93 protein-coding genes and 2 tRNA genes (1 of these 95 cut by a window edge) are annotated in these 115343 nt (G+C 72.3%); 42 read left to right on the forward strand and 53 right to left on the reverse strand.

Going from position 1 to position 115343, the window contains the following annotated elements:
• The first annotated feature begins 164 nt into the window (after window positions 1-164).
• The 6 genes from pdxR (at window position 165) to CP973_RS37955 (ending at window position 8719) form a co-directional block, all read left to right on the forward strand.
• Window positions 165-1586 carry a MocR-like pyridoxine biosynthesis transcription factor PdxR gene (gene pdxR / locus CP973_RS37930; protein ID WP_150249147.1) on the forward strand — a complete coding sequence of 474 codons (1422 nt, stop codon included), beginning with the start codon at window positions 165-167 and terminating at the stop codon, window positions 1584-1586.
• A 501-nt stretch (window positions 1587-2087) separates the two neighbouring features.
• On the forward strand, window positions 2088-5381 hold the full coding sequence (locus tag CP973_RS37935) for a non-ribosomal peptide synthetase (protein ID WP_425282063.1): 3294 nt from the start codon (window positions 2088-2090) through the stop codon (window positions 5379-5381).
• Window positions 5382-5403: 22 nt separating this feature from the next.
• Window positions 5404-6441, forward strand: a complete 1038-nt coding sequence (sbnB, locus tag CP973_RS37940; RefSeq protein WP_150249154.1) for a 2,3-diaminopropionate biosynthesis protein SbnB — start codon at window positions 5404-5406, stop codon at window positions 6439-6441.
• 42 nt (window positions 6442-6483) lie between these two features.
• A complete protein-coding gene (sbnA, locus tag CP973_RS37945) occupies window positions 6484-7470 on the forward strand; it encodes a 2,3-diaminopropionate biosynthesis protein SbnA (RefSeq protein ID WP_150249159.1) in 987 nt (328 codons plus the stop codon).
• Window positions 7471-7529: 59 nt separating this feature from the next.
• Entirely contained in the window at window positions 7530-7736 is a 207-nt protein-coding gene (locus CP973_RS37950) for an MbtH family protein (RefSeq protein WP_150249162.1), read from the forward strand.
• Between the two features lie 5 nt (window positions 7737-7741).
• A complete protein-coding gene (locus tag CP973_RS37955; protein ID WP_150249164.1) occupies window positions 7742-8719 on the forward strand; it encodes a TauD/TfdA family dioxygenase in 978 nt (325 codons plus the stop codon).
• 93 nt (window positions 8720-8812) lie between these two features.
• Here CP973_RS37955 and CP973_RS37960 read toward each other — a convergent pair whose 3' ends face one another.
• The 3 genes from CP973_RS37960 to CP973_RS37970 form a co-directional block, all read right to left on the reverse strand.
• Window positions 8813-10939, reverse strand: coding sequence for an AfsR/SARP family transcriptional regulator (locus CP973_RS37960; protein WP_150249167.1), 2127 nt, complete (start codon window positions 10937-10939; stop codon window positions 8813-8815).
• A 453-nt stretch (window positions 10940-11392) separates the two neighbouring features.
• Window positions 11393-12052 (reverse strand): response regulator transcription factor, encoded by a 660-nt coding sequence (locus CP973_RS37965; protein ID WP_150249170.1) that lies wholly within the window; start codon window positions 12050-12052, stop codon window positions 11393-11395.
• A 6-nt stretch (window positions 12053-12058) separates the two neighbouring features.
• Window positions 12059-13378 carry a sensor histidine kinase gene (locus CP973_RS37970; protein WP_150249174.1) on the reverse strand — a complete coding sequence of 440 codons (1320 nt, stop codon included), beginning with the start codon at window positions 13376-13378 and terminating at the stop codon, window positions 12059-12061.
• Between the two features lie 361 nt (window positions 13379-13739).
• On the opposite strand from CP973_RS37970, the gene CP973_RS37975 reads away from it, so the two are divergent.
• The 3 genes from CP973_RS37975 to CP973_RS37985 all read left to right on the forward strand — a co-directional run bounded on the left by CP973_RS37975 (window position 13740) and on the right by CP973_RS37985 (window position 16763).
• A complete protein-coding gene (locus tag CP973_RS37975; protein ID WP_244410225.1) occupies window positions 13740-14696 on the forward strand; it encodes an alpha/beta hydrolase in 957 nt (318 codons plus the stop codon).
• Window positions 14689-15990: an acyltransferase family protein gene (locus CP973_RS37980; RefSeq protein WP_425282064.1), complete on the forward strand. Its 1302-nt coding sequence runs from the start codon at window positions 14689-14691 to the stop codon at window positions 15988-15990. The genes CP973_RS37975 and CP973_RS37980 overlap by 8 nt, the downstream gene beginning before the upstream one ends.
• Before the next feature lie 74 nt (window positions 15991-16064).
• Window positions 16065-16763, forward strand: coding sequence for a class I SAM-dependent methyltransferase (locus CP973_RS37985; RefSeq protein ID WP_150249180.1), 699 nt, complete (start codon window positions 16065-16067; stop codon window positions 16761-16763).
• A 124-nt stretch (window positions 16764-16887) separates the two neighbouring features.
• Here the strand turns inward: CP973_RS37985 and panD are convergent, their stop codons facing one another.
• Window positions 16888-17301 (reverse strand): aspartate 1-decarboxylase, encoded by a 414-nt coding sequence (panD, locus tag CP973_RS37990; protein ID WP_150250847.1) that lies wholly within the window; start codon window positions 17299-17301, stop codon window positions 16888-16890.
• A gap of 118 nt (window positions 17302-17419) precedes the next feature.
• On the reverse strand, window positions 17420-18130 hold the full coding sequence (locus CP973_RS37995; protein ID WP_244410226.1) for a thioesterase II family protein: 711 nt from the start codon (window positions 18128-18130) through the stop codon (window positions 17420-17422).
• Between the two features lie 347 nt (window positions 18131-18477).
• Between CP973_RS37995 and CP973_RS38000 the strand changes: the two genes are divergently transcribed.
• From CP973_RS38000 to CP973_RS38025, 6 genes are all read left to right on the forward strand, one after another.
• Window positions 18478-20028 carry a tryptophan halogenase family protein gene (locus CP973_RS38000; protein ID WP_150249186.1) on the forward strand — a complete coding sequence of 517 codons (1551 nt, stop codon included), beginning with the start codon at window positions 18478-18480 and terminating at the stop codon, window positions 20026-20028.
• A gap of 144 nt (window positions 20029-20172) precedes the next feature.
• The gene (locus CP973_RS38005) at window positions 20173-20802 is read left to right on the forward strand and encodes a flavin reductase family protein (RefSeq protein ID WP_150249189.1); all 630 of its coding nucleotides are present in this window, start codon (window positions 20173-20175) and stop codon (window positions 20800-20802) included.
• A gap of 92 nt (window positions 20803-20894) precedes the next feature.
• On the forward strand, window positions 20895-21146 hold the full coding sequence (locus tag CP973_RS40285) for an acyl carrier protein (protein WP_167538591.1): 252 nt from the start codon (window positions 20895-20897) through the stop codon (window positions 21144-21146).
• Window positions 21143-22696 (forward strand): amino acid adenylation domain-containing protein, encoded by a 1554-nt coding sequence (locus CP973_RS38015; RefSeq protein ID WP_150249197.1) that lies wholly within the window; start codon window positions 21143-21145, stop codon window positions 22694-22696. The genes CP973_RS40285 and CP973_RS38015 overlap by 4 nt, the downstream gene beginning before the upstream one ends.
• Window positions 22696-27327, forward strand: a complete 4632-nt coding sequence (locus CP973_RS38020) for a non-ribosomal peptide synthetase (RefSeq protein ID WP_150249200.1) — start codon at window positions 22696-22698, stop codon at window positions 27325-27327. Before CP973_RS38015 ends, CP973_RS38020 begins: the two co-directional genes overlap by 1 nt.
• Window positions 27324-28715, forward strand: a complete 1392-nt coding sequence (locus CP973_RS38025) for a cation:proton antiporter (protein ID WP_150249203.1) — start codon at window positions 27324-27326, stop codon at window positions 28713-28715. Before CP973_RS38020 ends, CP973_RS38025 begins: the two co-directional genes overlap by 4 nt.
• A 311-nt stretch (window positions 28716-29026) precedes the next feature.
• Here CP973_RS38025 and CP973_RS38030 read toward each other — a convergent pair.
• The 6 genes from CP973_RS38030 to topA all read right to left on the reverse strand — a co-directional run bounded on the left by CP973_RS38030 (window position 29027) and on the right by topA (window position 39410).
• Window positions 29027-29100: transfer RNA gene (locus tag CP973_RS38030), tRNA-Thr, on the reverse strand.
• 60 nt (window positions 29101-29160) lie between these two features.
• The gene (locus CP973_RS38035; protein ID WP_150249206.1) at window positions 29161-30489 is read right to left on the reverse strand and encodes an alpha/beta hydrolase; all 1329 of its coding nucleotides are present in this window, start codon (window positions 30487-30489) and stop codon (window positions 29161-29163) included.
• A 665-nt stretch (window positions 30490-31154) separates the two neighbouring features.
• Window positions 31155-32384 (reverse strand): DNA polymerase III subunit delta', encoded by a 1230-nt coding sequence (locus tag CP973_RS38045; RefSeq protein ID WP_150249209.1) that lies wholly within the window; start codon window positions 32382-32384, stop codon window positions 31155-31157.
• A gap of 451 nt (window positions 32385-32835) precedes the next feature.
• Window positions 32836-36144, reverse strand: coding sequence for a dTMP kinase (gene tmk / locus CP973_RS38050; RefSeq protein ID WP_150249212.1), 3309 nt, complete (start codon window positions 36142-36144; stop codon window positions 32836-32838).
• An 84-nt stretch (window positions 36145-36228) separates the two neighbouring features.
• Window positions 36229-36372, reverse strand: coding sequence for a hypothetical protein (locus CP973_RS40290; protein WP_167538592.1), 144 nt, complete (start codon window positions 36370-36372; stop codon window positions 36229-36231).
• Window positions 36373-36551: 179 nt separating this feature from the next.
• The gene (gene topA, locus CP973_RS38055) at window positions 36552-39410 is read right to left on the reverse strand and encodes a type I DNA topoisomerase (RefSeq protein ID WP_150249216.1); all 2859 of its coding nucleotides are present in this window, start codon (window positions 39408-39410) and stop codon (window positions 36552-36554) included.
• A 528-nt stretch (window positions 39411-39938) separates the two neighbouring features.
• Between topA and CP973_RS38060 the strand changes: the two genes are divergently transcribed.
• Entirely contained in the window at window positions 39939-40373 is a 435-nt protein-coding gene (locus tag CP973_RS38060; protein WP_208853379.1) for a DUF2752 domain-containing protein, read from the forward strand.
• 120 nt (window positions 40374-40493) lie between these two features.
• Here CP973_RS38060 and CP973_RS38065 read toward each other — a convergent pair whose 3' ends face one another.
• The 7 genes from CP973_RS38065 to bldG form a co-directional block, all read right to left on the reverse strand.
• Window positions 40494-40895: a hypothetical protein gene (locus CP973_RS38065; RefSeq protein WP_167538593.1), complete on the reverse strand. Its 402-nt coding sequence runs from the start codon at window positions 40893-40895 to the stop codon at window positions 40494-40496.
• Window positions 40896-41133: 238 nt separating this feature from the next.
• Window positions 41134-41325, reverse strand: coding sequence for a hypothetical protein (locus CP973_RS38070; RefSeq protein ID WP_150249222.1), 192 nt, complete (start codon window positions 41323-41325; stop codon window positions 41134-41136).
• Window positions 41326-41522: 197 nt separating this feature from the next.
• Entirely contained in the window at window positions 41523-43067 is a 1545-nt protein-coding gene (locus CP973_RS38075) for a DUF7059 domain-containing protein (protein WP_150249224.1), read from the reverse strand.
• Window positions 43068-43540: 473 nt separating this feature from the next.
• Entirely contained in the window at window positions 43541-44122 is a 582-nt protein-coding gene (locus tag CP973_RS38080; RefSeq protein WP_150249227.1) for a small secreted protein, read from the reverse strand.
• A 204-nt stretch (window positions 44123-44326) separates the two neighbouring features.
• On the reverse strand, window positions 44327-46723 hold the full coding sequence (locus CP973_RS38085) for a sodium-translocating pyrophosphatase (RefSeq protein WP_150249230.1): 2397 nt from the start codon (window positions 46721-46723) through the stop codon (window positions 44327-44329).
• 1176 nt (window positions 46724-47899) lie between these two features.
• On the reverse strand, window positions 47900-48373 hold the full coding sequence (locus CP973_RS38095) for an ATP-binding protein (RefSeq protein ID WP_150249235.1): 474 nt from the start codon (window positions 48371-48373) through the stop codon (window positions 47900-47902).
• A 108-nt stretch (window positions 48374-48481) separates the two neighbouring features.
• A complete protein-coding gene (gene bldG, locus CP973_RS38100; protein ID WP_004571875.1) occupies window positions 48482-48823 on the reverse strand; it encodes an anti-sigma factor antagonist BldG in 342 nt (113 codons plus the stop codon).
• 55 nt (window positions 48824-48878) lie between these two features.
• Between bldG and CP973_RS38105 the strand changes: the two genes are divergently transcribed.
• Window positions 48879-51350 (forward strand): DEAD/DEAH box helicase, encoded by a 2472-nt coding sequence (locus CP973_RS38105; protein WP_150249238.1) that lies wholly within the window; start codon window positions 48879-48881, stop codon window positions 51348-51350.
• On the opposite strand, the gene CP973_RS38110 is transcribed toward CP973_RS38105, so the two are convergent.
• The 8 genes from CP973_RS38110 to ssd all read right to left on the reverse strand — a co-directional run bounded on the left by CP973_RS38110 (window position 51343) and on the right by ssd (window position 57329).
• On the reverse strand, window positions 51343-51642 hold the full coding sequence (locus CP973_RS38110) for a cupin domain-containing protein (RefSeq protein WP_150249241.1): 300 nt from the start codon (window positions 51640-51642) through the stop codon (window positions 51343-51345). The two genes, CP973_RS38105 and CP973_RS38110, sit on opposite strands and share 8 nt — an antisense overlap.
• Before the next feature lie 234 nt (window positions 51643-51876).
• A complete protein-coding gene (locus tag CP973_RS38115) occupies window positions 51877-52275 on the reverse strand; it encodes an Rv3654c family TadE-like protein (protein ID WP_150249243.1) in 399 nt (132 codons plus the stop codon).
• Window positions 52250-52684: a TadE family type IV pilus minor pilin gene (locus CP973_RS38120; protein ID WP_244410227.1), complete on the reverse strand. Its 435-nt coding sequence runs from the start codon at window positions 52682-52684 to the stop codon at window positions 52250-52252. Before CP973_RS38120 ends, CP973_RS38115 begins: the two co-directional genes overlap by 26 nt.
• Window positions 52677-52862 carry a DUF4244 domain-containing protein gene (locus CP973_RS38125; protein WP_425282081.1) on the reverse strand — a complete coding sequence of 62 codons (186 nt, stop codon included), beginning with the start codon at window positions 52860-52862 and terminating at the stop codon, window positions 52677-52679. Before CP973_RS38125 ends, CP973_RS38120 begins: the two co-directional genes overlap by 8 nt.
• A 130-nt stretch (window positions 52863-52992) precedes the next feature.
• On the reverse strand, window positions 52993-53553 hold the full coding sequence (locus CP973_RS41545; RefSeq protein WP_280119052.1) for a type II secretion system F family protein: 561 nt from the start codon (window positions 53551-53553) through the stop codon (window positions 52993-52995).
• Window positions 53554-53881: 328 nt separating this feature from the next.
• Complete coding sequence (locus tag CP973_RS38135; protein WP_167538595.1) at window positions 53882-54808, reverse strand: type II secretion system F family protein; 927 nt, start codon at window positions 54806-54808, stop codon at window positions 53882-53884.
• Window positions 54805-55950 (reverse strand): TadA family conjugal transfer-associated ATPase, encoded by a 1146-nt coding sequence (locus tag CP973_RS38140; protein ID WP_425282082.1) that lies wholly within the window; start codon window positions 55948-55950, stop codon window positions 54805-54807. Before CP973_RS38140 ends, CP973_RS38135 begins: the two co-directional genes overlap by 4 nt.
• 194 nt (window positions 55951-56144) lie before the next feature.
• Window positions 56145-57329 carry a septum site-determining protein Ssd gene (gene ssd, locus CP973_RS38145; protein ID WP_150249249.1) on the reverse strand — a complete coding sequence of 395 codons (1185 nt, stop codon included), beginning with the start codon at window positions 57327-57329 and terminating at the stop codon, window positions 56145-56147.
• Between the two features lie 439 nt (window positions 57330-57768).
• Here ssd and CP973_RS38150 point away from each other — a divergent pair, with 439 nt between their 5' ends.
• Window positions 57769-58653 carry an HAD family hydrolase gene (locus CP973_RS38150; protein ID WP_150249254.1) on the forward strand — a complete coding sequence of 295 codons (885 nt, stop codon included), beginning with the start codon at window positions 57769-57771 and terminating at the stop codon, window positions 58651-58653.
• A gap of 527 nt (window positions 58654-59180) precedes the next feature.
• Here the strand turns inward: CP973_RS38150 and CP973_RS38155 are convergent.
• Window positions 59181-60002: a Fic family protein gene (locus CP973_RS38155; RefSeq protein WP_150249257.1), complete on the reverse strand. Its 822-nt coding sequence runs from the start codon at window positions 60000-60002 to the stop codon at window positions 59181-59183.
• Window positions 60003-60112: 110 nt separating this feature from the next.
• Between CP973_RS38155 and CP973_RS38160 the strand changes: the two genes are divergently transcribed.
• Window positions 60113-61105 carry an ATP-binding protein gene (locus CP973_RS38160; RefSeq protein WP_150249260.1) on the forward strand — a complete coding sequence of 331 codons (993 nt, stop codon included), beginning with the start codon at window positions 60113-60115 and terminating at the stop codon, window positions 61103-61105.
• A gap of 85 nt (window positions 61106-61190) precedes the next feature.
• Here the strand turns inward: CP973_RS38160 and CP973_RS38165 are convergent, their stop codons facing one another.
• Complete coding sequence (locus CP973_RS38165) at window positions 61191-62480, reverse strand: polysaccharide deacetylase family protein (RefSeq protein WP_150249263.1); 1290 nt, start codon at window positions 62478-62480, stop codon at window positions 61191-61193.
• Window positions 62481-62807: 327 nt separating this feature from the next.
• Here CP973_RS38165 and CP973_RS38170 point away from each other — a divergent pair, with 327 nt between their 5' ends.
• The 6 genes from CP973_RS38170 to CP973_RS38195 all read left to right on the forward strand — a co-directional run bounded on the left by CP973_RS38170 (window position 62808) and on the right by CP973_RS38195 (window position 70763).
• Complete coding sequence (locus CP973_RS38170) at window positions 62808-65102, forward strand: SulP family inorganic anion transporter (RefSeq protein WP_150249266.1); 2295 nt, start codon at window positions 62808-62810, stop codon at window positions 65100-65102.
• A 233-nt stretch (window positions 65103-65335) separates the two neighbouring features.
• Window positions 65336-67300, forward strand: coding sequence for an acetate--CoA ligase (gene acs, locus CP973_RS38175; RefSeq protein ID WP_150249269.1), 1965 nt, complete (start codon window positions 65336-65338; stop codon window positions 67298-67300).
• Between the two features lie 298 nt (window positions 67301-67598).
• Complete coding sequence (nhaA, locus tag CP973_RS38180; protein WP_425282083.1) at window positions 67599-68951, forward strand: Na+/H+ antiporter NhaA; 1353 nt, start codon at window positions 67599-67601, stop codon at window positions 68949-68951.
• A gap of 44 nt (window positions 68952-68995) precedes the next feature.
• Window positions 68996-69454, forward strand: a complete 459-nt coding sequence (locus tag CP973_RS38185) for a phage holin family protein (protein ID WP_030678806.1) — start codon at window positions 68996-68998, stop codon at window positions 69452-69454.
• Window positions 69451-70377 (forward strand): alpha/beta fold hydrolase, encoded by a 927-nt coding sequence (locus tag CP973_RS38190; protein ID WP_150249274.1) that lies wholly within the window; start codon window positions 69451-69453, stop codon window positions 70375-70377. The genes CP973_RS38185 and CP973_RS38190 overlap by 4 nt, the downstream gene beginning before the upstream one ends.
• A 188-nt stretch (window positions 70378-70565) precedes the next feature.
• The gene (locus CP973_RS38195; RefSeq protein ID WP_053202008.1) at window positions 70566-70763 is read left to right on the forward strand and encodes a hypothetical protein; all 198 of its coding nucleotides are present in this window, start codon (window positions 70566-70568) and stop codon (window positions 70761-70763) included.
• Between the two features lie 73 nt (window positions 70764-70836).
• Here the strand turns inward: CP973_RS38195 and CP973_RS38200 are convergent, their stop codons facing one another.
• The 3 genes from CP973_RS38200 to nth form a co-directional block, all read right to left on the reverse strand.
• A complete protein-coding gene (locus tag CP973_RS38200; protein ID WP_150249277.1) occupies window positions 70837-72036 on the reverse strand; it encodes a MarP family serine protease in 1200 nt (399 codons plus the stop codon).
• 13 nt (window positions 72037-72049) lie between these two features.
• Window positions 72050-72754: an NUDIX hydrolase gene (locus CP973_RS38205; RefSeq protein WP_150249280.1), complete on the reverse strand. Its 705-nt coding sequence runs from the start codon at window positions 72752-72754 to the stop codon at window positions 72050-72052.
• Window positions 72755-72908: 154 nt separating this feature from the next.
• Complete coding sequence (gene nth, locus CP973_RS40295) at window positions 72909-74243, reverse strand: endonuclease III (RefSeq protein WP_208853443.1); 1335 nt, start codon at window positions 74241-74243, stop codon at window positions 72909-72911.
• Between the two features lie 137 nt (window positions 74244-74380).
• Between nth and CP973_RS38215 the strand changes: the two genes are divergently transcribed.
• Entirely contained in the window at window positions 74381-75055 is a 675-nt protein-coding gene (locus CP973_RS38215) for a Crp/Fnr family transcriptional regulator (RefSeq protein ID WP_003981529.1), read from the forward strand.
• 195 nt (window positions 75056-75250) lie between these two features.
• Here CP973_RS38215 and CP973_RS38220 read toward each other — a convergent pair whose 3' ends face one another.
• Window positions 75251-76267: an agmatine deiminase family protein gene (locus CP973_RS38220; RefSeq protein ID WP_244410228.1), complete on the reverse strand. Its 1017-nt coding sequence runs from the start codon at window positions 76265-76267 to the stop codon at window positions 75251-75253.
• Window positions 76268-76432: 165 nt separating this feature from the next.
• Here CP973_RS38220 and CP973_RS38225 point away from each other — a divergent pair, with 165 nt between their 5' ends.
• Window positions 76433-77032, forward strand: coding sequence for a TetR/AcrR family transcriptional regulator (locus CP973_RS38225; protein WP_150249287.1), 600 nt, complete (start codon window positions 76433-76435; stop codon window positions 77030-77032).
• A 162-nt stretch (window positions 77033-77194) separates the two neighbouring features.
• Here the strand turns inward: CP973_RS38225 and CP973_RS38230 are convergent, their stop codons facing one another.
• The 4 genes from CP973_RS38230 to sp36 form a co-directional block, all read right to left on the reverse strand.
• Window positions 77195-78025 (reverse strand): MBL fold metallo-hydrolase, encoded by an 831-nt coding sequence (locus CP973_RS38230; RefSeq protein WP_150249290.1) that lies wholly within the window; start codon window positions 78023-78025, stop codon window positions 77195-77197.
• Entirely contained in the window at window positions 78022-79032 is a 1011-nt protein-coding gene (locus CP973_RS38235) for an NUDIX hydrolase (RefSeq protein WP_150249293.1), read from the reverse strand. Before CP973_RS38235 ends, CP973_RS38230 begins: the two co-directional genes overlap by 4 nt.
• Before the next feature lie 195 nt (window positions 79033-79227).
• Complete coding sequence (locus CP973_RS38240; protein ID WP_150249296.1) at window positions 79228-79692, reverse strand: RidA family protein; 465 nt, start codon at window positions 79690-79692, stop codon at window positions 79228-79230.
• Window positions 79689-79850: a Sp36 family protein gene (gene sp36 / locus CP973_RS38245; RefSeq protein WP_003981536.1), complete on the reverse strand. Its 162-nt coding sequence runs from the start codon at window positions 79848-79850 to the stop codon at window positions 79689-79691. Before sp36 ends, CP973_RS38240 begins: the two co-directional genes overlap by 4 nt.
• Before the next feature lie 162 nt (window positions 79851-80012).
• Between sp36 and bagA the strand changes: the two genes are divergently transcribed.
• Window positions 80013-81008 (forward strand): ATPase BagA, encoded by a 996-nt coding sequence (bagA, locus tag CP973_RS38250; RefSeq protein ID WP_150249299.1) that lies wholly within the window; start codon window positions 80013-80015, stop codon window positions 81006-81008.
• Window positions 81005-82429 (forward strand): ATPase BagB, encoded by a 1425-nt coding sequence (gene bagB, locus CP973_RS38255; RefSeq protein WP_244410229.1) that lies wholly within the window; start codon window positions 81005-81007, stop codon window positions 82427-82429. The genes bagA and bagB overlap by 4 nt, the downstream gene beginning before the upstream one ends.
• A gap of 582 nt (window positions 82430-83011) precedes the next feature.
• Here the strand turns inward: bagB and CP973_RS38260 are convergent.
• Window positions 83012-83404 carry a WhiB family transcriptional regulator gene (locus CP973_RS38260; protein ID WP_150249302.1) on the reverse strand — a complete coding sequence of 131 codons (393 nt, stop codon included), beginning with the start codon at window positions 83402-83404 and terminating at the stop codon, window positions 83012-83014.
• 531 nt (window positions 83405-83935) lie between these two features.
• On the opposite strand from CP973_RS38260, the gene CP973_RS38270 reads away from it, so the two are divergent.
• On the forward strand, window positions 83936-86149 hold the full coding sequence (locus CP973_RS38270) for a transglycosylase domain-containing protein (protein ID WP_150249305.1): 2214 nt from the start codon (window positions 83936-83938) through the stop codon (window positions 86147-86149).
• 155 nt (window positions 86150-86304) lie between these two features.
• Here CP973_RS38270 and CP973_RS38275 read toward each other — a convergent pair whose 3' ends face one another.
• On the reverse strand, window positions 86305-86769 hold the full coding sequence (locus CP973_RS38275; RefSeq protein ID WP_150249308.1) for a GatB/YqeY domain-containing protein: 465 nt from the start codon (window positions 86767-86769) through the stop codon (window positions 86305-86307).
• Between the two features lie 447 nt (window positions 86770-87216).
• On the opposite strand from CP973_RS38275, the gene CP973_RS38280 reads away from it, so the two are divergent.
• The 4 genes from CP973_RS38280 (at window position 87217) to CP973_RS38295 (ending at window position 90969) form a co-directional block, all read left to right on the forward strand.
• Window positions 87217-88155, forward strand: a complete 939-nt coding sequence (locus CP973_RS38280; protein WP_150249311.1) for a metallophosphoesterase — start codon at window positions 87217-87219, stop codon at window positions 88153-88155.
• A 528-nt stretch (window positions 88156-88683) separates the two neighbouring features.
• The gene (locus tag CP973_RS38285; protein WP_150249314.1) at window positions 88684-89499 is read left to right on the forward strand and encodes a Pr6Pr family membrane protein; all 816 of its coding nucleotides are present in this window, start codon (window positions 88684-88686) and stop codon (window positions 89497-89499) included.
• Window positions 89500-89511: 12 nt separating this feature from the next.
• Window positions 89512-89585: transfer RNA gene (locus CP973_RS38290), tRNA-Pro, on the forward strand.
• A gap of 352 nt (window positions 89586-89937) precedes the next feature.
• The gene (locus CP973_RS38295; RefSeq protein WP_150249317.1) at window positions 89938-90969 is read left to right on the forward strand and encodes a protein NO VEIN domain-containing protein; all 1032 of its coding nucleotides are present in this window, start codon (window positions 89938-89940) and stop codon (window positions 90967-90969) included.
• A 68-nt stretch (window positions 90970-91037) separates the two neighbouring features.
• On the opposite strand, the gene CP973_RS38300 is transcribed toward CP973_RS38295, so the two are convergent.
• Complete coding sequence (locus tag CP973_RS38300) at window positions 91038-92006, reverse strand: helix-turn-helix domain-containing protein (protein WP_150249320.1); 969 nt, start codon at window positions 92004-92006, stop codon at window positions 91038-91040.
• A 629-nt stretch (window positions 92007-92635) separates the two neighbouring features.
• On the opposite strand from CP973_RS38300, the gene CP973_RS38305 reads away from it, so the two are divergent.
• The 3 genes from CP973_RS38305 (at window position 92636) to CP973_RS38315 (ending at window position 95162) form a co-directional block, all read left to right on the forward strand.
• Window positions 92636-93541 carry an alpha/beta hydrolase gene (locus tag CP973_RS38305; protein WP_341874887.1) on the forward strand — a complete coding sequence of 302 codons (906 nt, stop codon included), beginning with the start codon at window positions 92636-92638 and terminating at the stop codon, window positions 93539-93541.
• Window positions 93542-93705: 164 nt separating this feature from the next.
• A complete protein-coding gene (locus tag CP973_RS38310) occupies window positions 93706-93957 on the forward strand; it encodes a hypothetical protein (protein WP_030603531.1) in 252 nt (83 codons plus the stop codon).
• A 14-nt stretch (window positions 93958-93971) separates the two neighbouring features.
• A complete protein-coding gene (locus tag CP973_RS38315) occupies window positions 93972-95162 on the forward strand; it encodes an SPFH domain-containing protein (protein WP_150249323.1) in 1191 nt (396 codons plus the stop codon).
• 203 nt (window positions 95163-95365) lie between these two features.
• On the opposite strand, the gene CP973_RS38320 is transcribed toward CP973_RS38315, so the two are convergent.
• The 4 genes from CP973_RS38320 to CP973_RS38335 form a co-directional block, all read right to left on the reverse strand.
• Complete coding sequence (locus CP973_RS38320) at window positions 95366-96019, reverse strand: class I SAM-dependent DNA methyltransferase (RefSeq protein ID WP_150249327.1); 654 nt, start codon at window positions 96017-96019, stop codon at window positions 95366-95368.
• Complete coding sequence (locus CP973_RS38325) at window positions 95985-96788, reverse strand: PIG-L deacetylase family protein (RefSeq protein ID WP_150249330.1); 804 nt, start codon at window positions 96786-96788, stop codon at window positions 95985-95987. The genes CP973_RS38320 and CP973_RS38325 overlap by 35 nt, the downstream gene beginning before the upstream one ends.
• Entirely contained in the window at window positions 96785-97495 is a 711-nt protein-coding gene (locus tag CP973_RS38330; protein ID WP_150249333.1) for a GNAT family N-acetyltransferase, read from the reverse strand. The genes CP973_RS38325 and CP973_RS38330 overlap by 4 nt, the downstream gene beginning before the upstream one ends.
• 74 nt (window positions 97496-97569) lie before the next feature.
• Window positions 97570-98769 (reverse strand): macrolide family glycosyltransferase, encoded by a 1200-nt coding sequence (locus CP973_RS38335; protein WP_150249336.1) that lies wholly within the window; start codon window positions 98767-98769, stop codon window positions 97570-97572.
• A 107-nt stretch (window positions 98770-98876) separates the two neighbouring features.
• On the opposite strand from CP973_RS38335, the gene CP973_RS38340 reads away from it, so the two are divergent.
• Both CP973_RS38340 and CP973_RS38345 read left to right on the forward strand, forming a co-directional pair.
• Window positions 98877-99662: a hypothetical protein gene (locus CP973_RS38340; RefSeq protein WP_150249339.1), complete on the forward strand. Its 786-nt coding sequence runs from the start codon at window positions 98877-98879 to the stop codon at window positions 99660-99662.
• On the forward strand, window positions 99653-100813 hold the full coding sequence (locus CP973_RS38345) for a beta-ketoacyl synthase N-terminal-like domain-containing protein (RefSeq protein WP_150249342.1): 1161 nt from the start codon (window positions 99653-99655) through the stop codon (window positions 100811-100813). The genes CP973_RS38340 and CP973_RS38345 overlap by 10 nt, the downstream gene beginning before the upstream one ends.
• A 123-nt stretch (window positions 100814-100936) precedes the next feature.
• Here the strand turns inward: CP973_RS38345 and CP973_RS38350 are convergent, their stop codons facing one another.
• The 7 genes from CP973_RS38350 to fabF form a co-directional block, all read right to left on the reverse strand.
• On the reverse strand, window positions 100937-102406 hold the full coding sequence (locus CP973_RS38350) for a class I adenylate-forming enzyme family protein (RefSeq protein ID WP_150249345.1): 1470 nt from the start codon (window positions 102404-102406) through the stop codon (window positions 100937-100939).
• 27 nt (window positions 102407-102433) lie between these two features.
• The gene (locus CP973_RS38355) at window positions 102434-103066 is read right to left on the reverse strand and encodes an FAS1-like dehydratase domain-containing protein (RefSeq protein WP_244410230.1); all 633 of its coding nucleotides are present in this window, start codon (window positions 103064-103066) and stop codon (window positions 102434-102436) included.
• Window positions 103063-104088 carry an agmatinase gene (gene speB, locus CP973_RS38360; RefSeq protein WP_150249349.1) on the reverse strand — a complete coding sequence of 342 codons (1026 nt, stop codon included), beginning with the start codon at window positions 104086-104088 and terminating at the stop codon, window positions 103063-103065. The genes CP973_RS38355 and speB overlap by 4 nt, the downstream gene beginning before the upstream one ends.
• 1 nt (window position 104089) lies before the next feature.
• Window positions 104090-104860 carry an enoyl-ACP reductase FabI gene (gene fabI, locus CP973_RS38365; RefSeq protein ID WP_150249352.1) on the reverse strand — a complete coding sequence of 257 codons (771 nt, stop codon included), beginning with the start codon at window positions 104858-104860 and terminating at the stop codon, window positions 104090-104092.
• 86 nt (window positions 104861-104946) lie between these two features.
• Entirely contained in the window at window positions 104947-105033 is an 87-nt protein-coding gene (locus CP973_RS41895; protein WP_191094851.1) for a class III lanthipeptide, read from the reverse strand.
• 67 nt (window positions 105034-105100) lie between these two features.
• Window positions 105101-107731, reverse strand: a complete 2631-nt coding sequence (gene lanKC, locus CP973_RS38370; protein ID WP_150249355.1) for a class III lanthionine synthetase LanKC — start codon at window positions 107729-107731, stop codon at window positions 105101-105103.
• Entirely contained in the window at window positions 107728-109071 is a 1344-nt protein-coding gene (gene fabF / locus CP973_RS38375; RefSeq protein ID WP_150249358.1) for a beta-ketoacyl-ACP synthase II, read from the reverse strand. The genes lanKC and fabF overlap by 4 nt, the downstream gene beginning before the upstream one ends.
• 287 nt (window positions 109072-109358) lie before the next feature.
• Here fabF and CP973_RS38380 point away from each other — a divergent pair, with 287 nt between their 5' ends.
• The 3 genes from CP973_RS38380 to CP973_RS38390 all read left to right on the forward strand — a co-directional run bounded on the left by CP973_RS38380 (window position 109359) and on the right by CP973_RS38390 (window position 111967).
• On the forward strand, window positions 109359-110321 hold the full coding sequence (locus tag CP973_RS38380) for a ribonucleotide-diphosphate reductase subunit beta (protein WP_150249362.1): 963 nt from the start codon (window positions 109359-109361) through the stop codon (window positions 110319-110321).
• Between the two features lie 87 nt (window positions 110322-110408).
• A complete protein-coding gene (locus tag CP973_RS38385) occupies window positions 110409-110654 on the forward strand; it encodes an acyl carrier protein (protein ID WP_150249365.1) in 246 nt (81 codons plus the stop codon).
• Window positions 110655-110737: 83 nt separating this feature from the next.
• Window positions 110738-111967: a cytochrome P450 gene (locus tag CP973_RS38390; protein ID WP_150249368.1), complete on the forward strand. Its 1230-nt coding sequence runs from the start codon at window positions 110738-110740 to the stop codon at window positions 111965-111967.
• Window positions 111968-112052: 85 nt separating this feature from the next.
• Here the strand turns inward: CP973_RS38390 and CP973_RS38395 are convergent, their stop codons facing one another.
• The 3 genes in view from CP973_RS38395 to CP973_RS38405 are tightly spaced (at most 52 nt apart) and all read right to left on the reverse strand, a layout consistent with a single transcriptional unit that may run on beyond the window.
• Window positions 112053-113705 carry an MFS transporter gene (locus tag CP973_RS38395; protein WP_208853381.1) on the reverse strand — a complete coding sequence of 551 codons (1653 nt, stop codon included), beginning with the start codon at window positions 113703-113705 and terminating at the stop codon, window positions 112053-112055.
• Window positions 113702-114604: an ACP S-malonyltransferase gene (locus tag CP973_RS38400; RefSeq protein ID WP_150249372.1), complete on the reverse strand. Its 903-nt coding sequence runs from the start codon at window positions 114602-114604 to the stop codon at window positions 113702-113704. Before CP973_RS38400 ends, CP973_RS38395 begins: the two co-directional genes overlap by 4 nt.
• Before the next feature lie 52 nt (window positions 114605-114656).
• A protein-coding gene (locus CP973_RS38405; RefSeq protein WP_150249376.1) for a thiamine pyrophosphate-binding protein crosses the window boundary here: on the reverse strand, window positions 114657-115343 show its final stretch. It continues 1032 nt past the right edge of the window; the window shows 687 of its 1719 coding nt (coding positions 1033-1719); the start codon falls outside the window, past its right edge; it ends in the stop codon at window positions 114657-114659.

Below are 115343 nucleotides of genomic sequence, written 5' to 3' on the forward strand. Positions count from 1 at the left end.
TATTCGCCGCCGGGCGGAAGGCGGCGCGCCCGCGCGGGCCGACGCCTGCGCGCGGTGCCGTACGGGCCCCGCTCTCGGCGCCCGGCCATTCTCCGCCCCACCGCCGCACCGCGCCCAGACCACATGCCATCAGTAATTCCAGTCCACTTGGGGGAGCCGAAGAAATGGCCTGGCATGCCTTGATCCATGTGTCCCGGGAATCCGACGAGCCGCTCACCGCCCAGATCGAGGGCACGATAAGAGAAGAGATTTCCTCCGGAGTGCTGCGTCCCGGCACCCGGCTGCCGTCCAGCCGGCAGCTCGCCGCGGACATCGCCGTCTCCCGGAGCGTCGTCGTCGAAGCGTACGGCCGGCTCATCGCCGAGGGCTACCTGGAGGCCGTCCAGGGCTCCGGCACCCGCATCGCCGCGCACCTGGCGCCCGCCCCCGCCCTGCCGACCCTGCTCGACGACGGGCTGGTGCCCCCGGCCCGCTGGGACCTGCGCACCGGCACCGCGCACCTGTCCGGCTTCCCGCACCGTGAATGGCTCGCCTCCTACCAGCACGCCGTCCGGTCCGCCGCCCCCTGCGCCATGGACTACCCGCCGCTCTCCGGGACGCCTGCGCTGCGGGAGGAACTGGCGCGTTATCTGGGCAGGGCCCGCGGGGTGCTCACCACCCCGGGACAGGTCATGGTCGTCTCCGGCTTCGCCCATGCGCTCGGCCTGCTGTGCGCCGTACTGGACGAGCAGGGCATCGACCGGCTCGCCATGGAGGACCCCTGCCACCACCGGCAGCGGCAGTTCGTCCGGGAGGTGGGGCTGCGGCCCGTCCCCGTCCCCGTGGACGCCGAAGGCATCGACGTCGAGGCGCTGGCCAGAACGGGCGCGCGCGCCGTACTGCTCACCCCCGCCCACCAGTTCCCCACCGGCGCCACCCTCTCCGCGCCCCGGCGGGAGGCGCTGGTGCGCTGGGCCCGCGACCACGATGCCTGGATCATCGAGGACGACTACGACGGCGACCTGTGGCTGGAGCACGGAACCCGCCCGCCGGCGTTGCAACGCCTCGCCCCCGAACGCGTCGTCTACGGGGGCACCGCCAGCAAGTCCCTCGCGCCCGGCCTTCGCTTCGGCTGGCTCGCCCTGCCCGCCCGGCTGCTGGCGCCCATGGAACGGCTGCGCTCCCACCGCGACCTGGGCTCCGACGCCCTCACCCAGCTCGCCTTCGCGGAGTTCCTGAACGCCGGCCACTTCGACCGCCACCTGCGCCGTCAGCGCGCCCGCTACCGCGTCCGCAGGGAAACCCTGGAACGGTCCGTGCGCCGCTTCCTGCCCGGTGCGCACACCGTCGGCTCGGCCGTCGGGCTGCACACCTACCTGCGGCTGCCGCTCCGTACGGACGAGTCCGCGCTCGTCGCGCGGGCGATGCACCGCTCGGTGCTGGTGCGCGGCGGCCGCCGCTACCACGCCCGGCCCGACCAGGCCGCCCCCGCCCTCGTGGTGGGCTACACCGCGGTGCCCCGCACCGGCATCGCGGAGGCGCTGCGGGAGCTGGGGGCGGCGTATACGGAGCTGTACACGGCGGGCCGGGCCAGCAGCTTGGCGTGACGTGCCGTGGGGAACGCGCGAACCGTATCGCTTCACCTGACGTGCCGCGGCGAAACGCGGAACCGTATCGCTTCGCCTGACGTGCCGCGGCGAAACGCGGGAACCGGACCGCCCCCGCGCGCCTACCGGAGCAAATCGAACGGATCCGTTCCCCCACCTGGGGGTTACCCAAGGGGGGCGGACGGGAACCGCGCCAGGGCAGGGCGGGAACCGCGCCAGCGCGTGAGCGGGAACCACACCAAAGCGTGGGGGAGGGAACCACACCAAAGCGTGGGTGGGAACCCCGCCCTCCCCACCCTCCCGCCCCCTCCCCCAGCAAGCCCCCCGGCTCCCGCGCGCGCCGCGTCCGACCACCCCCTAACAGCGCCCCGACGAGGATTTCGCCGGTCCCGGGAGAGCTGATAGTCCAGCGATAAGGGCCCCTTCTAGCGTCACTTCCACCAGGTGGGATCACTCGGTGATCCTGCGATCCGACAGATGTCCGGTGTGGGGTGCAGACTCGTGAGGGACAGCGCAGGCGGCGGTCAGGCCGGCGACGGTACGGCGGAGCAGGGCCTCCCCGTACTGCCCCCGGAGGTCGCGGCCGGAATCGACCGGCTCGCCGGGGAGTCCGCCGTCGACAGCCGGTCGGTGTGGCTCGCGGCGCAGGCCAAGGTGGCCGCCGCGGTCACCGGGTTCCAGGAATGGCGGGTCGGCGGGGGCACCTGGCGCGACCTGATCGCCTGGGCCGCCACCGAACAGGGCCGCGAGCAGGCCCGTGCCGCGTGGCGGGCCGCCCAGGCCCAGGAGTACGTCGGTGCCGACCGCGTCGCCGCGTACCTGGAGCGCGCCCTGCACCGGATGACCACGGCCCCGAACGCCCCGCACCACCTCGACAGCCTGCTGTCGGCGGCCGAACTCGACCAGCTGCTCCTGGGGTTCGCGGGGCCGGTCAGGGAGCTTCCCGACCGCCGGTGCCACGAGCTCTTCGAGGAGCGGGTGCGCCGCCACCCCGACGCCGTCGCCGCGGTCCAGGGCGACCGCAGCTGGACCTACGCGGAACTCAACCGGCGCGCCAACATCCTCGCCCGGTCCCTGCACGAGCAGGGCCTGCGCCCCGAGGACATCGTGGCCGTGGTCTGCGAACGCACCCTTGAGTGGCTCGCCGCGGTGCTCGCCGTCTTCAAGGCGGGCGGCTGCTACCTGCCGCTGGAGCCCCGGTTCCCGGCCGAGCGGATCGCCACCGTCCTGGCGCGGAGCGAAGCCCGCTGGGTGCTCGCCGAACGCGGCGTCCCCCACCTGGAGGAAGCGCTCACCGGACGGGAGGGCATCCGTACCGCCGTCATCGACGAGGTGCTGGCGCGGGGCGGGCCGGACGACGACCTCGGACTGCCGGTCGCCGCCGACCAGCTCGCCTACATCTACTTCACCTCCGGCTCCACCGGCGAGCCCAAGGGCGCCATGTGCGAGCACAACGGCTTCCTGAACCACGTGCTGGCCAAGATCGAGGACCTGGGCATCGAGGAGGGGTACGTCGTCGCGCAGACCGCCCCCCAGTGCTTCGACATCTCCCTGTGGCAGCTGGTGTCCGCCCTGCTCGTCGGCGGCCGCACGCACATCGTCGAGCAGGAGGCGGTCCTCGATGTCCGCCGCTTCATCGACACCCTGGCCGACGGCGGTGTGCAGGTGGCCCAACTGGTGCCCTCCTATTTGGAGGTGGTGCTGTCCGCCCTGGAGGAGGAGCCCCGCGCGCTGCCCCGGCTGCGCTGTGTCTCCGTCACCGGCGAGGCGCTGAAGAAGGAGCTGGCCGAGCGCTGGTTCGCGGCCTTCCCCGAGGTGCTGCTGGCCAACGCGTACGGCCTCACCGAGACGTCCGACGACACCAATCACGAGGTCATGGACCGGGTGCCCGACACGCGCTCGGTCCCGCTGGGCAAGGCCGTACGCAATGTCCGGGTGTACGTGGTCGACGAGTGGCTGTCGCCGGTCCCGCTGGGCGTACCCGGGGAGATCGTCTTCTCCGGTGTCTGCGTCGGCCGCGGCTACGTCAACGACGAGGCCCGTACCAAGGCGGCCTTCGGCCAGGACCCGTACCGGCCCGGGGAGCGGCTGTACCGCTCCGGTGACTTCGGCCGCTGGCTGCCCGGCGGCACCCTGGAATTCCTCGGCCGCCGCGATTCCCAGGTGAAGATCAACGGGTTCCGCATCGAGATCGGCGAGATCGAGAACCGGCTGCTCCAGGTACCCGGCGTCCGTGACGGCGCGGTGGTCGTCACCGGAAGCCCCGAACGGCGCGCTCTCGTCGGCTACTACACCACGACCGGGCCGCTGGCGACCGAGGACGTGCGCCGGGCGCTGGCCGCCGCGCTGCCCGCCTACATGGTCCCCAGGCACCTCCACCACCGCGCCGAACTGCCCCTCACCGACAACGGCAAGACCGACCGCAAAGCGCTGGCCCGCATGGCGGAGGAGGCCGTACGCCAGGCCGGCGGGGACGCCTCCGGCCCACCGGCGACCGCCACCGAACGCCGCGTCGCGGCCATCTGGGCCGAGCTGCTCGACATCCCGTCGGAACGCATCGGCCGCGACACGCACTTCACCGAGCTCGGCGGCACCTCGCTGACCGCGATCCGCCTCGCCGTCGCCCTGGACCGGGTGGTGACGGTCGAAGACCTCGCCGACACCCCGACCGTCGCCGAGGTCGCCGCATTGGTCGACCGCAAGGCCGGGGAGAACGGTGAGGCTGGGGAGCGCGGTGAGACCGGCGAGGTCCCCGGTACCGAGCAGGCGGTTCAGCAGGCCTCTCAGGAGGCGGCTCCCGTACCGGTCACGGGCCCCGCCGCCGACGGCCCCCGGCCCGTCCGGTCCGACAGCGGCCTCGCCGTGCTGACGGCGGCCTCCGGCGAGGGGGCGGCGGCCGGCGCCGTCTGGGCCGAGCGGCACCGGACCGCCGTACACGCCGCCGTCGCCGAACACGGCGCCGTCCTGCTGCGCGGCCTCGGCGTGGCCACACCGGCCGACGTGGCCGCCGTAGCCGCCGCCCTGGGCATCGAGGCGATGACCGAACGGGAGCGGTTCGCGCCCCGCGCGGACCACGGTGACGGCGTGTACGGGTCCTCCGAGTGGCCCGCCGCCGAACCGATGTGCATGCACCACGAACTGAGCTACGCCACCGAGGTCCCCGGTCTGCTCCTCTTCGGCTGCCTCACCGCACCCGCGAGCGGCGGCCGCACCGGGGTGGCCGACTCCCAGGCGGTGATGCGCGCCCTCCCGGCCGGTCTGGTCGACCGCTTCACCCGCGACGGCTGGCTGCTCACCCGCATGTACCACGACATCGGCGTCTCCTGGACGGAGGCGTTCGGCACCGGCGACCGCGCGGAGGTCGACGCGTACTGCGCCGCGGCCGCCCTGGAACACACCTGGCTGCCGGGCGACAGGCTGCGCACCCGGCAGCGCCGGGCCGCGGTCGTCCACCACCCGCGGACCGGCGCCCCGGTGTGGTTCAACCAGGCGGCGTTCCTCAACGAGCGGACGCTCGACCCGGTCGTCCGCGACTACCTCGTCGACGTGTACGGCCCGGAGGGCCTGCCCTTCAACACCGCGTACGGCGACGGCACCCCGATCGACACCGAAACCGTCGAGACGCTCAACGCCGCCTACCGCGACGCGACCGTGAGCGAGCCCTGGCAGGACGGTGACGTCCTGCTGGTCGACAACCTCCGCATGGCCCACAGCCGCGACCCCTACCAGGGTGCCCGCGACGTCGTGGTGGTCCTCGGCGACCCGGTCCGGCTGCCCGGCCATGTTCTTTCCTGACCCCTCACCAGTGGAGCCCTCGATGCCCCCTTCCACCACAGCGCCCAGCTTCGCCGTGATATCCGGCGGCCAGGTGCACCGCGCCCTCGAAGGCAGGCACCGCGAGGTCGTCGGGATCGTCGAGGCGGCCTACCGCGTCCACGGTGCCGGCGACACCGTCAACCCGCCCTCGTACTTCCTGCGCTTCGCCGACCGCCCCTCGTCCCGGATCATCGCGCTCCCGGCGTCGGTCGGCGGCGACACCCGGGTCGACGGGATCAAATGGATCTCCAGCTTCCCCGAGAACGTGGCCGCGGGCCTCCCCCGCGCCTCCGCCGTCCTCATCCTCAACGACCACGACACCGGCTACCCGCTGGCCTGCCTGGAGAGCTCCATCATCAGCGCCACCCGCACGGCCGCCTCGGCCGCGCTCGCCGCCGACCGGCTCAGCCGGGGGCGCGAACGGCCCCGGCGCATCGGCTTCTTCGGCGTCGGCCTGATCGCCCGCTACATCCACGACTACCTGGCGGCCACCGGCTGGACCTTCGACGAAGCGGGCGTTCACGACCTGTCCGCCGAGCACGCGGGCGGCTTCGCCGACTACCTGGGGCGGGCGACCGGCGAGGGCACCGCCATCACCGTGCACGAGCGCGCCGAGGACCTGGTCCGAAGCAGTGACCTGCTGGTCTTCGCGACCACCTCGGGAGCCCCGCACGTCAGCGACCCCGCCTGGTTCGCCCACCACCCCCTCGTCCTGCACATCTCGCTGCGCGATCTGTCCCCCGAGGTGGTCCTCGCGTCGGCCAACGTCGTCGACGACGTGGAGCACTGCCTCAAGGCGGGCACCTCGCTGCACCTGACCGAACAGGCCGTGGGGCACCGCGACTTCGTCGACGGCACCCTCGACGACGTGCTCACCGGCCGCCTCACCCCGCCCACCGACCGACCGGTGATCTTCTCCCCGTTCGGACTCGGTGTGCTCGACCTCGCGGTCGGCAAGCACGTCTACGACACCGTGCGCGCCGCCGGAGACCTACCCATCGTCGAGGACTTCTTCCATGAACTGCGCCGCTACGGATGACGGGCCCACGCCCCTGGACCACGCGCCCACGCGGGAGGTGCCGTGCCGGTAATCTCGGCCCCGCAGGACTACAACGAGGACGACCTCTACGTGGACCTGCGGTCCTCCCTGGGGCTGCCCCTCTACCTCAAGTGTGAAGGGTTCAACTTCTCCGGCTCCATCAAGCAGAAGGCCGCCCTGGAGATGATCGAGGCGGCGGAGAAGGCGGGCCGGCTCACCGACGGGTCGGTGATCGTGGAGTCGTCCTCCGGCAACCTGGGGGTCGCGCTCAGCACGATCGCGGCGAGCAAGGGCTACCGCTTCGTGTGCGTCACCGACTCCCGCTGCAACGCGGCCACGCGGCAGCTGATGGAGGCGCTCGGCGCCGAGGTGCACACGGTCAGCGAACCCGACCCGGAAGGCGGTCTCCTGGCCACCCGGCTCGCCCACGTCCGCGCGCTGTGCGACAGCGACGAGCGCTACGTCTGGCTCAACCAGTACGTCAACGAGGACAACTGGCGGGCGCACCACCGGCTCACCGCGCCGCACATCGCCGAGCGGTTCCCCGCCCTCGATGTGCTCTTCATCGGCGCCGGTACCACCGGAACGCTGATGGGCTGCGCCCGCTGGTACCGGGAACACCGCCCCTCCGTGCGCATCGTCGCCGTGGACAGTGTCGGCTCGGTCACCTTCGGCGGCCCCGCCGCGGCCCGGATGATCCCGGGGCTGGGAGCCGGGGTGCGGCCGCCGCTGTTCGACGAGTCCCTGGTGGACGACGCCGTGCTGGTGCCGGAGGTGGAGACCGTCCGCGCCTGCCACCGCATGGTCGGCCAGGGGTTCCTGTTCGGCGGTTCCACCGGGACCGTCATCGCGGGCGCCACGCGCTGGCTGGCCGCGCACGCCGCCGGCCGCGACGACATCACCGCCGTCGCCATCTCCCCCGACCTGGGCGAGCGCTACCTCGACACGGTCTACCGGGCCGACTGGGTGCGCCGCGTCTACGGGGCGGCACTCGACCTGGACGAGGCCGCGCTCGCCGGACCGGCCTGATCCGCGCCGCCCGCTCCCGTCCGCACCACGCACCACCGAGAACACTGGAGAGACACACCATGACCAACCCGTTCGAGGACCCCGACGGCCGCTACCTGGTCCTGATCAACGACGAGGACCAGTACTCCCTGTGGCCCTCCTTCGCCGAAGTGCCGGGCGGTTGGCGCGTCGCCCAGCAGGAGGCGAGCCACGCGGAGAGCCTCGCCTACATAGAGGAGCACTGGACCGACATGCGTCCGCGCAGTGTCGTCGAGGCGATGGGCTGATCGTGATGACGGTGACAGCTCAGCCCGGTACCCGGCCGCAGACGGTGACGGTGGACGCCGCGGACGCGCAGCAGGTCGAACGCGTCGCGGCGCGCCTCACCGAACCGGCCGGCTGCCTGATCGACAGCCCGGACTGGCTCGCACGGGCCCGGCGGGCCTGGCCCCGGCTCCCCACCGGCCTGGTCAGCGGCCTGCGCGAGTACCGCAGGGACTCCGGCCCCACGGGCACGCTGCTCGTCCGGGGGCTCCCCCTGGGCCAGGTGCCGCCCACCCCCGCCGAGCCCGGCTCGGTGCAGCGCGAGGGCACCGTCGCGGCGGCGGTGCTCGCCATGATCGCCTCCGGTCTGGGCGACCCCGTCGCCTACCGCCCGGAGAAGACCGGCGCGATCGTGCAGGACGTCGTGCCCGTACCCGGACAGGAGGACTACCAGAGCAACGCGGGTTCCGTGCTGCTCACCTTCCACACCGAGAACGCCTTCCACCCCCACCGTCCCGACTTCGTGATGCTGCTCTGCCTGCGGGCCGACCACGAACGGGTGGCGGAGCTGCGTACCGCATGCATCCGTGAGGTGCTGCCGTTGCTCACCGACGAGTCCCGGGAGGCGCTGCTCGCGCCGGAGTTCGTCACCGCGCCGCCGCCCTCGTTCGGTCTGCCCGGTGCCGGCACCACACCGCACGCGGTGCTCACGGGGGCCCCGGAGGACCCGGACATCTGCGTCGACCTGGCGGCCACCGCACCGCAGACGCAGCGCGCCAAGGTGGCGATGCACGAACTGCAGGAGCTGTTCGACCGCACCGCGCAGAGCGTGCGGCTGGTTCCGGGTGAACTGGCCATCGTGGACAACCGCGTGACCGTCCACGGCCGGACGTCCTTCCGTCCCCGCTACGACGGCCAGGACCGCTGGCTCCAGCGCACGTTCGCCGTCACCGACCTGCGCCGCTCCCGCGGCATGCGGGAGGCCGACGGCTACGTGCTGGACTAGGGCCCGGCTGCGGAGCGACACGGTGGGCGCGCTGCCCGAGGACGAGCGCGCCCACCGTGTGTCCTTTCGTGCCGGTCCGGGCGGCGGTACGCATCACCCGGTGCAGCTGGACTCCATCGGCGCGACCAGCAGAGCGGACAGGTCCCGGCTGAGCTCGTCCATCCCGCACCAGGCCGCCTGGTCGATGACGGAGATCAGCGCGAGCCGCTCCGCGGCGAACCATTCGGACGCCGAAGCCGTCAGCTGGTCCAGGACCTCGGAGCCCAGCGTCCGTTGCAGCACCGAGCCGTGGTGCCGTCCCCCGTGGTGGCCCCGCTCCCGCCGCCGGGCGTGCGAGGCGATCGTCAGCCAGGTGCGGAACGCCCTGCCGAGCGCCTCGCGCTGTTCCAGGACGTCGCCCTCCCGGTGGGCGGCTTCGCGCGCGTACAGCCGCGACAGGGTACGGAACCGGTAGCGCGGCCGTCCCGTGGCGTCGAAGCCCATGGTCTGCAGCAGCTGGGCGTCGACCAGTTGCTCCATCAGGCCTTCCGCCACGTCGACGTCCTCGTCCAGCAGGGCCGCGCCGACCCAGCCCGCGAAGTCCGGCGTCTCCAGCAGGCCCAGCCGCTGGTAGAGCTGGGCGGCCCGCGCGGTCAGGGACCGGTAGCTCAGCTCGAAGCTGGAGCGTATCCGCGACCCGCCCGCGCTGAGTTCGTCCAGCCGCTGGTGCTCGTTGGCCAGCCGGGAGACCAGGTAGCCCACCGACCAGTGCGGTTTGGCCGTCAGCTTGGCCGCCGCGATCCGTACGGTGAGCGGCAGGCGGTCGCACAGCTCGACGAGCCGGTCGGCGTCCGCCCTGGCGAACCGGACGCGCTCCTCCCCGATGATCCGCTCCAGCAGGCCGGTGGCCTCCTGCCGGGTCAGCGCGTCGAGGTCGATGCGCAGCGCGCCGTGCCGGACCACCAGCTGTTCCAGCTGGCAGCGGCTGGTGACCACCACGCAGCAGCACGGGCTGCCGGGGATCAGCGCGCGGATCTGGTCGAAGGTGCGGACGTCGTCCAGGACGATCAGCACCTTCCGGTCGGCCATCAGGCTGCGGTAGAGCGCGATCCGCTCGTGCACACCGACCGGGACGTCCGCCTCCGGGACCCCCAGGGACCGGAGGAACCGGCCGAGCACCGCCTCGGACGACACCGGCGGCCGGTTCTCGTCGTGCCCCGACATGTCGGCGTAGAGCAGCCCGTCGGGGAAGCGGCCGGCGACCCGGTGCGACCAGTGCAGGGCCAGCCCGGTCTTGCCCACCCCGGCGCTGCCGGTGATCAGGGCCGCCGGGATCGACCGCTGCCCGTCCCCGCCGTCGACCAGCCCGTCCAGCGCGGCCAGTTGCCGCTCGCGGCCGCTGAAGGCCGGTACGTCGGCGGGCAGTTCGAGGGGCGTCTGACGGTCCTCCGGTATCGCCCGGGCGGCCGTCGCCGGGGGCGCGAGCGACGGGTCGTCGCGGAGGATCGCGTCGTGCAGCCGCTGGAGTTCCGGGCCCGGCTCCAGCCCGAGGTCCTCGATGAAGTGCGCCCAGCCCTCCCGGAACGTCTCCATCGCCTCGGCCCGGCGGCCGGCCCGGTACTGGGCGAGCATCAGGGCGCCGCGCGACCGCTCCCGCAGCGGGTGATCGCGTACGACCGTGACCAGGTCCGGGATCAGTTCCCGGTGGTGGCCCAGCTCCAGCTTGGCCGCGACGTAGGTGTCGTAGGTGGCGAGCCGCAGCTCTTCCAGGCGGGCCGCCTCGTCCTCGACGAGCGTCCCGGCGACGCCCGCGAGGGCCGGCCCCCGCCACAGGGCCAGCGCCTGCTCGTAGGCGTGTGCCGCGTCCGCGACGCAGCCTTCCTCAAGGGCTTCCTGGGCGGCGGCGGTGAACTGCTCGAACTCCACCGCGTCGACGTAGTGGCCGTCCAGGTCGAGCAGATAGCCGGGGTGCGCGGTGACGATGACCTCGCCGTCGCAGCCCTCGGCCTTGAAGCGTTTGCGTAATGCGGCGATGCAGATCGCCACTTGGGTGCGCGCGGTGGCGGGCGGGTGCCCCTTCCACACCGTCTCCATCAATGTTTCAACAGAAACTATTTTTCCGGGGTTTAGCAGGAGAAGTGCCAGAATTGTCCGTTGTCTGGCGCCGCCGATGGCTATAGGGCGGCCATGCATCGCCACCGCAAGCGCACCCAATATTTTGAACTCCAGTCGTGCCCCCATGACGTCCCCCAGTAGCTCGACGGTCGCGTCCTCGCGAACGCGTGTACGCCTCAAGCATGTTACTTGAGTTTCTCAGGATGTGATTGTTAACTATTGAGGTTACGCGGAGTGATCAGTTCCGCTTTTTTTATTTCGGGAGGAGCCCGCACTTTTGGGAATGACCGCAAACCGTCGGAGTTACACCCGTTCATGCGGCAAACGCGCTGGACACAGGCGCACCGGGGCGGCCGGACGCCCATCGCCCACCTGCCGCGCACAACCGCGCGGAAACGCGACTCCGCTCCGCCGCCCCATCCAAAGGCTACGGACGGTCAGTACACCGAAGGCATCGGCCCGCCGATATTCGGCCCGCACTTCGGCCTTAGCAGGACCCGCCGGGCAAAGGCAAAAGAAATCCGCCCGGACCATTCTAGAGAAACGGCTTATCGTCTACCTATTGGCCTTATCAGCCGCTCAGTCGCCGGCCCGCACGAGACCCGTCTCGTACGCGAAGACCACCGCCTGTGTACGGTCCCGCAACCCCAGCTTCACCAGCACGCGGCTGACATGTGTCTTGACCGTCTGCTCGGCTATGACCAGGCGCTCGGCCAGCTCGGAATTGGACAGCCCCTGCGCTATCAGACGGAGCACCTCCGTCTCCCGTTCGGTGAGCCCCGCCACCCGGCCCCGCCGCACCGTGCGCGGCGAGCCGCCCCGGGCGAACTCCTCGATCAGCCGCTTGGTGACGGTGGGGGCGAGCAGCGCCCCGCCCATGGCCACCGTGCGCACCGCTTCGGCGAGCTGCTGCGCCGAGGAGTCCTTCAGCAGGAAGCCGTTCGCGCCGGCCCGCAGCGCCTCGTACACGTACTCGTCCTCGTCGAACGTCGTCAGCATCACGATCTTGACGTGCGGCGAGCTCCGGGTGATCCGGTGGGTCGCCTCCAGACCGTCGAGCACCGGCATCCTGATGTCCATCAGGACCACGTCCGGACCCAGCTCGGCGATCCGGTCGATCGCGTCCTGGCCGTCCACCGCCTCACCGATCACCTCGATGTCCGGCTGGGCGTTCAGCACGATGCCGAAACTCTCCCGGATCAGCTTCTGGTCGTCCGCGATCAGCACCCGGATCGTCATACGTCCTCACTCCTGCTCTCTGGTGGGCAGGGACGCCATCACCTCGAACCAGCCGTCCTCGCGCGGCCCGATCCGTACGGACCCGCCGAGCATGGACGTTCTCTCCCATATGCCCACCACGCCGTGCCCGGTGCCCTTGCGCCGCACCGCACCGGGCGCGGCCGGGCTGTTGGCCACGCGTATCCCGATGTCACCGGGACCGTAGGACAGTTCCACCTCGGCCCGGCAGCCGGGCGAGTGCCGCAGCGCGTTGCTCAGCGCCTCCTGGGTGATCCGGAACACCGACAGCTCCACCCGCTGCGGCACCGGCCGCTGCGTACCGGTGATCACCGTGCCGACGTCCAGCCCCGCCGCCCGTACATTGGCCACCAGCTCATCGATGTTCTCCAGCGTCGGCTGCGGCGCGTACCGGGTGTCCGGCTTGTCGTCCGGGGACCGCAGCATGCCCAGGATCTGCCGGAGTTCGGTGAGCGCGCTCACCGCGTTCTCCCGGATGCTCGCGAAGGAGTCCCTCAGTTCCTGCGGGGGCTCGGCCACCCGGTACGGCGCCGCCTCCGCCTGCGCGGCGACGACGGACATGTGGTGCGCGACGACATCGTGCAGCTCGCGGGCTATGCGGGTGCGCTCCTCCAGCAGTGTCCGCCGGGTCCGTTCGAACTCCGTCAACGCCTCCTGCTCCCGCAGCTCGCGGCGCGCCTGGCTGCGCCCCCGCAGCGTCGCGGCGGCCGCCAGGATGCACGCCTGGAGCACGGTCAGCGGCAGCAGGTCACCGACGAACGACGGCGGCGACAGGACCGCGGTCAGCACCCCGCCGAGCAGCAGGGTCAGCAGCCACTGCGCGAGCGCCACCCCGACCCGCACCCGGCAGCCGACCAGCAGCGTGACCCCCAGGTAGGCGATCAGACCGGGCTCGGGCCACGGCCACGGCACCTCGTCCGGCGCCGCCGTGCCCACGACGGCCACGCCGATCGCGTACGGCAGCGACGCCGCGTACGCCAGCCACCAGGCGATCACCGGGCGGAACAGCGCGAGCACCAGCGGCAGCGCCTGGGCACCGGCGACGAGCGCGGCGGCCCACCACGGCAGCCCCAGCCGGTCCACGACGATGATCGTGCCGGCCGCGGCCAGGTCCGCCGCGACGAACACGGCGCACACCAGCGGAAGCTGCCGCAGGAAACGGTTCCGCGCGCCGCGTAAGGGCAGTGGGGTCCGGCGGGAGATGTCGCACAACTCGCGGCCCACCGCGCGGAGGGCGGCCCCGGGACTCCTCCGCTCACCCAGGTGCGCCCCCGGCCCTGTCGGTACGTTCGGGTGTTCCCGTGTCACTCGCCCATCGTACGAGTCACCAGGGATCTTGCGGTGGGCCCGCTTCCGGTGGACCCACCCCGCCCCACCACGGACGACGCGGGCGGCCGGGCCGGGGCGGCCTCCCCGCGCGCCCCGCGGCGGCGCCCGTGACGCGCAATCCGGAACACCTTTTCCAGGTTCGGTACGCGCACCACCGTGCGACGCCGCATGTCATACCTGAGAGCTACACCGGAAGATAGCTCCTGCGTGTGACGCCCTTTCCGGCCGCGAAATCTAGGTTCGAGACAACCGTACGCACAAGAGGCGGACGGCGGACAAGAGACGCGTGGAGGGGGACGGGACAGTGCGAGCTGCCAGGTGGAGAAGAGGCGGGCTCACGGTGGCCATCGCCGCGGCCATCGTGGGGTCGGTCGCCGCCGGCACCGCGTCCCCCGTTCCCGGCACCCCCGCCCCGCCCCAACTGCCCGCGGTCCAGGCGCGGACGCTCGACGAGCGGTACGCCGCCAACCGCGACTACATCGCGGACGCCGAGCGCGCCGCCCACCGCCTGGGCGACTCCTACAGGGAAAGCCACCTGCGCCAGTTGCACGCTTCCGGGCGGCAGTTCCTCTCCTTCGACGCCCAGGGCGACGGGCAGGCCGTCGAAGTGCTCGGCGACCTCGCCACCGCGGAGCGCATCGTCGTACTCGTCCCGGGCTCGGACACCACCCTCGACACCTTCGACTACCTCGGCTCGCGGCAGGCCTCCCTCAGCGGCGGCGCCCACGCCCTCCACGACGAGATGCGGCGGCTCTCCGACTCCTCCGTCGCCGTGGTCGCCTGGTACGGCTACCAGGCCCCGCGCACCATGAGCCGTGACGTCGCCACCACCGCCCGCGCCGAGGAGGGCGGCCACCGCCTGACCGCCCTGCTCGGGGAGTTGCGGTCCGCCAACGCCCAGGCGCCCGTCACCTTCATGTGCCACTCCTACGGCTCGGTGGTGTGCGGCAGCGCCCTCGGCGGCATGGACACCCGGACGTCCGCCGGGCTGGCCGGGGTCGCCGTCTTCGGCAGTCCCGGCACCGGCCTGCGCTCCACCGCCGACCTGTCCGTCCGCGTCCCCGTGTGGGCGGCCCGCGGCACCCAGGACTGGATCGCCCGGGCGCCGCACGTCAGCGTGAGCGTCTTCGGCACCACCCTCGGCTTCGGCACCGATCCGACCTCGCCGTCCTTCGGCGCCCGCCCCTTCGACGCCGGGAACAGCGGCCACAGCGGCTACTTCGAGCCCGGCAGCCTCGCGCTGCGCAATCTCGCCCTGATCGGCCTCGGCCGTGGACCGGAGGTGTCCGGTGACTGAGTTACGGCTGCGCCCCGCCGAAGAATCCCGGCGGACCCGCGTCACCGAACGGGTCGAGCCCCGCCCGCGCCCGGCCGGCCGGCTGCACCGGGCGGTACTCCGCGTCGACGCGGCGACCCCGCCGGGACGCGACCGGGCGATCGACGTCCTGCGGGCCCTGTCCATCCTCGGCGTCGTGCTCGGGCACTGGCTGGTCAGCGCGATCGTGCTGCACACCGACAACCATCTGCTGGGCGCCAGCCCGCTCCAGAGCATGCCCGCCCTCTCCCCACTGACGTGGGTGCTCCAGCCGCTGGCGGTGTTCTTCTTCGTCGGCGGGCGGGTCGCGGCCCAGGGCTACGCCACCGCCCGCCGGCGCGGCACCCGCTACCGGCCGTGGCTCACCCGGCGCGCCCGCAGGCTGGCCCGCCCCACGGTGCCGCTGCTCTCCTTGTGGGCGCTGGTCCTGGTGGGCATGACGGCCACGGGCACCGCCCACGAGACCGTGCACACCCTGCTCAACCTCGTCGTCTCACCGCTGTGGTTCCTGCTGGTCTTCGTCGTCCTGACCGCGGCCACCCCGCTGCTGTACCGCCACGGCATCCGGATCGCCGTCGTGGCGGGTGCGGTGGTGGCCCTCCTGGACGTCGCGCACTTCGCGGGCGGCGGCACCGCCTGGATCGAGCGGCTCCGCGATGTCAACATCATCGCCGGCTGGCTGGTCCCGTACTGCCTGGGCGCCGCCTGGTCCGCCGGTGCGTTCGCCCGCCGCCGGTCCGCCGTCGCACTGCTCGTCGGCGGCGCCCTGGCCACCGCCGGGCTGATCCTGTGGGGCGGCTACCCCGCCGCCATGGTGGGTGTGCCGGGCGCGGAGCTGTCCAACCTCAATCCCGTCTCCCTCGCCGCCGTCACCTTCGGCCTGGCGCAGTGCGGCGGCGCCCTGCTGCTGTGCCGCCCGCTGCGCCGGGCGGTGGCGGCGCCGCGCCGGGCCTCCCGGCCCCCGGCGGACGCTCCCCTGCGGGCCCGCCCCGCCCAGTTCCTGTGGGCGGCGGTGGCGGCGCTGAACCTTTCGGCGATCACCGTGTTCCTCTGGCACCAGACCGCCATGCTCGCCGTGACCACCCTCTTCCTGGGGTTCGGCGACCCCCTCTTTGGCCTGCACACCAGCCCCGACTCCCCGGCGTGGGCGGCTGCCCGCTGCGCCTGGGTCCTGGTCTTCGCCGTGGCGCTCCTCATGTTGTGCGCCGCCTTCCGGCAGGCGGAACGGGACGCCTCCGTACGAAAGGACGGCCTCCGAGCGACCACGAACGCCTGACGACCTCTCCCCCTTTGCACGTGATGAACATGACGGCTCGCCGGGCCGACCGGGCCCGCCCGTTGGAGGAACGCATGGACGCCATAACCACCGACCACATCCGCACGCTCTACCAGAAGTACGAAAAGGACCTGCGGGCGGTGCGCGATGCCCAGCGCCAGTTCCTCCGGGACCGCGGCAAGTCGATGAAGGCGCAGCTCGACGACTACGAGGCCGAGATCACCTACCTGCTGCTGCGGGACCTGCGCCCCGATGTCGTGGTGGAGATCGGCACCTTCTACGGCTGGTCCACCATGTGGATCCTCAGCGCCCTGCGGGACAACGAGGCGGGCCACCTCCACTCGTTCGACATCGTCGACAACGTCGTACGCAACGTGCCGGCCGAACTCTCCGAGGGCCGCTGGACGTTCACCAAGGGCGATGTGCGCGAGCACCTGGGCAAGGTCCCCGCCGACGTGGACTACCTCTTCATCGACGCCGACCACGGCGCCCGGTTCGCCCACTGGTACATCGACAACCTCTTCCCGGCCGTTCCCCCGCACACGCCGACCAGCGTCCACGACGTCTTCCACGGCCGGCGCCCCAAGCCCTTCAGCGAGGGCTCGGTCATCGTCAAGTGGCTGGCCGAGAACGACATCGACTTCTTCACGGCGTCCACCGCCAAGGCGCCCGAGGTGGTCCGGGAACTCGCCGAGTTCAAGGCAGGGTTGGGGCTCGACGAGCCGGTGCGCGACAGCGACCACAACCCGATGATCTTCTTCACGCTGCCGTAGCGCGGCAGGGGTGCCGCCGGGCTCCCCGCCGCCCCACGACGGACGCCGGTCGCCGCGCCGGGAGGTCTCCCCTCCCGGCGCGGCGACCGGCGTCGGCGCGTACAGATACGCTCGGTGCCCGTGCTCAGGCCACGATGTCTCCGCGCCGCAGACCGGAGCCGGCCGGGACGTCCGCCGGATCGCCGCCCACGCTCACGGCGCGGTTCTCCCCGTCCACGAAGACGACCCGCGGCTCCAGCTTGCGGGCCGCCTCGTCCTCGACCGAGGCGTAGGAAATGATGATCACGAGGTCGCCGGGGCTGATGAGCCGGGCCGCGGCACCGTTGATGCCGATGATCCCGGAATCCCGCGGCCCCTCGATGACATAGGTGGACAACCGCGCGCCGTTGTCGATGTCCACGATATCCACCTTTTCCCCGGGGAGCAGGTCGGCCGCCTCCATCAGATCGGAGCTCACCGTCAGCGAACCGACATAGTGCAAGTCCGCCTGGGTGACGGTCGCCCGGTGAATCTTCGACTTCATCATGGTCCGGTACACGTGCTTCCTCATTTCTGCGCAGGGGTGGTGCGGACAACGCTCCAAAGCTCCCGGTGGCGGACACCGGGAGCTGCGAAGCCGGGGAGGGGGAAAAGGCTGGGCGGTGCGGCCCGCAGGGTCACAGCAAGGCGCTGAGCCGGGCGCTGATATCCCGCACCACGTCCCGCTCGTGCGGTACGAGAAAGAAATGGCCGCCCGGGAAAGCGAGCGTTTCGCACCCGGCGGTGGTGAGTTCCGACCAGGCCCGCACATCGTCCGGCGAGGGGCCGGGGTCGTCGGTACCGAAATAGGCGGTGACGGGTACGTCGACGGCCGGCGCTTTGGGACCGGCCGCATAGGCGTCCAGCAGCTGGTAGTCCGCGCGGATCGGCGGCAGGAGCAGCTCCCGCAGTTCGGGTTCCCGGAGCAGCTCCGCCCCCGGGCCGCCGAGACCGGCGACCCTCGCCAGCAGCTCGTCGTCGTCCAGCACGCCGTTGCTCATCCGCCGCAGCCGGTCGGGCGCGGCCCGGCCGGAGACGAACAGGGCCCGCGGGGCGGGGGCGCCGCGCGCCGCGAGCAGCGCGGTGACCTCGTGGGCCACCGACGCCCCCATGCTGTGCCCGAAGAACACCGTCGGCACGCCCATCACCGGCGCCAGCGCGTCGGCCAGCTGCCCGGCGAGCTCCGCCATCGAGTCGAGGCACGGCTCGGCGATGCGCTCCTCACGCCCTGGATAGCGCACCGCGCTCAGTTCCCAGTCCTGCGGCGCCCACTGGTGCCAGTTGCGGAAGAAACTCGCCGTGCCCCCCGCGTGCGGGAAGCAGATCAGCCGGATTCTCGGTGCGTCCACGGGCCGGAACGTACGCAGCCACGGAGTGCCTGAGGACGAGGCGGGGGAGAGAGCCATGCGCGCACCCTAAGCACCGCCTCTATCGGTGCCTTATCGCCGGGCCGCCCACCGGTCGGCCACCGGACGGCCGCCGCCGGGTTCCTTGCCCACGTGCGCGGATACGGCACCGCCACACACCCGGAAATCACCTCCGCGACAGCCGGGAAACGTCGATAACGAAAGGAAACCCGGCCCGGCTAGCTTCGCCGCAGGCACAGCGGCCCGCCGCCTCATGAGGTGTGGCCGGCACGATCCAGCTCACGTTTTCCACCAGCTGGTTCCGGTTCTTCGACGCAGGAGATAGCAGCGTGATCAAGTCAGTTGTCATTGTCGGCGGCGGCACCGCGGGCTGGATGAGCGCCTCCTACCTGAAGGCGGCGTTCGGGGACCGCCTGGACGTGACCCTGGTCGAATCCGACCGGGTGGCCACGATCGGCGTCGGAGAGGCGACGTTCAGCACCGTCCGGCATTTCTTCGACTACCTCGGCCTGGACGAGTCGGAATGGCTCCCGGAGTGCTCCGGCTCCTACAAACTGGGAATCCGCTTCGAGAACTGGCGCGAGCCCGGCCACCACTTCTACCACCCCTTCGAGCGGCTGCGGACCGCCGACGGCTTCACCCTCGCCGACTGGTGGCTGCGCGAGGGCGACCGCAGCGAGCCCTTCGACCGCTCCTGCTTCATCACCCCCGCCCTGTGCGAGGCCCAGCGCTCGCCGCGGATGCTCGACGGCTCGCTCTTCGCCGGTGAACTCGACGGCTCGCTGGGCCGCTCGACGCTGGAGGAGCAGCGCGACCAGTTCCCCTACGCCTACCACTTCGACGCGGCGCTGCTGGCGAAGTTCCTGACCAAGTACGGCACCGACCGCGGTGTCCGGCACGTCGTCGACGACGTGCTCGATGTCGCGCGCGACCAGCGCGGCTGGATCAGCCACGTCACCACCCGCGAGCACGGGGACCTGACCGGCGACCTCTTCATCGACTGCACCGGCTTCCGCGGCCTGCTGATCAACCAGACCCTGGAGGAGCCCTTCGAGTCCTTCCAGGACGTCCTGCCGAACAACCGCGCCGTCGCCCTGCGCGTCCCGCAGCCCGACCAGGCCGAGACCGGCATGAAGCCCTACACCACCGCCACCGCGATGGACTCCGGCTGGATCTGGACCATTCCGCTGTTCGGCCGCATCGGCACCGGCTACGTGTACTCCGACGCGCACTGCACGCCCGAGGAGGCCGAGCGCACCCTCCGCGCGTTCGCCGCCCCCGGCCAGGACGACCTGGAAGCCAATCACATCCGGATGCGCATCGGCCGCAACCGCCGCTCGTGGGTCAACAACTGCGTCGCCATCGGCCTGTCCAGTGCCTTCGTCGAGCCCCTGGAGTCCACCGGCATCTTCTTCATCCAGCACGGCATCGAGCAGCTGGTGAAGAACTTCCCCGACGCGCACTGGGACCAGTCCCTGGTCGACGACTACAACAACCGGGTCGCCCACGTTCTGGACGGCGTCAAGGAGTTCCTGGTCCTGCACTACCGGGCGGCGCAGCGCGACGACACCCCGTACTGGAAGGAGGCCAAGGTCCGCGCCCTGCCGGACGGCCTCGCCGAGCGCCTGGAGCTCTCCGCGTCCCACCTGCTCGACGAGCGCACCATCTACCCCGCCTACCACGGCTTCGAGCAGTACTCGTGGATCACGATGCTGCTGGGCCTGGGTCACGAGCCGGCCCGTCCGCGGCCGGCTCTCGCGCACATCGACCCGGCGGGCGCCCGCGCCGAGTTCGCGGCCCTCAAGGCCGGCACCCAGCGCCTGGTCGAGAACCTGCCCAGCTGCTACGAGTACGTCGCGTCGCTCAACGCCCGCCGCTGACCCGGCGGCCGCCCACCGCCGACGCCTGTCACCCCAGCACCGGTCACGGGCGTCGGCGCACAGCCGCGCCCCCGTACACCCCGCGTCCCGACGGCGCGGGGCACCCCGTCGCACCGCCGCACCCCTCCTGAAGGGCGACCGAGCATGGCCAGCCGCCTGTCCGCATCCCACGCCGCAGCACCCGCCGCTTCGCACCCCCTCCCGTGGCAGCACCGGGACACCGTCGGTACGCCGGTACCGCTCGACGGCTTCCGGGCGCTGATGAGCGCTTTCCCGGCGGGCGTCGCGGTGATCACCAGCTATGGTTCCGACGGCGACCCGCGCGGCCTGACCTGCACGTCCCTGGCCAGCGTCACGGCCGAACCCCCCATCCTCTCGGTCTGCCTGAACACCCGCGGCGAGACCCTCCAAGCCCTCCGCGACCGCGGCGCCTTCGCGGTGAACCTGCTGCACGACCGGGCACGGCACACCGCCGAGGTGTTCGCGAAGCCGGTCGCCGACCGGTTCGCCCACACCGAGTGGCAGCCCTCGCCCGAGGCCGGTCTGCCGTGGCTGACCGACGACGCCTTCGCCACGGCCGAGTGCGAGGTGACACACCTGGCGGAGATCGGCGACCACACGCTGGTCCTGGGCCTGGTGACCGGCGTCGTCCGCGCGGCCGGGACACCACTGCTGTACGGGGCGCACCGGTTCGCCGCCTGGCCCGGCGGCGAACTGCCCGAACCCCGGCGCGACACCGCGCTGCCCACCGCCGCCGCGGGCACCTCGCGCTGACCACGGCCGCCCACCACGGCGCAGGGCGGCCCGGGCGCCCGGCCCCGCCGTACCCCCTGCTCGCGACGAACCGCATCGGAGGAGTGAGATTCGTGTCAGTGCATGCTGCCGGTACGTCCCTCAGGACGCTGGTGCTGGGCCTCGTCGAGGAGGTACTGCGGGCCGGCCCGGTCACGGCCGAGGACAGCTTCTACGACTTCGGCGGCTCGTCCTTGCAGGCCATGCGGGTCTGCGTCCGCGTCCAGAAGGAGACCGGCGTCGAGATCAGCCCCGAGGCCCTCCTCGACAGCGACAGCCTCGGCGCCTTCGCGGACGCGGTGGTGGCGCGGGCAGCGGACGGATGAGCGGCCCGGGACCGATCCATGAGGCGGTGGCCCGGCAGGCGGCCGCCACGCCCGGGGCGACCGCCGTCGTCGGCGGCGGCGAGCGCATCGGCTACGCGGAACTCGACGCCGCCTCGTCCGCTCTCGCCGTGCGGTTGCGCGACCGGGGTGTGGTGCCCGGCAGCCTGGTACCGGTGGCACTGCCCCGGTCGGCACAGCTCATCGCCGTCCTGCTCGGCGTACTCAAGTGCGGTGCGGCGTACGCCGCTTTGGACCCCCGGTGGCCGGCGGCCAGATTGCGCGGGCTCCTCGACGTACTGAAACCGCCGCTCCTCGTCGCCGCGGGAACGCTGCCGGGTACGGAGGTGCCCACGTGGGCGCCTCCGGCGGGCCCCTTGGCGGCCCTGGCCGATCCCCGCGCCTCCGACACCCTGGCGCCCGGTGTCACGGGCGACGACCCGGCCACGGTGTTCTTCACCTCCGGCACGACGGGCGCGCCCAAGGCGGTGCTCTCCCCGCACCGGGCGACCACCCGCCTGACCGGGATGACGGCCGCCTGGTCGGGTCCCGGCCGGACCATGGCCCAGGCGGCCCCGGCCTCCTGGGACGCCTACGCGCTGGAGGTGTGGGGGACGCTCACCGCCGGGGGGACCTGCGTGGTGACCGAGGGCGACCACCTGCTGCCCGGCACCCTGCGCACCCTGGTCCGCGAGCACGGCGTCGACACGGTCTTCCTGACCACGTCCGTCTTCAGCCTCTTCGCCGAAGAGGACGTGGAAAGCCTTGGCGGGCTGCGCCATGTGCTCACCGGCGGCGAGCGGCTGCCGGCCGGGGCGGCCCGCAGGTGCCTGGCCGCCCACCCGGACCTCGCGCTGATCAACGGCTACGGCCCCGTGGAGAGCTGTGTCTTCGCCACCACCCACCGGGTGCGCCCCGAGGACTGTGCTGCCGCGTGCGTCCCGCTCGGCACCGCCGTACCGGGGACGGCGGTGCACGTCCTGGAAGCGGACGCGCCGGCGGCCACCGGAACCGAGGCGGAGATCTGCATCTCCGGTGCCGGCCTGGCACTGGAGTACCTCGGCGCCCCCGGCCTGACCGCGGAGCACTTCCCCGTGGTCCGGATCGGCGGCGTACCGACCCGGATCTACCGGACCGGTGACCGGGGGCTGCTGGACGACCGGGGCACCCTCCACTTCCGTGGCCGTACCGACCGGCAGGTGAAGATCGCCGGTCACCGTATCGAGCCCCGGGAGATCGAGGAGGTGGGCAGCACCGTCCCGGGTGTCCGGGAGTGCGTGGTGGAAGTGCTGCCCGACGACTCGGGGAGCGGCCGCAGGCTGGCCATGTTCTACACGGTGGCGTCACCGGGCACCGGCGGGCACCGGGACCTGCCGCCGCCGGCCATGCGGCGCGAACTGTCCGCGAGGCTGCCCGGTCATCTCGTGCCGCACGTGCTGCGACGGTGTCCCGCCCTGCCTCTTACGGCCAACGGCAAGCTCGACCACGCGGCTCTGCTGGCGTCGCTGTCCCCGCCCCGCTCCCGGCACCGCACCATGAACAGGAGTCTGTGATGACGCTCGACCCGGCCGGGGCAGCGGACGGCACGGCATCGCTCCCCACCTACCCGATGTCGTACGAGCAGGAGTCCATCTGGCTCACCGATCAGTTCGACGACAGCGCCCACCAGTACGTCGAGTCCTGGGTCCACCGGCTCCGCGGTGACTTCAGCGTGCCCGCCCTGGAGGCAGCCCTGACGGGCATCGTGCGCCGGCACGAGTCGCTGCGCAGCCGCCTGCGCCTGGCCGGGGGAACACCGAGCCAGACGGTGCTGCCTCCGATGCCGGTGCCCCTGCTCAGGCGCCGGGTCACCCCCGACGGGCTGGACACCGCCGTACGGGAGGCGGTGGCACCGCCTCTCCCCCTGGACCGGCCGCCCATGCTGCGGGCCACCCTCCTGGAAGCAGGCGACCGGGACGCGGTGCTCGCCGTGGCCGTCCACCACGCCGTCGTCGACGGCTGGTCGCTGCACCTGCTCGACGAGGAGTTCAGCGACCTCTACCGCGCGGCGCTGAACGGCCGCGAGCCCGAACGGCCGCCCATTCCACTCCAGTTCGGCCCGTACGCACAGCGGCAGCGCAGCGCCGGAACGCCCCGGGACGACCTGCCGGCGTACTGGCGGGACACCCTGCGGAACGCGCCCCCGGAGTCCACCTTCCCGCTCGACCGTCCGCGCCCCGACGTCCCGGCCCATCGCGGCGGACTGGTCGAATTCACCCTGGACACCGGCCTCACGCGCCGGATGCGGCGGTTGTGCCGGGAGCAGAAGGCCACCCCGTTCGCCGTACTCGCCGCCGCGCTGACCGCGCTGATCGGCAGGCACGGGGACCAGCGGGACGTGGTGCTCGGCACCCCGGTGTCCCGCCGCGAGGGCCCCGAACTCGAACCCATGATCGCCTGCCTGACCGATGTGATGCCGCTGCGCCAGACGGTGGATCCGCGGCAGTCGTTCCGCGACCTCGTCACCCAGACGAAAGACACGGTCCGTACGGTCGTCGCGCACAAGGACGTGCCGTACACCAGGCTGGTCAGGGAGTCCGGGGAGCAGCGGACCCGCGCACGCCTCCCGCTCTTCCAGGTCGTGCTGACCGTGGACGACGGCCGGCCCCCGGGCCTGTCCCTGCCGGGCGTGCGGAGCGAGCGCCGCTACCCGCACAACGGGACGTCGAAGTTCGACGTCTTCGTCCACCTCATCCCGGAGGACGGCGGCTTCCGGGGACGGCTGGAGTACGACGCGGGCCTGTTCACGCCCGGTACGGCCGGGAAACTGGCACAGCGGTTCACTCTCCTCCTCCGGGACGTGACCGAGCATCCGGACCAGGCCCTGGCGGAGTCGGCACTGCTGACGGACGACGACCACGCCGTACTCCGTGAGTGGGGCGAAGGACCGCCACCGGCGACGGGCGCACCCCTGGCCCACGAGGCGTTCGCCCGTGCCGCCCGGCGCACACCGGACCTGCCCGCCATGACGCACCGGGGCCGGCACCTCACCTACGCCCGACTCGACGAGGCTTCCGACGCGCTGGCCGCACGGCTGGTGGCCAAGGGCTACGGGCGCGCCCGGATCGGCATCCTGCTGGAGCGGGGACTCCGGCTGCCGGTCGCGGTGCTGGCGGTCCTCAAAGCGGGCGGCTGCTGCGTGCCCGTCGACGCTGCGTACCCGGCCGACCGTATCGCCTTCATGCTGAGCGACAGCCGGGTCGGAGCCGTGTTGACGAGCGGCGCCCTGCTCCACCACCTCACCCCGCTGCCGGACGTCGATCCCTGGCCGCTGGACGCTCTCCCGGCGGCGGACAACCCGAGGAGCCCCCTCCCCTCCGTCGGCGAAGAAGCCCCGGCGTACCTGATCTACACCTCGGGCTCGACGGGTCGGCCCAAAGGCGTCGTCATGCCGCACCGGGCCCTGGCCACGGTCACCGACTGGCAGACCCGCCGGTCCGCCGACACCGGCGCGCTCCGCACCGCGCAGTTCGCACCGCTGAGTTTCGACGTGTTCTTCCAGGAACTGTTCTCCACCTGGGCCGCCGGCGGCACGCTCGTCCTGGTCGACCACGAGATACGCCGTGACCCGGCCCGCCTGCTGGCCCTGATCGGGGCCGAGTCGATCGAGCGGCTGTTCCTCCCGTACGTGGCGCTGCACCAGCTCGCCGAATACGCGGCGGTGGAACCCCGCCGCTGCCCTTCGCTCAAAGAAGTCATCAGTGCGGGCGAGCAGTTGTTCATCACGCCGGCGATCCGCCGCTTCTTCACGGAGAGCACCGACGCCGTCCTGGACAACCAGTACGGGCCGTCCGAGACCCATGTGGTCACCGTGGAGAGGCTCTCGGGGCACCCCTCCGGATGGCCCGACCGCCCGGGCATCGGCCGGCCCGTCCCCGGAGCCGGCATCCGCATCCTCGACGAGCGGATGCGGCCCGTCCCACCGGGAGCGGCGGGCGAGATCTGCATCGGCGGCAGGAGTGTCGCCACCGGGTATTTCGGACAGCCGGACCACACACGGCGGGCGTTCGCACCGGACCCCGACCGGCCGCAGCCGGCCCGCCTGTACCGCAGCGGCGACCGGGGCCGGTTCCGGCCCGACGGCACGCTCGTCTTCCTCGGCCGACGCGACGACCAGGTGAAGATCCGCGGCTACCGCGTCGAACCCGGCGAGGTCGAATCCGTGCTGAAGTCCATGCCCGGCATCGCCGACGCCGTCGTGACGGTCGACGCGTCCGATCCCCACGACAAGCGGCTGATCACCCACTACGTCCCCGCCGACCGGAACGGTCCGGACACCGGAGCGCTGCGCCGACGACTGCGGACCCGGCTGCCCGAACCGCTGGTCCCGTCGCTGTGGGTGCCGATGGCCGCCCTGCCGTTGACCCCGAGCGGCAAGGTGGACCGGGCAGCGCTGCCCGCACCGCACCGGCACCGGCACCGGGCAGCGGGGGGCGGCAGGGGGATGGGGGTGGGTGAGGAGACGGCGGTCGGCAGCGGGGCGGGAACCGATGAGAAGTCGGCGGCTAGCAGGGTGACCGGGACGGGTGAGGAGCCGACGGTCGGCAGGGGGGCTGGAACCGATGAGGAGCCGGTGGCCAGCAGGATGACCGGAACCGACGAGGAACCGACCACCGGCAGGATGACCGGAACCGACGAGGAACCGACCACCCCCGGGGACGCGCCGGCGCTCAGTGACGCGGAACGCCGGGTGGCGGCCGTCTGGAGCGACGTGCTCGGCGTCGACGGGATCACCGCCGACGACGACTTCTTCGCTCTCGGCGGCGACTCACTCCTGGCCGTCCGGCTCCTGCTCGCGCTGCGTGAACGCTGGCGCGTCCGCCTTCCTCTCGGCGCCGTCTTCACCGCCCCGACGGTGGCCCGCATGGCGGCACTCCTCGCGGAGACGGCAAAGCTCCCGGACGCCCCGGACCTGCTGCCCGACACCGTCCTCGACACCGCCGTCACCCCGGCGCGCGCCCTCACCCGGACCACCCGCGATCCGGCACACCTCCTGCTCACCGGAGCGACCGGATTCCTGGGCGCGTTCCTGCTGCGACGGCTGCTCTCCACCACGGACGCCACCGTCCACTGCCTGGTCCGCGCGAGTGACGTGCCCTCCGGGACGACCCGGCTGAAGACCGCGCTGGAGCGGTACGGGCTGTGGGACGACACATTCACCGAGCGGATCGCGGCGGTACCGGGAGACCTCGCCCGTAACCAACTGGGCCTCTCACCGGCCCACTTCGACGCTCTCGCCCGCCAGGTGGACGCGGTCTACCACGCCGGAGCGTCGGTCAACCTGGCCCTGCCGTACGAGCAGTTGAGGCGGGCCAACGTACTCGGTACAGCCGAGGTGCTGCGCCTCGCCGCTCTGCACCGCGCCGTTCCCCTGCACCACGTCTCCACCGTGGGCGTGTACCCGGGCGTGGCCGCAGAGGACGACGGCCCGATCCGTCCGGAGACGCCCCTTCCGGCGGCGGACGCGCTACGGAACGGCTACGCCCAGAGCAAATGGGCGGCCGAAACGCTCGTCCACCAGGCGAGATCGCGCGGGCTGCCGGTCTCCGTCTACCGGCCCACACGGATCGGCGGTGCCACGAGCAGCGGACTGTGCCAGACATCCGACTACCTCTGGCTACTGCTGAAGGGGTGCATAGAGGCCGGCCGGGCCCCGGGCGACCTGAACACCGCTTTCGACCTCATCCCCGTGGACTCCGTCACCGACGCCCTGGTGGAACTCTCCCTCCTCCCACAAACCACCTCCCGCGTCTTCCACTTGGCGAGCGGACACCACATCCCCCTGGCGACGGCCGTCGCCTGGTTGCGCACCTTCGGCTACCGCATATCAGAGGTGCCCACCCGTTCCTGGCGCGGCGCCATCGAGCAGGACAGTACGAACTCCGCCTTCCCTCTCCTCACTCTCCTCCCGGCCGACGGGAGCCCGGACGGAGCGCGCTCCGGACGCGATGCGGTGTTCGACGCGACGAGCACCTGGGATGTCCTTCGCGGACGCGGCGTCGAACGCCCAGAAGTGAACAGCGACTATTTCCTCCGCACGGTGCGCGCCTTCGTACGATCCGGATTCCTTCCCCCTCCCCCGCACGGGGGCCGGGAGCCGGCGGCCGCACCGAGCCGGGCCGAGCAGCAGGGAGCTGTCGGATGAACACCCTCACCACGGCAGCCGTACTGCCCCTCGACCCGCTGGCGCCGCACACACTGCTGGTGTTCCTGCTCCAGATAGGCGCCCTGCTCGGCCTGGCACTGGCGCTGGGCCGGCTGGCCCGGCGCCTGGGCCTGCCGGCCATCGTCGGAGAACTGGCCGCGGGCGTCCTGCTCGGCCCCTCCTTCCTGACCCAGGCCGTACCGGGCCTGGCCGCATGGCTCTTCCCGCCGGACGCCGTGCAGATGCACCTGCTGGACGCCGTGGGACAGCTCGGCGTCCTGCTCCTGGTCGGCTTCACCGGCATGCACCTGGACCTGAAGCTGGCCCGCAGGCACGGCGGCACGGCCACCGCCGTCGGCACCGCCGCCCTCCTGCTGCCGCTGGCGCTCGGCGTGTGGCTGGGTTACGCGATGTCCGGCCGGCTCAAGCCGCCAGACGTCGACACCATGACCTTCGCCTGCTTCATCGGCGTTGCCATGTGCGTCAGCTCGATCCCGGTCATCGGCCGGGTGCTCGTCGACATGAAGCTGATGCACCACACCGTCGGCCAGCTGATCCTGGTCGTCGCCACCATCGACGACGCGGTCGGATGGCTCCTGGTCTCCGTCGTGACGGCCATGGCCACCACCGGCGTGGGAGCCCAGGAAATCGCCACCCCGCTAGGGCACCTGGCCGTCCTCCTCCTCGTGGTGTGCACCGTCGGGCGCTGGACGGTGCACCGGGTGATGAGCTGGGCCGACCGCTCCGCGTCCCCCGGGAACACCATCGCCGCGACCGTCATCCTGCTCATCCTGTCCGGCGCGGGCGCCCAGGCCCTGGGCTTCGAGGCGGTGTTCGGCGCCTTCCTCTGCGGCATCCTCATCGGCGTCCGCGGCTCGGCGGACCGGACCCGCAAACTGGAACCGCTCAACACCACGGTCCTGTCCTTCCTCTCACCGCTCTTCTTCGCCCTCGCCGGCCTCCGCATCGACCTGACGTCACTGGCCGACACCACCGTCGCCCTGTGGGGCCTGGCCGCCCTCGGCATCGCCGTGGCCGGAAAGTTCCTGGGCGCCTTCATCGGCGGTGCCGCCGGACGGCTCAGCCGCTGGGAGGCGCTGGCACTGGGCGCCGGCATCAACGCCCGGGGAGTCGTCCAGATCGTGATAGCGGTCATCGGCCTCCGCCTCGGCCTCCTGACCCCCGCCATGTACAGCATCATCGTCCTGATCGCCATCCTCACGCCTCTCATGGCACCGCCTGTGCTTCGGTTCGCTATGGGGCGGATGGAGGGGGCGGGGAGAGGCCACCCGGCCCCTGTTCTGCCCGACATCACCAGCGGCGAAGCACGGAGCGAGGTACCCGCGCCCACACCCGGCGTCGGCCTCGATTCCCGGATCCACCGATAGCTCCGGCCACCCCAGGAACCGTCATACGGCGGGCCGGGGCTGAACCGCGAAAGTGCTGCGGCCCGCCGGGCCTGCGGTCGATCCCCGTACCGAGCAGGCCGAGCGACTGACTCACGATCAGCGCGTCACGCAGATGACTCCCGCCGGCCTCCCTAAGCAGACCGTCGAAGCGACAGCGACCGCGACCGCGGAAACGAATGAGCACGCGGCGGGCGCGCACGAGGGAGCAAAGATCATCGAGCTGCGGCCCGGGAAGTCTAGGCATATGAAAAAGCCCAGGTCACACGATGTGTGACCTGGGCTCCATGCTGAGCCGCCTAAGGGAATCGAACCCTTGACCTACGCATTACGAGTGCGTCGCTCTGGCCGACTGAGCTAAGGCGGCGTGGTGCGGAGCCCAGTCTACACATCGGATGGGGGTGGTCCGAACCGGGTTTCGGTGGGGTCAGGTGCAGGTCTTGTCGGGGGGTGGGGGTGTGGATTCGAGGAGGTAGGTGTTGATGGCGGTGTCGATGCAGTCGCTGCCGCGGCCGTAGGCGGTGTGGCCGTCGCCGTCGTAGGTGAGGAGGGTGGCGGAGGAGAGCTGGGCGGCGAGGGAGCGGGCCCAGGGGTAAGGGGTGGCGGGGTCGCGGGTGGTGCCGACGACCAGGATGGGGGCGGCGCCCTCGGCGGTGATGCGGTGCGGGGTGCCGGTGGGCTTGACCGGCCAGTACGCGCAGTTCAGGGCGGCCCAGGCGAAGCTTTCGCCGAAGACCGGGGAGGCCTTGCGGAAGGCGGGCAGGGCGGCGCGTACCTCGTCGGGGCCGGAGAAGGCGCCCGGGAGGTCGAGGCAGTTCACGGCGGGGTTGGCGAACATCTGGTTGGCGTACGTGCCGTCCGGGTCGCGTTCGTAGTAGGAGTCGGAGAGGGCGAGGAGGCCCCGGCCGTCGCCCTTCTGGGCCTCCGCGAGGTATTCGCGCAGGACGGGCCAGGCCCCCTCGTCGTACATGGCGGCTGTCACACCGCTGGTGGCGAGGGATTCGGTGAGGGTGCGCGGGCCGCCGGTGGGGGCGGGGTGGGCGTCGAGTTTCTTGAAGAGGGCGGTGAGGCGGCGGCCGGCTTCTTCGGGGCCGGAGCTGCCGAGGGGGCAGTCGCGCTGCTTGGCGCAGTCTTTGGCGAAGGCCGTGAAGGCCGTGTTGAAGCCGGCGGTCTGGTCGCGGTTCGTCGCGCGGGCAGGAAGCGAGGGGTCCATGGCACCGTCGAGGACCAGGTGTCCCACGCGGGAGGGGAAGAGGCCGGCGTACGTGGCGCCGAGGAAGGTGCCGTAGGAGGCGCCTACGTAGGTGAGCTTGTCGTCGCCGAGGACGGCACGCAGGACGTCCATGTCGCGGGCGGACTCGGCGGTCGAGATGTGGCCGAGGCGGGCTCCGGAGCGGCGCAGGCAGCCCTGGGCGAAGGTGCGCAGGGAGGAGGTGAGGCGCTCGACCTCGGCGTCGTCGTCGGGGGTCTGGTCGACGCGGGTGAAGTCGTCCATCTGGGCGTTGGACAGGCAGGTGACCGGTTCGCTGCGGGCCACGCCGCGGGGATCCATGGCGACCATGTCGTAACGGGCCCGGACCGCCTCGGGCTGGGGCGCGTACTGCTGGAGGTAGTCGATCGCCGAGCCGCCGGGCCCGCCCGGGTTGACCATGAGGGAGCCGAGGCGGTCGCCCGGCCCGGTGGCCTTCTTGCGGGAGACGGCCAGTTTCAGGTCGGTACCGGCGCTGGGGTGCTCGTAGTCGAGGGGGGCCTTCATCGTCGAGCACTCGAAGCCGACGACTCCGCACTCGCGCCAGGTGAGTTTCTGGTCGTAGTACGGGCGGAGGGCGGCGGGAATGGGGGTGGGGAGGGGGCGAGGGTGCTGGTCGCCGGGGCGGGCGCGGTGCCGGCGGAGGCCGTACGGCCACTCGTCGGAGCCCCCGAGGCCGCGGCGCCGGACGGCGGGCTGCCGGACGAGCAGCCGGAGATGAACAGGGCGGTGGCCGTCAGGACGGTACCGGCGGTACGGAGCAGGCGGCTGGTGGCCATGGGTGGTCCCTCGGTCCCTGGGTCGTCGGCAGCGGCGACAAGGCGGTGGTCACCCGTAGTGCGGTGACGGTGGCGGTGGTTGTGGCTGTGGTTGTGGCGGTGGCGGTGGCGGTGGCTGTGGCGGTCGCCGTGCCCACCGTCACGGCCTTGGCCGTGACTGCGACTACGGCTGCTGGTATGGGACGGAGCGTATCCGTGTCGGGGCGGAGCGTGGGGATGGGTGCGCTCGTATGGGTGAGGAGGGGGAGGGCGGGAGGGGGCGGGAGGGAGGGCTGAAGGGGACCTGGAGGGGGACTGGAAGGGGCCAAGGAGGGAGGGCTGGGGGTGAGCCCTTGCGTAGCGCCCCCTCAGCCCTTCCTGAACGCCGCCCTCAGCCCTCCCTCAACGCCTGCCTCAGCCCTTCCGCAGCGCCGCCGTCATCGCCTCCACCGCCAGCAACGGGGCCACGTTGCGGTCCAGGGCCTGGCGGCAGGCGATGACGGCCTCTATCCGGCGCAGCGTGCGTTCGGGGGTGGAGGAGGCCGCGATACGGCGGATGCTGTCGCGGACCTCGTCGTTGGCGAGGGGGACCGCGGAGTTCAGTTGGACGGCCAGGACGTCGCGGTAGAAGGCGGTGAGGTCGGTCAAGGCGAGGTCGAGGCTGTCGCGCTGGGTGCGGGTGGAGCGGCGCTTCTGCTTGTCCTGGAGCTCCTTCATGGCGCCCGCGGTGCCGCGCGGCAGGCGGCCGCCCGTGCCGGCGGCGGCGCCGAGCGCGGCGCGCAGCTCCTCCGTCTCCTTGGTGTCCACCTCCTCGGCGACCTGCTTGGCGTCCTCCGTCGCGGCGTCGATCAGCTCCTGGGCGCCCTTGAGGCAGCCGCCGATGTCGTCCACGCGCAGGGGGAGCTTGAGGACCGCGTTGCGCCGGGCACGGGCCCGTTCGTCGGTGGCCAGGCGGCGGGCCCGGTCGATGTGGCCCTGGGTGGCCCGCGCGGCGGCAGCGGCGGCCTCCGGCTCGATGCCGTCCCGGCGGACCAGGAAGTCGGCGACGGCGGCGACCGGCGGCGTACGCAAGGTCACGTGGCGGCAGCGGGAGCGGATGGTGGGCAGTACGTCCTCGATGGAGGGGGCGCACAGCAGCCAGACCGTACGGGGAGCGGGCTCCTCGACGGCCTTGAGGAGGACGTTGCCCGCGCCCTCGGTGAGGCGGTCGGCGTCCTCCAGGACGATCACCTGCCAGCGGCCGCCCGACGGGGACATGGAGGAGCGGCGGACCAGGTCGCGGGTCTCCTTCACGCCGATCGAGAGCAGGTCCGTACGGACGACCTCCACGTCGGCGTGGGTGCCCACCAGGCTCGTGTGGCAGCCCTCGCAGAAGCCGCAGCCGGGGGCGCCGCCGAGGGCGCGGTCCGGGCTGACGCACTGGAGGGCGGCGGCGAAGGCGCGCGCGGCGGTGGCGCGGCCGGCGCCGGGCGGGCCGGTGAACAGCCAGGCGTGGGTCATCTTGGACGTGCCGGACCGGGCTATCGGGTCGGCGCCGGTCACGGCCGCGCCCTCGGCGGTGACCAGTGCGTCCGCGTCGCGCGCGGCCGCGGCGAGCTGCTCGATCAGGCGTTCCTGCCCGATCACGTCGTCCCACACCGCCATGTCGCTGCCTGCCGTTTCTGTCCTTGTCCGTACTGGCTGTACCGGCTGTACTGGCTTTACCGGCCTGCACGCCTTGTACTGCCCGTGCCGTCGCGTTACGCCCTGCGCCGGGTTCCATTGTGGGGGCTCCCACTGACAGCCCGAACGTCCCACTGATAGCCCGGACGTCCCGGTGACAGCCGGACGTCCCGATGACAGCTCGGATGTCCCAGGCAACGGGCTGGGCAACGCCCCCGGGCAACGGGCCGGGCCCCGGCAGCCGCGTTGCTTCGCCGCTGCCGGGGCCCGCTCCGTTCACCTCACCCGCCGGCACCCGGGTCGTTCCGGGCTCCGGTCGTGCCGGGCCCCGGTCGTTCCCGGACTCCGCGCGTTCCCGTCCGGACTCCGCTCGTTCCAATCGCCTCGTCGGCTCGTCGGCTCGCCGCCTCGCCGCCTCGCGGGCGTCAGCGCGTCAGCCCCGGCGCCCCCGCCGGCCACGCCCCCGCTGCTCGTCCTCGTCCTCGCGCGGGCCGAGGAGTTCGTCGGCCAGGGTCGGCAGGTCGTCCAGCGGGGTCTCCTCCGCCCACGCCGGGCGGCGGCGCGGCGCGGGCTCCACCGGCTCCCCGGTGGCCGGGTCGATCTGCGGCAGCTCGCGCGTGCGCTCCACGCCGGACGTCCCGGAGTCGCCGCGCGCGTCCGTACGGGCGTCGCGTCGGTCCGTACGGGTCTCGCGTCCGTCCGTACGACCGTTCCAACCGCCCGTACGGCCGTCCCGCCCGTCCGTACCGCCGCCCTCCTCCTTGCGGAACATCCATTCCGGTACGCGGTCCGCCGGGTCGTCCCCGCGCCGCGCCTGTTCGCGCTCCTGCCAGCTGTCGTGGGCCTCGGGCCGTACGGGCGGCAGCACCGCGGTCTCGTCGGAGGCCCCCGGTACGTCCCGGTGCTGCGGCAGAACCGCGGTCTCCTCGGCGTCCGAGGACGGGGACGAGGGCTGGGGCTGGGGCTGGGGCCGGGACTCAGACTGGGACTGGGACTCGGAAGACGTACGGGTCTGCCGCAGCCCCGCCATCGGCGTCTCCGCAGTGGGCGCCTCCGCGGCCTCCGCCGCACGCGCGGCCTCTTCCTCGGCCCTGCGCGCGGCCTCCGCTTCTTCCTTGGCGCGCGCTTCCGCTTCGGCCTTGGCCTTGGCCTCCGCCTCGGCCGCCGCCGCGAGCCGCGCCTGTTCCGCGCGCAGCAGCGCCTCCTCGGCCTTGCGCTGCTTCTCCAGGCGGCGTTCCTCGGCCTCCCTGCGCAGCCGCGCCTCCTCCTCGGCGCGCTTGCGCAGGCGCTCCTGCTCCTCCTGCCGCGCGCGCTCCTCGGCCTCACGCCGACGGCGCTCCTCCTCGGCGGCCTTACGGGCCTCCTCGGCGCGCTTCCGCGCCTCCTCCGCCTGGCGGGCGGCCTCGCGGGCCTTGGCCTCCTCGATCTCGCGGCGCTTGCGCTCTTCCTCCTCGGCGCGCAGTTTGGCGAGCTGTTCCTGCCGCTCGCGCTCCTTGCGCTCCTCCTCGGCCTTGCGTGCGGCCTCTTCCTCGGCCTTGCGCCGGGCTTCCTCCTCGGCCGCCTTGCGGGCCTCTTCCTGGGCCTTGATCTCGGCCTCGGACATCGGCAGGACCTGGTCGAGGCGGTGCCGTACGACGGTGGTAACGGCCTCCGGGTCCTGGCCGGCGTCGACGACCAGATAGCGCGCCGGGTCGGCGGCGGCCAGGGTCAGGAAGCCGGCGCGGACGCGCTGGTGGAACTCGGCGGGCTCGGACTCCATCCGGTCCGGGGCCTCGGTGAAGCGCTCGCGGGCGGTCTCCGGGGAGACGTCGAGGAGCACGGTCAGGTGCGGTACGAGGCCGTCGGTGGCCCAGCGGGAGATGCGGGCGATCTCGGTGGGGGCGAGGTTGCGGCCCGCGCCCTGGTAGGCGACGGAGGAGTCGATGTACCGGTCGGTGATGACGACGGCGCCGCGCTCCAGCGCCGGGCGGATCACGCTGTTGACGTGCTCGGCGCGGTCGGCGGCGAACATCAGCGCCTCGGCGCGGTCCGACAGGCCCGAGGTGGACACGTCCAGGATGATCGAGCGCAGCCGCTTGCCGATGGCGGTGGCGCCGGGCTCGCGGGTCACCACGACCTCGTGGCCCTTGCCGCGGATCCATTCCGCGAGCGCCTGGACCTGCGTCGACTTGCCGGCCCCGTCGCCGCCCTCCAGGGCGATGAAGAAGCCGGTGGGGGCGGGTGCCTGGTCGGGGTCGCCGCCGCGCAGCGCCTCGCGCAGGTCGCGCCCGAGGGGGACGCCCTGGCGGTCGTCCACCTTGCCGAGCACCCATGCGGCGACCGGCAGCAGCAGCGCGCCGACCAGCATCAGAGTGAAGGCCGCGCCGCCGTGCGAGAAGACGTTCCGGTCGCCCGCCAGGTGGTGCGGGCCGATGGCCCCGGCCAGCAGCGGCGTGACGATGACGGCCAGCGCGACGACGAGCCGGACGACCGCGTGCAGGTGGTCGGTCGTGCGGGCGGTACGGGCCTCTTCGGTCTCCTGGTCGAGCAGGGTGTGCCCGGTGTTGGCCGCGATGCCGGCCGCCACTCCGGCGAGCAGCATCAGCAGGACGACCGTCGTGGTGTCCGGGACCAGCCCGGCCGCCAGCAGCGCCAGGCCCGTGACGGCCACCGCGAGGGCCAGCAGGCGGCGCCGGGAGAGTGCGGGCAGCACCTTGCGCGCGCCGCGGATGCCCGCGACCGGTCCGGCGCTCAGGCCGAGCACCAGCAGTCCGAAGGCGGCCGGGCCGCCGCCGAGGTCACCGGCGTGCAGGACCGCCACCGAGACGGCCGCGGCGATCGCACCGGCCACCGCCGCGCAGGCCAGCACCAGCAGCGGCACGGCGCCGGTGCGGCCCCGGTCGGCGCCCGCCTCGGTCCTCGGGCGGCGCAGGCCCTCCAGGGGCGAGCGGGGGCGCGGGGTCTGCGTACCGGGAAGTTCGAGGAAGTACAGGATGGAGATGGACGCGGCGAAGAGGCCGGAGGCCACGTACGAGGCGAGCGCGGCCTGGTGGTCGGCGAACCAGTCGATGCCGTTGGCCAGCAGCCTGGTCACGAGCGTGACGACGATCAGCCCGGCGGCGGCCAGCGGGAGCGACACGAAAGCCGTACGCAGCGACAGGCGGCGCAGCGCGTCCAGGTTGTCCGGCAGCGGGCGGACGGCCGTGCCCTCGGCGGGGGGCGCGGGCAGCAGTCCGGGCGCCGCGCTCTCCCTGGCGACGGTCCAGAAGCGCTCGGCCACGCCGGTGACGAAGACCGTCACCAGCAGCCAGACCAGCGCGCTGCCCGGTGTCCAGTCGATCCACAGCGGGGCCACGACCAGCAGTGCCAGCCGCAGCCCGTCCGCGCCGATCATGGTCCAGCGCCGGTCCAGCGGGCCCGACGGCGCGGTCAGCGCGGACAGCGGGCCCAGCAGCACCGCCCCGGAGAGCAGGGTGGCCAGCATCCGGGCCGCGAAGACGGCGGCGACGGCCAGGGCCGCGCCCCGATAGCCGCCGCCGAAGGCCGCCTGGCCGCCGGAGGGGACGTACAGCGCCGCTTGCAGCGAGAGCAGTACGAGCACCAGCAGGGCAAGGGCATCGCCGATCGCCCCGACGAACTGTGCGCTCCAGAGCCGCTTCAGTGGGGGGAAGCGGAGCAGGGCTCGCACGGCGCGCTCGCGGGAGTCCGCGACGAGGGCGCCGGATGTGGGGGTCACGACCGTAGGGAGCTCGGCACGCGTCATTCCGCCAGCCTATCGGCCGGATATGACAGGTCCGGATTCCACCCGAACACACGGACGGGTGGGTTCGGGGCGGAGACTTTTGGATCACTCTGGGGGCAAGTGCCCCAGAGACGCCCCAGGAGTCCCCGGCTCCTGGTCCTCCAGCAGGACCTCGTCGAAGACCTCGATCCCCACGACGACGATCAGGCCGTGGGCGACGACGTACTCGACGAGGAGCCCCGGCGCCACCTGGGCCCTGCGGTGGCCCTCCTGCGTACCGACGTGGCGGGTGACCCGGTAGTACGGATCGAGCGCGAGCTCGGTCAGCCCGCGTTCGAGCAGGTCACGCCGCTCGGTCGGGACGGCGTCCGCCGTCGCCTTCGCCTCGGCGGTGAAGGTGACGCGGTACGCCGTCGTGCGCCCGCTGCTCAGCTCTCCACGCTCTCGGCCGCCTTCTTCGCCGCCGTGGTCGTCTTCTTCGCGGCGGTCGTCTTCTTGGCCGCCGTGGTCTTCTTCGCGGTCGTCGTCTTCTTGGCCGCCGTCTTCTTCGCCGGAGCCTTCTTGGCGGCGGTCTTCTTCGCCGTCGTCTTCTTGGCCGGGGCCTTCTTGGCGGTCTTCTTCTTGGCCGGGCCCTTGGCACGCTTCTCGGCCAGCAGCTCGTACCCGCGCTCCGGCGTGATCGTCTCGACGTCGTCGTCCCGGCGCAGGGTCGCGTTGGTCTCGCCGTCGGTCACGTACGGGCCGAAGCGGCCGTCCTTGACGACCACCGGGCGCTCGCTGACCGGGTCGGTGCCCAGCTCCTTCAGCGGCGGCTTGGCGGCGGCCCGGCCGCGCTGCTTGGGCTGCGCGTAGATGGCGAGAGCCTGCTCCAGCGTGATGTCGAAGATCTGGTCCTCGCTCTCCAGGGAGCGCGAGTCGGTGCCCTTCTTCAGGTACGGGCCGTAGCGGCCGTTCTGCGCGGTGATCTCGACGCCCTCGGGGTCCTTGCCGACGACGCGCGGCAGCGACATCAGTTTGAGGGCGTCCGCGAGGGTGACGGTGTCCAGGGACATCGACTTGAAGAGCGAGGCGGTGCGCGGCTTCACCGCGTTCTTGCCGGTCTTCGGGGTGCCCTCGGGCAGGATCTCGGTCACGTACGGGCCGTAGCGGCCGTCCTTGGCGACGATCTGGTGGCCGGTCTCCGGGTCGGTGCCCAGCTCGAAGTCGCCGCTGGGCTTGGCCAGCAGCTCCTCGGCGTACTCCACCGTCAGCTCGTCGGGCGCCAGGTCGTCCGGCACGTCGGCGCGCTGGTGGCCCTCGGCGTCCTTCTCGCCGCGCTCCACGTACGGGCCGTAGCGGCCCACGCGCAGCACGATGCCGTTGCCGACCGGGAAGGAGGACACCTCGCGGGCGTCGATCGCGCCGAGGTCGGTGACCAGTTCCTTCAGGCCGCCGAGGTGGTCGCCGTCGCCGTTGCCGGCCTCGGAGGCGGCGCCGGCCGCCTCGCCCTCGCCGAAGTAGAAGCGGCGCAGCCACGGCACGGACTGGGCCTCGCCGCGCGCGATGCGGTCGAGGTCGTCCTCCATCTTGGCGGTGAAGTCGTAGTCGACCAGTCGCCCGAAGTGCTTCTCCAGGAGGTTGACGACGGCGAAGCTCAGGAAGGACGGCACCAGGGCGGTGCCCTTCTTGAAGACGTAGCCGCGGTCCAGGATCGTGCCGATGATCGACGCGTACGTCGACGGGCGGCCGATCTCCCGCTCCTCCAGCTCCTTGACCAGCGTCGCTTCGGTGTAGCGGGCCGGGGGCTTGGTGGCGTGGCCGTCGGCGGTGATCTCTTCGGCGGACAGCCGGTCGCCCTCGGCGACCTGCGGCAGCCGCCGCTCGCGGTCGTCCAGCTCGGCGTTCGGGTCGTCGGCGCCTTCGACGTACGCCTTGAGGAAGCCGTGGAAGGTGATGGTCTTGCCGGAGGCGCTGAACTCGGCGTCGCGGCCGTCGGCGGCCCGGCCGCCGATCTTGACGGTGACGGAGTTGCCGGTCGCGTCCTTCATCTGGGAGGCGACGGTGCGCTTCCAGATCAGCTCGTACAGCCGGAACTGATCGCCGGTCAGGCCGGTCTCCGCCGGGGTGCGGAAACGATCACCCGAAGGCCGGATCGCCTCGTGCGCCTCCTGCGCGTTCTTGACCTTGCCCGCGTACGAGCGCGGCTTGTCCGGCAGGTAGGAGGCGCCGTACAGCTGCGTGACCTGGGCGCGGGCCGCGGAGATCGCGGTGTCCGAGAGCGTCGTGGAGTCCGTACGCATGTAGGTGATGAAGCCGTTCTCGTACAGCTTCTGCGCCACCTGCATGGTGGCCTTGGCGCCGAAGCCCAGCTTGCGGCTGGCCTCCTGCTGGAGCGTGGTCGTACGGAACGGGGCGTACGGGGAGCGGCGGTACGGCTTGGACTCGACCGAGCGGACCGCGAAGTCGGTGTTCTCCAGGGCGGCGGCCAGCGCGCGGGCGTTGGCCTCGTCCAGGTGGAGGACGTCGCTGTTCTTCAGCTGCCCGTTGGGACCGAAGTCGCGGCCCTGGGCGACGCGGCGGCCGTCGACCGTGGACAGGCGGGCGGCCAGGGTCGCGGGGTCGCTGGGGTCACCGGCGCGGCCGGTGGAGAAGGTGCCGGTCAGGTCCCAGTACTCGGCGGAGCGGAAGGCGATGCGCTCGCGCTCCCGCTCGACGACGAGGCGGGTGGCGACCGACTGCACCCGGCCGGCCGACAGCCGCGGCATGACCTTCTTCCACAGGACCGGCGAGACCTCGTAGCCGTAGAGGCGGTCGAGGATGCGGCGGGTCTCCTGGGCGTCGACCAGCTTCTGGTTCAGCTCGCGCGGGTTGGCCACGGCGGCCCGGATCGCGTCCTTGGTGATCTCGTGGAAGACCATCCGGTGGACCGGGACCTTGGGCTTGAGGATCTCCTGGAGGTGCCAGGCGATGGCCTCGCCCTCGCGGTCCTCATCGGTGGCGAGGAAGAGTTCGTCGGACTCGGCCAGCAGCTCCTTGAGCTTCTTGACCTGGTCCTTCTTGTCACTGTTGACGACGTAGATCGGCTGGAAGTCGGCGTCGACGTTCACGCCGAGGCGGGCCCAGGGCTCGCCCTTGTACTTCGCCGGGACCTCCGCCGCGCCGTTCGGGAGGTCGCGGATGTGCCCGACGCTGGCCTCGACCACGTAGCCGGGGCCGAGGTAGCCCTTGATCGTCTTCGCCTTGGCAGGCGACTCGACGATGACGAGTCGGCGGCCGCCGCCCTGTGCGGTCTCGCTGGTCGGGGACAACTTCGCTCTTCTCTCCGGTCGACGCTGGGGGTAACCCCCCGGGCCGGAGCTCTGGGGGACACTGCGGTGACGCTTGACGCTGCGGAGTGTGACGGTACATCCCGCCCTCGTGTCAAACGGAAAAACCCCGCAACGCCACTCGAACGGTAACCCGACTACATGCCTTCATGCCGCCCGGACCGGACACGCGCCCCGCGGCGGGCCCGGCGCGGCCGCCGGACCGGGCGGGGCAGCGAGGGCGGGCGAGGGGTCCTGGCAGCCGGGCGGCGCTGGCAGGATGGACGGCGGCCGTATCCGTTCTCATCAAGCGTTCCCGGGGGTGCTCGCAACGATGCCGAAGCAGTACGCGGAGCCGTCACGCGGGCGGCCCGGCGCAGGTCCGTGCGGCCGGGCCGGGCGGGTCCGGAAGCGGACGGGCGGCGAGGGGCACGATCAAGCCATGCGGGTTGCGGGACTATCGACCGAGCAGGTCATGTTTGTCCCGGATCAGGGCGACTACGCCAGGTCGCCGATCCGGTGAGCACCCCGATGAGCGCACCCGGCGGGCCGCCCGCGAACGGCGCCCCCTCCCCTGCCGCCATCCGGAAGGCCACGCTGCGCCGCGCGGCCGTCGCCGTCGGCGCCGGGGCTCTCGGGGCGGCCTATCTGTGGCGCACCAATCCCCACGAACCGGGACATCTGCTGATCCCGTGCCCGTTCCGCTGGGCGACCGGATTGCTGTGCCCGGCGTGCGGCGGGACCCGCATGGCGTACGACCTGATGCACGGCGACCTCGTGGGGGCCTTCCACGACAACGCCGTCCTGCTGGCGCTGGGCGTGCCGGCCGCCGCGTACATGACCGGCCGATGGCTGTACGCGGGGCTGCGCGGGCGCCGCTTCCGGGCCCGCCTCGGGGCGCGCGGCAACGCCGTCGTACTGGGGATCGCCGCCGTCTGGATGCTCGTGCGCAATCTCACGGGCTGACACGCAGGCCGCCGGGCGCCGCCGCGGGGGAAGCGACGGCGCCCGGCGTACCGTGCGTATCGAAGGTGTCCGGTCTCTGCTGCCCGCCTGTCGGGCGGCTGCTCGCCTGTCGGGCGCGCCTCAGCGCACCGTGACGGTGATCACCGGAGAGACCACGCCGCCGCCGGCCACCCGCAGCTGGTTGACGCCCTTGATGCCCAGCTTCACGCGGACCGAGTAGGCACCGGCCTTGTTGGTGGTCACACTGGCGGGCAGCGACACCCACTTGGCGCCCTGCTTCTGCTGGACGGTGACCTTGGTGCCGGCCTTCAGGCCCGTGGAGGTGCCGGAGATGCGGAACTCCTGCCACGCCTTGACCGAGCCGGTGCTCGCCTTGGCGGTGAGCGTGGCCTTCTGCGGGGCCTTGGCGGCGGCGGTGTGGGCGGTCGGGGCCGCGGGGGCGGCGGAGGCGGCGGCCGCGGTCCCGGCGACGAGAGCGGCGCTGAGAACACCTGCGGCGGCGAGGCGGTATGCACGGTTCATGTCGTGTTCCTCCCTGTTGGGCCGGTTGATGGCCTTCATACAGGAACACGGGTGGATGGCCGTGTCGGTTGCCTCACACGTGCATAAGATTTTCTCAAGCGGCGGAAGTGAATGCCTGTGCGCGAAAAGGCAGTTGATCGCGCAACGAAAAGCTCGCCGTCCGGATGGCGGCGCCCGGGCCGTCAGCGCCCGAAGGCCCGGTCGGCCCTGGCGCTACAGCGGCAGCAGCAGCCCGTCGCTACAGCAGCAGCCAGCACCCCGTGACCAGGAAGACCGTCCCGAAGAGCAGCGTCAGCGCCGCCCCGGTCGACCGGCCGACCCCGTCGGCGACGCGCTCCCCGGACCGTACGCACACGCCCGTCCACACCAGCAGGCCGGCGCCGAACAGCGCGAAGGCCACACCGGCGAACGCCTCGGGTCCACTCTCCATCCGGGCAGCGTGGCACCTCCGGGCGGCACACCGGCGAACGGCGGGTGAACGCCGCCGCCCGATGCCGCGCCGCACCCCTTCCGCCCGCCCCCAGCGCTACCCCCGTCCCGCTCTTCCGGCGCTGCCCTCGTCGCTCTCCTCCGGCGCTACCCCCGTCACTCTCCTCCGGCGTCCCCGCCCCTCTCCCCCGCTCGCAGTCAGCCCTGCTCGACCGGCTCCAGGAAGCCCTGGCCGATCAGCATCCGGATGGCCTCGGGCGTACGGTCGCGGAGCAACACCGGGTCCTCGCCCACCAGTTGCGCGATCGCGTCCAGAATGCGCCCGGCGGGCAGCGAACCGTCGCACACCCCGGCGAAGCCCGCGCCGACCGTGTCCACCTTCGTGGCGCGCCGCATACCGCGGTTCTGCCGGAGGACGACATGCTCCGGGTCCTCCGCACCGGGCAGCCCGACCTGCTCCTGCACGACCTCGGGGGCGAGCCGGAAATGCCCGGCCAGCAGCGCCGCGTCGTCCGTCGCGCGCAGGAAGTCCTGGCGGGCGAAGTGGTCGACGACCACGGAGCCCAGCGGCTGCTCGACCGGGTGCGGCCATTCCTCGACCGTGATCGACGGGTCCTCGGCGCCGGACTTGCGCAGGGTGATCCACCCGAAGCCGACGGCCTTCGTCTTACGGGCCTCGAACTCCTCCAGCCAGGCGTCGTAGCGCGCGGCGTACTCCTCGGGGCTCGTCCGGTGGTCGCCGGCGTCCCGCAGCCACAGCTCGGCGTACTGCGTGACGTCCTGGACCTCGCGCTGCACGATCCACGCGTCACAGCCGCGCGGCACCCACGAACGCAGCCGGTCGCGCCAGTCCTCGCCCTCGACGTGCTGCCAGTTGGCGAGGAGCTGGCAGTACCCGCCGTCGTTCAGGTGGTCCGCCGCCTGCTGGACCAGGGTGCGGCACAGGTCGTCGCCGCCCATGCCGCCGTCCCGGTAGGTCAGCCGGGCGCCCGGCGAGATCACGAAGGGCGGGTTGGAGACGATCAGGTCGTACGTCTCCTCGCCCACCGGCTCGAACAGCGAGCCCTCGCGCAGGTCCGCATCGGGCACCCCGGACAGGGCGAGCGTGAGGCGGGCGATGCGCAACGCGCGCGGGTTCAGGTCCGTGGCCGTGACCTGGGTGGCGTACGGGGAGGCGTGCAGCGCCTGGACGCCGGAGCCGGTGCCGAGGTCGAGGACCTTGGCGACGGGGGTGCGGACGGTGATGCCGGCGAGGGTGGTGGACGCGCCGCCGACGCCGAGGACCAGCTGCGCGCGGTCCACGCCGGCGGCCTCCTCGGCGGCCCGGATGCCGCCCGCGCCGCCGACCGCGCACCCCAGGTCGGAGACGATCCACCAGTCCTGGCCCTCGGGGCCGCCGTACGGGCGGACGTCCACGCTCGCGCGGACCTCGTCCCCGTCGCACACCAGCCAGCCGTCGGCGAGGCAGTCCGCCACCGGCAGCGCGGCGGCGGCGCGGTCGTACGGCACCGGGCGCTGGAGCAGGAACAGGCGCACCAGGGTGGCCGACGCCTGGGTGCCGCGGGTGGCGCGGAGCGCCGGGACGGTCTCGCTGCGGGCCAGCGCGGCGTAGGCGGGCGCGCCGAGCAGCTCCAGGAGGCCGTCGGCGGTGAACCCGGCGGCCAGCAGCGCCTCGCGCAGCCGGGCGGTGCGGGCGGCGGAATCGGGGTCTCGAAGGTCAGCGGTGGGGAGGTGCGTACTCACGCCCCCATTGTCGGGGCAACCACTGACAAACGGCCACGGCCCCGCCGTACCGCCGCTGCCGGGTCACGCCCGACGGCGTGTCGGACGCGGGCCCGGCGCATCTGACGGCGTGTCGGACGCGTCCGGGGCGCGTCCGAGAGGCGTACCTGACGGCACCCGGGACGCGGCGCGGCGGTACGGGCGGCCCTGACGGGGTGTCGCCGTACCGGAGACGCGGGGCAGCGGCCCGGCCGTATTGACGGCATGTCGCCGTACTGGAGAAGTGGGAGCAGCGGCCCAGCCGTACTGACGGCATGTCGCCGTAGCGAAGGCTCGGGGGCAGCGACCCAGCCGTACTGACGGCGTGTCGGCCGATACCCGGGGCGCCCCACGCCCGGGTCCCCGATGCCCGGGGCCCCCGATGCCCGGGGCGCCGATGCCCGGGGCGCCGATGCCCGGAGCGCCGGTGGCCAGCGCCCCAGTGGCCGCCGCGGCTACTTCTTCGGTGAGGCCGAGCCGCCGCCCTCCGTGGCCTTCTGGTTCTGGCAGCCGGACTGCCCGGCCATCGCCTTGCCGACGTCCCCGGACTCCAGCTTCTTGAACGCCTGTTCGCTCTTCTTGTTGAGCTTGTTGATGCCGTCGGACAGCGACCGCAGGCCGTCCGCGAACTTGCCCTTGTCGCCGGTGTCCAGGCCGTCGACCTGCTTCTTGAGGTCGCCGTAGCCCTTGGAGAGGTCGTTGAGCTCCTTGACGGCGTTCTTCTGGGACTCCTCGCCGCCGTCGGCGGGCGGCGCGCCCGCCTGGCTCAGCGACTTGGCCAGTGCCGCGTAGGCGTCGGAGATCTGCTGGAAGGCCTTGGAGTCGGCCTCCTGCACCTTCTTGGAGTCGGTGCCGCCGCTGTCGGCCGTCTGCATGGCCGTGTTGGCGTCCTGGATCTTCTTGAACTGGGCCTGGGCGGGGTCGCAGAACTTCTTGGCCCAGTCGTCGAGCTTTTTGTCGCCGTCGTCGCTGCAGCCGGTCAGCGCGAGCATCAGTGCCGCGCCGCCGGACAGCGCGGCCACAAGCTTCTTCTTCACCGGATTGGTCCCTTCCATGGCTCTCGGCCCCGGAACATACACGTCCCGAGGCCCTCGCCCCCGAGCCGGTCGGGCCGTACGAGCCGCATTGCAGCCATTTGCACCAAGGCCCGGCGCCCGGCCGGGCACACAGCAGGGCGGGCGGACGGCGCGCTCAAGGCACGCCGTCCGCCCGCCCGTTGAGCGGCGCGGACGCCGGTTCCGTCAGGAGACCACCGCGGGATCGGCGGTCTGCGCCACCTTCCCCGAGTTGTTGTCTTCGTCACCCACCGCGATGCCGCGGCGCTTGGAGAGGTACACCGCGCCGACGATGATCGTGATGGCCAGGACGGCGACCACGATCCGTACGCCGACGTTCTTGTCCGCCCCGTAGCTGAACTTCACGACGGCCGGCGCGATCAGCAGCGCGACCAGGTTCATGACCTTCAGCAGCGGGTTGATCGCGGGGCCCGCGGTGTCCTTGAACGGGTCGCCGACCGTGTCGCCGATGACCGTCGCGGCGTGCGCCTCGCTGCCCTTGCCGCCGTGGTGACCGTCCTCGACCAGCTTCTTCGCGTTGTCCCAGGCGCCGCCGGAGTTGGCGAGGAAGACCGCCATCAGGGTGCCGGTGCCGATCGCGCCGGCGAGGAACGAGCCGAGCGCGCCGACGCCGAGCGAGAAGCCGACGGCCATCGGAGTGAGCACCGCCAGCAGGCCGGGCGTGGCCAGCTCGCGCAGCGCGTCCTTGGTGCAGATGTCCACGACACGCCCGTACTCGGGCTGCTCCGTGTAGTCCATGATCCCGGGCTTCTCGCGGAACTGCCGGCGCACCTCGAAGACGACCGAGCCCGCCGACCGGGACACCGCGTTGATCGCCAGCCCCGAGAAGAGGAAGACGACCGAGGCGCCCAGCACCAGGCCCACCAGGTTGTTCGGCTGCGAGATGTCCAGGCTCAGGCCCATGCCCCGGGCGGCGTCGCCGACGTCCCGTACGGCCGTGGCGATCGCGTCACGGTACGAGCCGAACAGCGCGGCCGCGGCCAGCACCGCCGTGGCGATGGCGATGCCCTTGGTGATGGCCTTGGTGGTGTTGCCGACGGCGTCGAGGTCGGTGAGGACCTGCGCGCCGTCGCCGGTGACGTCGCCGGACATCTCGGCGATGCCCTGGGCGTTGTCGGAGACCGGGCCGAAGGTGTCCATCGCGACGATGACGCCGACGGTGGTCAGCAGGCCGGTGCCGGCCAGCGCCACCGCGAACAGCGCCAGCATGATCGAGGCGCCGCCCAGCAGGAACGCGCCGTACACGGCCAGGCCGATCAGCACCGCGGAGTAGACCGCGGACTCCAGACCGATGGAGATCCCGGAGAGCACCACCGTCGCCGGGCCGGTCAGCGAGGTCTTGCCGATGTCCCGTACGGGCCGCCGGCTGGTCTCCGTGAAGTAGCCGGTGAGCTGCTGGATGAGCGCGGCCAGCACGATGCCGATGGCGACCGCCACCAGCGCCAGCATCCGCGGGTCACCGTCGCGGGACAGGATCGCGGGGTCCGAGACGCCGGACAGGTCCGCGTAGGAGGACGGCAGGTACGTGAAGACGGCGATCGCCACGAGGACCAGCGAGATCGCCGCGGAGATGAAGAAGCCGCGGTTGATGGCCGTCATGCCGCTGCGGTCGGAGCGCCGGGGCGCCACCACGAAGATGCCGATCATCGCGGTGAGCACGCCGATGGCCGGGACCAGCAGCGGGAAGGCCAGACCCGAGTCGCCGAACGCGGCCATGCCCAGGATGAGGGCGGCGACCAGTGTCACGGCGTACGACTCGAAGAGGTCGGCGGCCATGCCCGCGCAGTCGCCGACGTTGTCGCCCACGTTGTCCGCGATGGTCGCGGCGTTGCGCGGGTCGTCCTCGGGGATGCCCTGCTCGACCTTGCCGACGAGGTCGGCGCCGACGTCCGCGGCCTTGGTGAAGATGCCGCCGCCGACGCGCATGAACATGGCGATCAGCGCGGCGCCGAGGCCGAAGCCCTCCAGGACCTTGGGCGCGTCGACCGCGTAGACGAGCACCACACAGGACGCGCCCAGCAGGCCGAGCCCCACGGTGAACATGCCGACGACGCCACCCGTACGGAAAGCGATCTTCATGGCCTTGTGCGAGACGGCCGTGAGATCCTTTTTCGCCTCGCCCTCGCCCGGTGTGGCTTCCCGGGCCGCAGCCGCGACGCGCACATTGCTGCGCACCGCCAGCCACATCCCGATATAGCCGGTGGCGGCCGAGAAACCGGCGCCGATCAAGAAGAAGACGCTGCGCCCGGCGCGCTGCGTCCAGTTGTCCGCGGGAAGCAGCATGAGCAGGAAGAACACCACCACGGCGAAAACGCCGAGGGTGCGCAACTGCCGGGCGAGATAGGCATTCGCACCTTCCTGCACGGCGGCGGCGATCTTCTTCATGCTGTCGGTTCCCTCACCGGCGGCCAGCACTTGCCGCACCAGTACCGCCGCGACGGCCAGTGCCGCGAGCGCCACGACGGCGATCACCAGCACGATGCCGCGGTTGCCCGACGTCAGCGATGGCTCGGCCAGGTAAGAGGGGTGTTCCAGCAACTGAGGGGTGTAAGGCCCCGCCATTCGTCCTCCTTGACGTTTGGCACATGGGCGCGCGGATGCACGCTCAGGCGTCCTGAGCAAAGTTGTGGACGGATTGTAGGTAGCTGCACCAGATCAAAACAGGGCGCCTCAAAGGGAATTCGCCGGTGGCGGCCGAGATCGTTCGAAGAACGGGCGGAGATCGGACAGAGATCAGGCGAAGAAGCAGCGAAGATCGAAAATCGCACGACCGCCGACGCGTTTGCCGCAATTCGCCTGGACGAATGAATGCGAATAATTCGCTGACCAGTGAATGATGATCTCAGTGTCTTACCTAACGCCCCTGCTCACGGCCGCCGCGGACGGGCACGGGGAGGGGCGCGCGGGAGCGTGGCGTGAGCCGGGGCGTTACGGCGGGCCTATGGGCGGGGCGGAGCGAGCGCGGGCGTACGCGTGGGCCCGGCCGTCCGGCGGGGTGACGGCGGTGCGGCGGACGGGTCCCGGCGGCGATGCACGTGCGGCGGGCGCCGCAGGCGGGTCCCGCACCGCGTACCGCCACGGAAGTACGCACTCCGGTAGGGGCCACGCGGGTCCTGGACGGCGGCGGACCGTACGCCCGGTACGGCCGGGTGGGGAGGCGGAGGCGGCCGGTGCGCGCGACCGGTGGGTCCGTGGAGTCCGCGGGGCTCCCTGGGCACGGGTGTGCGGATGTGGCCTGAAGAGGGGGGTGCGCGGGGTGGGGAGCGGCCGGGCCGTGAGAGAGCGTTTCGACCACGGCCGGGTCCGCCGGAGCGGGTTCCACGAAAGAGGTGGGGCACGTAGGGCCGAATGGGGGCGTGGGGTGGGGAGGAGGGGGTGTGGGGGCGCGTTCCGGACGATGGGGTGGTCGCGTACGGGGGTGCGAGGGGGAGGGCGCTGGCCGCCGGGGCAGCGGTATGCCGTGTACGGCTGCCAACCGGTCGGGCGGCGCGTGGTGGCGGCGCGAGGGGCGGCCCGACGGGGTACCGCGGCCTACCAGGCGATTCTTACGAGGACGGCTTTACGGGACACGGCTCTGCGGGGCGCGGTTATGCGGGGCCCCGCTAGGGACCGGCTCTACAGGGCCCGGCTCTACGGAACACAGTCGGCGTCGGCGCAGCCCTGCGGAGGGGGCAGCTCCTCGGGAGCGGCCTGTCCGTCCGAGCCCCTACGTACGGCCCACGGCCCACGGCCCACGCCCTACGGCAGCACCGGCGCCGGCGTCGTCGGCCAGCTCATGCGGATGATGCCGCCGGTCTCGCCGGAGGTCACCTCGACGTCGTCGACCAGCCCGCTGATGACCGCGAGGCCCATCTCGTCGTCGCCCTCCGCCCCGTCGCCGTTGTCCAGCGCCGACCCGCCGGGCACCGGCTCGCCGTCGACGCCACGGACGCCGGGCACCGCACCGGCACCGGCCGGGCTGCCCGGGACCTCGTCGCCCACCTCGATGGAGAACTTCTTCTCGTCCTCCACCAGGGCGACCCGCACCGGCGCGGCGATGTTGTTGGTGCGGTGCAGTCCCACCGCACGGGTGCACGCCTCACCGACGGCGAGCCGAACCTCGTCCAGCACGGCCTCGTCCACGCCGGCCCGCCTCGCCACGGCGGCCGCGACCAGTCGCGCGGTGCGGACATGCTCGGGAAGGGCGCTGAAGCGGAGTTCGACGGTGGCCATGCCATCCCCCTCGGTATGCGGGCGTGCAACGCAGGGGGCCGGACCGCCAAGCCCGGTTCCCCCCACTGCTTCCGACCCCGCGCCCTCGGCGCGGGGTCCGGCGAGCCGTCAGTCGGTGGCCGCGACGGCTTCGTCGACCGAGGTGTGGATCGGGAACACCTTGGTCAGTCCGGTGATACGGAAGATCTTCAAAATGCGCTCCTGGTTGCAGACCAGGCGCAGCGAGCCCTCATGGGCCCGCACCCGCTTCAGCCCGCCGACCAGCACACCGAGCCCCGTGGAGTCCAGAAAGTCGACACGCTCCATGTCGACCACGAGGTGGTAGCTTCCGTCGTTCACGAGCTCGACCAGCTGCTCACGCAGCTTGGGCGCGGTGTATACATCAATCTCGCCACCGACCTCGACGACCGTACGGTCGCCAACGGTCCGGGTCGACAGGGACAGGTCCACGGATCCTCCAGCACCTTGCTATCGAGCGGTCGCCCCCCATGGATCGGCAGCCGCGATGGCATTCAATCACTTACCAGCAGGCGTGCACGACGCCTTGTGCGCATTGTCCGTCACACCGGTGACACACTCGGTGCCGATGGCCTCCAATCAGCTGCCCCCGGACGGGGGCACCAGTCCCTCCCCGCGCACGGTCCTGGACCGTCTCACCCAGGGGTCGTCCCGCGCTACGCGCATCACTCATACGGAGCACTTGCCCCCGCGCATCGGCAGCCATGCGGAATGGCCCGCACGGATCCGCACGGAGGTGGTCGACGCCGTCCGGGCGGCCGGGATCGAGCGCCCGTGGACGCACCAGGCCCGTACCGTCGAGCACGCGCTGCGCGGCGAGTCGGTCGTCATCGCCACCGGCACCGCGTCCGGAAAGTCGCTCGCCTATCTGGTGCCGGTGCTGTCCGGACTCCTGGAGGGTTCGGAGGCCCCGAACGGGCGCGGCGCCACGGCCCTGTACCTCGCGCCCACCAAGGCGCTCGCCGCCGACCAGCGGCGCGCCGTCGGCGAGCTGGCGGCGCCGCTCGGCAGCGCGGTGCGGCCCGCCGTGTACGACGGCGACACGCCGGTCGAGGAACGCGAATGGGTGCGCCAGTACGGCAACTACGTGCTCACCAACCCCGACATGCTGCACCTGGGCATCCTCCCGGCCCATCCCCGCTGGTCCTCCTTCCTGCGCGCCCTCAGGTACGTCGTCATCGACGAGTGCCACAGTTACCGGGGCGTCTTCGGCTCCCACGTGGCACAGGTCATACGCCGCCTGCGGCGGATCTGCGCCCGGTACGGGTCCGAGCCGGTCTTCCTGCTGGCCTCGGCCACCGCCGCCGAGCCGGCGCGGGCGGCCGAGCGCCTCATCGGGCAGCCCGTGGCGGAAGTCACGGAGGACACGTCGCCGCGCGGCGAGGTCGTCTTCGCCCTGTGGGAGCCGCCGCTGACGGAACTGCACGGCGAGCAGGGCGCGCCCGTACGCCGTACCGCCACCGCCGAAACCGCCGATCTGCTGACCGACCTGGCCCTCCAGGACGTACGCACCGTCGCCTTCGTACGGTCCCGGCGCGGCGCCGAACTGATCGCCCTCATCACGCAGGAGCGGCTGGGGGCGATCGACCGGGCGCTGGCGGGCCGGGTGGCCGCGTACCGGGGCGGCTACCTGCCCGAGGAGCGGCGCGCCCTGGAGCGTGCGCTGCACACCGGTGATCTGCTCGGCCTGGCCGCCACCACGGCCCTGGAGCTGGGCGTGGACGTCTCGGGCCTCGACGCCGTCCTGATCGCCGGATACCCGGGCACCCGCGCCTCCCTGTGGCAGCAGGCCGGGCGCGCGGGGCGAAGCGGCCAGGGGGCGCTCGCGGTCCTCGTCGCCCGGGACGATCCGCTGGACACCTACCTCGTGTACCATCCCGAGGCGCTGTTCGACCAGCCCGTGGAGTCCACCGTCCTGGACCCGGACAACCCGTACGTCCTCGCCCCGCACCTGTGTGCGGCAGCCGCCGAACTTCCGCTCACCGAGGCCGACTTTCCGCTTTTCGGCCCGGCGGTGCCGCAGCTCCTGCCCTCCTTGGAGGCACGCAAGCTGCTGCGCCGCCGCGCCAAGGCGTGGCACTGGACCCGTCGCGAGCGGGCCGCCGACCTGGCGGACATCCGTGGCCAGGGCGGCTCGCCCGTACAGATCGTGGAGGCGGGCACCGGCCGGCTGCTGGGCACGGTGGACGCGGCCGCCGCGCACACCACCGTCCACGACGGCGCGGTCCATCTGCACCAGGGCCGTACGTACCTGGTCCAGCACCTGGACCTGGAAGACGACGTGGCCCTCGTCGAGCAGGCCGACCCGCCGTATTCGACGACCGCCCGGGACACCACCGCCGTCGCCATCCTGGAGACCGAGACGGAGATCCCCTGGGGCGACTCACGGCTGTGTTTCGGCTCGGTCGAGGTCACCAACCAGGTCGTCTCCTATCTGCGCCGCCGGCTCATCACCGGCGAGGTGCTGGGCGAGACCAAGCTCGACCTGCCGCCCCGTACGCTGCGCACCCGGGCCGTGTGGTGGACCGTCACCGAGGACCAGCTCGACGCGGCCCGGGTGAACCCGGAACAGCTCGGCGGCGCCCTGCACGCGGCCGAGCACGCCTCGATCGGGCTGCTGCCGCTGTTCGCCACCTGCGACCGCTGGGACATCGGCGGCGTCTCCCTCCCGCTGCACCCCGACACCCTCCTGCCCACCGTCTTCGTCTACGACGGCCACCCGGGCGGCGCGGGCTTCGCCGAGCGCGCCTTCCACACCGCCCCCGAGTGGCTCGCCGCCACCCGCAAGGCCATCGCCTCCTGCGAGTGCGAGGCCGGCTGCCCGTCCTGCATCCAGTCCCCCAAGTGCGGCAACGGCAACGACCCCCTCCACAAACGAGGCGCCGTCCGCCTCCTGACGGAACTCCTGAGACATGCGCCGCGCCAGGGCCGTCGGCCGGCCGACGGCCCCACTACGTAGCCTCGACGATCACCAAGGTCCCGTGGCTCCCGGCGCGGACCGCGTGCGGCGTGCCCGCCGGCACGACGTACAGCTCGCCCTGCCGCACGGACACGGCCGCGCCGTCCACCGTCAGCTCCAACCTGCCGTCGAGCACCAACAGCGCCTCGGCCGCGTCATGGGTCTCCTCCTCTCCCGGCAACTCGTCCATGCGCAGCACCTTCACGTCGGCCGCGCCCACCCGTCCCAGGGGCCGGGAACTCCAGGCGCCCGGCAGCGCGTCCGCCGTCTTCCGTACGTCGATCACCGTCAAGGCATGCCTCCCGACGGGCTCTTCCGGTCCTGCCCGGAGGGGCCCGCACGTCGCGTTCAGTGGATGTCTGGACGCTATGCGGGAAGGGGCGGCGGGTGGTCGACCGTTCGGTAAAACCTCCTTGGGCGTGAGTGGTGGAGGGTCTGTCGTGAGTGATGGAGGGTCTGTCGTGAGTGATGGAGGTCTGTCATGACTGACGGTGGGTTGGTCGTGCGCGCTGGAGAGTTGGGTGGTTCAGGTGCCAGTGGCGCCTCCCCCAGATATCGGCTCCGCGCCCGGGGCCGTGCCCAGGGCCGTGGGCGGGCCCGCGCGGGCGCGGATGTCCGAGGTGAACGGGCCGGTACGGGCGCGTGCCGTGACGTCCGCGATGTCGCCACGTACGGTGCAGCGCACCAGCTGCGCGTCCTGGGCAGCCGCCACCCGGCGCGCGGCGCCGCAGGCCTCCGTCGTACTCCGGAGCGCCCGGTCCGCCGCGGCCAGCGCCGCCAAGTCCGCCGCCGCACCCGCCCGGTGACGCGCCACGCCCACTTGGGCCATGGCGATCACCACCGCGAACACCGTGCACAGCGCCATCGCCGCGAACACCGCCCACACCGTGGCCGAGCCCTCATCGCCCCACCGTGTCCTCCGCAAGAGCCGTCGCCTCCCCTCGGAGCGTCAGCGTGAGCGGCCCCGGGCCGGGCGCCGCCGCGGTGACGCGTACCTGTACGAGGTCGCCCTTCCGGGACTGCGCCACCCGTGCGCCCCGTGGGGCCGCGCCACGGGCCGCCGCGTCGACGGCCGCCGGTGTCTCCGACCGGGCCGCCGCCCGCGCCCCGGCCCGTGCCGCGTCCACGCACTGGATCTGCGCGCACGCGGCCATCAGGCCCCACAAGAGCGCGCCCGTGAACAGGACCAGGGCCGGGATCGTCAGGGCGGCTTCGGCCGTCACGTATCCCCCGTCGCGTACGACACGGATGGGCTTTCCGCACCGTGCGTCACCATCGCCGCGTGCGGGTTTTCTGCCCCACACGTGACCCTCGTCGCGCTCGTCGTCAGACATGGACGCCCAGAGCCTTTCCGATCAGCGCGCGCAGTGCCGATTCCACCGCGCCGCCCGACAGCACCTTGTAGAGCACCGCGGCGGCCGCACACGCCGCCAAAGTCCCTACTGCGTACTCGGCCGTGGTCATGCCCCGATCCGCCGCGTACCCGCGCCGGACAGCCAGGGACGAGACCACTCCCCTGGCGCGTCCGGCCATTGCAGTGCCACGCGACAACCACCGTCGTACGAACATCGTTTCTCCCTTGATTGCCTGCTGAGATGCGGTCTGAGATGTAGGTGTGGATGTGTGTGGGCCTCGCCCACGATCAGTTGTGTGCCATGAGCCCCTCCGCCAGGCCGATCAGGACCGGCACCACACCGATCGTCAGGAAGGCGGGCAGGAAGCACGCCGCCAGAGGGAGCGTCACCAACACCGAGGCCCGCCGCGCCCGTTCGGCCGCGGTGCGCTGTGCCGCCGCGCGGAGCCCTGCGGCGATCCGCGAGATGCCCTCCACGGCCGGGACCCCGGATATGCCCGCCCGCTCCATGCAGCGGGCAAGGTCACAGGCACCGGGGAGCGCCCCGAACCGTTGCCATGCAGCCGACGGCTCGGCGCCCAGCCGGAGTTCGGCGGCCACACGTCGCAGCCGTACGCCGACAGTGCCGCCCACCGACCGGCCCACCGCATCGGCGGCCTCCCTCGGGCCGGCCCCCGCCGCGAGGCAGGCCGCCAGCAGGTCCGCCGCCGGTGCCAGCGCCGCGCGCAGGCCCGCCTCCGCCGCTCGCCGCGCCGCCAGCGCCTTCGTACGGCGCTGGCGCAGGCCGACTCCGTACGCCACGGCGAGTCCGATCACGGCGCCGGTCGCTCCGCCGACGAGAATGGTCACGGCCGCCGCGACCGCCGCGGCCCCCGCCCACTCCCGGAACCACCCGGCCCACCGCCTTCGAACCCGAACCCGAGACAGAGTCCGAGACAGAGTCCGAGACTGAGCCCGACTTCGACTGCGCGCTCCCTTCGCCGCCTTGCGCGCGCCTGCATCGCCCCCGAACCCGTCGTCCAGAAGCACCCAGGCCCGTCGTCGCGCAGTACGTACGCCGTGGCACTCCCGCACGGCCGAGAGCAGGCACACCCCGGCGGCGAGAATCGACAGAACAATCCCCAGGCTGTGGATAACATCTGGGACATCGCCATGGGCGGTGGAGTCCCGGAGAACGTCAGTGGACATGGGCGCTCCCCTCCGCGGCCCGGATGATGCGAGCCGTCCAGGCCACGCCGCACCACTCCAGAAGCCCGCCGACCAGCAAGCACGCCCATCCGGCAGGGGTGTGCAGCAGCACCCGGAGCGGGTCGGCGCCCAGCGCGCTGCCCAACGCGACACCACCGGCCGGCAGGAGCGCGAGCATCAGCGCCGTCGCTCTTGGCCCGGCCAACTGGGCGCGCAGGTCGTCGCGTTGGTCGCGCCGCGCTCGGAGGCCCGACGCAATGCGCTCCAGCCCGGCGGCCAGTCCGGCCCCGCCGTCCACGGCCACCTGCCAGCACGCCGCCACACCGGCCAGTCCCTCCGCACCGGGCATCCGCGCCACCGCCCGCAAGGCCTGCGGCACGTCACCGCCGAACCGCGCCGCCACCACTGCCGCGCCCGCCTCACCGAAACCCGCGACGCCGCTCGCCACGAGTGCCTGACCGGGCTGGCGGCCCGCCCTCAGCTCGCCCGCCACCGCCTCGCAGAGCTCGATCACCGCGTCACCCCGGCGCGCCCGTTCCCGTTCCCCTTCCCGGGCCCGCAACCGACGCCGGACCAGCGCCATCGCCACCACGGCGACGACCACCGGCAGCACCGACCGGCCCAGCAGGCCGAGGGCGATTCCGGCCGGCACGCACCACAACTCCCTTCGAGAGGTCCACCGGCGGGCCGCCTCTCGCAGCTTCTTCAGTCCCTTCCGGAGCCGTACGCGCACTCCGCCGGGCGTAGCGGGGCCCGCACCGCCCGGCGGGCCCGCCCGCTCACCGCCCACGAACAGCACCCGTGCCCGTCGTAACTCGTCGTTCCGTCCACCGGACATCCAGACCGCCACCCCGGCGCACAGCACCGCCGCACACACCGGCACCGTCCCGACCACCGCCGTACCGACCTGGCTCATTTCGCGCCCCTCCCCCGCTCGCAGAGCCCCTTCAACCGCCGCCATCCGGGCGCCTCCTGGAAGCCGGTCGGCGACCACACCGCAGCCGGTACGGTCACCACGAACCCGTCCCGGCCCCGCTCCAGAACGTCCACCTGCGCAAGCCGCCGACGGCCGGATCCGTCCCGCACGAGATGCAGCACCACCGACAGGGCGGCCGCCAACTGGCTGTGCAGCGCGGACCGGTCGAGCCCTGCCGTCGAGCCGAGGGCCTCCAGGCGCGCCGGTACGTCGCACGGGGCGTTCGCGTGCACCGTGCCCGAGCCGCCCTCGTGGCCGGTGTTCAGCGCCGCCAGCAGGTCGGTGACCTCGGCACCGCGCACCTCGCCGACCACCAGCCGGTCCGGCCGCATCCGCAGCGCCTGCCGCACCAGGTCCCGCAGGGTGACGCGGCCGACGCCCTCCTGGTTCGCGGGCCGGGTCTCCAGCCGTACGACATGGGGGTGGTGGGGTCTCAGCTCCGCCGAATCCTCGGCCAGTACGAGCCGTTCGGCCGGACCGGCCAGGCTCAGCAACGAACTGAGCAAGGTCGTCTTTCCGGAGCCCGTGCCGCCGCTGATCAGGAAGGAGAGCCGGGCGTCCAGCAATGCGCGCAGCAGCCGGTCGCCGTCCGGCGGCACCGTGCCCGCCGCCACCAGCTCCGCCAGGGTGAAGGCGCGCGGGCGCAGGACGCGCAGCGACAGACAGGTGCCCGCGACGGCTACCGGGGGCAGTACGGCGTGCAAACGGGTGCCGTCGGGCAACCGGGCGTCCACCCAGGGGCGGGCGTCGTCCAGCCGCCGTCCGGCCACGGACGCCAGCCGCTGCGCGAGGCGGCGTACGGCGGCCTCGTCGGCGAAGCGCACGGCCGTGCGCTCCAGACCGGCGCCCCGGTCGACCCAGACCTCGTCCGGCGCGGTGACCAGGACGTCCGTCACGTCCGGTGCGGTGATGAGCGGTTCGAGGGGTCCGGTGCCGGTCATTTCCGACCGCAGGGCGGACACGACGCCGAGCACCTCCGCGTCCCCGAGCAGCCGCCCCTCGGCACGCAGCGCCATCGCCACCCGCGCGGGCGTCGGCTCCGCCCCCGCCTCGGCCAGCCGCCCCCGTACGGCCTCCAGCAGCCCGGCACCGATCCCCGGCCGATCAGGGGGAGGGGCGCCTTGCCGATCAACGGGAGGGGCGCCTTCAGGAGGGGCGCCTTGCCGATCAGCCGAAGGAGCACCTTCAGGAGAGGCGCCTCCGGGAGGGGCACCTACGGGAAGGGCACCTACGGAAGAGGCACCTCCGGAAGGTGCCCCTTCAAACCGGACCGTCCTCATGACGACCCACCCCCAGCCCCCACACCGCGCCCCGCCGACCGCCTCACTTCCTCGACCGCCCGCTCCCGCTGCGGCACAACCCGCTCCCAGAACGCCCCGCCGAAGTGCCGCAGCGGCCCTCGTGCGTTCGCCCCGGGCGGCACCCCGCGCCTCAGGTCGGCGGGAAGACCGGCCTCCCAGCCCAGCTCCCCGGCCAGTGGAAGGCCCAGTAACCGGGCGATCTCCTCGGGGCTCAGCTCAGGGGTGCCGCCGGCGTCCGTCTCCGGGCCGTCGCGCACCACCACCCGTACGTCCGGCAGCACCGTCCGGACGCCCGCCGCCAGCCGCCGGGCCGCCGCGATCGCCCGCAGGTCGGCGGGGACGACCAGCAGGCCGACGTCGATCTGCGCGAGGGCTTCCGCGACCGCGTCGTCCAGCCGTCGTGGCAGGTCGATCACCACGGCGCCGCCCCGTCTGCGCGCCGCCGCCACGACCGCGCGCATCGCCTGGGGCGGGATCACCACCGCGTCGCCGCGGTCCCAGCTCAGTACGCGCAGGGAGTGCAGCCGTGGCAACGACTCCTCCAGGGCGCAGCCGGCCACCCGGCCGCGCGACTCGGCGAAGGCGGGCCAGCGCAGCCCCTCTTCCTTCTCGCCGCCGAGCAGGACGTCGAGGCCGCCGCCCAGCGGGTCCGCGTCGATCAGGATCGTGCGCCGGTGGCCGCGGGCGGCCGTGACCGCCAGGGCGCAGGCGAGGGTGCTCGCGCCGGCGCCGCCGCTGCCGCCGACCACCCCGACCGTCACGGCGGCCGGACCGGCGCCCTCCACCGCGTCGGCGATGCGGTCCACCAGCCAGCTCTCGCCGCCGGGGAGCGCCAGCACCCGTTCCGCGCCGAGGGCGACGGCCAGCTGCCACAGCGGCCGCTCGTCCGCGCCCCGGGCGACGAGCACCACGCCGTCCCGGCGGGCCGCGCCGCACAGCCGGGGCGCGCAGTCGTCGCCGACGATCACCAGCGGGGCCGACGCCCAGCCCCGCCCCCGGCTGCGGGCCGCGCCGCCCCGCGCCACTTCCGGTGTCGTACCGGCCGCCGCGCACAGTCTCAGCAGGTCGTCGAGGAGGGTGTCGTCCTCCGTGACGATCAGCGGTCCGCCGGGGTCTTCAGCCGTCCCGGGCGGTTGATCGGAAGTCATGCGTCCGGCCACGTTCCGTCTCCCTATCGCTACACAACTCACACATCCGCGAACTCGCGGAGTTTCACCGTGCAGCGATCCGGAAAATCCCGTGGATCTTGGTCCAAAACTGTGGACAACTCAATGCCTGTGAATATCCCAGTCACCTATACCGGCGACCTTGAAGGGGCTCCCTTAGAGCAGCGCTACGACTACGCTCGGTAACCTGTAACCGGCGTCAGCAAGCCATGATCGAACATTCAAGGGGAAGCGGCTGATCCGCCTCGGACGGGCAAAAACGCGTCCGGACATGCGACGACCCCCGCCGGGGGGGAGAGCGGGGGTCGTCCCCACGGCCGACTCGGGGGGGGGAGGAGTCGGACCGGGTTAGCACGGTCGCGAACGATCCGTGACTTCCATGGTGTACCCGAGAGCCTTCTCAGGCAAACCCACGCGCCACACCTTACGCCGAATGGTGGGCGCCTATGCTCGCCTCGTGGAAAACCACTCCGTGCCCCACTCGGCGACTCACTCGACACCCCGCACAGCCGCGTTCTTCGACCTGGACAAGACAGTCATTGCTAAGTCGAGCACGCTGACCTTCAGCAAGTCGTTCTACCAAGGCGGCCTGATCAATCGCCGGGCCGTACTGCGCACCGCCTATGCCCAGTTCGTCTTCCTCGCCGGCGGCGCGGACCACGAGCAGATGGAGCGGATGCGCGAATACCTCTCGGCGCTCTGCCGGGGCTGGGACGTGGCCCAGGTCCGGGAGATCGTAGCGGAGACCCTGCACGAACTGATCGATCCGCTCATCTACGACGAGGCCGCCTCGCTCATCGAGGAGCACCACACCGCCGGCCGCGACGTGGTGATCGTCTCCACCTCGGGTGCCGAGGTCGTCGAACCGATCGGCCGCCTCCTCGGCGCCGACCGCGTGGTGGCCACCCGTATGGTCGTCGGCGACGACGGCCGTTTCACGGGCGAGGTGGAGTACTACGCCTACGGGCCGACCAAGGCGCAGGCGATCAGGGAACTCGCCGCCTCGGAGGGCTACGACCTCGCGCGCTGCTACGCCTACAGCGATTCGGCGACCGACGTACCGATGCTCGAAGCCGTCGGACACCCGTACGCGGTCAACCCGGACCGGGCGCTGCGCCGCGAGGCCGCGAACCGCGGCTGGCCGGTGCTCTCCTTCAACCGTCCGGTCCAGCTCAAGCAGCGGCTGCCGTCCCTGGGCATGCCGTCGCGGCCGGTGCTGGCCACGGCGGCCGCCATAGGAGCGGCCGCCGCGACCGCGGGCCTGGTCTGGTACGCGAGCCGGCGGCGCCCGGTTCTTGCCCGTATCACCCGAGTTTGAAGGGAAAAGTAAAGAACTGTGGCGAGGGGTTCCGCTTCCCCCGCGCCAGGAGTACAAAGGACGTAACGGCCCGCGAGACCGAGGACATCCGAGAGGAAGACCTTCTACGCATCAAGGCCCCACGGACCGAAGCACGGAAGCCGGGCACCCACGCGACGCCGACCCGTCGATTACGGGCCAGCCGCACCAGGTAGCGGACCAAGTTCTCCGACCTGATCGGCACATATGGAGCACGCTTGGTAACCCGGCGGACGTGCCAGCGGCGGTACCAGAAGGACTGGGTACCGCCGCATCCCTTTGCGCAGCGACAGTCCCCTTGCCGGGTGACAGCCCCCTTGCCGGGCAGCAGAATCCTTGGCGGACGAGGGAACCCCTCGCCCGGACGACGGACCCCTTCGTCCGGACGGCAGAACCCCGCGTCCGGATGGCAGAACCCTTTGTGGGACGGCGGAACCCCTTGTGGAGCGGCGCCCCGCCCAGACGGACAGCCGCCCGCACACCCGGACGGCCCCCCACCCCCGAACGCCCTACGCCGCGCCGCGCTGCAGCGCCTCGCACACCGCCGTGCTCTCGCGCGCGCCCAGTTCCACCGCCCGCCCGCAGTGCGCGATCCACGCCGCCACGCCCTCCGGAGTGCCGGACACGTAGCTCTCCAGCGCGGCCACGTAGGCGGCCCGGTCCTGTTCCGCGTGGCCGACCTCCGCCGGACACACCGACTTCGGGTCGAGACCGCTGCCGACCAGCACCAGGCGTTCGGCCGCCCGCGCGACCAGCCCGTTGTACGAGCCGAAGGGCCGCAGCGCCAGCAGTTCGCCGTGCACCACCGCGGCCACCACCAGGGCGGGCGCCTCGCTGCCGGCCAGCAGCAGCCGCGCCAGCCCGTCCAGCCGCCCGGCGACCTCGTCGGCGTCCGGCAACGGCAGTTCCACCAGGGGCTCGTCCACGGGCTCCCCCGCGAGCCGGGGCCGCCCGACCGCGTCCTGCGCCGCGTCGCCGCTCGCCGCCACCAGGTGCAGCCGCGCCAGCACCCGCAGCGGCGACTGCCGCCACACGCTCAGCAGTTGCCCGGCCTCCGCGGTCAGCCGCAGTGCCGCGCCGACCGTCCGCGGCTCGCCCTCCACACCGAAGTCGGTGCGCCGCCGCACTTCCTCCAGTGCCCAGTCGGCGCCGGCCAGCGCCGCGGAGGCACGCGCGCCGCGCAGCGCCGCCTCGGAGGTGACCTCGTTGCTGCGCCGCCGCATGATCCGGTGCCCGTAGACCCGGTCCACGCTCTTGCGTACGGAGTCCACGGAGTCGGCGACGCCCGGGAGCGAGGCCAGGGTCGCGAGCGGATCGGCTGTCGTACTCATGGGTACGACCCTACGCACCTCATGGGCCGCAAGGCCGAACCGCTCGAAGGAGTGGTCTTCTTCACCCGAACCTCTCACCCAAGGCAACACCGCGATTACGCTTCGTGAACATGAAGATCGCGTTCGTGGGGAAGGGCGGCAGTGGCAAGACCACGCTGTCCTCCCTGTTCATCCGCCACCTCGCCGCCGCCCGCGTCCCCGTGCTCGCGGTGGACGCCGACATCAACCAGCATCTGGCGACCGCCCTCGGCATGGACGAGGCGGAGGCCGCCGCGCTGCCCGCGCTCGGCGCCCGGCTGCCGCTGGTCAAGGACTATCTGCGGGGCACCAACCCGCGTATCGCCTCCGCCGAGACGATGATCAAGACGACGCCGCCCGGGGAGGGCTCCAGGCTGCTGCGCGTCGTCGAGGAGAACCCGGTGTACGCGGCCTGCGCCCGGCCGGTGCTCCTGGAGGGCGAAACGGTGCGCCTGATGGCGACCGGACCCTTCACCGGGTCCGACCTCGGGGTGGCCTGCTACCACTCCAAGGTCGGCGCGGTGGAACTGTGCCTGAACCACCTCGTGGACGGCCGCGACGAATACGTCGTCGTCGACATGACGGCCGGTTCGGACTCCTTCGCCTCCGGGCTGTTCACCCGCTTCGACCTGACCTTCCTGGTCGCCGAACCGACCCGTAAGGGCGTCGCGGTCTACCGCCAGTACCGGGACTACGCGCGCGACTACGGCATCGCCCTCAAGGTCGTCGGCAACAAGGTCCAGGGCCCGGACGACGTCGCCTTCCTGGCCGACGAGGTGGGCGAGGACCTGCTGCTGACGCTGGGCGACTCGGCGTGGGTGCGGGCCATGGAGAAGGGGCGGCCGCGGCGCTTCGACCTGCTGGAGGCCGACAACCGGCAGGCCCTGAAGGAACTCCACTCCGCCGCTGACGAAACGTACGAGCAGCGCGACTGGGAGCGCTACACCCGCCAGATGGTGCACTTCCACCTCAAGAACGCGGAGAGCTGGGCGAACGCCAGGACGGGCGCCGACCTGGCCGCCCAGGTCGACCCCGCCTTCGTCCTCGCCGAGCCCGCGGCCGCGGGCGCCCCGCAGCCCGTCTGACGCGTCACCGCGACTTCCCGCCGCCTCCCCGATGCCCCCTCCCCGACGCCTCCTCGCCCTGCTCCGCCGCCCTACTCCGCGTCCTTCACTCCGCGTCCTTCCGCACCGGCTTGGCCGGGCTGGCCGGGGCGGCGGGTCCGCCCGGTGCTCCGGGCTTCGCGGAAGGCGCGGCCAGGTAGCTCCCCCAGCCGCCCTTCGGTGCCCCGCCCACCGGCAGCGAGCGCAGCTTGTCCAGCACCCGCGGGTCCTGCGCGTCCAGCCAGTCGGCCAGTTGCTTGAAGCTCACGCACCGCACGCCCTTACGGGGGCAGATGGTCTTGATGGCGTCCTCCACAGCGCGCATGTAGGTGCCGCCGTTCCAGGACTCGAAGTGGTTGCCGACGAAGAGCGGTGCCCGGTTGCCCCGTTCGGCCCGGTGGAACGCGGCGACGAGGCCGTCGCGCATCTGCTTGCCCCAGGTGGCGTGCATCGCCGGGTTGCCCCGGGTCGTACCGGACTGGTTGGCCAGGAAGTTGTAGTCCATCGAGAGCGTCTCGAAGGACCGGCCCGGTACGGGGATCTGCTGGAGCGGGAAGTCCCAGATGCCGTCGATCTGCTTGGGCCACAGCTGCCGGCCGCCGACGGAGCTGGAGTCGTACCGGAAGCCCATCGCCTTGGCGGCCGGGATCAGGTTGCGCTGCCCTTCCAGACAGGGCGCGCGCCCGCCGACGAGTTCCTTGCTGTAGTCGAACGGCAGCGGCTTCTCGGACTTGAGCCCGGTGTGCGTCTTCCAGGACTTGACGAACGCCTCGGCCTGCTGGATCTCGCTCTTCCACTCCTCGGGCGACCAGGTGCCCACCCCGCCGTTGGCGCCGCAGAAATGGCCGTTGAAGTGGGTGCCGATCTCGTTGCCGTCCATCCAGGCGCCGCGCATCTGCTCCACGGTGGCCCGGACCCCCTTGACGTCGTTGAAGCCGATGTCGGAGGCGCCGGGGCTGTGCTTGGGCGGGTGGTACGCCTCCTTCTTGTTGCCCGGGAGCAGGTAGACGCCGCTGAGGAAGTACGTCATCCGGGCGTTGTACTTCTTGCCGACCGCCCGGAAGTGGGAGAACAGCTTCTGGCTGTCCTCGCCGGCGCCGTCCCAGGAGAAGACCACGAACTGCGGTGGCCGCTCCCCGGGTCTGAGGCGTTCGGCCTTCGGCTGCATCGGCTGTGCCCCGGTGTACGCGGTCGAGCCGTCCCCGATCAGCTTGACCTGCTGGGCGGTGCGCTGCGGCGCCGCCCGGCCCCCTTGGGCGCCGTTCGGGCCGTCCCCGCCCCCCGCGGCGCAGCCGGCGACCGCCGCCAGCGCCATCGCCGTGCCGATCCCGGCCGTGACCTTCGTTGCGGCTGCCATCAGCCACCTCGCTCCCTGGTGTACGAACTGCGGAACGGAAAAATCGAAAAAACTGATTAACCGCCATTAAGTTCGCACACGCCACGGAACGGGCCATAAAGGACAAGCGACTCGACGCCACATTCACTCGAAGGACGGAAGGATTGACCCGGATGCCGGAAAAAGCTTCTCTCGACCTTTACGCGTCATTACGCTTCGTTTACCGATACTTGAGAGCCACCGAGCCGTCACACACCTGACCCCGGTCGGCCGGCTCGCGTCCCGCCGCAGTACACCGCCGCCCACGATCGCGCCCCGCGCGACCGCGCCGCCCCGGAGGAGACGGGAATGTCGCAGCTCCAGAGGCCCCCAGAGCCATCGACCGCACCGGACCCGGCACGCCCGCGGCCGCCGTCCGCAAGCCGCCGCGCGGCCTGGCGCGGCGACCTGTCCGCCTCGCTCGTCGTCTTCCTGATCGCCGTACCGCTCTCGCTCGGCCTCGCGCTGGCCACCGGCGCGCCCCTCCAGGCGGGCCTGATCGCCACGGCCGTCGGCGGCATCGTCGCCGGGCTGCTCGGCGGCGCGCCCCTCCAGGTCAGCGGCGCCGCGACGAGCCTTCTGGTGGTCACCGCCGATCTGGTCCAGCGCTACGGCTGGCGCGCCACCTGCGCCATCACGGCCCTCGCCGGAGTGGCCCAACTGGCCCTCGGAGCCGTGCGGCTCGCCAGGGGCGCGCTCGCGATCAGTCCCGCGATCGTGCACGGCATGCTCGCGGGCATCGGCGTCACGATCGCCGTCGGGCAGTTGCACGTGGCGCTCGGCGGCAGCCCCGACAGCTCGGCGGTCGACAACCTCGCGGCGCTGCCCGGCCAGTTGGCACACCCGCACGTGTCCGCCCTGCTCATCGGCGCCGTCACGGTCGCGGTGCTGGCCGGCTGGTCGCGGCTGCCCGGGCGGGCCGGCCGGCTGCTGCGTACGGTTCCCGCCCCGCTGGCCGCCGTGGCCGCCGCCACCGCCGTGAGCGCGGCCGTGCCGGCCCCGCGCGTCACCCTGCCCGACTGGGCACCGCAGGCGCTGCCCGCCCTCCCGGAGGCGCCGGTCCTGGCGATCGCCGCGGCCGTCCTGACCGTCACCCTCGTCGCCAGCATGGAGTCGCTGCTGTCGGCGGTCGCCGTGGGCCGCCTCGCCGCCGACCGCCCGGACCGCGCCGGCCCCGCGCCCCGTACGGACCTGAACCGCGAACTGGCGGGCCAGGGCGTCGCCAACGCGCTCTCCGGGCTGCTCGGCGGCCTGCCGGTGGCCGGCGGCGCGATGCGCGGCTCGGCCAACGTACAGGCGGGCGCGGCCACCCGGCGCGCCACCGTGCTGCACGGCGTCTGGGTGGTGCTGTGCGCCGGCCTGCTCGCCGGGGCCCTGGAGATGATCCCGCTGGCCTCGCTCGCCGCCCTGGTCATGGCCGTCGGCGTACGGATGGTGAGCTTCGCGCACATCAAGCACGTGCAGCGGCACCGCGAGTTCCCGGTCTACGCGGTGACCTTGGGCGGTGTGGTGCTCTTCGGCGTGCTCCAGGGCGTGGGCCTGGGGATCGCGGTGGCGGTCTTCCTGTCGCTGCGGCGGCTGACCCACACCCGGGTCACGGTCGGTGTCGAGGACGGCCGCCACCGGGTGCGGGTCAATGGGCAGTTGACGTTCCTCGCGGTACCGAGGCTGACCCGGGCCCTGGCCCAGGTGCCGGCCGGCGCGGTCGTGGTGGTCGAGCTGGGCGGTTCCTTCATGGACCACGCCGCGTACGAGGCCCTGCGGGCCTGGACCGACGCCCACCGGGCCGGCGGCGGCTGGGTGAGCCTCGCCGGGCGCGCCGGGCGCCCGATCGCGGAGCCCGCGAGCGTCCACCACTGCCGGCCGTGGACCCCGTGGCGCAACCACCACTGCACCCGCCCGCCCGAGGAAGCGGAGTCACCGTCCAGCGGCGGTCAACTGCTCGGCGGTGTCCGCGCGTTCCAGCTCCATACGGCACCGCTCGTACGGGACGAGCTGGCGCGGCTGGCCCACGAAGGCCAGCGGCCCAGCCAGCTCTTCCTCACCTGCGCCGACTCCCGGCTGGTCACCAGCATGATCACGGCGAGCGGTCCGGGCGACCTGTTCACCGTCCGCAACGTCGGCAACCTGATGCCGCCGCCCGGCACGGACCACACCTGCGACTCGGTGGGCGCGGCCATCGAGTACGCCGTGGAGGTGCTGAAGGTCGGCTCGCTGACCGTGTGCGGGCATTCGGGGTGCGGCGCGATGCAGGCGCTGCTCGGCGCCGACCACGAGCCGGGCGCGCAGACGCCGCTCGCGCGCTGGCTGCGGCACGGCCGCCCGAGCCTGGCGCGCATGCAGCGGATCGGGCGGCTGGGCCGGGGCGAGGTGGCGCTGGCCGAGCGCCCGGTGGCCGACGACGTGGAACGGCTCGCGCTCGTCAACGTCGTGCAGCAACTGGACCACTTGATGTCGTACCCGTGTGTCGCCCGGCGTGTCGCCGAGGGCGCGCTCACCCTGCACGGGATGTACTTCCACGTGGCCGAGGCCCAGGCGTACGTCCTCGACCGGGCCACCGGGACGTTCTGCGCGGTACGTCCGGGAGCGGCGGTGAAGGCGTGACCGGACAGGTGGGCGGGCAGGAGCCGGGCGGCGTGGGCGGGCAGGTGTCCGAGCGTCAGCCCGCACGGCCGCCTCACCCCTTCCGGCCACCGTCATCCCCAGCCGCAAATGCCACTTGACCTGCGGACAGTAAAGGTCTACACCAATTTTTGTCCACAGCCCTTGTCAGGCCGGGCGGTGGGCTGATGAGCTATGGCCGGGACACATCGCACGCCCTGGGAATGGGAGATGACGTGAGCAACGACAGCCTGGCCAACCTTCTCAAGGAGGAGCGGCGGTTCGCGCCGCCCGCCGATCTGGCCGCGAACGCCAACGTCACCGCCGAGGCGTACGAACAGGCCGCGGCGGACCGGCTGGGTTTCTGGGCCGCCCAGGCCAAGCGCCTGACGTGGGCCACCGAGCCCACCGAGACGCTCGACTGGTCCAACCCGCCGTTCGCCAAGTGGTTCGCCGACGGCAAGCTCAACGTCGCGTACAACTGCGTGGACCGCCATGTGGAGAACGGCCTCGGCGACCGCGTCGCCATCCACTTCGAGGGCGAGCCCGGCGACACCCGCGCCATCACCTACGCCGAGCTCCAGCGCGAGGTCTCGCAGGCCGCCAACGCGCTGACCGAGCTGGGCGTGCGGGCCGGCGACCGGGTCGCGATCTACCTGCCGATGATCCCCGAGGCGGTCATCGCCATGCTGGCCTGCGCCCGCCTGGGCGCGCCGCACTCGGTCGTCTTCGGCGGCTTCTCCGCGGACGCGCTGGCGACCCGCATCAACGACGCCGACGCCCGCGTGGTGATCACCGCGGACGGCGGCTACCGGCGCGGCAAGCCGTCCGCCCTCAAGCCCGCCGTCGACGAGGCCCTGACCCGGCCGGGTACGGAGAACGTCCGCAGCGTCCTGGTCGTGCGCCGCACCGGCCAGGAGGACGTGGCCTGGACCGAGGGCCGCGACGTGTGGTGGCACGACATCGTCGGGCGGCAGAGCGAGGCCCACACCCCGGAGGCGTTCGACGCCGAGCAGCCGCTGTTCATCCTCTACACCTCCGGCACCACCGGTAAGCCCAAGGGCATCCTGCACACCACCGGCGGCTACCTCACCCAGGTGGCCTACACCCACCACGCCGTCTTCGACCTCAAGCCGGAGACCGACGTCTACTGGTGCACCGCCGACGTCGGCTGGGTGACCGGCCACTCGTACATCACCTACGGACCGCTGGCCAACGGCGCGACCGAGGTGCTCTACGAGGGCACGCCCGACACCCCGCACCAGGGCCGCTGGTGGGAGATCGTGCAGAAGTACGGCGTCACGATCCTCTACACGGCTCCCACCGCGATCCGCGCCTGCATGAAGTGGGGCGACGACATCCCCGCCAAGTACGACCTGTCCTCGCTGCGGGTCCTCGGTTCGGTGGGCGAGCCCATCAACCCGGAGGCGTGGATGTGGTACCGCAAGCACATCGGCGCCGACCAGGCCCCGATCGTGGACACCTGGTGGCAGACGGAGACCGGCGGCATGATGCTCAGCCCGCTGCCGGGCGTCACGGAGACCAAGCCCGGCTCGGCGCAGCGCCCGCTGCCCGGCATCGCCGCCACCGTCGTGGACGACGAGGCCCACGAGGTGCCGGACGGAGGCGGCGGCTACCTGGTCCTGACCGAGCCGTGGCCGTCCATGCTCCGCACGATCTGGGGCGACGACCAGCGCTACCTGGACACCTACTGGTCCCGCTTCCAAGGCAAGTACTTCGCGGGTGACGGCGCGAAGAAGGACGAGGACGGCGACATCTGGCTGCTCGGCCGGGTGGACGACGTGATGCTGGTGTCCGGCCACAACATCTCCACCACCGAGGTCGAGTCCGCGCTGGTCTCGCACCCGAAGGTCGCCGAGGCCGCGGTCGTCGGCGCGGCCGACCCGCAGACGACCCAGGCGATCTGCGCCTTCGTCATCCTGCGCGGCGGCGCGGCGGAGGACGCCGGGCTCGTGGAGGAGCTGCGGGCGCATGTCGCCAAGCAGCTGGGGCCGATCGCCAAGCCGAAGCGCATCATGCCGGTGGCCGAGCTGCCGAAGACCCGCTCCGGCAAGATCATGCGCCGGCTGCTGCGGGACGTGGCGGAGAACCGCGACCTGGGCGACGTCACGACGCTGACCGACTCCACGGTCATGGACCTCATCCAGGCCAAGCTGCCGAGCACGTCGAGCGAGGACTGACCCGCCGTTCCGAGGGGCACCCGCCGGGGAACCGGCCGGGTGCCCTTCGCCTGTTCCGGGCTCCCTCACCTGCCGCCGGGCAGCCGAATGCACCAAATGCCCGTAAGGTGAAGATCGCCGGAATGTTCCTTGTGCGGCCCAGGTAGAGTATGGATCGCGTCAAGAACGCGACAACATCACACCGAGGGTGCGCCGGGAAGTCTGGTCGGCAACTGCAACAGCCGTATTCAGCTGCCGTACGACCGGAGGTCCTCGCGTGAGCGCGCCCCACAACCGCCGATCCATATTCCTCGGGCGGATGTCCCTGCCCGAGCGGACCTTCATCGCGGACGCCCTGCGCGCCGAGACGGTGGGCGGTGTCCTGCTGCTGGTCGCCGCCGTCGTGGCGCTCGTCTGGGCCAACACGCTGGGCGGCAGCTACGAGGCGGTACGCGGCTTCCACCTCGGCATCGGCTCCATCGGCCTGGACCTGTCCGTACAGCACTGGGCCGCCGACGGCCTGCTCGCCGTCTTCTTCTTCGTCGCCGGGATCGAGCTGAAGCGCGAACTGGTCGCGGGCGATCTGCGCGAGCCCAAGAAGGCCATCCTCCCGGTGGTCGCCGCGCTGTGCGGCATGGCGATGCCCGCGCTGGTCTACTTCGTGGTCAACACGGTGGGCGGCGGCTCGACCAACGGCTGGGCGGTGCCGACCGCCACCGACATCGCCTTCGCGCTGGCCGTCCTCGCCGTCATCGGCACGTCCCTGCCGTCCGCGCTGCGCGCCTTCCTGCTCACCCTCGCCGTCGTCGACGACCTCTTCGCGATCCTGATCATCGCGGTCTTCTTCACCTCGCAGCTCAACTTCCTGGCGCTCGGCTTCGCCGTCGCCGGCCTCGTCGTCTTCTACCTGCTGCTCCGCAAGGGCGTCCGCGGCTGGTACATCTACGTACCGCTCGCCCTGGTCATCTGGGGCCTGATGTACAACAGCGGTATCCACGCGACCATCGCGGGCGTGGCCATGGGCCTGATGCTGCGCTGCCACCGCCGCGACGGCGAGGAGCAGTCGCCCGGCGAGCACATCGAGCACCTGGTGCGGCCCGTCTCGGCCGGTCTCGCGGTCCCGCTGTTCGCCCTCTTCTCGGCGGGTGTGTCGGTCTCCGGCAGCGCGCTGCACGACGTGTTCACCAAGCCGGAGACGCTGGGCGTGGTGCTCGGCCTGGTCGTCGGCAAGGCGGTCGGCATCTTCGGCGGTACGTGGTGCGCGGCCCGCTTCACCAGAGCCGAGCTGAACCCCGACCTGAGATGGCCGGACGTGTTCGCCGTCGCCTCGCTCGCCGGCATCGGCTTCACGGTCTCCCTGCTCATCGGCGAGCTGGCCTTCACCGACGATCCGCTGCTGACCGACGAGATCAAGGCGGCCGTGCTGACCGGCTCGCTGATCGCCGCGGTGCTGTCCGGGGTCCTGCTGAAGATACGTAACGCCAAGTACCGCAAGCTCTGTGACGAAGAGGAGCGGGACGAGGACCTGGACGGCATCCCGGACGTGTACGAACAGGGCAATCCCGAGTACCACCTGAGAATGGCGAGGATCTTCGAAGCGAAGGCCGCGGAACACCGCCGCCTTGCCGAAGTGGCCTCCGGCGCCGACGCCGGGGACGATGGTCCGGCATGATCTGAGAGGCTTTGCATCCGGGAGAAGACAAGAGGGAGACGTCGATGAGCACAGCCGACGACGGCGCGGACCGCAGCCTCGGGCAGTTGGTGGCCACGGCCACCGCCGAGATGTCCGCACTGGTGCACGACGAAATCGCACTGGCCAAGGCCGAGCTGCGGCAGGACGCGAAGCGGGCCGGCATCGGCAGCGCCGCGTTCCTCGTGGCGGGCGCGCTGGCGCTGTTCGCGCTGCCGGTGCTGAGCTTCGCGGCCGCCTACGGCATCCACAACCTCGGCCTCGGCCTCGCCTGGTCCTTCCTGATCGTCGGCGGCGCCTTCCTGGTCATCGCCCTGCTGCTGGTGCTGATGGCGGTGGCCAAGCTCAAGAAGATCAAGAAGCCGGAGAAGACCATCACCTCGGCCAAGGAGACCGCGGCCGTCCTGCAGAACGTCAAGCCGCATCCGCGTCCGGCCACCGAGGACCATCCGGTCCTGGAGTCTGTGACACGCTCCTCCGTATGACGGCTCCCGACAGTTCCGACACGGTCGTACGTCCCGACGGGCCCTGGACCCACCGGGACGTGGCGGCCAACGGCGCGCGTTTCCACATCGCCGAGATGGGCGACGGGCCGCTGGTGCTGTTGCTGCACGGCTTTCCGCAGTTCTGGTGGACCTGGCGCCACCAGCTCCCGGCGCTCGCCGAGGCGGGTTTCCGCGCGGTGGCGATGGATCTGCGCGGCGTGGGCGGCAGCGACCGTACGCCGCGCGGCTACGATCCGGCCAACCTGGCCCTGGACATCACCGGGGTCGTACGGTCCCTGGGCGAGCCGGACGCCGCGCTGGTCGGGCACGACCTCGGCGGCTACCTGGCGTGGACGGCGGCGGTGATGCGGCCGAAGCTGGTGCGGCGTCTGGCGGTGTCCTCGATGCCGCACCCGCGGCGCTGGCGCGCGGCGATGCTCGCCGACTTCAAGCAGAGCAGGCAGAGCTCCCACATCTGGGGGTTCCAGCAGCCGTGGCTGCCCGAGCGCCGGCTGGTGGCGGACGACGCCGCCCTGGTGGGGCGGCTGATCCGGGACTGGTCCGGGCCGCGGCTGCCCGAGGACGAGGACATCGACGTCTACCGCCGGGCGATGACCATCCCCTCGACGGCGCACTGCACGGTCGAGCCGTACCGCTGGCTGGTGCGGTCGATGGCCCGACCGGACGGCATCCAGTTCAACCGGCGCATGAAGTGGCCCGTACGGGTGCCGACGCTGCACCTGCACGGCTCGCTCGACCCGGTGATGCGCACCCGCAGCGCGGCCGGGTCCGGGGAGTACGTCGAGGCCCCGTACCGCTGGCGCCTCTTCGACGGCCTCGGGCACTTCCCCCACGAGGAGGACCCGGTGGCGTTCTCCACCGAGCTGATCAACTGGCTGAAGGACCCGGAACCGGACCGGTAGGACCGGGCGGGACGGCGGCCGGAGCCTTCCGTTCCGGGCCGGTGCGGCCGTGACGGCCGGGCCCGGTGGTACGACACGCCGAACAGATCCGAACGCACGTATGACGAACAGCCAATTGCCGCCCGCATAGGCCAATTGACGGCCCGCCGAGCGATTACGGAGCCCGGAGCACGGGCAGAGTCGTGGGTATGGGCTGGACGCACGACTACCGTGACGTGGCACGCGACCGCCGCAGCAGCGCCGCTGCGACGGGCACTCCGGAGAGGGGAGCCTCGGACCTTGTGTCCGGTGGGTCCCCCGACCTCGCCCACCCGCTGGGCATTCCGCGCATCCTGCGCCGCCGGGCGCGCTGGATGACCGCGCGGCTCAAGCATCCACGGACCTGACGCCCGCCGGAGCCCCGGGCCGGGGCGCAGGCGTCCGCCTGCCCGCCCGGACCCGTCCGGCTCGCCCTCCCCGTCACATCGCGCAGCCCTGGCTGTCCACGGGCCGCTGGGCCGTGCGCCCCTGGGTGATGTCCGCGCGGATCTCGTCGGCGGTGAGCGCGTAACCGGTGTTGCTGTCGTCCAGGGACTTGGCGAAGACCACTCCGTAGACCTCGCCGCTCGGCGTGAGCAGCGGGCCGCCGGAGTTGCCCTGCCGGACCGTGGCGTACAGGGAGTAGACGTCGCGGGCGACCGTGCCGCGGTGGTAGATGTCCGGTCCGTCGGCCTTGATACGGCTGCGGATGCGGGCCGCGCGGACGTCGTAGCCGCCGTTCTCCGGGAACCCGGCGACGATGGCGCCCTTGCCGGTGCCCGCGGCGTTCTGCGTGAAGCGCAGCGCGGGCGCCGGCAGTGACGGCACGTCGAGCACCGCGATGTCGCGCTGCCAGTCGTACAGGACGACCTTGGCGTCGTACGTACGGCCCTCGCCGCCTATCTGGACGGTCGGCTCCTTGACGCCGCCCACCACGTGGGCGTTGGTCATGACGCGGTGCGGCGCGAAGACGAAACCGCTGCCTTCGAGGACCTTGCCGCAGCTCGGGGCCGTGCCGACGACCTTGACGATGCTCTTGCGGGCCTGCGCCGCGACCGGGCTGTCGGCCAGCTTGGGGTCCGGGGCCGGCACCGCGTGGATCGGCTCGTTCGAGAACGGCGTGAAGACCTGCGGGAAGCCGTTCTGCGCCAGGACCGAGGAGAAGTCCTTGAACCAGGTGTTCGCCTCCTGCGGCATCACCTGGGAGACGCCGAGCAGCACCTTGGAGTTGCGGACCTCCTTGCCCAGCGTCGGCAGCGAGGTCTGGGCCAGCATGGAGCCGAGGAGCCAGGCGACCAGCAGCATCGCCAGGACATTCACCAGCGCGCCGCCCGTGGCGTCCAGGGCGCGCGCCGGTGACCAGGTGATGTATCTCCGGAGCTTGTTGCCCAGGTGGGTGGTGAGGGCCTGGCCCACCGAGGCGCACACGATCACGATGGCGACCGCCGCGATCGCCGCGAAGGTGCCCGGGGTGGCGTCATCGGTGATCTCGTTCCAGATCACGGGCAGCACGTAGACCGCGACCAGGCCGCCTCCGAGGAAGCCGATCACGGAGAGGATGCCGACGACGAAGCCCTGGCGGTAGCCGACGACGGCGAACCACACCGCGGCGGCCAACAGCACGATGTCCAGCACGTTCACGCCCGACACCGTCTCACGCGCGCCGGTCGAGCGGGACCTGCTTGGCACGGTCCCATGGCAGCTCCCACCCCGCGTAGTGCAGGATCCGGTCAATCACGCCCGCGGTGAAACCCCAGACCAGAGCGTCCTCCACGAGGAAGGCGGGGCCGATGTGGCCGCTGGGGTGGCGGGTGGTCACCCGATGGGCGGGGTCCGTGAGATCCGCCACGGGCACCGTGAAGACCCGGGCCGTCTCGGCCTCGTCCACCGCGCCGACCGGGCTCGGCTCGCGCCACCAGCCCAGTACGGGCGTGACGACGAACCCGCTGACCGGGATGTACAGCCGCGGCAGCACGCCGAAGACCTGGACACCGGCCGGATCGAGACCGGTCTCCTCCCACGCCTCGCGCAGCGCGGCGCGCACCGGGCCCGCGCCCTCCGGGTCGCCGTCCTCGGGGTCGAGGGCGCCGCCGGGGAACGAGGGCTGTCCGGCGTGCGAGCGCAGGGTGCCCGCGCGCTCCATGAGCAGCAGCTCGGGGCCACGGTCGCCGTGCCCGAACAGGACCAGTACGGCGGACGGCCGGCCGCCGCTCTCGGGCGGCAGGAACCGGCTGAGCTGGTGGGGCTCGATCGTGGCGGCGGCACGGGCCACCGGCGCCAGCCACTGCGGCAGGCCGTCGGTGCGGACGGCCGTGTCATACGCCGCGGTCTTCGCGTACTGCTCCCGTGCGCTCGTCATACGCGCCCCCTCAGGCCCTGGATCGGTGGGATCGATGGTCATGCGGCCGTGGCCGGTCCTATTCGGGCTGAGTCCTTTCGCGGCCGGTTCGGTTCCGCTTCCCGTATGAGCGTTTGGTACCGGGCGGGGCCGCGGGGGCGGCGCGCGGCGGTGTTCACCGGCCCGCCAGCGGGGGCGCGGGCTGCCCCGGATAGTCGGCCGGGGGCCGCAGCCGCTGGCCCGGCTGGCCGCCCATCTCGTACTTGAGCAGCTTCTTCGCCTTCTCCGGGTCCAGCTCGCCCTCGCCGTACGACGGGCAGTCGTGGGCGATGGGGCAGGCGCCGCAGGCGGGCTTGCGGGAGTGGCAGACCCGGCGGCCGTGGAAGACGACGCGGTGCGAGAGCATCGTCCACTCGCTCTTGGGGAAGATCTCGGCGATCTCCGCCTCGACCTTCTCCGGGTCCTGTTGCTCGGTCCAGCGGAAGCGGCGGACCAGCCGGCCGAAGTGGGTGTCGACGGTGATCCCCGGGACACCGAAGGCATTGCCCAACACGACATTGGCGGTCTTGCGGCCGACGCCCGGCAGCGTCACCAGATCCTCCAGGCGGCCGGGGACCTCGCCGTCGAAACGGTCCCGTAGCGCCGTGGAGAGGCCCAGCAGCGACTTGGCCTTGGCCCGGAAGAAGCCGGTCGGCCGGATCAGCTCCTCCAGCCGCTCGGGCTCGGCGGCGGCCATGTCCTCCGGGGTGGGGTAGGCGGCGAACAGGGCGGGGGTGGTCTGGTTGACCCGCAGGTCGGTGGTCTGCGCGGACAGGACCGTGGCGACCAGCAGCTCGAAGGAGTTGCGGAAGTCCAGCTCGGGGTGGGCGTACGGGTAGACCTCGGCCAGCTCGCGGTTCATCCGACGGGCGCGGCGCACCATGGCGGTACGGGACTCGGGCTTGGCGGAGGGCTTGGGGGAGGTCTTGAGGGAGGGGCTGGGGGCGGCCTTTTTGGTGGCGGTGGGGTTCTTGGTGGCGGGCTTCTTGGTGGGCGCCTTCTCGGTGGCCGTCTTTGCGGCAGTGGCCTTCTCCACGGCTGCGTTCTTGGCGGGCGCCTTCTTGGCGGCTGCCTTCTTGGCGGCGGTCTTCTTGGCCGCGGGCTTCTTCGCTGCCGTCTCCTCGGCAGTCGCCTTCTTGGCGGTCGCCTTCTTGGCGGTGGCCTTCTCGGCAGTCGCCTTCTCGGCAGCCGTCTTCTTCGCCGCCGACTTTGTCGCCGTCTTCTTCGCCGTGGCCCGCTTCGCGGCAGAGGTCCCGGTCACGGCCGTTGTGGCAGACTTTTTCCGAATCGTCGCCTTTTTCGCCGTTTCTCCGGTTTCCACCGCCTTCGCGGCCTCGGCGGGCGCCTGTTCGCCCACAGCGGAATCGCGGCCCGCGCTCACTCGCTCAGCCCCCTGGTCCTGTGCTCTCACCGGCGTATTGGACACTCGGCCAGCGTAAGGCCACCCACTGACATCCGGTCCGATCTCCATGTCGGGTGGGCCCAATCGGCCCCCTGCCGTATGGCTTGCGCCACGGGTCCGGCATCCTTGTGATTGATCGCACTGTTTTGCATTCCGGCATGATGGGGACCAAGGTCCCTTTGAGCATGTCGACAAGGAGAGATCTCGTGGACGACGTTCTGCGGCGCGCACCGCTCTTCGCGGCGCTCGATGACGAGCAGGCGGCCGAGCTGCGCGCCTCGATGGGAGAGGTCACGCTCGCCCGCGGCGACGCCCTGTTCCACGAAGGGGACCCGGGCGACCGCCTGTACGTGGTCACCGAGGGCAAGGTCAAGCTGCACCGCACCTCCCCCGACGGACGGGAGAACATGCTCGCCGTCCTCGGCCCCGGTGAGCTGATCGGCGAGCTCTCCCTCTTCGACCCGGGCCCGCGTACCGCCACCGCCACCGCACTCACCGAGGTCAAGCTGCTGGGCCTGGGCCACGGCGACCTCCAGCCCTGGCTGAACGCCCGCCCGGAGGTCGCGACCGCCCTCCTGCGCGCCGTCGCCCGCCGCCTGCGCAAGACCAACGACCAGATGTCCGACCTGGTCTTCTCCGACGTGCCGGGCCGGGTCGCCCGTGCACTCCTGGACCTGTCGCGGCGCTTCGGCGTGCAGTCCGAGGAGGGCATCCACGTCGTGCACGACCTCACACAGGAGGAGCTGGCCCAGCTGGTCGGCGCCTCCCGCGAGACGGTCAACAAGGCCCTCGCGGACTTCGCGGGCCGCGGCTGGCTGCGCCTGGAGGCGCGTGCGGTGATCCTGCTGGACGTGGAGCGCCTGGCGAAGCGTTCGCGCTGACGCGCGCCGACCGCTGACGCCGCACGCCCCACCGGCCACGGAACACCGGCCACCCCACACCGGTCACCGAACACTGGTCACCGAAAGGGTCCTGCTTCCCCGAGGAGCAGGACCCTTTCGCGTGAAACCGGCCAACCGGCCCTACGGGACCGCGACCGCCACCGCACCCACAGATCCCTACGGCGCCCGCGGCCCCTACGCCGCCCACGGCAGCTGCCACGTCGCGCAGTGGATGCCGCCCCCGCCCTCCCCGACCGCGTCGATCGAGACCTGCCGGATCTCCCGACCGGGGTGCAGCTCGCGCAGGACGCCGGCGGCCCGGTCGTCGGCCCGCCGGTCGCCGAAGCGCGGCAGGACCACCACACCGTTCGCCACGCAGTAGTTCAGGTACGAGGCGAGAAACTCCGGCCCGCGCTCCCCGATCGCGTACGGGTCGGGCTCCGGCACCTCGACGATCTCCAGCCGCCTCCCCCTGGCGTCGCGGGCCCGCTCCAGGACGCCGCGGGCCTCCTCGTACACGCGCGTCCACACGTCCGGCCCGTCCCCCTGCCACGGACGGCTCAGGAGGACGGCACCGGGTGCCACGAACCGGGCGACGCTGTCGATGTGGCAGTCGGTGATGTCCTCGCCCCGTACGCCCGCCACCCAGATCACCCGCCGCGCGCCCAGCAGGCGTTTCAGTTCCGCCTCGATCCCGGCCCGTGTCATGCCGGGGTTGCGGTTGTCGTTGACCAGGGAACTCTCGGTGACGAGCAGGGTCCCCTCACCGTCCGTCTCGAAGGAGCCGCCCTCGGCGGTCATCCCGGCGTCGATACGGGTGATGCCCTCGTGCTCCAGCAGCCGGCGGGCCACCCGGCCGTCATTCGGGTGGCGCTGCTTGCCGCCCCAGCCGTTGAAGTGGAAATCGACGCCCCTACGGGCGGCGTCCGGGGGCGCGCCCGGCCGGCTGACGACGACCGGGCCGGTGTCCCGTATCCACAGGTCGTCGACCGGGACGGGTACGACCTCCACCGCCGCGCCGCACGCCCGTCGGGCCCGTATCTCCTCCTCGGGTCCCGCCAGCAGCGTGACCGGCTCGTACTCGGAGAGCGTGCGCGCCAGCCGGGCGATGTCGCGCTGCACGTCGGGAGCCCGGTCGCCCCACAGGGAGTCGGACGGCGGCCAGGCGAGGTACATCCGGGCGTGCGGCTCCCACTCGGCAGGCATGCGCATGACCGATCCTCGGGTCCTCATCCCGTTTCCTTCCGGCTTCCGACCCTCGCTATCCTGACTGAGTTTTCAGTCAGCACATCCGAACGTAGCACCCCCACCCTTCGCCCGCGACCGCATTCCGGCCACCCGTCCCGGCTCCCCGGCCACCGAGTACGGTGGTCGACTGTGTCCGAACGCCGAGTGCAGATCCTGGAAGCCGCGACCCGCGCCATCGCGCGGAGCGGCGTACGCGGCCTGCGGGTGGAGGAGATCGCCGCCGAGGCCGGGGTGTCCACCGGGCTGATCTACTACCACTTCGGCGGCCGCGCCGAACTGCTGCGCCGCACCCTCGACTTCATCGGCGAACGCGCCGAGCGCCACACGACGCCGGACCCGGAGACGGTGCGCCTGGCGGGCCCGCGCGCGCAGTTGGAAGAGATGCTGCTGCGCGAGCTCCAGGACACCCCCGAGATGGTGGAGAACAGCACCGCCTGGGGGGAGTTCCAGTCCAGCGCCGTCTTCGACGCCGGGCTGCGGGAGCAGTTGCGCGAGGCGACCCGGCAGTGGACGGACGACCTGGCCGACCTCGTACGGGAGGCCCAGGCCGCGGGCACGGCCGACCGCGGTGCCCCGGTGGCCGACGTGGCCGAACGGCTCAGCGCCCTGGTGGAAGGCCTCAGCACCCGCTGGCTGAGCGGTTCGGTGTCGCTGGACCGCGCCCGTGAGCTGCTGCGCGGCGGGATCGAGCGGGAGTTGGGACCCACGGCGGACGACGACCCCGCTTAGAAGCGGACGCCCCCCTTAGAAACCGTCTCCCGCCGGCTCTCAGACCGGCTCAACCGGCCTACCCGTAGGTCCCCAACCGGCTCAACCGGACCGCCCGCAGATTCTCCGACCGGCTCGACCGGACCGCCCGCAGATCCTCCGACCGGCTCAACCGGCCCGCCCTCAGATCAGCCCGTGCTCCCCCAGGTAGTCCAGCTGTGCCCGTACGGACAGTTCCGCGGCGGGCCACAGCGTGCGGTCCACGTCCGCGTACACGCTCGCCACGACCTCCGACGGCGTCCGGTGCCCGGCCTCGACCGCCGTCTCCACCTGGGCCAGCCGGTTGGCGCGGTGCGCGAGGTAGTACTCGACCGCGCCCTGCGCGTCGTTCAGTACGGGCCCGTGGCCGGGCAGCACGGTCGTGACGCCGTCGTCGACCGTCAGCGAGCGCAGCCGCCGCAGCGAGTCGAGGTAGTCGCCGAGCCGGCCGTCCGGGTGCGCGACGACGGTGGTCCCGCGGCCCAGGATCGTGTCGCCGGTCAGCACGGCGGCGTCGGCCGGGAGGTGGAAGGAGAGCGAGTCGGCGGTGTGGCCGGGGGTCGGTACGACCCGCAGTTCCAGGCCGCCGGTGGTGATCACGTCTCCGGCCGCCAGCCCCTCGTCACCGAGGCGCAGCGCCGGGTCGAGCGCCCGTACGGCCGTTCCGGTCAGCTCCGCGAAGCGCGCGGCGCCCTCGGCGTGGTCCGGGTGACCGTGCGTCAGCAGGGTCAGGCCGATCCGCTTGCCGGCCTGTCCGGCGGCGTCCACGACGGCCTTGAGGTGGGCCTCGTCCAGCGGTCCCGGGTCGATGACGACCGCCACGTCCGCGTCGGGCTCGGCGACGATCCAGGTGTTGGTGCCGTCCAGGGTCATCGGGGACGGGTTCGGCGCGAGCACGCACCGGGCGCGGTCGGTGGCGAGCCCGGCGATGGACCCGCCGCGGGGCTGACCGGGGAGGGCGGCTGCGTACGTCATGCGGTGGGCTCTCCCGTGGTCGTGGTCGTGGTCGTGGGTGAGGACGAAGGCGAGGTCGCGGGCGGAGGCGTGGTCATGGGCGGGTCCGGGACCGAAGCCGGGGCTTCCGGGCCCTCCGCACCCTCCGCGCCCTCCGCGGCGGCGATGTGCTTGGTGAACTCGTCGTGCCCCGGCCAGCTCAGAACGATTTCGCCGCCCTCGATCTCGGCCCGTGCCAGGACGGGCGACAGGTCCCGGCCGTCGGCCGCGGCCAGGGCCTCGGCGGCGCTCCCGTACGGCTCCAGGCTGCGCAGCGTGGAGATGGTCGGCGGCATCATCAGCAGCTCGCCGCGGTCGTACCCGGCGGCGGCTTCGGCGGGGCGGATCCACACCGTACGGTCGGCCTCGGTGGACGCGTTCCGGCAGCGCTGTCCGGCGGGCAGGGCGGCGACGAAGAACCAGGTGTCGTAGCGGCGCGGCTCGAACTCCGGCGTGATCCAGCGCGCCCAGGCGCCCAGCAGGTCGCTGCGCAGGACGAGGCCGCGGCGCTCCAGGAAGTCGGCGAAGGACAGCTCGCGGGCGACCAGTGCCGCGCGGTCCGCCTCCCAGCCGTCCCCGGTGGTGTCCTCGACCACGGTCTCCGCCGAGGCCCCGGCGAGCAGCACGCCCGCCTCCTCGAACGTCTCCCGGACGGCCGCGCAGACCACGGCCTGCGCCACGGCCTCCTCCCCGGCCCCGAAGCCGAGCCGGGCGGCCCACTCGGCCCGCGAGGGCCCGGCCCAGGCCACCGGCTTCTCGTCCCGCGCGTCGACGGACCCGCCGGGGTAGGCGTACGCGCCGCCCGCGAAGGCCATCGAGGCGCGTCTGCGCAGCATGTGGACGGCGGGGCCGCCGGTGCCGGTGTCCCGCAGCAGCAGCACGGTCGCGGCCCGGCGGGGCGCCGCCGGGGTCAGCTCACCCTGCGCGAGGGCCCGGATGCGGTCCGGCCATTCCGGCGGATACCACTGGCCGTTGGAGGTCGACGACATGGCCGGATGCTATGCGTTTGCGCGTGGATGTTCGAGGGGGCCCGGATATGGCGAGGCCGGGCGGCCCGGTTTCCCGGCCCGCCCGGCCCTCGAAGATCTACGGTTTCGTATGGGTACGGCACACCCGTCCGGCCTGTCGTACGGGTACGGAACACCCGCCCGACCTTCGTACGGGTACCGAATCCCCGCCCGACCTCAGTCCGCGACCTCGACCTGCATCTCGACCTCGACCGGCGCGTCGATCGGCAGTACGGCCACGCCCACCGCGGAGCGGGCGTGCACGCCCTTGTCGCCCAGCACCTCGCCCAGCAGCTCGCTGGCGCCGTTGATGACGCCGGGCTGGCCGGTGAAGTCGGGGGCCGAGGCGACGAAGCCGACGACCTTGACGACCCGCACGATCTTGTCGAGGTCGCCGATCACGGACTTCACGGCGGCCAGCGCGTTCAGCGCACAGGTGGCGGCCAGCTCCTTGGCCTGCTCCGGGCTGACCTCGGCGCCCACCTTGCCGGTGGCCGGCAGCGCGCCGTCCACCATCGGCAGCTGGCCGGAGGTGTGGACGTACGCGCCCGAGCGCACCGCGGGCTGGTAGGCGGCCAGCGGCGGCACCACCTGGGGCAGCTTCAGGCCCAGCTCGGCGAGCTTGTCCTCCACCGCGCTCATGCCTGCTTCTCCCGCTTCAGGTAGGCCACCAGCTGCTCGGGGTTGTTCGGCCCCGGCACGACCTGGACCAGCTCCCAGCCGTCCTCGCCCCAGGTGTCCAGAATCTGCTTGGTCGCGTGCACCAGCAGCGGCACGGTCACGTATTCCCACTTGGTCATGGGGCCGAGCGTAATGCCTGTACGGGCGGGCCGCGGACGCGGCGGGCGGGGGCGGACACCGCGCGTCCCGCCCCGCGCGTGGCGCATTCGCCACGCCCCCGGCGCACAACCCGGCGACGGTCCCGTGCGTAGCCCGTACCCGGACTGGTTAGGCTCCTTGGCGTGAGCAGGCTCCATGTCGTCAGCGGCAAGGGCGGTACCGGCAAGACCACGGTCGCCGCTGCCCTCGCCCTCGCCCTGGCCACCGAGGGTCGCCGTACCCTCCTGGTCGAGGTCGAGGGCCGGCAGGGCATTGCCCAGGTGTTCGAGACCGAGGCGCTCCCGTACGAGGAACGCAAGATCGCGGTAGCTCCGGGACCAGGAGGAGGGGACGTCTATGCCCTGGCCATCGACGCCGAGCGCGCGCTTCTCGACTACCTCCAGATGTTCTACAAGCTCGGCGGCGCGGGCCGTGCCCTGAAGAAGCTCGGCGCGATCGACTTCGCCACCACCATCGCCCCCGGCCTGCGGGACGTCCTGCTGACCGGCAAGGCGTGCGAGGCGGTGCGCCGCAAGGACAAACGCGGGCGCTACGTGTACGACGCCGTCGTCATGGACGCCCCGCCCACCGGCCGCATCACCCGCTTCCTGAACGTGAACGACGAGGTCGCCGGCCTCGCGAAGATCGGCCCGATCCACAACCAGGCGCAGGCCGTGATGCGGGTCCTGAAGTCCCCCGAGACGGCCGTCCACCTGGTGACCCTGCTGGAGGAGATGCCCGTCCAGGAGACGGTGGACGGCATCGCGGAGCTGCGCGCGGCCGGTCTGCCGGTGGGCGGCGTGGTGATCAACATGACCCGGCCGGAGGTGCTGGACACCGGCGAGGTGGACATCGCCGCCAACGGCGCCCGCACCGGCATCGCCGAGGCGCTCGCCGGGGCCGGGCTGGGCGGGGGCCGCCGCGGCGCGGCCGGCGTGGCGTGGGCCGACCGGCTCATCGACCCGCTCCTCGAAGAGGCCCGCGAGCACGCCCAGCGCGTCGATCTGGAGCGCGCCGAACACGCCGAGCTGGCCGGACTCGGCCTGCCCACGTACGAATTGGAGCTGCTCCCGGAGGGAGTGGACCTCGCCGGGCTGTACCGGCTGGCGAGGGACCTGCGGAAACAGGGGCCCATATGACCGCGGACGCACCCACCCAGGACGACGGCACCGCACCGTCCCGGCGCACCGCGCCGCCCGCCCCCGGGCGCGGCGCGCTGGACTCGCCGGCCGCCCGTCTGGAGGTCGACCCGCTGCTGGACGACCCGCGCACCCGTATCGTCGTGTGCTGCGGCTCCGGCGGCGTCGGCAAGACCACGACCGCCGCCGCCCTCGGCGTACGCGCCGCGGAGCGCGGCCGCAAGGCCGTCGTGCTGACCATCGACCCGGCCCGCCGGCTGGCGCAGTCCATGGGCATCTCGGAACTGGACAACGTGCCGCGCCGGGTCAAGGGCGTCGACGAGTCGGCCGGCGGCGAGCTGCACGCCATGATGCTCGACATGAAGCGCACCTTCGACGAGATCGTCGAGGCGCACGCGGACGCCGAGCGGGCCCGCGCGATCCTGGAGAACCCCTTCTACCAGTCCCTGTCGGCCGGCTTCGCGGGCACGCAGGAGTACATGGCCATGGAGAAGCTGGGCCAGCTCCGTTCCCGCGACGCGTGGGACCTGATCATCGTGGACACCCCGCCCAGCCGCTCCGCGCTCGACTTCCTGGACGCGCCCAAGCGCCTCGGCTCCTTCCTGGACGGCAAGTTCATCCGGGTGCTGATGGCGCCCGCGAAGGCCGGCGGGCGGGCCGGCATGAAGTTCCTCAATGTCGGCATGTCGATGATGACCGGCACGCTCAGCAAGATCATGGGCGGCCAACTGCTGCGTGACGTCCAGACGTTCGCCGCCGCCATGGACACCATGTTCGGCGGCTTCCGTACGCGCGCGGACGCGACGTACCGGCTGCTCCAGGCGCCCGGCACCGCGTTCCTGGTCGTGGCGGCGCCGGAGCGGGACGCGCTGCGCGAGGCGGCGTACTTCGTCGAGCGGCTGGCCGCCGAGCAGATGCCGCTGGCCGGGCTGGTGCTGAACCGGGTGCACGGCAGCGGCGCCGCGCAGCTCAGCGCGGAGCGGGCGCTGGCCGCCGCGGAGGCCCTCACGGAGCCGTCCGAGGTCCGGTCTGAAAATCTTGGCGGGAACGGCATTGTGGATCTAGGGGACGGGAAGGCTGACTCTCGTACCGCCGACGGCCCCTCCCCCGCCGCGGCGGACCCCTCGACAACGGACGACTCCCCTTCGGCGGCCCGTCTGGCCGCCGGCCTGCTGCGGCTGCACGCCGAGCGCATGCACGTGCTCGCGCGCGAGCGGCGCACACGCGACCGCTTCACCGCGCTTCATCCCGAGGTTCCGGTGGCGGAGATCGCCGCGCTGCCCGGTGATGTCCACGACCTGTCGGGGCTACGGGCGATCGGGGAGCGGCTGGCCGTACAGGAGTCGGTCGTCGTACAGGAGTCGGCCGTACAGGAGAGGGACGGGGTGCGGGAGCGGGAACAGGGGCACGGGGAGAGCTGAGCCGGGAAGGGCATCGCTCACCCACCAGGGATCGTCTCCGACCACCGCTGATCATCGCTCTGGCCGCTCACAAGGGCTCGCGCCAGTGCGCCCGCAACCGGAGCCACGTCGGCCGAAACGATACGGGTGGCGAAGCCATAAGAGGATCGAAGCCATACGGTCAGCCAACGGCACACTCCGGGCGCGCACAGCTCACACACGCCCATCCGCACCGCTCACGCCCTCGGCCACCTACCGCGGCCCGCGCGCCGGCAACTCACCGGCCGTACCCCGCACGTACACAGACAGCCAGCCCACGTCGGCCATGCACGCACCGACCGCCGTACCAACCGTCGTACCAACCGCCGCACCGGCCTCACCGAACCCGATACCGAACGGGGTATCGAACCCGGCCCTGCCCGACGGGTACGCCGGACCGCACAGCGGACCGCAGACCGCAGACCGCACCGGACCGTATTCCGGATCACCCGCCGAACCGCGCCGGCTCACACCGACACCGCCGGACCACCGGACCACCGGACCGTGGGCCGCTGGGCCACTGAGCCATCGGACCGCCCGGCTTACGACGAGTGAACGCCGGGCCTAACCCACTGCGGCGTAGTTGTCGTACGTACCGTCGTAACGGTTGCCGTACGCGTTGTCGTAGGTGTTCTCGTACGTCTCGTCGTCGTCACAGTCCACGGGCAGGATGCCCGTGCTGCGCTCGTACTCCGTACGTGCCGTCTCCAGCAGTCGGCGCCACGAGGTGACGGTCGGGCGGCGGCGCAGCAGCGCCCTCCGCTCGCGCTCGGTCATACCGCCCCAGACTCCGAACTCCACGCGGTTGTCCAGGGCGTCGGCCAGGCACTCCGTCCGCACCGGGCATCCGGTGCAGACCGCCTTGGCCCGGTTCTGGGCCGCTCCCTGAACGAACAGCTCGTCCGGATCGGTGGTGCGGCAGGCTGCCTGTGTACTCCAGTCGGTTACCCAGCTCATGCTGGCGCCGTCCTCTCCCGAATCGAGGCTCCCCCACGGCGGCAAGCGGCATATTCACCGTTGCCAGTTGAGGACGTTACGGAAGGCGAGCAGGGCGCAACACCCCCTTCGGGCCCAATCTTGAATGGCCCGAACGGACTATGCGTACGCGGCAGATCACCCAACGGAGTGAGCCGGGGGCATAGGCCACCTTCCCGGCACCATGGGGCACTTCGCCAGCACCACAGCGGATTCCCGGTGACATATGCGGACGTACGGGACACGCTCGACGGCCGGAGGCGGGGTTGACGCATCGACGTGCCGCGTCTGCCGCACCGGACGGGATCAGGTTAAACGAACAGATGCGCCCCTGTCCGGCGATTGAGAACGTAGCCACCTGACGAAGTCGGACCGACCGGCCGTTCACCCTTGGCCGGAAAGCCCCCACCGCTGTCCGGATCGGATCGCCGGCCGGTCGCGGCCCGGTACGCGGACGTCCCGAACGGAGCCCCGCTCCCGCCGGACCCCGCGCCCGAGGCTTAGGGTGCCCCCATGGGTAAGAAGCGCGACGGCGGGGGTCTGACCAAGACCCAGCAGGCCGCTAAATTCCTGGGCGTCAGCGTGCTGGCCGGAGCGGTGCTGGCAGGCCTGGCCCTCCCCGCCGCCGGCGCGCTGGGCCTGGCGGCCAAGGGCTCGGTCGAGAACTTCGACGAGATCCCGGCCAACCTGAAGACGCCGCCGCTGAGCCAGCGGACCACCATCCTCGACGCGAAGGGCGGCGAGATCGCCAAGGTCTACTCGCGGGACCGCACCGTGGTCGACCTCAAGGACATGTCGCCGTACATCCAGAAGGCGATCGTCGCCATCGAGGACGCGCGTTTCTACCAGCACGGCGCGATCGACCTGAAGGGCATCCTGCGCGCGCTCAACAAGAACGCGCAGTCCGGCGGGGTCTCCGAGGGCGCCTCGACGCTGACGCAGCAGTACGTGAAGAACGTTTTCGTCGAGGAGGCCGGCGACGACCCGGACAAGGTCGCCCAGGCCACTCAGCAGACCATCGGCCGCAAGGTCAAGGAGCTGAAGTACGCGATCCAGGTCGAGGAGGAGCTGGGCAAGCGCAAGATCCTCCAGAACTACCTGAACATCACCTTCTTCGGGCAGCAGGCGTACGGCGTGGAGGCGGCCTCCCAGCGGTACTTCAGCAAGCACGCCAAGGACCTCACGCTGGACGAGTCCGCGCTGCTGGCGGGCATCGTGCAGTCGCCGAGCCGCTACGACCCGGTCAACGACCCCAAGGAGGCGCAGCGCCGCCGTAACACCGTGCTCCAGCGGATGGCCGACACCAAGGCCATCACCCAGGCGCAGGCCGACGCCGCCGCCAAGAAGCCGATCAAACTCGACGTCAGCCGGCCCAAGAACGGGTGCATCACGGCAGGTTCGGGTGCCGGCTTCTTCTGTGACTACGTACGCGAGGTCCTGCTCAACGACCCGGCCTTCGGCAAGACCCGCAAGGAACGCGGCAAGCGCTGGAACCAGGGCGGCCTGACGATCCGTACGACGCTCGACCCGCAGACCCAGAAGTCGATCCAGGCCGCCGTCACCGGCCGGGTCTACGACAACGACCCGGTCGCCGCCGCGGCGACGATCGTCCAGCCCGGCACGGGAAAGATCCTGGGCATGGGCCAGTCACGTCCGTACGGCTTCGGTCAGAACCAGACCCAGATGAATCTGTCCGTCGACCAGAAGATGGGCGGCGGCGCGGGCTACCAGCCCGGCTCGACGTTCAAGCCGGTGATCGCGGCGGCGGCCCTGGAGGCGGGCAAGAGCCCGGAGCAGACGTACTCGTCCCCGTACAAGATGCCGTACCCGAGCCCGGTCTCCACCTGTACGGGCCAGTGGACGGGCCGGGACACCGTCCAGAACGAGAACACCACCGAAGTCGGCCCGTACGGCATGAAGGAGGCGACCGCGAAGTCGGTCAACACCTACTTCGTGCAGCTGATCAGCGACATCGGCATCTGCCCGGTGGTCAAGATGGCCAAGGAGATGGGCATCCAGCGGGCCAACGGCCACGACGTGGAACAGAAGCCCGCCATCGCGCTCGGTTCCCCCGAGGTGTCCCCGCTGACCATGGCCAACGCATACGCCACCTTCGCCAACGAGGGCGTCGCCTGCACGCCGGTGGCCATCGAGTCGATCACCGACGCGACCGGCAAGGCGCTGACCGTACCGAAGACCAGCTGCCGGCGCGCGATGTCGCAGAACACCGCCAAGACCATCAACGCGCTGCTCAAGGGCGTGGTCGAGGACGGCACCGGCAAGCAGGCCGGCCTCCAGGGCCGGGACAGCGCGGGCAAGACCGGCACCACCGACAACCGCTACGCCGCCTGGTTCACCGGCTACACCCCGAACATGGCCGGCGCGGTCTGGGTCGGCGACCCCGCCCACAAGCGCCGGATGTTCGACATCACCATCGGCGGCACCTTCCACGACAAGGTGTACGGCGCGGACACCCCCGGCCCGATCTGGCGCCAGGCCATGTCGGGCGCCCTGTCCGGCCGGCCCGCCCCCTCCCTGCCCACCGTCCCGATCGGCGACTCCGGCAAGAACCAGGACGACAACAAGGGCGGCGGAGGCGGCGGGCACCACCGTCCTCCGCACCGGCCCGGCGGTGGCGGTGGTGGCGGCGGCGGCCACAACGACAAGCCGGGCGGGGGCTGGGACATTCCCGGCTTCCCGGGGCTGTTCGGGGGGACCGGGGGCTGAGGACCGCTCGGCCGGACCTTGACGAAGGGGCGCTTCCACCCGAGGTGGAAGCGCCCCTTCTCGTATGCGGTACGGATCGTCTGCGGTACGGATCGTCCGTACGGCGGTCGCTCGTCCGCGGGGGCGGACCAGGCCCGCCCCCGCTCCCAGCTTCCTCAGCCCGCGAGCAGCTTCTTGACCGCCGCGGCCACCCGGCCGCCCTCGGCCCGGCCCGCGATCTTCGGGTTCACGATCTTCATCACGGCGCCCATCGCCTTCGGCCCCTCGGCACCGCCCGCCTTCGCCTCCGCGATGGCCTCGGCGACCAGGCTCTCCAGTTCCTCGTCCGTGAGCGGCTTGGGCAGGTACGCGGCGAGCACCTCACCCTCCGCGCGCTCCCGCTCCGCCTGCTCACCGCGGCCGCCCTTGTCGAACGCCTCGGCGGCCTCCCGGCGCTTCTTCGCCTCCCGCGCGATGATCTTCTCGACCTCGGCATCCGAGAGCTCGCGCGCCTCGGTGCCCGCGACCTCCTCCTTCTGGACGGCGGTCAGAGTGAGACGGAGGGTGGAAGAGCGCAGCTCGTCACGGGCCTTGATGGCCGTGGTGAGGTCGTCCTGCAGCTTCGACTTGAGCGTGGTCATGACGTCGAGTATGCCCGCAGGCGGCACCGAACGCCGACCATTAAGCGGTGGGGGGGTGCGGGTGGTGGGGACGGGCCGGGCCCGGGGCGGAGCGGCGCCACGTACGGGCGGGGCTGTACGGAGGGAGCGGTATGGACGGGGCCGCGCGGAGGTAGCCGTACAGACGGGGCCGTACGGAGGGAGCCGTACAGACGGGGCCGTATCGAGGTAGCCGTACCGAGGTAGCCGTACGGACGGGGGCGTACCGAGGTGCCGCATGGACGGGGCCGTACTGAGATGCCGTCTGGACGAGGCCGTACAGAAGAAGCCATACCGAGGGAGCCATGCCGCGAGGGGTGCCATCCTCGGGAGCCACACCGCAAGGGGCGCCATACCGCGACGGGCGCCATACCGAGGGAGCCATACCGCGATGGGCGCCACCCCCTCCCCCTCTGCCACGATGGGGCCATGCGCGCTCGTTACGGAGTCCCCTTGTCCATCGCCGCGGTCGGCGCGGCGGGCCTGGCCTACGCCGCCGGATTCGAAGTCCGTTCCTTCAGACTGCGCCGGGTCACCGTGCCCGTACTGCCTCCCGGCATGCGGCCGTTGCGGGTGCTCCAGGTCTCCGACATCCACATGGTCAGCGGGCAGCGCAAGAAGCAGCGCTGGCTCCAGTCGCTGGCCGGGCTGCGGCCCGACTTCGTGATCAACACGGGCGACAACCTCTCCGACCCCGAGGGCGTCCCGGAGGCCCTGGACGCGCTCGGCCCGCTCATGGAGTTCCCCGGTGCGTACGTCTTCGGCTCCAACGACTACTACGGACCGAAGCTGCGCAACCCCGCCCGCTACCTGATCGAGAAGGCCCAGAAGCGCCACGGCCTGAACGGCAACCCACCTGCCGTCGGCGCCGTCCACAACCCCTGGGAAGACCTGCGCGACGCCTTCGACACGGCCGGGTGGCTCAACCTCTCCAACACCCGCGGCCGCCTCAAGCTCGACGGCTCGGCCGGCGGCTTCGAGATCGCGCTGACCGGCCTGGACGACCCGCACATCAAGCGCGACCGCTACGCCCAGGTCGCCGGCGGCCCGGAGCCCGACGCCGACCTCTCCCTGGCCGTCGTCCACGCCCCGTACCTGCGCTCCCTGGACGCCTTCACCGCCGACGGCTACCCGCTGATCCTGGCCGGCCACACCCACGGCGGCCAGCTCTGCATACCCTTCTACGGGGCCCTGGTCACCAACTGCGACATCGACACCGACCGGGTGAAAGGTCTCTCCACCCACACCGCGGGCGGCAACACCTCTTTCCTCCACGTCTCCGCAGGCTGCGGCACCAACCGCTACACCCCGGTCCGCTTCGCCTGCCCACCGGAGGCGACCCTGCTGACCCTCACGCCGCGCGGCTGATCCCGCGGGGAACAGATCTCAGGGCAGCGCGACGCATCTCACATCCTCCGGATACCGCGGCCCGGCCACCGAGCCGGGCCGCGGCATTTGCCTGCGGCCTCCGACTACGGGGCCCGGCAGCGGCATCCGGCCGCGGGGCCCGGCAGCGGCATCCGGCCGCGGGGCCCGGCAGCGGCATCCGACCGCGGGGTCCGGCATCGGCGTCCGGCCGCAGGGTCCGGGCGCGGGGTCCGGGCGCGGGGCCCGGCCGCGGCGTCCGGCCGCGGGGTCCGGCATCGGCATCCGACCGCGGGGCCCGGGCGCGGGGCCCAGCCCCGGGGCCCGGCCGCGGCATACGCCCCCGGCCTCCGCCCCGGCCGAACAGCCCGTCCGCACGGCCGGACACCCCTGCCCCGCCTACCTCCGGCACGCGACGCCTACCTCCGACACACGACTCCACCTCACCTCCCCCTGCACACACACTGCACCTCCCCCTACGGATTCACCACACCTTCACCATCCCGCCCCGCTCCCGTCTAGCGTGGGGGGATGATCGACCCCACCAGCGCCCGCGTCCCGCGCTCCCGACCGTCGCAGCCCACCTCCCACGCCTCCTCCCGCTACGCCCGCGGAGCGGCGTTCGCCTCCGCCCACACCCCGGCCTCCGCGGTCGTCCCCCCGGTCCGTCGCCCACTGGCCGCGGCCTTCCGCCTGCTGATCGCCCTGGCCGCACTGACCGGCCTCGTCCTGGACATCGCGATCACCCCGGACCTGGGTCGCCTCTTCAGCTACTTCACCGTCCAGACGAACATCGCCGTGGCCGTCTGCTTCACCTGGTCCGCCTACCGCGCCTGGTCCGCCCGCCCACCGATCTCCCCACGGATCACCGGCGCGGTCCTGCTCTACATAGCCATCACCGGCCTCGTCTACCACTTCATCCTCACCAACGACTCCAGCGGCTTCTCCATGACCGGCACCGAGGAACACGACGCCGTCCGCACCGTCTCCACCCACCTCCTGCACACGGTCTCCCCCATCGGCGCCGCCCTGGACTGGCTCCTGTTCACTGCCCCCCGCGGCTTCCGCTGGCGCCACGCCGCCCAGTGGCTGATCTACCCCTTCCTCTACCTCCCCTTCGCCCTCATCCGCGGCGCCCTCCTCGCCCCCGGCACCGAGGGCCGCTACCCGTACGGCTTCCTCGACGTAGACCTCCACGGCTACGCCGGCATAGCCCTCAACACCGTCATCTTCGGCTCCGCCTTCTACGCCCTCGCCCTCCTTCTCATCACAATCGACCAGGTCAGGCCCCACCCCCGCCGCCCCGAGAACCGGATTTCACCTTCGGGGATCGGTCCGCTAAAGTAGAGCTCGTTGCTTCGGGGTGTGGCGCAGCTTGGCAGCGCGCTTCGTTCGGGACGAAGAGGTCGTGGGTTCAAATCCCGCCACCCCGACTGAGAAGTAGCAGGCCAGAGGGCCGGTACTGGAACCAGTACCGGCCCTCTGGCCATGTGTGCTTCATTGCGTCACTACGGCTCATCGCCCAGTGGAGCGGTGGGTGTGTCGTCGACCACAGTTGCATGGAGGCCGGGGCATCGGCGCGTAGGCGTTGCCCCTGTGTCGCGCGCGAGCAAGGTGGGGCCGCCCGGTTCCGCCTCTTCGTGAAGCAGTGCCCGAAGCGAGCGACAGATTCGAGCGGTCTATGCCCGTTGTTGTCACGCTCAGACCCATCTCTGTCCCAAAGTCGTCACTTCCGGCCTGCGATGATCAGCAAAGGAATGAAGGCAGCTAGGCAGAGGGGGGACGATGCCCGTTAACAGGTGGTGGCGACACGACCCGCACGAGCGCTACTGGCTGGAGATCACGAACCGCGAGGACATCGGCACAAACCTGCTCGCGCCCCAAGTCAACGATCGGGGCGAGGAGTACTGGTCCTATGCGCTTGTACGCGAAGTACGGCCAGGTGACCTCGTTCTGCACTGGGACAAGAACCACGGACCCGGAGTCGTTGGGTACTCCCACGTACGAGGTGAGGCGACCGCGTCCACCATCACCTGGCAGAGCAGAGGCACCTATGGCCGGCAGCGGAGTGCTTCGGGGCCGGAGCCTGCCTGGGAGGCGCCCCTCGGCGGGTACCGCCGGTTGAAGAAGCCGGTCACTCAGGCGCGTCTGCGGGAGATTGAGCCGAGTCTTCGTGCGCTGCGGGACCAGCTTGCACAGACAATCGAAGGACCGCTTTATTTCCCCTTCGCCCTGTCGCTCGCCAGGCCCCTTCGTGCAGCGCAGGGATACCTGACCAAGCTCCCACGAGCGCTGGTGGAGGCACTGCCCGAGCTGCTGGAATTGCGGCAGACCGCGATTTCTGAACCCCATGAGCCGGAAGCCGCCCCGGTACTGGCCTTGCCCACCAAGCCGACCGGGACTTCCGGTTATGGACGGCAGCACGATGCCGAGCGGCGACGGGCCGTTGAGCGATACGCGATGGACCTTGTGCTCGCTCACTATCGCTCACTGGGTTACGAGGTCGAGGACGTGGGAGATCACTCGCCCTGGGACATCACCGTGCGTAGGGACGGGACGGAGACGCACATAGAGGTGAAGGGCAGTACCACCACCCGTGAAGCCATAGACCTGACCGAGGGAGAGGTCCGCCACGCTGAAGGCACTTCCACCTGCCTTGTAGTGATAGATCAGATCGAACTCGACGACCACCTCCGCTGCCGGGGCGGACGTTGGCGGTCGTGGTCAGACTGGGCGCCAAGGCGAGAAGAGCTTGTTCCCACGGCGTACCGGTACCCGCTTCCAGCAGGAGGCGAGGGCGGACGCTCCTCCAGCTAGCTGCCCTCCGGCAGGGACTCTGTGACTGGGTGTGCCGACGCTCGTGGGTGCCCCGCGACTGCCGTCTGTCAGGTGGGCGTACCGCGATGGGTCAGGAGTGTTCCCAGTGGTGTTCGCTCATGCGTGACCGAGCGGCCCGCACGTGTCGTGGTGAGGAGACCGGCAGCGCGTAGCGCCGCGGTGTGCACGGACACGCTGGCGGCGCTGACGTTCAGGTGTCGGGCCAGGGTGGTGGTTGTGTGTGGGGTGGTGAGGAGGCGGAGGATGCGGGTTCGGGTGGGGCCGAGGGCTGCGTTCAGGGGGTCGGCAGGGGTGGCTTCGGTGGGTGAGAGGGGGATGCCCGGGCCGGCTGGATAGGTGAGGTGTAGCGGGTGGTCGGGGTGGTTGGCCACCAAGGGGTGACTGGTCCAGTGGAAGGTGGGGTGTAGGAGGACGCCTTGGCCGGTCAGGGAGATGTCTCGGGTGGTGGGGGCTGGGATTTCCCATGTGGTGCCGCGGAAACGGGTGTTGGGGACGAGGTGAGTCAGGGCTTGGGCGGTGCCGTGTTCGGCGGTTGTCAATGCGTGGCGGGTGAATTCGGTTTGGTGGAGGTCCTGGATCTGGGGCCATATGGGGCGTAGGACGGTTTCGAAGGCTGCTCGTTGGGCCTGGTTGAAAAGGTGCCAGGAGTCGGGGTCGTTTTGGTGGAGGGCTCGGATCCAAGGGGGTGGCGGGTGGGAGGCCGACGCGTAGACGCGTTGGAGTTCGGAGCGGATGGCGGTGGGGTGGGTCGCGCGGATGGATTCCAGGGCTTCGGTGAGGGAGTCGTTGTAGGTGTCGAGGAAGGCGGGGGCCTTGCCCGCGGGGACCAGGGCGCGTAAGGGCAGGGCGGTGGGCGGGAGGGAGCGGAGGAGGCGTTGTCGCCAGCGGGCGTAGAGGAGGGGGTCGTCGCTGCTGGTCGCCTTCATGAAGGCCGTGTTGAGTTCGATCAGGGGTGCCGGGCGGGGTGCGAAGCGGACGCGGGCGAAGTCGGCGGCCGTGAAGTGGATGCGGAGCACTGGTCCCCCTGGTGGTGTCGTGCGCCATCGTCCTCATGGTGTCGCGCGTCATCGGTCTCATGGTGTCGCGCGGCATCGATCTCATGGTGTCGCGCCATCGTTTTGGGCTGGGGTTAAAGGATCGCGGGTTTCTCCTCTCGGGCGTCAGTCTGCCGACGACAGCAGGGTGGCAGAGGACGCCGGGGAGAGGGGAGATGGAGATGTCTGTAGGTGGGGTTGTCGGGGCTGGGCGGCGGACTTTCGCGAAGGCGGCGGTGTTGGGGGTGGCATCGCTCTTCACCGGGGGTGGGGTTGGGGGTACGGGTGGGGGTGAGGCGCTGGGCGATGTGACGGTGGGTGCGCGGAGCGGTGGTGTCGGCTCCGTTGGTGGGCGCCTGGGGGCTGTGGGGGTGGGGGCTGTACGGGGCGTTGGCAGTGGGGGTGTGGTGCTTCGGTTGCCGGCGCCGACCGGGCCGTATCCGGTGGGTGTCGCTGAGCTGTACCTGGTTGATGGTCGGCGGCGGGACCCGTGGGAGGGGATCGCTGTGCGGGAGGTGATGGCTTCCGTGTTCTATCCAGCGGGAGATGTCGAGGGGTGTCCGAGGGCTCGGCAGATGTCGCGGGGAGTCGCGAAGGCTTTTGGGCAGTTGATGCCGTTGGTGCGGCCGGGGCTGCCGCAGGCGGGGGTGGACTGGGCGGGTACGGCTGCTCATGCGTACGTGGGTGCTCCTGTGCTGGGTGGGCGGTGGCCGGTGCTGGTGTACAGCCCGGGTGGCGGGGACCCGCGCGGGCTGGGGACGTGTGTTGCCGAGGAGTTGGCGAGCCGGGGGCGGGTGGTGGTGTGTGTCGATCACCCTGGGGACGCGGTGGCGGTTGAGTTTCCGGTGGAGAGGGCCGGGCGGGAGAGGGTGCGGAAGACCGTCTTCAGGGGTGATCCGAGGGCGGACGCGAGGGTGTTCCGGACAATGATCGGGGCGCGGGTGGCGGACGTTCGGTTTGTGCTGCGGGAGTTGGGGAGTTTCGCGGCGGGGCGGGAGGCGGATGCGGCGGGGCGTGTGGTGCCGAAGGGCTTCGGGCGGGCGTTGGATCTGCGGCGGGTGGGGGTGTACGGGCATTCGGCGGGTGGGACGACTGCGGCGCAGGTGATGTATGAGGAGCGCCGGGTCACTGCGGCTGTCAACTGGGAGGGGTTTCTCGACCAGGCCCCGGAGGCTTCCGGGCGGCCTGGGGAGCTGTTGCCGGTGGCTCGGTACGGGGTGGGTCGGCCGCTGCTTCTGGTGGGTACGGACGGGTTTCCGGGGCGGGAGGAGATGGGGCGGTCCTGGTCGGCCGTGCGAGCCCATTCGGGCGGACGGGTGCGGCAACGGCGGTTCGAGGACGCGGCGCACTGGGTGTTCACGGATCTCGCCCCGATGGTGCCGCAGTTGCAGGCGGCTGGACTGATGACGGCCGAGGCGCGGGGGCGGCTGGTGGGTGCGGTGCGGCCGGAGGTGTCGGTGCCGGCCGTACGCCGGAGTGTGCGGGCCTTCTTCGCGCGGTGGCCGCAAGCCCGGTGACCGAGGGCTCCGCTCCAGGGCCGAGGGCTCCGCTCCAGGAGCGAGGGCTCCGCACCAGGTCAGGGATAGGTCAAGATCTCGGGCCCGAGGCCGGGAAGCATGGGCGGGTGCGGGGTGGCGGGCTATCGTCGGGAGGAGGTGACGTGGGGAGGGGGCGGTCTCGGGTGGTTTCGGACGAGGCTGTGGTCGGGTGTGCCGGGGAGTTGGTGCTCGGGACCCGTGGGGCGGCCGGGGCCGGTGAGGTTCTGGTGCGGGTCAGGGGCGGTACGGAGACGTTTCTGGCCTGGTCCGCCGAGCCGCTGGCCCGTGGGACGCGCGTCCTGGTGGTCACCTCGCGGGGCGGCCGGCAGGTCGATGTGATCGAGTGGGCCGACCCATTGGACGCGTTGGCCGGTGACGCCGGCGACGCCGGCTGAGGAGACGACGAGAGATGTTCGGTTACCGCGTTCCCGCCCCCGACGAGGCGATGCTGATATCGGGCGGCAGGCGTGGGCTCGGGGGTGCGCCGTTCCGTGTCGTGACCGGTCACGGCAAATTCGTGTTGCCGATCTTCCGCAAGACGCGCTTTCTGACACTGGCGATGTGCGAGTCGGAGGTCGTCGAGACCTGTGTGACACGGCAGGGCATCGCGCTGACCGTACGTGCCGTGATCGCGTTCAAGGTCGGCAACGACGTCGAGAGCATCGTCAACGCCGGTCAGCGGTTCCTCTCCGACCAGGACCAGATGTCGGTGCTGACCGGCCGGATCTTCGCCGGGCACCTGCGGTCCATCATCGGGTCGATGACGGTCGAGGAGATCGTCACCGAGCGGCAGAAGCTGGCCACCGAGGTGCTGGACACCTCCAAGGCCGAGATGGCGAAGATCGGGCTGCACGTGGACTCGTTGCAGATCCAGTCGATCGACGACGGGGACACCGGATACATCGAGGCCATGTCGGCCCCGCACAAGGCGGCGATCCAGCGGCAGGCGCAGATCGCCCAGGCCCAGGCGACGCAGGCCGCGGCCGAGGCGGAGCAGGAGGCGGCGCGCAAGCAGGCCGAGTACGCGCGGCAGACCGCCGTCGTACAGGCGCAGTACAACGCCGAGGTGGACCGCGCGCAGGCCCAGGCCGCGCAGGCGGGCCCGCTGGCGGAGGCGCACGCCCAGCAGGAGGTGCTGGACGCGCAGACCGAACTGGCCGAGCGCGCGGCGCAGTTGCGTCAGCAGCAGCTGGTGGCCGAGGTCGTCAAGCCCGCCGAGGCGGACGCGGAGCGGATCCGGGTGCTCGCCATGGCCGAGGCCGAGCGGATGAAGATCCAGGCGGCGGCCGCGGCCTCGTACGACCGGGTGGCGCTGGACCGGATGCTGATCGACCAGTTGCCGCAGATCGTCAAGGAGGCAGCGGCCGGTCTGTCCGGCGCGAACGTGAACGTGCTGAACGGTGCGGACGGCCTCGGCGAGATCGCGGCCGGGCTGGTGGGCCAGGGACTGACGATCCTGGATTCGGTACGGCGCAACCTGGGCCAGCCGGGAGACGGCGGCAAGGACGGGACGCCCGGTGCCGGCGGTACGTACGGTACGGAGGCCGCGGAAGGTGGCGGCGGTGCCGGGCGGAACGGCGGGCGGGTCGAGATCGAGTAGGTGACGAGCAGGAGGCGAGCAGGAGGCGAGCGGATGGTGGCTAGCAGATGGCGGCTGCGCGGTGGTTGCATGAGAAGTAGCCGGTCGGGCGCCTCGGGGCGTTGCGTACGTCCGTGAAGCGCCCGCGCCCGTCACCAGCTGGACCACCCGCCCGTCACCCGCTGGAACCATCCGTCACATCACCCGCCAGAACCAACCACCCGTCACATCACCCGCTGGAACAGGTCCAAGCGGTACGAGTTGCCGTGCCGGTGGCAGGTCCGGCCCTCGATCGGCCGCAGGTCCGCCCGGTCGCGGAAGACCTTGTGCACCCCGTGGCCGGTCACGATCTCCGGTGCGGCTTCCGTGGCAGGAGCGGTATCGGGCTCGTCGTGAACCCAGTGCGCCAGCAGTACGTGCCCGCCCGGCCCAAGCAGGGCGGCAATCCGCGCAGCGGTCAGGCCGAGGTCGGGGGCCGACAGGTAATAGCCGACCTCGGACATCACGATGAGGTCCACCGGGGCCACCGCCAAGGAGGCCGGCAGGCTGCCGGCGTCCAGTTCTTCGGGGACGCGGAGGGTGGCGAAGGTGAGGTGGGGCAGGTCGGCGCAGTTCTGGCGGGCCTGTTCGACCGCGGCGGTGGAGCAGTCGGTGGCCAGCAGGTGGTCGCAGTGGGGTGCCAGCAGCCGGGTGAGGGCGCCGACGCCGCAGCCGATCTCCAGGGCGGAGCGGAAGCGGCCGGCGGGCAGCAGGGACGCCGTGTCGGCGAATTTCTCCTGCTCGTACGGCTTGTGGAGGGTTCCCCACGGGTCGGTCCTGGACCGGTAGGCCTTGTCGAAGTGCTCAGCCGACACCGATGTGCGGGGGCTGCCCGGCATGACGGTTCCCTTCTGCGTTGTCGTGGGTGGCGGGGCCCAGTTCCCAGATGAGTTCCGCCTGGAGCGGGCCCGGCCGCCGCAGGAACGGCCCGTGGCCGACCGCCACCGGCGCCAGCTGCGAGGTGTAGCTCAGGACCGCCGCCCGCTTCGCCGCCCATTCGCGTTCGTCCAGGCGGATGTCGTGGGCCACGCGCAGCTCGTACGCGGCGGACAGGTCGCGGTAGGCGCCGCCGTACTTGTCCGAGCCGGCCAGCCGCTCGACCGCCGCGTCCGTGCCCCATTTACGGGCGCCGCCGGTGTACGGCAGATCCGCGTATACGTACGGAGCCAGGCCCGGGCGCCCGGCCAGCACCGCGAGGGCCTGGTCCCGTACGGCGGTGTGGTCGGGCTGGTTCGTGCCGAGGGGGACCAGCACCCTGGTGTCCGGGGGGAGGCCCTTCAAAAAGCCCTCAAGTCCATCGAGTTCGCCGTCCGTACGGTACGGGCTGTCCGGGTTCGGGAGGGTCACCTGCTCGGCGCCCAGCAGCTTGCAGGCCCGGGCGTCCTCGGCCAGGCGTACGCGGTACGCCTCCTCCGGCGTGGCGAAGCCGCAGCCCGCGTCCCACCAGGAGATCCGGTCCGCCGCCGGGGCGCCGCCGTGGACGGTGACCACGGCGGTGGGCCCGGCGGTGCGGCCGAGGTATCCGGCGACGGACAGCGCGGCGTCGTCGAAGTGCGGGGAGAGGACGACGGTGGTCCAGCGCGGGCCGTGGTCGGCTGCGGTGCTCACGGCTGCGCGGGCTGACCGGCAGACTGACCGGCGGCCTCCCCGGCAGCGCGGACCGAGGCCAGCAGCAGTCCCGCCGACGTCTTGCCGGTGGGGCTGGTGATGTACTCGGCGAGCAGGCGGCGCGCCTCGGCCTTGTCGGCTTCGGGGATGGTGTCGGGGAGGACGAAGGTCGGGTCGGTGCGCTTGAGTTCCTCGACCGCCGCGTAGTACTCGTGCCGCAGCAGGCCCCATACGGCGCCGTCGTGGTGGCGGCCGTCGAGGTAGAAGTACTCGCGCAGGATGCCTTCGAGGGTGAAGCCGACGCCGGTCACCAGGCGCATCACGTTCTTGTTGTAGAGCGCGGTGGTGAACGTCACCCGGTGGGCGTTGCGCGCGTGGAAGAGGTGGTCGATGAGCAGGTCGAACGCCTCGGCGCCGAACCCGCGGCGCCACAGTTCGGGGTCGCCGATCGCGCCGCCGAGCACATAGCCGCCGACCGGGCCTTGTGCCTTGTAGTGCACCGCGCCCACGGTCCGGTCCTCGCCGTCGCGCACCGCGAACTGCCGCAGGCCGCCGCTGTGGTCGAGCTTGCGGAAGTCCTCGGCGGTGACCACGTCCCCTTCGGTGGCGGCCATCACCGCGGCGGCCGAGTCGGGGCCGAACCACTGCGCCATCAGCTCGTAGTCCTGGTCGGCGGGGCGTTCGAGCCGGACGAGTTTGCCCTGCATCAGTTCTCCGTTCCGGTCCCGAGCGAGGACCGTGGTCGCGATGTTGTCGGTCGGTGCTGTGGTGGTGGGCCCGGTCAGCCCGTCCGGACGGCGGTGGGCACGGGTTCGGCGCCGGCCGTCAGGGCCTCGATGCGGTCGGCGGCCGCCGCCGCTCCCCCGGCCCCGCGCACCTCTTCCCGCATCCGGGTGACCGCGGCCCGGATGCCGCCGTCGGTCATGACGCGGGTCAGGGCCGTGCGCAGCGTGTCCGCGTCCAGGTGGTCGCGGTCCAGGCGCACGCCGAGGCCGAGGGCGTCGATGCGTTCGGCGACGGCGGTCTGTTCCTGGGTCTGCGGTACGGCCACCATGGGCGTGCCGTGCAGCAATGCCTCCATGGTGGAGCCCATGCCGGCGTGGGTGACGAAGGCGTCGGCGTGGCGCAGCACGTCGAGCTGGGGGACGTGCGGGTGCGCCTCGACGTGGGCGGGGAGCGGGCCGATGGCGGCGCGGTCCATGCGCGGCCCGTACGCCATGACGACCTGCCAGGGCAGCGTTGCGACCGCCTCGCCGCACATGCGGAAGAACTCGGGCCAGTCGTAGCAGGCCGTGCCGAGGGCGATCAGCAGCACCGGGCGGCCGTCCCCGGCCGGGCGCCAGCTGCCCTGGAAGCCGCGGTCGCCGGCGCACGGGCCGACGAAGGCGAACCGGTCGTCGAAGGTCTCGCCGTGGTACTGGAACGCGCGCGGCAGGAAGACCAGGCGCAGATCCTCGGTGTGGCCGAGGAAGTCGGTGACCGAGCGGCCGGACAGGCCGTGGGCGGCCAGGAACCGGGTCAGCTCCCGGGCGAAGCGCAGCACGCCGGGGTGCAGCGGGTTGTCGGCCAGGAACTCGGCCTCCAGCGAGAAGTGCTCGTTGGAGACGAACGAGGGCCACATCTCAGCCGCCGGCAGCCGCCATTTCGCGGCGAGCACCCGGCCCGCCCAGGCGATCCCGTCGTACGCGATGGTGTCGGGCCGGTCGGTGGCCCAGGCGTCCTCCAGTACGTCCAGCGTCGCCCTGGCCTCGCGCAGGAAGTCCATGGGGGAGATGGCCAGGCCGTCCTCGGTGAGCGCGTCGTCCACCGGGTTGCGGTAGACGACCGGTTCGGCGCCCACGGCCCGTACGGCGGGCGCGAACGCCTCGGTGACCGCGTACGAGACCCGGTGGCCGCGCCGGACGAGTTCCGCGACGAGGCCGAGCGTCGGGTTCACATGACCGTGCCAGGCGATGGAGACGAAGCCGATGTGGCGCGGCATGGCGCCCTCCCCCGTTGTTGTCACCGTAGACGTTGTTGACAAAATATGACTACAGATTCAGCATATTCGACAACTCATGACTGGCGGTAGAGGGGTGGCGCGGCCGGATGACGACAGCGGAGACGGACCGGCCGGACGCGCGGCCCGACGGCGGCCGACAGCCGGATGACGACGCCGTACGCCGCGGATCCGAACGCCACGGATCCGAACGCCACGGATCCGAACGTCACGACGCAGTACGCCATGACGCCGTACACCACGGATCCGAACGTCACGACGCAGTACGCCATGACGCCGTACGCCACGGATCCGTACGTCACGACGCCGCAAGTCACGACGCCGTACGTCACGCATCCGTACGTCACGGAATCGCTCTCGCGGCCACCGACGGCCGACAACTGGCCGACGCGACGGCCGAGTTCGGCGCACCCGGCCTCACCGCCGCCCCGGAAGCGCACACCAAGCCCGTTGACGCGGTCACCTGGGCGCTGCGTACCGCGTTCGAGGCCCTGCCCGAGGCCGTACGGTCGACCGCCCCGCTGTACGTCCTGTGCGGCGCGTACAGCTCCTGGGCCGCCCGGCACTTCGTAGGGCGCTGCCACGACACCGGGCGGCGGCTGCGGCCCTCGGACTCGATCGGCCTGGAGACCTCCGAGCTGGTCCGCCCCTACACCACCGCGTCCGGACACCGCGGGGGCTGCTACCTGCTCGCTCCCCTGCCGGTGGACACACGGGAACCGAAGCGGGCCACGGACCCGCCGCGCCCGCCCTGGCCCCTGGCCGCCATGCCGGGACCGGCCGTCCACCTGGACCTTTTCGTCTCCCCCTGCGAAGGACCGCGCCCGGTGCACTGCCTCGCCATCGCCACCGCCTGGAGCGTCACATGCCCGTGAAGGACCCGGTCAACGACATCGTCATCAGCGGCCTCGGGCTGGTCACCCCGTTCGGTGCGGGCGTCGCGCCCTTCTGGCGGGGGCTGCTCGAAGGGCGCTCGGCCCTGCGTCCGGCCGGGCGCTTCGAGGCGCCGTCGTACCGGGGCGAGCCGGTCGGCGAGGTGCCCGGACCGGGCCCGGCGGCCGGGACGCCGCGCAAGAGCGCCTACGCGCGAGCCGCGATCGGGGAGGCCGTGGAGGCCGCCGGGCTGCCGGGAGTGCCGCGCGACGCCCTGGTGATCCTGGTCGGGCAGGCACCGTACCCGGGCCCGGAAACCGTCGCGGACGCTGCCTCGGACCCCGCCGCCCACCGGGAGTTCCTCGGTCCCGACCCGGCCGGCGCCCTCGGCCCCGCCTTCGCCCCGGGCCGCGTCCTGCACCTCTCCCACGCCTGTGCCTCCGCCGTCTTCGCGGTCGGCTTCGCCCGCGAGGCCCTGCGTGCGGGCGTCGCGCCGCTCGCCGTGGTGGCGGGCTCGTCGGTGCTCAACCGGTACGAGTACGCCAGCATGGACGTCGTACGGGCCGTGGGCCGGGAAGCGGCCAGGCCGTTCGACACCGGCCGGGCGGGCATCTCGCTCGGTGAGGGCGGGGGCGCCGTCGTCCTGGAGCCGGCCGGGCACGCCAGGGCGCGGGGGCACGCCACGGATCTGGTGGTCGCCGGTGCGGCGTGCCGGGTGGCCGGGGCCAAGGCCGCCGCGTCGGACGCCGAGCTGATCGCCGGGTGCATGCGCGACGCGCTGGCGGACGCCGGGGCGGACCGGCTGGACCATGTGCACGCGCACGCGACCGGCACCGTCCAGGGCGACGCCGCCGAACTCGCGGCCGTGGAGTCCATCGCCGCCGAAACCGGTTCCGACGCGCTCCCCGTGACCTCGCACAAGGGCGCCATCGGCCACCTGCTGCACATCTCGGGCGCCCCGGCGCTGGCCGCCGCCGCGCTGACGCTGCGTACGGGGACCGTCCCGCCGACCGCCGGACTGACGGCCGCCGAGGGCACGGACCGCGTGGTGCTGCCGACGGCGCCTCTGCGGCTGCCGTCGGCCCGTACCGCCGCCGTGAACAGCTTCGGCTTCGGCGGCAACAACGCGACGCTGGTCCTGCGCGGGGTCTGAGGGGCCCTGAAAGGGGGCTGTGTCATGGCCCCGGCCGGGCGTCCACCGCCTGGCCGGGGCCATGACACAGCCCCTTCCCCCCAGTCCCTCACCCCGACCCCTCCCCCCCCAGCCCCCAGCCCCTCAGTCCCCCAGCCCCACCTGCGCCCGCAGCGCCCGCGCGTCCACCTTCCCGTTCGCCGACAGCGGGAAGCTCTCCACCACATGGACCGCGTTGGGCTGCTCGTACTCCGCCAGATGCACGGCCAGCCGACGCCGCCACTCGGCAGGCGCGGCGACCTCGGGATCCGCCACCACGAAGTGCAGTGCGCTGCCGCGCCGGCTGTCCTCCACCGCCAGCACCTTCACCTGCCGCCCGGCCGCCTCGGCCTTGCGTTCCAGGCTCTCCGGGTAGAGCGTGAAGCCCAGCCGGTGCACCGCCTGGTTGCGGCCGACCACGTGCAGGTTGCCCGCCTCGTCGAAGCGGCCGAGGTCTGCGGTCGGGTACCAGGTCGTGTGCCGTACGGGCGTGAGCGTGCCGTCCTCCAGGAGGTAGCCCTCCATCAGGCCCGGCGAGTCCACCTCGATCTCGCCCAGCTCGCCGGGCGCGGCCTCCCGGCCGTCCGGGGTGACCACCCGTATCCGTACGCCGGGCAGCGGCCGGCCGCAGCCGGTCGGCGCGTCGGGCGTGGCCAGCGCGACGTTGCCCAGCTCGCTGAGGCCGTAGCCGTCCAGCAGCGGGCGGCCCATGACGGCCGGGAACGCTTCGGCGAGCGGGGCGGGCAGCGGGGCGCCGCCCACGCCCCAGATCCGCACCCCGGCGAGTGCCTCGCGCAGCTCCGGGCGGCGGCGGACGACGCCGAGCAGGGAGTGGTACGTGGACGGGGCGGCGTCCACGGCCGTGACGCCGTGGGCCGCGGCCTGGCCGACGGCGAGGTCCAGCCGCTGGTACGGGGTGACGATCAGGGTGCAGCGGGCCAGCCACCACAGCAGGACGACGGACAGGCCGTACTGGTGGGAGAAGGGCAGCAGCGGGGCGAGCACGTCGTCCGCGCGGTAGCCCATGGCCTGGATGGTGCGCAGCGTGTTGTCGTGCACCGCGGGGCCCGACTTCACGATGCCCTTGGGGCGGCCGGTGGTGCCGGAGGACCACAGCACCACGGCGTCCGGGCGGGCGAGCCAAGCGGTGAGGTCGACCTCGCCGGGCGGGGGCGCGGTGTCCGCGCCGAGGCCGGGGTAGCGGAGCACCCGGTCGGCGGGGAAGGCGGGACCGGCGATGCCATCGGTGCCGTGGGTGCCGTCGGTGTTGTCGGTGCCGTCGGTGAGCAGCCAGCGGGCGCGGGCCTGGCGGGCGGTCGCCCGGCCGTCGGCGGCGGACTGGCGGTGGTCGACCGGGACGAGCGAGGTGTCCAGGTGCATCAGGGCGAGCAGCGCCACGACGTAGTCGACGCAGTTGTCACCCTTGACCAGGACCCGGTCACCGGGGCATATGCCGCGGTCGCGCAGGACCCGGGCGGCGGCCAGCACCCGGCCGGTCAGGTCCGGTCCGGACAGGCCGTCGGACGCGCCGACGAGCCGGGGGGCGGGGACGGGGGGCGCCATCGTTTCGGTCATGCGGAGATCCGCTCCCATGAGTCGGAGTCAGTTCTTGTCATCGCCGCCGGGGCGGTTTTCGTCATCGTCGGCACGGCGGTTCACATCGCCGCCGCTGTCGCGGTGGTTCGCGCCTTCGCAGCACCGGTGGTTCGCGCCTTCGCAGTCACAGCGGTCCGCGTCTTCGCTCTCACGCCGGTCCACGCCTTTCCAGTCCCGGCGGTCCGCGTCTTCGCTCTCACGGCGCTCCGGGAGCAGCAGGGTGGAGGTCACGGTGCTCACCGGTGATCCGTCGGCGGCCCGGAAGGCGCTCTCCAGCACCACGACCTCGCGGCCCGCGCGCCGGGACGCGTCCTTCAGCCGTACGGTCACCAAGAGTTCGTCCCCGGCGTACGCGGGCCGGTGGTGCACGAAGCGCTCCTCGCGGTGGATCGTGCCCGCGCCGTCGGCGGGGGCGCCGAGATCGCGCAGCAGCCGTTCCTCGGCGCGGATCGCGAGGACGGCGAGGAAGGTCGGCGGGGCGAGGACGTCCGGGTGGCCCAGGGCGCGGGCCGCCGCGGGGTCCGTGTGCGCGGGGTCGGCGGTGCCCACGGCCGCGGCGAACTCGCGGATCTTCTCGCGCTCGACCGCGTACGGGCCGAAGACGGCCCGGCGGCCGTCCCCCTCCCCCGGTACGCTCACCGGCCGCCGCCCACGCCGTCCCGCCGCAGCAGCGGGACCGCCGGGTCCCACGTCGTGCCCTCCCGGGCGTCGCGGCGGCGCCGGGCGATGCCGGACAGCGCCTCCAGGACGATCCGGTTGCCCAGGTACGCGGTGATGTCGGCGTGGTCGTACGGCGGTGCCACCTCGACCACCTCGACGCCGACGACGGGCAGTTCGTAGGCCGCCCGGCGCACCGCGTCCAGCAGTTGGCGCGAGGTCAGGCCGCCCGGCTCGGGGGTGCCGGTGCCCGGCGCCTGGCCCGGGTCGACCACGTCCACGTCGACCGAGAGGTACACGCCGTCGCAGTCGTCCATGGCGGTGGCGAACGCCTCGGTCAGGCAGGTGTCGAAGCCGCGGGCGGTGATCTCGCTCATCTCGTACGAGCGCATGCCCTGGTCGGCCATCCAGCGCAGCGTCTCCGGGCCCGGCCAGTAGCCGCGCAGCCCCATCTGGAGGAAGCGGTCGCCGCGAACCGCGCCGCACTCGATGAGCTGGCGCATCGGCTTGCCGTGTCCGTAGAGCGGGCCGTCCTCCACCTCGCCGGTGTCGGCGTGCGCGTCGAAGTGCAGCATCGAGATGCGCCCGAAGCCGTGGTGGCGGGCGACGGCGCGCATGTCGGGCAGCGCGATGGTGTGGTCGCCGCCGAGCACGACGGGGATCGCGCCGAGGCCGGCGGTCATCCGTACCGCGCCTTCCACGGTGCGGATGCTCTGCTCGATGTCCCCGGAGTAGCAGGGCACGTCCCCGGCGTCGTAGACCTTCAGTTCGGTCAGCGGGTCGACGCCGAGCGCGAGGCTGCGCCGGGCGCCGTTGTGCGGCAGGTAGCAGGCCTGGCGGATGGCGGCCGGGCCGAAGCGGGCGCCGGGCCGGTGCGAGGTGCCGCCGTCGAAGGGGGCGCCCAGGATGATCACGTCGGCGTCGGTGGGCGGGTCGTCCAGGTTCAGGCGCGGGACGCCGAGGAAGGTGATGTCCGGGCCGAAGGCCGATCCGAGGTGGTGCACGTCAGCTTCCGATCAGGTGGTGGCCGCCGTCGGCGTGCACGATCTCGCCGGTGGTCGCGGGCAGCCAGTCCGAGAGCAGGGCGAGGCAGGTGCGGGCCACCGGGTCGGCGTCCGCGGGGTCCCAGCCCAGCGGGGCGCGGGTCGCCCACTCCTTCTCGAAGGCCGGGCCGTCGCCGCCGATGCCGCGGGCGGCCAAGGTTCGAAGCGGGCCCGCCGCGACGAGGTTGACGCGGATGTTCTCGGGGCCGAGGTCCCGGGCGAGGTAGCGGGAGCAGGCCTCCAGCCCGGCCTTGGCGACGCCCATCCAGTCGTAGCCGGGCCAGGCGCGCGAGGCGTCGAAGTCCAGGCCCACGATGGAGGCGCCGGGCGCCAGCAGCGGGCGGCAGGCGGTGGCCAGGGCGGTGAGGGAGTACGTGGAGGTGTGCAGGGCCGCGGACACGTCGGTCCACGGCGCCGTCAGGAAGCCGCCGTCGAGGCAGGTGGCGGGGGCGTGGGCGACGGAGTGCAGGACGCCGTCGATGCCGTCGAGGTGCGCGCCCACGCGGTCGGCGAGGGTGGCGAGCTGGTCCGCGTCGGTGACGTCGAGTTCGACGACCGGGGGCTCGCCGGGAAGGCGGCGGGCGAGCCGCTGGACGAGCGTGGGGCGCCCGTACGCGGTGAGCACGATCCGCGCGCCCTGCTGCCGGGCGAGCCGCGCCACGGCGTAGGCGATGGAACTCTCGCTGATCACACCGGTGATGACCAGCCTCTTGCCGTCGAGCAGGCCGCTCATCCGGGCTCCTCACAGGGTGGTACGGGGAAAGGGTTGAGCTCCGGTGCCCGCCCGGGGGCGGGCACCGGAGCTGGCGCTCAGCGCGTTCAGCAGTGGCTGCTGACGGTGCTGGAGACGCGCGCGGCCTCCTCGGCGGGGACCTCAAGGCCCTGCAGGTCGAGAACGATCGACATGGTGTTTCCTCCTCTCCACTGACTCGGTGTCGGGTTATTCCGGTCGGCCTGGGGGCCGGCCGGAAGCTCAGGGGGCGCGGTGGTCCGCGCCGGTTGGCCGGCCGTCCCGCGGGGCCAGGAAGGGCAGAAAGTCCCGCCTTCCCTCCAGGGCCGCGGTCAGGGCCAGCAGGATGCCCGGCCCGCCGGTGGCCAGGTCCATCGAGACCCGGCGCAACTGGTCGCCGGGGAAGGCGAGATGGCCGTGGTAGGACAGCGCGTGCCAGTGCAGCCGTGTCAGGTGCCGCTCGACGCCGAGGCCCGGTTCCGGCTGCGGGTCGCGGGCCCGCAGCGCGGCGAGCGTGGCCAGCAGGCCCGCCCGGCCGCCGAACAGGTTCGGCTCGATGGTGAACTCCGGCTCCGCGGCGCGGACCAGCAGCGGCAGTGCCTCCGCCAGCCGCGCGTCGGCGCGGTGGGCGAGCACCTCGTCGGCGACGAGGGCGATGCCCGCGGTGCCCACCTCCAGGTAGGGCAGCAGGCGGAACCCGCCGTCCACCTGGAGCGAACCGTCCTCGCCGGTGGCGCACAGGTCGAGGTCGTGGTGCAGCGCCCGTACGGCCAGGTCGAGGTACGCCGTGTCGGACGTGTCCTCGTACAGCCGCAGCAAGAACAGGGCCGCTCCCGACCAGCCGCGCAGCAGTCCGGCCCGGCTGCCCCGGCCGGGGCCCGCCGCGATGCCCGGGGCGGTCCCGGCCGTGACGGCGGCGGCCGTCCGCTCCGCCAGGCCGAGGGCCTGGTCGCGGTGGTCGCCGCTGCCCGTGCGGGCGGCGAAGTCCAGCAGGTTCAGGCCCGCGCCCGCCGTGCCGCGGAAGAGGCTCACCTCGGTCATCGCGTCCGTGGCCGTCCGGCAGCCGTCGAGCAGGCGCCCGGCGGCCTCCAGGTGGCCGAAGCCCGCGAGGACGTGGGCGATGCCGTGTGCTCCGTCGTAGAAGCCGGGCCGCTGGGGGCGGTCGCGTTCGACGGCGTCCAGCAGCCACTGCTCGTACTCGGGGAAGCGGCCCGCACCGGCGGTGTCGAGCGCCCACAGGACGCCCGCCGCGCCGTAGGCGAAGTTGCGGCCGTCCGTCGTGAACTGCCGTACGTCGCCCGGGAAGAGCCGGTCGGCGCGCTGCGGCGTGGCGGACAGCAGGACCGCCTCGGCCAGTGACTTGCGTGCCGCGGCCCAGTTGGGCAGCGAGGTGTCCAGGCGGACGCCCAGCGGTTCGCGGAGCGCCGGGGGCACCCGGTCCAGGGCCGCCTCGCCGGGGGCGAGTTCGCGGCGCAGCGCGTCCAGGGAGCCGGCCGGCAGGGCGAACCTGCGCTCGGCCACGTCCACGTACGCCGCCGCGCGGCCCGGGTCCAGTTCGTTGAGCCCGGTGAGCGGGAAGAGCAGCCACAGGCGCAGCGCGGCCAGCGCGTGCCGGTCGATGCCGTAGCCGGTGCGTCCGGTGCCGGCGAAGCCGGGGTGGCCCATGCCGAGCCGGTCCGCCTCCCCGGCGGGGACGCACAGTTCGAAGTCGACCAGCGCGACCTCGTCGGCGTCGTCCGCCTCGGTCACCAGGATGTTCGCCGGGTGGAGGTCGCCGAAGACCATGCCGCGCTCGTGGACCCGGGCGACCAGGGCCTCGATGCGGTCGGCCAGGGCCTGCGCCCGGCGCACGTACGCGCTCAGCGCGGCGGGCTCGGGGCGGGCCTTGGTCAGCGGGTAGTGCCGGGCCAGCCAGCCCTGGAGGGTGTCGCCCTCCAGGTGCTGCACGGACAGGAAGTGGTGTTCCCACACCACCCGGTGCTCGTACAGGGCCGGGATGCCCGGCAGGCCGGCGAGGTGTTCCATGGCGCGGCGTTCGCGGTCCAGGCGGGCGACCGCGTCCAGGCCGAGTCCGTCCAGTCCGGCGTTCGGGCGGGCCTCCTTGAGGACCACCGTGCGGCCTTCGGTGTCACGGGCCTGGTAGACGCCGCCGCCGTTGGAGAAGTGCAGGGCGCGTTCGACCTTGTACGGGAAGTCCGACGGGGAGCCGGACGCCTGGCGGGCGGCGAGCTGTTCGGCGAGGAAGCCGGGCAGCTCGACCCACTCGGGCACCTCGAAGACCGGGCGGCGGCGGTCGGGGACCAGCGTGCCGTCGGGCCGTTCGATGGCGGGTACGGCGGTGCCGTCGTCGTCGGTGCAGTAGCGGGTGACGAAGCCGCCGTAGCGTACGTGCAGCGGACCGGCGCCCCACCGCAGGTCGGTGAGGATGTACGGACCGGCCGTGCCGTCCAGGCGCTCCCCCAGTTCGACGAGGGTGCGGTGCAGCTGCTCCTCGTCGGACGGGTAGATGGTCACGAGCTTGCCGCTGGACGAGCGCGGCGCGTACTTGAGGCTGTGGGTGGTCAGGACGTCCACGCCGCGCAGGAACTTGAACGGCAGGCCGTTGGCGGTGCAGTGGTCCCAGGCGGTGTCCACGACGTGCCGTGCGTTGTCCGGCAGACCGGAGATGTGGATCTTCCAGCCCTGCTGCGGCAGGGTGTGGCCGAGCGGGGTGTGGACGATCCAGACGTCCATCTCGCGGCGTTCCCAGCCCTCGGGGGCGGGAGCGTGGGTCTGCGCGAAGGCGTGCGAGTCGTCGGCGGTGTGGCGGCCGGCGATGTCGTAGAAGACCGGGTCGGCCTGGCAGAACGCCTCGGGCTGCGGTCCGGTGGTCATCGGCCCTCCTCCTTCGGCTCCTGGTCCGGACGGTTCGCGGTGGCCTGCGCGCCGGGCCAGGCGCGGACGACGAGCACCGCGTTGTGCCCGCCGAAGCCGAACGAGTTGCTGAGCACCGTGCGGACCGCGTGCTCGCGGGCCCGGTGCGGTACGTAGTCGAGGCCGGTGTCCTCGGGGTCGTCGCAGTTGACCGTCGGCGGCACAATGCCGGTACGGATCGTCTGTACGGCGGCGATCAGCTCCACGGCGCCGGCCGCGCCGATCATGTGGCCGGTCATCGACTTGAGCGAGCTGATGGGCACCCGCGGGGCGTGGTCGCCGAGAACCGCGCGGATCGCGGCGCTCTCGATGCGGTCGTTGAGCTGGGTGCTGGTGCCGTGCGCCGAGACGTGGTCGATGTCCTCGGGGCGAAGGTCCGCGTCGGCGAGCGCGTCGGTCATCGCCTGCCGGGCGGCCAGGCCGTCGGGGTGCGGGTGGGTCGAGTGGTAGGCGTCGGTGGTGGCGCCGTACCCGGCCACCTCGGCCAGGATCGTGGCGCCGCGGCGCACCGCGTGCTCGGCGTCCTCCAGGACGACGATGCCGGCGCCCGCGCCCATCACGAAGCCGTCGCGCTGCCGGTCGAAGGGCCGGCTGGCCAGCCGCGGGTCGTCGTCGCGGCGGGAGAGCGCCCCGGCGTTGGCGGCGGCGCCCAGGTCGAGCGGGTTGACCGCGTCGTCCGCGCCGCCGGCGATCGCGACGTCCGCGTAGCCGTGCCGGATCATGCGCAGCGCGTCGCCGATGCAGGTCGCACCGGTCGCGCAGGCGGTGACGGTGGCACCGGAGGCACCGCGGGCGCCGAAGCGGGCGGCGATCTCGCCGGCCGCGCTGTCCAGGGAACCGCCGGAGGCGAGGTAGGGCGTCATCCGGCGGCGGCCGTGGTCGCGCAGGTCGTGGATGGCGGCCCGCATCAGCTGGCCGGGGCCGTAGCCGGAGCCGACCAGGACGGCCGTACGGGTGGCGAGTTCCTCGCCGATCGTCAGCCCGGCCTGCTCCATCGCCTGGAGGGCGGCGGCGAGCCCGAACTGCGCGAAGCGGTCCAGGCGCCGGCTCACCTTGTTCGGCATGTACGGCTTGGGGTCGAAGTCCACGACCTCGCCGGCGAACCGGGTGGGCAGGGTGTCCACGTCGTAGCGGCTGATGGTGCGGATGCCGCTGCGCCCGGCGGTGGCGGAGGCCCAGAACTCCTCGACGGTGTGGCCGATCGGGGAGATGGTGCCGCAGCCGGTGATCACCACACGGCGCTGCGCGCCGGCGGGCCGGGTGAGGCCCGGCATCCGTGCCGCGTCCTGCGTCGGTGCCATGGTCCCGCCTCCCTTCCGTTCGCGTACGTCGTGGGTGTTCCGGTGGTGGGGCACGGGGCCCCGGTGCCGCGGACGGGGGCGGCCGTTCGGCCGGCTCGCCGTCGTCCCGTCCTGGCGACGACGAAAGATTGACACACTCTCGACTCAAGAGTCAAGAAACATGACTGACGACTTTCGGCGACCGGCGAGGGAGTCACGGTCTCGCGTTGACTGCACACAGAGATTGCTGTTCACTACCGGACTTATGGGAAGTCATGAACTTGACTCACTAGTCACGGAGTTTTGATATGCCGCGCTGGAGCACCCTGCTGCTCGACGACGCCAAGCTCGCCGAGATGCCCCGCCTGCCCCTGGACGACGTACTCCGGCACGCGGACCTCGTCACCGAGCAGCAGCCGCACCCCCAGACGCTCTACGAGCGCTGGGAGAAGCAGCAGTGGTCCGCCCAGGCCATCGAACTGGAGCCGGACCGCGAGGACTTCGACAAGCGGCTGCCGCGCTCCGCGCGCAAGGCGATCGAGGAGTCCATCGCCACCTTCATCATCGGCGAATACACCGGCCTCGACCTGCTCGGCCCCATCCTCACCGGCGCCCCCGAGGAGCGCGACCACCTCTACCTCGGCACCCAGATCGCCGACGAGACCCGGCACACCCAGCTGATGCTGCGCCTCGGCGAGGAACTGCTCGGCCTGGACCCGGACCCCAAGCGGATGCTCGTCCAGGCGTGGAACATGGTCACCCCACCGCACCGGGACCTCAGCCGCCTGGAGACCGAGGTCATCCGCGAACTCCAGGAGCACCCCTCGGACTACCGGCGCTGGCTGCGCGCCGTGGCGCTCTTCCACCTGATCACCGAGGGCGTGCTCGCCCTGGTCGGCCAGCGCGCCATCGTCAACTCGCTGCACGGGATCCCGCTGCTGGCCGGGGTGAAGGCCGGCTTCACGGCGATGGCCCGCGACGAGTCCCGGCACGTCAGCTTCGGCCTGCACGCCCTGCGCATCGGCATGAAGGAGGGCTACGGCGACGACATCCGCGAGGTCATCGAGCAGGCCGCGCCGATCGCCCTGAACATCGAGGAGGGCGGCCAGGTCGACGACGCCCCGCAGGGCCTGACCATGAAGCAGCTCGGCATCGAGAGCCTGTACCGCCAGCTCCGGCTCATCGGCGTCGAGCGGGAGTTCGCGGACCACGTCGTGGCCCTGTCCATGCCGAAGCCGGCCGCCGCCGAGGACGCCGAGCACGCCGGGTGAGCGGCCCCGCTCTCCTGAACCGCCCGGGCGCGCCGCGCGCCCACCGCACCCCCGCGCCACACCGCACACCACAGAGAGGCAACCACCATGACGCGTGAAGAGATCATCACCGGGCTCGCCGAGATCCTCAACGAGGTCGCCGACGTCGAACCCGCCGAGGTGACCGAGGAGAAGGCCTTCATCGAGGACCTGGACGTCGACTCGCTGGCCATGGTCGAGGTCATCGTCGCCGCCGAGGAGCGCTTCGGCGTCAGCCTTCCCGAGGAGGAGCTGAAGGAGCTGCGCCTGGTCTCCGACATCGTCCTCCGCATCGAGAAGCAGCTGACGGCCTGAGCGCCGCGGCGGCCCGCACCAGACCGGTGCGCCCCGCCCCTGCCCCCGAAGGGGCGGGGCGCACCTTCCAGCCAGGAGGCACCATGAGCGACCCGGCCGCGGTACGCCGGGCCCTGCGCGCGCTGTTCAGCCCGCTGGGCTGCCCCGATCCGTATCCGCACTACGCGGTGCTGCGGGAGCACGGGCCGGTCTCCCGGCTGCCGGACGGCACCGTCGTCGTCAGCCGGCACGCCGACTGCGACCGGGTGCTGCGCGATCCGCTGTTCCGGGTCGAGGACGACGCGTACCTCGCCCGTACCTGGCCCGAGGGCCGCGACCACCTCACCGTCTTCTCCCTGATGGGCGAGATGGTCAACCAGAACTCGCCGCACCACGAGCGGCTGCGCCGCCTGGTGAGCCGCGCCTTCACCCCGCGCCGGGTGGCCGGGCTGCGTCCCGCGGTGGAGAAGCTGGTCGACGGCCTGCTGGACGGCCTCGCCGAACGGGCCGCCGGGGGCGCCCCGGTGGACCTGATGGAGCACTTCGCGCTGCCGCTGCCCATCACCGTCATCGGCGAACTGCTCGGCATCCCCGAGGAGGACCGCGCCTGGTTCGCGCCACGCGTGCAGGCCGTCACCTCCGCGATCGAGCAGAATCTCGCCGGGGAGGCGCTGGAGCGCGCGGACGAGGCCACCGCGGAGCTGTGGGACCGGCTCGGCGCGCTGGCCGCCCGCCGCCAGGAGGACCCGCGCACCGACCTGATCAGCACGCTCATCGCGGTACGGGAGGAGGACGGCGACCGGCTCACCCGGCGCGAACTGCTCGCCAACCTGGTGCTGCTGTACTCCGCCGGCTACGAGACCACCAGCAACCTCATCGGCAACGGGACGGCGGTCCTGCTGGACCACCCGGAGCTGCTCGCGCGGCTGCGCGGCGAGCCGGAGCGGATCGACGCCTGGGTCGAGGAGATGCTGCGCTTCGACCCGCCCATCCAGATCGCCTCCCGCTGGACGGGCGGGGACACCGAGCTGGGCGGGGTGGCCGTCGCGCGGGACACCCAGGTGGTGGCCCTGCTGGCCAGCGCCAACCGCGACCCGTCGCGGCACGCGGACCCGGACGTCTTCCGGCCGGACCGGGCGCCGGGCGGCTCGCTCACCTTCGGCGCGGGCGCGCACTACTGCCTGGGCGCCGCGCTGGCCCGCCTGGAGGCGGCCGTCGCCTTCCCCCGGCTGCTGGCCCGCTTCCCGTCGATCGCGCACGCGGGCACCGGGGCGCCGCGCAACCGGATGACGTCCCTGCGCGGATACGCCGAGCTGCCCCTGCTCCTGTCGTGAACGGCTCCCGCCCGCGAACACGGCACCGCCGTACGGGGAGCTGGCTCGCCCGTACGGCGGTGGAAAGGGGCCGCGCGGTGGGCGGCTAGGACGACTTGGCCTTCTTCTCGCGCGGCCAGATCGTGTACGACCACGACCAGATCGTGTCGATGACCCAGATGGTCAGCCAGATGCGGCTGATCCACACCAGCGGGCCGCGGTGCTCGTCGGGCACCTCGTCCGCGGTGAACTGCCACACGATCCAGTTGGACTTCAGCGCCCACAGGATCACGTTCCCCACGAGGAACGCCGCCGTGTGGATGAGCCAGTCCCGCCGCTCCTTGCGGGCGTGCTCCTTCGGCGAGAGGGCACCGTCCTTCGACGGCGCCGCGGTGTCCTGCTTCTCCATGTCCATGGCAGTGCGGTCCTCTTCCTTGGTTTCCTGGTGCGGGTTATCGGTCGTGGCGGTGACGGCGGCCGGGGCGGCCGTCCCGCCGGTCCGGGACAAGGCGGCCGTCCTGGGCGGCTTCGGCAGCTTCAGTACGCGGATGGCGTACGGCACGACGACGGCCCCCACGACCGACCCGCCCGCCGCCACACAGCAGGCGGTGACCCAGCCCAGCTGCTCGTAGACCACGCCCATCAGCGCGGGCCCGACGACGACGCCGGACAGCCGCGCGCTCTCGTACAGGCCCATCCCCCGGCCGACGCGCTTGCCGGCGGCGGCCGCGACGGTGGCCTGTTCCACCGGGATCTGCGCGGCGAAGCAGGCGGCGGCCACCGCCCACAGGACCGCGACGGCGACCGGGGTGGCCACGAAGCCGAGCCCGGCCGCGAACAGGGCGCTCGCCAGGAACGCGACGACCATGGTCGGGGTGCGGCCGAGCCGGTCGGTGAGGTGGTGGGTGTGCTCGGGCAGCAGGATGAACACCACGAACCCGGGCGCGAAGACCATGGCGATCTCGTTGGGCGTCAGTCCCAGATCGCCTTGCAGGCGCAGCAGCAGGAGCATCCACAGCCCGGCCTCGGCGGCGGCCGTCACGGCGGACACCACCATCAGGGGGAGGAGCCGCAGGCGGGTCCTCCGGTCCCGTAGCGCGTCGTCGGTGCCGTCGGTGCCGTCGTTGTCTTCGCTTTCGTCGTCGGCCGCGGACGCGACCGCCGCTCGACCGCCCGCCTCCCGGCTGCCCGTTTCCCGGCTGCCCGTTCCCTTCAGCAGCGCGGCCGTGGCCCACACACAGGCCGCGCAGCCCAGCCAGAACAGCAGCGGATAGCCGCCGCGTTCCAGCAGGGAGAACGCCACCAGGTAGCCGATGAAGGCGCCTTGGCCCTCGGCCGACAGCAGCTTGCCGTACGCGCTGGTGTGGTTGGTGGCCCGCTGCCCGGTCCAGGCGCGCAGCCCGACCCAGAACAGCGCGCCGCCCGCGCCGCCCACCCCTGACGCGACGAACGCCAGGGGCAGGGTGTCGGCGAGGGCGTACCCGGCGAAGGACAGGGCGTACAGGAACGCGCCCGCGGCCGCGACCCGGCGCTGGTCGAAGCGGTCCGACAGTTCCCCGGCCAGCGGCCGTACGATCAGGGAGAGCACCGCCTCGACGGCGACGAGCGCGCCGACCACCGAGGCGCCCGCCTTCAGCGTCGAGCCGGCCCACAGCGGCAGCAGGAAGTCCAGCACCTCGGCGGGAGCGCTGGCGAACATGGCCGCCGACAGCACCCGGCGGCCGGCCGGGGTGCCCAGGGCGTCGGTGGGCGCGCTCACGCTTCGAGCGCCATCTTCGGAGTGATCACCTTGGTGGGGAAGGAGTTGTTGGTGATCCGGGCGAACATGTTGCGCGGGCCCGGGATCCACACCTCGTCCACCTCCGCCGTCCGCAGACCGCGCAGGATCGTCGCCCAGTGGACCGGTGTCGTCCAGCCGTCCAGCAGGTCCTGCTTGATCTCCTCGGCGTCGGTGAGCAGCCGGCCGTCCACGTCGGAGACGACCGGGATGTGCGCGGTGCGCCACTCGACGGTCCCGTACGCCTCGTCGTGCAGCCGGGTGCGCAGCCCGGCGACGGCGGAGCAGTGTTCGGCCCGGTTCATCGTGTAGAAGGGGAAGCCGCCTTCCTCGCGCACCCGTTGCTCGAAGCGTTCCAGGGTGCTCAGCGTCGCGGAGACGGCGTGCACCTCCTCGTCGAGTACCACCGACAGTTCGGCCCACTCACCGCGCTCGTGCACCTCGGCCACCAGCCGCTGCACCTTCTCGTGCGGCAGCCGGTAGAAGAAGTGGCAGCCCAGCGGCTCGGCGAGGGTGTCGAAGTAGTCCGTCTCGACGGCGACGCTGCGGCGGATCAGCCGCAGCGCGTCCGGGTAGCTGAGGGCGCCCGCCCACACCGCCGCCATGAACGCGCCGAAGCTCTGCCCGCCGCAGGCGGCCGGGCGGGCGCCGTGCTTCTCCTCGGCCCAGTCGGCGAGCGCCAGGGTCAGCGCCATGAACCCCGCCTCGAACACTTCCCATTCGTAGATCGACGCCTCGCGGTAGGCGTCCGCGAGGCGGTAGCCGAGGACCTCGTCGGCCTCGGCGAAGCGTCGTCTGGCGTGTTCGTTGGTGGTCACGAAGGGGCTGATGGCGTCGAACCGGGTGGGAATGAGCCCGGGGAAGAAGAGCGCGACGGGCATGCGGCGTCCTGTTCTGCTGGTCTCGACGAGTCGGTCGGTCTCGGCGAGTCGGTCATTCGTCCTCACGCAACGGGAAGTCTCCGGCGGGTCCGGCCATCCCGGGCGGGCTGTCGGCGAGCCGGACCCCGACCTCCACCACCGCGGCGGTTCCCGACGCGCAGTGCTGCCACGCGGCGGAAAGGACGCGGTCGAGATCGTCGGGGTTGTCAGCGCGCCAGTACTTCAGGCCGTACGCGGCCGCCAGGCCTTCGTTGCCGGTGGGCCGGTCGGCGGTGAACGCGAAGCGCGAGCCGCTGCCGGACACCCGGTCGAGGTTGGTCTGGAGCCAGCCGTACCCGCCGTTGTCGAGCACGACGTACAGCACCCCGGCGCCCGCGTCGGCGAGCGTGGGCAGTTCGCTGCGGAAGAGGTTGAAGGCGCCGTCGCCGGCCACCGAGACGACGGGGCGCCCCGGCTCGGCCAGGGCCACGCCCAGCGCGGCGGCCGCGCCGAAACCCAGCGGGGTCTGCTCGCTCGGCACGACCGAGCCGCCGCGCGCGCCGCAGGTCCAGTGCGGGTGGAAGTACGACCACATGTCCTGGAGACCGTTCTCCTGCACCAGGACGCGGTCTTCGGGGACGGCCCGGCCGAGGGCCGCGAGGACACGGCTGACCGGGACGCCGCCGCTCTCCTTCGCCGTACGGTCGGCCTGGTGGGCCCGTTCGTCGGCGCGCGCGGCGAGTGCCCGGCGCGCCTCGCT

The sequence above is a fragment of the Streptomyces albofaciens JCM 4342 genome, from assembly GCF_008634025.1.
GTDB classification, from domain to species: Bacteria; Actinomycetota; Actinomycetes; order Streptomycetales; family Streptomycetaceae; genus Streptomyces; species Streptomyces albofaciens.

What these genes read in the sequence shown, in the direction of transcription:
- CP973_RS38230 (WP_150249290.1), bottom strand. Translation starts at nt 78,025, where the DNA reads ATGACGTACGCAGCCGCCCTCCCCGGTCAGCCCCGCGGCGGGTCCATC.
- CP973_RS38170 (WP_150249266.1), top strand. Translation starts at nt 62,808, where the DNA reads ATGTCGCAGCTCCAGAGGCCCCCAGAGCCATCGACCGCACCGGACCCG.
- CP973_RS38020 (WP_150249200.1), top strand. Translation starts at nt 22,696, where the DNA reads ATGACGCTCGACCCGGCCGGGGCAGCGGACGGCACGGCATCGCTCCCC.
- CP973_RS38155 (WP_150249257.1), bottom strand. Translation starts at nt 60,002, where the DNA reads ATGAGTACGACAGCCGATCCGCTCGCGACCCTGGCCTCGCTCCCGGGC.
- CP973_RS41895 (WP_191094851.1), bottom strand. Translation starts at nt 105,033, where the DNA reads ATGTCGATCGTTCTCGACCTGCAGGGCCTTGAGGTCCCCGCCGAGGAG.
- CP973_RS37955 (WP_150249164.1), top strand. Translation starts at nt 7,742, where the DNA reads ATGACGGTGACAGCTCAGCCCGGTACCCGGCCGCAGACGGTGACGGTG.
- CP973_RS38105 (WP_150249238.1), top strand. Translation starts at nt 48,879, where the DNA reads ATGGCATTCAATCACTTACCAGCAGGCGTGCACGACGCCTTGTGCGCA.
- CP973_RS38240 (WP_150249296.1), bottom strand. Translation starts at nt 79,692, where the DNA reads ATGAGCGCGGTGGAGGACAAGCTCGCCGAGCTGGGCCTGAAGCTGCCC.
- CP973_RS38065 (WP_167538593.1), bottom strand. Translation starts at nt 40,895, where the DNA reads ATGAACCGTGCATACCGCCTCGCCGCCGCAGGTGTTCTCAGCGCCGCT.
- bagB (WP_244410229.1), top strand. Translation starts at nt 81,005, where the DNA reads ATGACCGCGGACGCACCCACCCAGGACGACGGCACCGCACCGTCCCGG.
- CP973_RS38235 (WP_150249293.1), bottom strand. Translation starts at nt 79,032, where the DNA reads ATGTCGTCGACCTCCAACGGCCAGTGGTATCCGCCGGAATGGCCGGAC.
- CP973_RS38205 (WP_150249280.1), bottom strand. Translation starts at nt 72,754, where the DNA reads ATGACGAGCGCACGGGAGCAGTACGCGAAGACCGCGGCGTATGACACG.
- CP973_RS38400 (WP_150249372.1), bottom strand. Translation starts at nt 114,604, where the DNA reads ATGCCCGTCGCGCTCTTCTTCCCCGGGCTCATTCCCACCCGGTTCGAC.
- sp36 (WP_003981536.1), bottom strand. Translation starts at nt 79,850, where the DNA reads ATGACCAAGTGGGAATACGTGACCGTGCCGCTGCTGGTGCACGCGACC.
- CP973_RS38060 (WP_208853379.1), top strand. Translation starts at nt 39,939, where the DNA reads ATGAGCGCACCCGGCGGGCCGCCCGCGAACGGCGCCCCCTCCCCTGCC.
- CP973_RS38350 (WP_150249345.1), bottom strand. Translation starts at nt 102,406, where the DNA reads ATGACCGAAACGATGGCGCCCCCCGTCCCCGCCCCCCGGCTCGTCGGC.
- CP973_RS38275 (WP_150249308.1), bottom strand. Translation starts at nt 86,769, where the DNA reads ATGACCACGCTCAAGTCGAAGCTGCAGGACGACCTCACCACGGCCATC.
- CP973_RS38330 (WP_150249333.1), bottom strand. Translation starts at nt 97,495, where the DNA reads ATGCAGGGCAAACTCGTCCGGCTCGAACGCCCCGCCGACCAGGACTAC.
- tmk (WP_150249212.1), bottom strand. Translation starts at nt 36,144, where the DNA reads ATGACGCGTGCCGAGCTCCCTACGGTCGTGACCCCCACATCCGGCGCC.
- CP973_RS38295 (WP_150249317.1), top strand. Translation starts at nt 89,938, where the DNA reads ATGCCCGTTAACAGGTGGTGGCGACACGACCCGCACGAGCGCTACTGG.
- CP973_RS38270 (WP_150249305.1), top strand. Translation starts at nt 83,936, where the DNA reads ATGGGTAAGAAGCGCGACGGCGGGGGTCTGACCAAGACCCAGCAGGCC.
- lanKC (WP_150249355.1), bottom strand. Translation starts at nt 107,731, where the DNA reads ATGACCACCGGACCGCAGCCCGAGGCGTTCTGCCAGGCCGACCCGGTC.
- CP973_RS38345 (WP_150249342.1), top strand. Translation starts at nt 99,653, where the DNA reads ATGCCCGTGAAGGACCCGGTCAACGACATCGTCATCAGCGGCCTCGGG.
- CP973_RS38015 (WP_150249197.1), top strand. Translation starts at nt 21,143, where the DNA reads ATGAGCGGCCCGGGACCGATCCATGAGGCGGTGGCCCGGCAGGCGGCC.
- CP973_RS38390 (WP_150249368.1), top strand. Translation starts at nt 110,738, where the DNA reads ATGAGCGACCCGGCCGCGGTACGCCGGGCCCTGCGCGCGCTGTTCAGC.
- nth (WP_208853443.1), bottom strand. Translation starts at nt 74,243, where the DNA reads ATGGAGATCGGACCGGATGTCAGTGGGTGGCCTTACGCTGGCCGAGTG.
- CP973_RS38190 (WP_150249274.1), top strand. Translation starts at nt 69,451, where the DNA reads ATGACGGCTCCCGACAGTTCCGACACGGTCGTACGTCCCGACGGGCCC.
- CP973_RS38185 (WP_030678806.1), top strand. Translation starts at nt 68,996, where the DNA reads ATGAGCACAGCCGACGACGGCGCGGACCGCAGCCTCGGGCAGTTGGTG.
- CP973_RS38260 (WP_150249302.1), bottom strand. Translation starts at nt 83,404, where the DNA reads ATGAGCTGGGTAACCGACTGGAGTACACAGGCAGCCTGCCGCACCACC.
- CP973_RS38380 (WP_150249362.1), top strand. Translation starts at nt 109,359, where the DNA reads ATGCCGCGCTGGAGCACCCTGCTGCTCGACGACGCCAAGCTCGCCGAG.
- CP973_RS38135 (WP_167538595.1), bottom strand. Translation starts at nt 54,808, where the DNA reads ATGAGCCAGGTCGGTACGGCGGTGGTCGGGACGGTGCCGGTGTGTGCG.
- CP973_RS38320 (WP_150249327.1), bottom strand. Translation starts at nt 96,019, where the DNA reads ATGCCGGGCAGCCCCCGCACATCGGTGTCGGCTGAGCACTTCGACAAG.
- CP973_RS38385 (WP_150249365.1), top strand. Translation starts at nt 110,409, where the DNA reads ATGACGCGTGAAGAGATCATCACCGGGCTCGCCGAGATCCTCAACGAG.
- CP973_RS38195 (WP_053202008.1), top strand. Translation starts at nt 70,566, where the DNA reads ATGGGCTGGACGCACGACTACCGTGACGTGGCACGCGACCGCCGCAGC.
- CP973_RS38120 (WP_244410227.1), bottom strand. Translation starts at nt 52,684, where the DNA reads ATGTCTGACGACGAGCGCGACGAGGGTCACGTGTGGGGCAGAAAACCC.
- CP973_RS38085 (WP_150249230.1), bottom strand. Translation starts at nt 46,723, where the DNA reads ATGGCGGGGCCTTACACCCCTCAGTTGCTGGAACACCCCTCTTACCTG.
- CP973_RS37965 (WP_150249170.1), bottom strand. Translation starts at nt 12,052, where the DNA reads ATGACGATCCGGGTGCTGATCGCGGACGACCAGAAGCTGATCCGGGAG.
- CP973_RS38315 (WP_150249323.1), top strand. Translation starts at nt 93,972, where the DNA reads ATGTTCGGTTACCGCGTTCCCGCCCCCGACGAGGCGATGCTGATATCG.
- CP973_RS38165 (WP_150249263.1), bottom strand. Translation starts at nt 62,480, where the DNA reads ATGGCAGCCGCAACGAAGGTCACGGCCGGGATCGGCACGGCGATGGCG.
- CP973_RS38095 (WP_150249235.1), bottom strand. Translation starts at nt 48,373, where the DNA reads ATGGCCACCGTCGAACTCCGCTTCAGCGCCCTTCCCGAGCATGTCCGC.
- CP973_RS38280 (WP_150249311.1), top strand. Translation starts at nt 87,217, where the DNA reads ATGCGCGCTCGTTACGGAGTCCCCTTGTCCATCGCCGCGGTCGGCGCG.
- CP973_RS38005 (WP_150249189.1), top strand. Translation starts at nt 20,173, where the DNA reads ATGGCCAGCCGCCTGTCCGCATCCCACGCCGCAGCACCCGCCGCTTCG.
- CP973_RS38035 (WP_150249206.1), bottom strand. Translation starts at nt 30,489, where the DNA reads ATGAAGGCCCCCCTCGACTACGAGCACCCCAGCGCCGGTACCGACCTG.
- CP973_RS38305 (WP_341874887.1), top strand. Translation starts at nt 92,636, where the DNA reads ATGCCGTTGGTGCGGCCGGGGCTGCCGCAGGCGGGGGTGGACTGGGCG.
- fabI (WP_150249352.1), bottom strand. Translation starts at nt 104,860, where the DNA reads ATGAGCGGCCTGCTCGACGGCAAGAGGCTGGTCATCACCGGTGTGATC.
- CP973_RS38045 (WP_150249209.1), bottom strand. Translation starts at nt 32,384, where the DNA reads ATGGCGGTGTGGGACGACGTGATCGGGCAGGAACGCCTGATCGAGCAG.
- CP973_RS38220 (WP_244410228.1), bottom strand. Translation starts at nt 76,267, where the DNA reads ATGCGCATGCCTGCCGAGTGGGAGCCGCACGCCCGGATGTACCTCGCC.
- nhaA (WP_425282083.1), top strand. Translation starts at nt 67,599, where the DNA reads ATGTCCCTGCCCGAGCGGACCTTCATCGCGGACGCCCTGCGCGCCGAG.
- CP973_RS38025 (WP_150249203.1), top strand. Translation starts at nt 27,324, where the DNA reads ATGAACACCCTCACCACGGCAGCCGTACTGCCCCTCGACCCGCTGGCG.
- pdxR (WP_150249147.1), top strand. Translation starts at nt 165, where the DNA reads ATGGCCTGGCATGCCTTGATCCATGTGTCCCGGGAATCCGACGAGCCG.
- CP973_RS37960 (WP_150249167.1), bottom strand. Translation starts at nt 10,939, where the DNA reads ATGGGGGCACGACTGGAGTTCAAAATATTGGGTGCGCTTGCGGTGGCG.
- CP973_RS38160 (WP_150249260.1), top strand. Translation starts at nt 60,113, where the DNA reads ATGAAGATCGCGTTCGTGGGGAAGGGCGGCAGTGGCAAGACCACGCTG.
- CP973_RS38285 (WP_150249314.1), top strand. Translation starts at nt 88,684, where the DNA reads ATGATCGACCCCACCAGCGCCCGCGTCCCGCGCTCCCGACCGTCGCAG.
- sbnB (WP_150249154.1), top strand. Translation starts at nt 5,404, where the DNA reads ATGCCCCCTTCCACCACAGCGCCCAGCTTCGCCGTGATATCCGGCGGC.
- CP973_RS37985 (WP_150249180.1), top strand. Translation starts at nt 16,065, where the DNA reads ATGGACGCCATAACCACCGACCACATCCGCACGCTCTACCAGAAGTAC.
- CP973_RS38335 (WP_150249336.1), bottom strand. Translation starts at nt 98,769, where the DNA reads ATGCCGCGCCACATCGGCTTCGTCTCCATCGCCTGGCACGGTCATGTG.
- CP973_RS38340 (WP_150249339.1), top strand. Translation starts at nt 98,877, where the DNA reads ATGACGACAGCGGAGACGGACCGGCCGGACGCGCGGCCCGACGGCGGC.
- CP973_RS38150 (WP_150249254.1), top strand. Translation starts at nt 57,769, where the DNA reads ATGGTGGGCGCCTATGCTCGCCTCGTGGAAAACCACTCCGTGCCCCAC.
- fabF (WP_150249358.1), bottom strand. Translation starts at nt 109,071, where the DNA reads ATGGCACCGACGCAGGACGCGGCACGGATGCCGGGCCTCACCCGGCCC.
- CP973_RS38070 (WP_150249222.1), bottom strand. Translation starts at nt 41,325, where the DNA reads ATGGAGAGTGGACCCGAGGCGTTCGCCGGTGTGGCCTTCGCGCTGTTC.
- CP973_RS37950 (WP_150249162.1), top strand. Translation starts at nt 7,530, where the DNA reads ATGACCAACCCGTTCGAGGACCCCGACGGCCGCTACCTGGTCCTGATC.